The sequence below is a fragment of the Oxalobacteraceae sp. CFBP 8761 genome (genome assembly GCA_014841595.1).
In the GTDB taxonomy this organism is placed as follows: Bacteria; Pseudomonadota; Gammaproteobacteria; order Burkholderiales; family Burkholderiaceae_D; genus Telluria.
This window is the reverse complement of record JACYUE010000004.1, coordinates 1-115,343: the sequence shown is the minus strand read 5'-3', so window position 1 is coordinate 115,343 and position 115,343 is coordinate 1. Positions and strand designations below refer to the sequence as shown.

Genomic DNA, 115,343 nt, shown 5'->3' with positions numbered 1-115,343 from the left:
ACCGCGACGAATGGACCGCCGTGCGCCAGCACGCCGAATATACCGAAACGATCCTGGGCCGCATCGCGGCGTTTGCCGAACTGGCGTCAATTGCCGGCGCCCACCACGAGCGCCTCGACGGCAACGGCTACCCGCGCGGCCTGCATGCCGACGACATCCGGCTCGAAACACGCATCATCACCACCGCCGACATCTTCGATGCCATCACCGCCGAGCGCCCATACCGCGGCGCGATCCCGATCCCGCAGGCGCTCGAGATGATGGAAAAGACCGTGGGGACCGCGCTCGACCCGGCCTGCTTCGATGCGCTCAAGCGCGGGTTGGCGCTGGTGCCGTTCCCGGCGCCCTGAATCTGCCGCCAGGTTCCGCCTGCCACAGTCACATGTCAGTGTGATGAATTCCTCTTCCGGATAGCAAGATTTGACAAACACGGCATCCCGGATGCCACCACAATGCGCTCACTGAGAGCCTGTCCGGATTGCTTGGGACAGGCTCCAATACCCGATAGCCAACCTGGTTTTTTGGAGCGCACATGAATGAGTTGAAGGCACGGCAGTATCAGCGGACCGCGATCGCAGCGGCAGTGACAATCCTGGCGATGAGCGGGGCAGGCGCGCAGGAAGCGCCGGTGCTGGCGCCGCAGACCGTGGTGGTGACGGGCGTGCGTGCTGCGCTCGAACAGTCGCTGCGCCAGAAGCGCGACAGCGATGCCGTCGTCGAGGTGGTCACTGCCGAAGACATCGGCAAGATGCCCGATAAAAACGTGGCCGATGCCATCCAGCGCCTGCCCGGCGTGAACACGCAATCGTCCGCCGGCGGCGAAGGCGGCTTCGGCGAAAACGACCGCGTCAGCCTGCGCGGCACCAGCCCGAGCCTGCAGCAGACGCTGTTCAACGGCCACGCGATCAGCACCGGCGACTGGTTCGTGCTGAACCAGATCGGCGGCAATGTCGGCCGCTCGAGCAGCTTCTCGTTGCTGCCGTCCGAGCTGGTCGGCTCGATCGTCGTCCAGAAAAGCCCGACGGCCGATCTGGTCGAAGGCGGCGTTTCCGGCGCCATCAACGTCATCACGCGCCGCCCGCTCGACTTCCGTCAGCAGCTCACCGTCGAAGGCTCGGTGCAGGCCAACTACAACGACTTGTCGGGTGAGACCAAGCCGCATCTGTCGGGCCTCGTGAACTGGAAGAACGCCGCCAACACGGCCGGCATCCTGATCCAGGGATTCTCCGAGAAATCCTCCGTGCGGCGCGATGGCCAGGAAATCCTCGGCTACACCCCGATCAGCGCGACCAGCGCGGCGGCGCTTGCCAACCCGGCGCTGGCCGGCGTGGTCGTGCCGACCTTCATCGGCGCCGCGCTGTTCGAGCAGGAGAAGAAGCGCGAAGGCGGCGCGTTCGACATCGAGGTGCGCCCGAACCGCGACCTGACGCTGGATTTCAACGGCTTCTATTCGAAGCTCGAAGCACCGCACCAGAACACCAACTGGCTGGCCGCGCCGGCCAACTCGATCAACAGCCTGAACCTGATTCCCATCAATCCCGTCGTGCGCAACAACACGCTGGTGGCGGCCGAATTCACGCGCAATGCGGGCGAGGTCGACAACATCTACCGTCCGGATGCGGGCGGCGAATCGTGGTATCTGGACTTCAACGGCAAATGGCGCGTCAACGAGCGCTTCTCGCTCTCGGGTAAGCTCGGCAAGACCCACGGCGTGGGCTGGGACCGCGACGACGTCTACTACCAGAACAATGTCGACGGCGGCATGGTGTACGGCTTGAACGGGCTTTCGCCGGCATCGGTCAGCTACCCCGGCGGCAACACGGTGTCACCCGGCTCGACCGCCTGGGCCGGCGGCGGTGAATCACAGTCGGTGGACAAGGAACAGTACGCGCAGCTCGACGGCGAGCTGCGCCTGGACAATCCGACCTTCCAGGCCGTGCGCTTTGGCGCGCGCTGGACCGATCACCAGCGCACCGCCGAGCATCCGCTGGAAACCCGTCCCGGCCCGCTGGGTTTCAGCAATCCGGGCCCGGCCTGGAACGGCCAGCTGTACCCGAGCGACTTCGCCAGTGACCTGGGCGGCAATCTCGCATCGAACTACTTTAAATATGACGGCGCGGCGCTGGGCGCCTGGGGCGCGATCCCCGGCAACCGTCTGCTCGACTACGTGCTGCGCCATAACTGGATGAACGAATTCGAAGTGGGCGAGAAAACGGCCGCGCTGTACGGCATGGTCGACTTCGGCGGCGACGGCTGGAGCGGCAACGTCGGCCTGCGCGCTGTCGAGACGCGCCAGAACACGATCGTCAATCTGCCGGGCGGTCCGGCGCCGATCACCGGTTCGGCCTTCGGCGCCTACACGCCGACGACGTTCAAGCGCACCTACCGCGACTACCTGCCAAGCGCCAACCTGAAGTACAACGTAACGCCCGATCTGGTACTGCGCACGGCGCTGGCCAAGACCATCGCGCGCCCTGACTACAGCGCGCTGGGTGGCTCGGTGTCGCTGAACGACGACGCGCTGAGCGGCAACGGCGGCAACGTCAATCTGGAACCGGTGCGCTCGACCAACTTCGACATCGGCGCCGAGTGGTATTACGCGCCAAAGGCGCTGCTGTCGGCGGGCCTGTTCTACATGGACCTGCGCTCGATCGTGGCGCAGGGCACGTCGACCGGTACCTATTACAACAACAAGCGCAGCACGCTGACCGAGTACCAGATCACGTCGCCGTACAACACGAGCGGGCGCAATCGCGGCGTGGAGCTGAGCTGGCAGCAGCCGGTGGCGCGTGACTTCGGCTTCCTGGTCAACTACACGTTCGCCGATGGTGAGCTCGACGATGGCGGTGAACTCATCAACTCGTCGCGCAATACCTACAACGTGACCGGCTACTTCGAGAACGAACGCTTCTCGGCGCGCCTGGCCTACAACTGGCGCTCGAAGTACAAGGCCGGCGTGGACCGCGGCGCGAGCCAGCACGTGGACGACATGCCGTCGCTGGCCGGCTCGATCAACGTCAAGCTGAGCGAACGCTTCACGCTCACGTTCGACGCGCTCAATCTCACCAACGAGACCATCAAGATGTACGCCGAAAACGAGGACCGGCCACGCGCCTTCTACTCGAACGGCCGTACCTTCTACCTCGGCCTGCGCGGCAAGCTGTAATCAGCCCAGGGGCGGCGTTGGCCGCCCCGCATCCAAATGGACACCCATGACGGACCGATCCGATGGCGGCCCGGCGATCCACATCGCCTGGGAATGCCTGAGCAATTTCATACGCGACGATGCGTTCAGCGCGCGTCTCGTGCTGCGCAACGATGGCTGCGATCCCATCGCGCCCGGCTGGACGCTGTGCTTCAACACCTGTCGCAAGATCCTGGCCGAGACGGTCAGTGCCGGTTACACCATCGCGCACGTCAATGGCGACCTGTTCGCACTGTCGATGCCGGGGGGCGACGCCTGGTTGCCGGGGCAAACGCACACGCTCGACTACGAGGCGCTGCACTGGGCCATCAGCATCACCGATGCGCCACTGGGCTTTTACCTGCTGCCAGGACAATGCGGCGCGGCTGTCGATCTGGGCGACCCGGTCATCGCGCCGTTCGTGCGCCCCGAGCAGCGGCACCGCAAATGGGGTGACACGGTGCCCACCGCCGATGCGGCCTGGCGCTTTGCGCAGAACGCGGCGCTGTCGACTCTGCCCGAGGCCGAGGTCGGGCGCATCACACCGCGTCCACGCTCGGCGCACTTTACTGGCGGCCAGTACCGTGTGGGGCGCGACGCGGCGATCGTGCAAGGGGCAGGGCTGAACAATGAAGTGCGGTTCCTGCGCGCGCTGCTGGCCGACCTGCCGCCGGGCGAGGGCGTGGTGACGCTCGCCATCGGGCCGGTCGCTGAACCCGGGCCCGAAGCGTACTCGCTCGAGATCGATGCGCAGCGCGTGGCGCTCACGGGCGCCAGCGCGCACGGCGTATTCAACGGCCTGCAAAGCCTGGCGCAGCTGGTGTCGCCCGATGGCGCGCTGCCGCTGGGCGCGGTGCAGGATGCGCCGCGCTACGCTTATCGGGGCATGATGCTCGACGTTGCCCGCCACTTTTCCAGTGTCGACACCGTGCTGCGCCTGCTCGACTGCATGGCCGCCTATAAACTCAACCGCTTTCATTTTCACCTGACCGACGATGAGGGCTGGCGCCTGGAGATTGCCGCCTTGCCGGAACTGACCGCCATCGGCGCGCAGCGTGGCGTTGGCGCTTGTTTGCCACCGTCGTTCGGCTCCGGCGCCGCCGTCGATGCATCCAGCGGCAGCGGCTTTTATACGGCAGAGGAGTTCATCACGATCCTGCGCCATGCCAAAGCGCGCCACATCGACGTCATCCCCGAATTCAATCTGCCCGGCCACGCGCGCGCGGCCGTCGAAGCGATGCGCGTGCGCCATGCGCGCCTGATGGCGGCGGGCGACCTCGCCGGCGCCGACGAGTTTTTGCTGAGCGACCCGGCCGACATGTCGGCCTATGAATCGGTGCAGCTGTGGCACGACAACGTGATGTGCATCGCGCTGCCGTCGGTCGATCGCTTCATCGACACCGTCGTTGCTGAGGTGGCGGCGCTGTACCGGGAAGCAGAGGTGCCGCTGACCGTCCTGCACACGGGCGGCGACGAAGTCCCTGGCGGCGCCTGGGTCGGTTCGCCTGTCTGTCAGGCCAGCATGCGCGCCCATGGGTGGACGGATGTGCGCGAGTTGCGCGACGACTTCCAGGCGCGCTGCCGCGCGATCCTGGCGCGTCACGGCATTGCGTTTGCCGGATGGGAAGAAACAGCGCTGACACCGCGCGCCGATGGCGTGCTGGCGCCCGACCGGCGCCAGGCCGGGCGCGACTTTCATGTCTATGTCTGGAACAACGGCGGCTTGCCGCACGAACGCGATTGCGCTACCGAACTGGCCGCTGCCGGTTTCGACGTCGTGCTGGCCAATGCCACCAGCCTGTATTTCGATTTCGCGCACGCCAAGCATCCGCTGGAACCAGGCTACTACTGGGCCGGTTTCGTCGGCACGCGCGATGCGTTCGATCTGGCACCGAGCGCCGGCGTCACCGGCCTGCAAGGCCAGCTCTGGGGCGAGAACGTGTGCTCGCGCGCGCGGCTCGAGTATCTCGCCATGCCACGCCTGCTCGGCCTGGCCGAACGCGCGTGGTCGCCACCGGACACGAATCCGGACTGGAATGAATTTGCCAACCGGCTTGGCCGGCGCGAGCTGCCACGCCTGGACCGGCAAGGCTGGCATTACCGCCTGCCGCCGCCGGGCGCCCGCGTGGAGAACGGCATGCTGCAGGCGAATACCGCCTTTCCCGGTCTGGGCCTGCATTACACTGTCGATGGCCGCGACCCTGACGCGGGCAGTGCCCGTTACGTTCATCCGGTGCCCCTGCACGGCGCAGGCATCGTGAAACTGGCCAGCATCGACACGCACGGTCGTGTGAGCCGCATCGTCACCCTACATCTGGAATCGCCATGAACGAGACGCTGGTCGCTGCCCCGGTCCACCATGCGCCACGGCGCCATCCGCTGTCGTGGGTGCCCACGCTGTACCTGGCGCAGGGCTTGCCGTTCTATGCAGTGGCGCTGGTCGCCGGCCAGATGCTCAAGAGCATGGGCGTTCCGAACGACCAGATCGCGCGCTGGACGGGCCTGCTTGGCCTGGCCTGGGCCTTCAAGGCGCTCTGGAGTCCGTTCCTGGAACTGGCCCCGAGCCGGCGCATGGCCGTCGTCACCTGCCAGATCTTCGGCGGCGCCTGCCTGGCAATGGTTGCGCTGGCCCTGCAACTGCCGATGTGGTTTGCCCTGTGCCTGGCGCTGCTGGCGATCGTGTCGCTGGCCTCGAGCACCCATGACATCGTCGCCGACGGCATCTATATCAGCAGCCTGACGGCGCGCGAGCAGGCGGCGTATGCCGGCTGGCAGGGCGCCTTCTTCAACGCCGCCAAGTTCCTCTCGCTCGGCGGGCTCCTGATCCTGGCGGGCGAACTCGAAGAGCGCTTCGGCATTGCTGCTGCCTGGACTGTCGTGTTCCTGCTGCTCGGCGGCCTGATGGTGACGCTGGGCCTGTACCACTGGCACGCGCTGCCCGCCACGCCCAAGCTCGCGGGGCGGATCCGTCATGCGCGCGACGTCAAGGCCACGCTGGTCGACGTGTTCAAGACGTTCTTTGCCAAGCGCGGCATCTGGATGGCGATCCTGTTCATCATCCTGTTTCGCGCCGGGGAAGGGCAGATCCAGTCGATCGGCCCGCTGTTCCTGCGCGACGCGCGCGAGGCCGGTGGCCTGGGCTTGACCACCGGCCAGGTGGGTTGGGTGTATGGCACGGTCGGCACGGCGGCCTTTTTGATCGGCAGCATTGCTGGCGGCTACTTCACGGCCTGGCTGGGCCTCAAGCGCGCATTGCCGCTCTTGATCCTGGCGATGAACCTGCCCAATGCCGTGTTCTGGTACCTGAGCGACGCGCAACCCGTCTCGATGCCGCTGATTGTCAGTGCGCTGGGGCTCGAGATGTTCGGCTATGGCTTCGGCTTTGTCGGCGTGATCCTGTTCATCATGCAGGTGGTCGCCAGCGGCCCGTACCAGGCGGCGCACTACGCGCTGGGCACCGGCTTCATGCAACTGGGGTTTGTGCTGTTTCGCACGATCAGCGGCGACATCCAGCAGGCGCTGGGTTATCGGGATTTCTTTCTGTGGGTGCTGGTGGCGGCGCTGCCGGTGCTGGTGCTGAGCCGCTTCATGCGCATCGAGGCGCCTGACAACGCGGTGGAGAACAACTAGCGCCGTTTGACCGGCAGGGCCAGCCAGCCCTGCCACCCGCCATCGTCGGTGCGCGCGACCTTCTGGACATGGGGCCGCGTCGCATCGAGTCGCCACACGCTCTGGTGTTCGAGCCAGTCTTCGTACATGGCCCGAAAGCGCGGCCACTCGCCGTGAAATTCGAGAATCGCCACCATCCCGGCCGGCAGCACGCGCAGCCCCAGGCCCGGGTCGGCCAGCACGCCGGCGTCAAAGCCGAAGTCGTAGCAGTATTCGCGCTCGCCCGTAAACCCCGGATCTTCGTCGAACACGCCGTACCACGGCGCCCCGCGTGGGATGCCGGCGCTTTCCTGTGCGCAGATGAAGGCATTGCAGGCCAGCGACAGCGCCGCGCCGGATTGGCCGAAGAAGCGCTGGTAGCGCAGCTGCAGGGCCGGCAACTGGCGCAGCGTGACGCGCGCGGCAACGCTGCCCGGTACGGGCGCGCAGTAAGGGGTGTTCAGCGCGGTGAGTTCGCCCGGCTCGGCGACAAAGAAACTGACATCGCTTTCGCGCCCGACCTGGGCATCCATGTAGATGCGCCAGCCGCCGTCGCGCCAGGATTTGGCCGGCATGCCGAACTGCTGGCGGAAGGCCTTGGCGAACGCTGCATTGGACGGAAAGCCGCAATCCTGCGCGATGCGCCCGACCGGTACGTCCGGCTCGTGGCGCAGCAGGTGCGCGGCGCGGCGCAGGCGCCGCTTGCGCTGGTACTCCACCGCTGAAAACCCGGTCAGCTCACGGAAGATGCGGTCGAAGTGGTAGCTCGAATAACTGGCTGACGCGGCCAGGCTGCCCAGGGCCAGCGGATCGCCGACCGAGTCGAGCATCAGGTCCATGACTTCGTACAGGCGCGACAGACGCGACACCGGTACCCGCGGCGCCACGCAGGGAGCGGCAGGTGGCATGCGGTGGGCGAGGGCGGCGTGGGTCAGTGGCATATCGAAGATCGTCATGACAGCGTTACTGAATTATGCGACCAAACCCGCTGCCGTGGCGAACTATGTGTAGCCTGGAAAATACAGTCCGCGCCCCGCCGCGCCTCATCACTCCCAGGGCTGGTAAGCGATGCCCTGGCCGATCAGGTCCGCCACTGCCGCAACGTTTTCACCGCTTTCGCTGAACGAGGCCAATACGCCTGCCACGTTGTCGCGGCCCGAGTCGAGGACGTCGAGCCAGAAGGCGAAGCCACTGTCGTCCGGCGCACGGTCCAGCACATTGCGGTAGAGCAGACCGACCACGGCGGCATTGCTCGGCGCCGCGCCGTACATGTCACGGAACTCCCGCGAATCGGCAAACCCGCCGGCGACAGCGCCGAGCGATGCGCCGCGATCGAGTGCGGCGATCCAGTAACCCAGACCAATTTCGTCGGGCGCGCGGTCAAACGCGGCGCGGTAAATGCGGTAGGCCTGGCCGGCGGCGCCGTCCAGATCCAGGGCCAGCGTGCGGTTGGCAAATTGCAGACGTTCGACGGACTCGAGCTGGTCGCGGTTGTCGTTCATGCCTGCTACCCGTTCATGGATGGTCCAGGTGCCGGTCGCGGCCGAGCCGGCAATCGTGTAGTTGTCGCGTCCGGCCGTGTAACGGACGGTGTCGATCCCGGCGCCGCCATGCAGCAGGTCGCCGCCGGCCCCGCCAATGAGCACGTCGTTGCCGTCGTCACCATACAACCGGTTGTTGCCAAGGCTGTCCTCCAGAACGTCGTTACCGTCGCCGCCGTGCAATTCATCGTTGCCTTCATTGCCGTTCAGGAAATCCCTGCCGTCGCCACCCTCGAGCACGTCGTTGCCAGCGCCACCGTTGATGGTGTCATTGCCGGCCAGGCCGCGTACCAGATCGTCGAGCCGGCCACCGGAGAGGCGATCGTCGAGCAGGCTGCCAGCGACCGTCTGGCCGCGCGACGAGCCGTCCGGATGGCTGCCCTCATGGAAGTTGTCGGACGTGAAGGCACTGACCGTCGTGTTCTCGAGCACAACTTGGGTCGCAAACGTGCGTGGACCGGCCGCGCCGTCTGCATCGATCTGGAGCAGCACGTGGCTGCCATACTGCACCATGCGCGCGCCGCCGCCCGTGCCGAAGGGATTGTCGGCGCGGTAGTAAAAGAAGGAAAAAACGTCCAGCATATCGCCGCCGGCGCCGGTCTGGAAATCACGGATCGTGAGCACTGCGGCCGGATCGTTGAATTCGTTGAACCTGTAATGGTCGCTGCCGCTGCCACCCGTGACGTCGATCCGGCGCGACGTGTCCAGATATTGGAACCTCATCGTATCGTCGCCCTCGCCGCCATCGATCTGCAGGCCTGGCGCGTCGGCCGGTTCGCTGCCGTGGCTCAGCGTGATCTCATCGTTGCCGGCGCCGCCGATGATCTTTCTGACCGCGCCGCCGCGCAGGGTGTCGTTGCCGGCGCGCCCGTCGAGCTGGTCGTCGCCATCGCCGCCATCGATCGTATCGTCCTGTGTGTCGCCCACCAGCACATCATTTCCAGCGGTGCCGGTCTGCACGCTGCCCTGGCTGCTGCCATTGGGGTGGTAGCCGTTGACGAACTGCGTGCTGCCGAGCGATGCCAGCGAGACGTTGGCCAGGACCGCCGCCAGCTCGAACGCATGCGTGCTGCCCGCGACACCGTCAAGATCGATGTACAACGCAACGTCCGCACCTTCCTGGCGTGCGTTCAGATAACCGGCAGCGCCGAAGGGATTGTCCGTCAGGCCATACGGAAGACCACGGCTCAGGTCGATGCGGTCGGCGCCGCCAAAGTCGGTGATGATCAGGTTGGTGCCGGTTGCCAGGACTTCGAACAGGTCGGCGCCGGCCCCGCCGCTGGCACGGATCGCCACGGCGTTGCGCGTCTCGTCGAACACCAGGGTGTCGTTGCCATCTCCGCCGTCGACAGTGATGGTGCGGCCCGGCGCACCGTTGCCGCGCAGGTTCAGGTAGTCGTCGCCGGCGCCTGCCAGCATGGTGTCGGCGCCGCTGCCACCGGACAGATAATCATTGCCGATGCCACCCTCGAGCAGATTGGTGCCTTCCGAGTAGCTCTCGAGCCGGTCTTTGCCTGCGCCGCCGCGCAGGACGTTGTCACCGGCACCGTCGCGCAGCGTGTCATCGCCGTCGCCACCGTCGAGCATGTCGTTGCCGGCGCCGCCGAACAGAGCGTCGTTACCGCCCAATCCCAGCAGCCGGTCGTCGAGCACCGTGCCGTTGAGCATGTCGTTACCGGCAGTACCGGTCAGGAGCATGCCGGTGGTGCCACCGCGCGGATCGAAGCCATCGACGAAATTGGCTGCGCCGACCTGCCCGGGCGTGACGCCCCGCAGCGTGACCAACGTGAGATAGAGCGCAGGATCGCCCGTGCTCTGTTTTTGCAGCAGGGTGTCGGCGCCGGACGCGACCAGTCGCAGGATACCCGTGTCGAAGGGATTGCCGACCGGTTCGACGTTGAACATCCGGCGGATGTCGATCTGGTCGCCGCCCGCGCCGGTCGTGAAGTCGGTGATCACGATCTCTTGCGCTAAATTAAGCGGACCAAACTGGTTCAGGACGAAGCGATCGCTGCCGGCACCACCGGCCAGGCTGCCGGTGCCCACCATGACGCCCGCGATATCGATTGCAATGGTGTCGTCGCCGGCGCCGCCATCGGCGACGGTTGCCACGCCGTTCGTGAACCAGCTGATCTGGATATAGTCGTTGCCGGCGCCGCCAGCGTAGGTGCTGCCGCTGGAACCGGTCAAGGTATCGTTACCGTTGCCGCCGAAAAAGTGGTTGGCGCCGAGGCTGTCTTCGATCCGGTCATCCCCGTCGCCGCCTTCGATGCGGTCGTCGCCGCCGCCGCCTCGCAGGTCGTCATTGCCACCGTAACCGTAGATCGTGTCATTCCCCTCACCGCCGTCGATGTTGTCGCGCTGGTCGCTGCCATGGATGGTGTCATTCTGTTCAGTACCGGTCAGGTTGACGGGGCCGGGGCCGGGGCCGGCGCTTTGGAGCAGGGCATTGATCATGCGAAAAATCCAGTGAATATCGTAATGGCCGTGACTATTGCGGAACTGCACATCCCTGTCCAGATAATTGACAGCCTGATGCGTTTTGCATACAGATCGCGCACGCCATACAGTTGCTGCGCCGCAGCAAATTTACAAATCACTTACAATTACGTGGTCATTTAACTATCACAACGCCCCGCGCGTTCTGTCTCTGGAGAAACTATGCAGACAGCATTATCGGCGGGCTTCATCCTCGCCATCGTTCTGTGGGGTGTCATTTCGCCCGATACCATGGGCCCGGTCTTCGAGACCGCGCTTGCTACCGTCACCCGCAATTTCGGGTGGTTCTACCTCTGGGTCGTCCTCGGCATGGTGGTGTTCGTTGCCTTCCTGGCCTTCAGCCGTTATGGCAACCTGAAACTCGGCGGCGATGACGACGAGCCGGAATTCGCACTCGGCAGCTGGTTTTCGATGCTGTTTGCTGCCGGCATGGGCATCGGCCTCGTGTTCTTTGGCGTGGCCGAACCAATCTCGCACTACATCGAAGCGCCACCCGGCACCGTGTCGAACACGCCGGAAGCGGCGGGCGCCGCCATGCGCTATACGTTCTTCCACTGGGGTATCCACCCGTGGGCGGTGTACAGCGCCGTGGCGCTGGCCATTGCCTTCTTCCAGTACCGGCGCGGCGGTGTCGCCCTGGTCAGCACCGTGACGGACGCGCTGCCGTGGCCGATCGTCAAGCACATGGGCGGGTTCTTCAACGGCCTGGCCGTGGTCGCGACCGCCTTCGGTGTCGCAGCGTCGCTTGGCGTGGGAGCGCTGCAGATCAACAATGGCCTGAATACCGTGTTCGGCCTGCAAGTGAGCGAGGCGTCGCAGATCGGCATCATCGTGCTGGCTACCGTCATGTTCCTCGGGTCGGCCGTCAGCGGTGTCACGCGCGGCGTGAAGATCCTCTCGAACGCCAACATGTCCCTGGCCGCGCTGCTGGCGCTGGCCGTGTTCATCCTTGGCCCGACCGTGGCGATCATCGACACGCTGACCAGCACGCTGGGCAACTACGTCACCGAATTCGTCCGCATGAGCCTGCGCGCGACGCCGTTCCGCGACAGCACCTGGGTCGGCAGCTGGACCATCTTCTACTGGGCCTGGTGGATTTCGTGGTCGCCATTCGTGGGCCTGTTCATCGCCCGCGTCTCGCGTGGCCGCACGATCCGTGAATTCATCCTGGGCACGATGCTGGCGCCGACTCTGGCGGCGTTCATCTGGTTCTCGATCTTTGGCGGCACGGCGCTGCACATGCAGATCTGGCAGCAGATCCCGATTGCCGACGCCGTGCGCGCCGACACGGCCACTGCGCTGTTCGCGATGTTCGACGCAATGCCGTTCGGTATGCTGATGTCGGGCGTGGCCACGATCCTGGTGCTGGTGTTCTTTGTCACGTCGGGCGATTCGGCCGTGCTGGTGCTGGGCATGATGAGCAGCGGCGGCAATCCGAATCCGTCGACCCGCACCAAGCTGCTGTGGGGCGGCCTGATCGCCGGTATTGCGATCAGCCTGTTGCTGGCAGGGGGATTGAAGGCGCTGCAGACCGCGACCATCGTGTTTGCCGTGCCGTTCTCGCTGGTCATCATCCTGATGCTGATCTCGCTCTGGCGTGGGGTGCGTGAAGACTGGACGGCGCACGAGAAGCAGGAACGCGAACTGCGCCGTCGGGTGCGCCAGATCGTCGAGAAGTAAGCGTCAATCTCGTACGACACGAACGGCCAGCCGCAGTTGCGGGCTGGCCGTTTTTTCATGCGCTGATGCTCCACAGCGAGCTGTCAAATTTCCTCCCGTCATCGACTTGGCACACTAACGGGCCATGCCACGTAGGCGCATGCGCCGCTGCCGCCCGGTCTGTGACCTGGCGAACAGAGCATCAATCGTGCGACTCCCAAAGTAGGTGTTTTATTCACCGAACGCCTCACGAAGGGAACCCAATGAAAGCACTTGTCTACAACGGACCATGCGACGTCCAGATCAAGAACGTGCCGGATGCCACGATCGAGAAGCCGACCGATGTGCTGGTGCGCATCACGACCACCAACATCTGCGGCTCTGACCTGCACATGTACGAAGGTCGTACCAGCATGGAAACGGGCCGCATTCTGGGTCACGAAAACATGGGTGAAGTCATCGCTGTCGGCAAGGCCGTCGACCGCGTCAAGGTCGGCGACATGGTCTGCCTGCCATTCAATATCGGTTGCGGCTTTTGCGAAAGTTGCGAGCGCGGCCTGACCGGTTTTTGCCTGACCTGCAACCCGGGCAACGCGGGTGCGGCCTACGGCTTTGCCGGCATGGGCCCGTACAGCGGTGGCCAGGCTGAACTGCTGCGCGTGCCATACGGCGACTTCAATTGCCTGGTGCTGCCAAAGGATGCACAGGAAAAGGAAAACGATTACGTGATGCTGTCGGATATTTTCCCGACCGGTTACCACGCAACCGAACTGGCGCAGATGAAGCCGGGCGACTCGGTGGCCATCTATGGCGCTGGTCCGGTGGGCCTGATGGCCGCGATGTCGGCTTTCCTCAAGGGCGCAAGCCGCGTGTTCGTCGTCGACCCGAACAAGGACCGCCTGGCGCTGGCCGAGAAGATGGGCGCGATCGGCATCAATGACATCGAAGGCGACGGCGCGGCGCAGATCAAGGAACTGACGGACGGCCAGGGCGCCGATTGCGGTTGCGAATGCGTGGGCTACCAGTGCTGCGACAAGCATGGCAAGGAAGTGCCGAACCTGACGATGAACAATCTGGTCGAAGCAGTCAAGCCAACCGGCGGCATCGGTGTGGTGGGCGTGTTCCTGCCCGAAGATCCGGGTGCGAAGGACGAGCTGGCCAAGGAAGGCAAGCTGGCGTTCGACTACGGCAAATTGTGGTTCAAGGGCCAGCGCATCGGCAACGGCCAGGCCAACGTCAAGGCGTACAACCGCAGCCTTGCCAAGCTGATCCACGCCGGCCGCGCCAAGCCGTCGCAGATCATCTCGCACGAGCTGTCGCTGGACGAAGCGCCGCACGCGTACAAGAAGTTCGATGAGCGCGCTGATGGCTGGACCAAGGTGATCCTGAAGCCGGGCCAGTAAGTTGCAACGTGGGCCGGGGCAGCCCGGTTCACGTCATTGCTGAAAGGAGCATGAGCATGACGACAACGTTCAAGGCCGGTGACAAGGTGGAGTGGGAGTCATCCCAGGGCACGGTCACCGGCAAGATCAAGAAGAAGTTGACAGCGCCGACCGACATCAAGAGTCACCATGTCGCGGCGTCCAAAGAACATCCGGAATACCTGGTGGTCAGCGACAAGACCGGGGCAGAGGCGGCGCACAAGGCGTCGGCGCTGAAGAAAGCGTAGTTGCCTGTGCTGGTCTGATGATCAGCGTTGCGCTGGCGCTGTCTGCTGTTTCGTCCCGGACTCGACGACGCAGCTGCGCTTGCACTGCTGGTAGGACTTGTCACAGCGATCAGCGCGGTCGAGCCGGCGGTGCGTGTCGCCTGCAGCTTGCAGGGCGCGCGCGCCCTGGCCCGGCACTGCGCCCTCGGCCGTTCGCGCCAGCGGATTGCGGGCAGCGGTCTCGGGCGGCGGCACAAAGCGTTCCTTGCCACCCGAACTGGCCTCGACGCGGCATTCGCGCTGCGTCGATTCGCACATCGAGGTACAGAAATTCGTGTCGGCTGCCAGCGCCGGGCCGGTTGCCAGCATGCCGAGGCACGCCATCAGCGACGCGGCCGGCGCAGCAAGGCAGGTCAATGCAAGTCGAAAGGTCATGGCGTGAAGTCGAACGTGGAAAATTGCCAGTCTACGGCATCGGTATCGCTGAAAACTCACGCATTCTCATCCACGTCGCCCATGCTTTAAGATTCGGTTCACCTTGTCGCGCAAGCATGGCAAGGCATTCCATTCACTCATTCCACATCATGCGCATTCTGCTCGTCGAAGACGACCTCTCCCTTGGCGACACCATCCAGGCCTGGTTGCGCCTCGATGGTCACGCCGTCGACTGGGTCCAGCGTGGCGACTCGGCGCAGACGGCCCTGATGACCCATCGCTATGACTGCGTGCTGCTCGACCGCGGCTTGCCGGGCCTGTCCGGCGACGCCTTGCTGGGCCAGTTGCGCGCCGCCGGCAATGGCGTGGCCGTCATCCTGATCACGGCCTTCAATGCGCTCGCCGATCGCGTCGAAGGCCTGGACCTGGGCGCCGACGATTACCTCGTCAAGCCGTTCGAACTCGAGGAAATGTCGGCCCGTATCCGCGCGGCCGTGCGCCGCGGCGCCAACCAGGTGAGCAATGACCTCGTGCACGGCGAGATCGCCCTGAACCTGGACACCAAGGCGGCCAGCCTGCGCGGCGTGCCTGTCGCGCTGACGGCGCGCGAGTACAACGTGCTGTATGCGCTGCTGCTGCGCAAGAACAGCATCGTCACCCGCGCCCAGATCGAAGAGACGCTGTACGGCTGGGGCGACGAAGTGGAGAGCAATGCCATCGAGGTCTACGTGCACAACCTGCGCAAGAAGTTCGGCAGCGACAGCATCGTCACCGTGCGCGGGCTGGGCTACCGGATGAAGACCGATGGTGAATGATTTGCCGGTGAAGCCGTGGTCGCTGCGCCGGCGCCTGTTGACGGCCATCGTTGCTGCCAGCACCGTGCTGTGGCTGGCCAGCCTGGGCATCGTCACCGTCATCGCCTGGCAGGAAACCAATGACGTGTTCGACGATGCGCTGGAAGAATCGGGCCACATGATCATGGCCGCCACCACCGACTGGAACGAGCGCGGCCTGTTGCTGCGGCCCGGGCTCGAGAGCCGGCCCGGCCGCAAGGTCGACATGCAGTACCAGATTGTGACGGACGGGCGCGTCATCCAGCGTACTGGCGGCGCGCCCGCGCAGCCGTTCGTGACGGATTTCGATGAGCAGGACGGCTTCGCCGACGTGCGCAACAACGGCGATCCGTGGCGCGTGTTCGTCGTGCGCGACGCGGCGCGCAGCGTCGAGGTGCAGGTTGGCCAGCAGCAGAGCAAGCGCTTCGATATCCTCGAAGAACTGGCCGAATCGCTGTGGCTGCCCGTGCTGGGCTTCCTGCTGCTGCTGGCGCTCGTGTGCTGGGTGCTGACCGGACGCGTGTTGAAACCCTTGCGCCAGACGGCGGCAACGATCGCGGCCAAGACACCGCACGACCTGACACAGGTGCCCACCGCCGGCCAGGCGCGCGAAGTGCTGCCGATCGTGCAGGCGCTCAATGGCGTGCTGGGCCGCCTGGAGGCGGCGCTGCAGGCCGAGCGCCGCTTCACGGCCGACGCTGCGCACGAGTTGCGCACGCCGCTGGCGGGGCTGCACATGCATGTGCAGCTGCTGCAGCGACAGCATCCCGAACTGGCCGCGCCGTTCCAGAAGCTGCGCCACGATATCGCGCGCACGACCGGGCTGGTCGACAGCCTCCTGACGCTGGCGCGTCTGGACCCGCTGGCGCGCGAACAACTGGTGCGCCAGCCCGTGCCCCTGCCGGCGCTGCTCGAGCGCCTCGTCGGCGCGCATGCGCAGGAAGCAGCGGCGCGCGGCATCACCATCGCCGTACACTGCGCGCTCGAACACGTCGAGGCCGACCCGCAGATGCTCGACATCGTGCTGCGCAACCTGCTCGACAATGCGCTGCGCTATTGCCCGGACGGCAGCCGCATTGCCATCGATGCGCGCCGGCACGGCGGGTTCGACCGCATTGCCGTGCGCGACAATGGCCCGGGTGTGGATGCCGCCAGCCGCGCGCGCCTGAGCGAGCGCTTCTTCCGCGTGCTGGGGCAGGGCCAGCCGGGCAGCGGACTCGGGCTGTCGATCGTCCGGCGCATCGCCGATCTGCACGGCATCGCGCTGGCCTTCGGTACAGGCCTGGACGGGCGCGGCCTGGGTGTCACGCTCGACTTCGATGCGCCCTTAAGATCGGTTTAATGTCCCGCCGGTGTAATGCGTCTGTGCCTGCCAACGCTGTGCAGGCAACGACCCACCAACTACCGAGGACTTGACCATGAAACGTATTTCGCACATCGCCTGCATCGCCCTGTTGATCACCGGTTCGGCCGCCGCTGTCGCCCAGACCGCGGCAACCCAGACTGCAACGCCGGCTGCAACCGCGACCGCCGCCCCGGCCGCCAAGGCCGCGCCATCGGGCTATGCCGGTCCGTCGGGCGCGCCGTTGATGACCGCCAAGGACTTGCTGGCCAATGGCAAGGATGACCAGTACGTGCGCCTCAAGGGCAAGCTCACCAGCCACAAGGGCGACGAGAACTACGAGTTCACCGATGCCAGTGGCAAGATCATGGTCGAGATCGACGCGGACCGTTTCCCTGCCGGCGTGACGGTCGATCACAACACGCTGGTGGAACTCACGGGCGAGTTCGACAAGGAAATGTTTGGCGACTCTACCGTGGACGTCGAGCAGATCAAGGTCGTCGCGCAGTAAGAACTGACGTGTTCGGGCGATAATGGTGGCTTCGCCGCCATGATTGACCGATTTGCCCATGCATTACGATTACGCCGACCTGACGCACAACTTCGACCCCGGCGCCCTGCAGCGTGGCCACGATTACGCCGATGACGGCCATGTCCTGGTCGCGCAGTGGCAGGCCGACCGGCTGGTCGGCGAAGTCGCCGGCAGCGGCGGGGCAACCTACCATCAGACCATCCGCGTGTTCACGCGCCGCGAGCAGGTCAACTTCGACGGTCGTTGCACCTGCCCCGTCGGCTACAACTGCAAGCACGTGGTGTCGGTCCTGATCAAGGACATCGAGTGCCGCGAACGCGAAGCCCGACAGGCCCCCGGCGCGGCCAACGCCGTCGCGCAGCACTGGCTCATGCAGCTCTCGCAGCTGAGCCAGATCACGCAGCCGGCACTGCCGGCCACGGGCGCCGTGACCATCCTGGCCTGGGTTCTGGTGCCGGATCTGCACGGCCACTCCCGGCTGCACCTGCGCAAGGGCCGCCAGGGCAAGCGCGCCGGCATCGGCGCCAGCTCCAGCGACGTCAACCACCACGGCCTGCTGCGCGATCCGCCTGCCTGGATCGCGACCGGTGACGTCGAACTGTTGCGGCAGTTTGCCGGCCTGGCCGCAGCGTCGGGCGGCCTGGGCGTCGCGCGGCCGCAAGGCGCGCTGGGCGCACGCCTGCTGGCCCAGCTGGTCGCGCAAGAGCGGCTGCTGCGCGCCCACACGCCAGAGGATCTGGCCCGTGGCCGGGTCGCGCCATTGCTGGCCGGCCCGAAGCGCGCGGCCGTGATCGACTGGCATCCGCTCGACGGCGATCCCGATGCGCTTCAGCTGAGCTGGCAATTTGCCGGTGGCGGCGCGCGCGAGCAGCAGATTCCCGACGAAGTATTGCCAACCGAACCGGCCTGCTACATCGATGGCGACCTGATCGGGGAGCTGACGCTGCCGGCTTTGCTGGCACCCTTGCCGCTGGAGATGCTGCTCGGCGCGGTGGAGCAGGCGCCGCTGCTGTGGCCGGAGCACCGCGCCAGCGTGGCGACGCGCATGGCCGAGCTTGGCCTGGATGGCGTGTTCCCGCTGCCGCAGGTGCTGGAAACGCGTGAGCGCAGCGACGTGGCGCCGGTACCTCTGCTGGTGCTCGACAGCATGCTGGCCAGGCAGCGCGGCGACTACCGCTGGTACGACCATGCCACGCTGATGTTCGACTACGATGGCTGGATTGCGGAACCCGACGACGGGCCTGTGCTGCGCCGCGTCGAAAACACCAGGGTCCAGCTCATCGTGCGCAATGCCGCGCTCGAGGCAGCGGCGCGGGCGCTGCTGACCGGGCTCGGGTTTGCCGAACCGCCACCCGACTCGCCACTGCTGGATCTGCCCGGTGCCTTGCAGCTTGCCGACGAGGCAGCCTGGGTCGGCTTCGTGCGCGATGCGCTGCCGCGCCTGGAGGCGGCCGGCTGGCAGGTCGAGATCGAAGCCGATTATCGCTACCACCTGGCCGAGGTCGATGACTGGTACGCCGAACTCGATGAAGAAGGCGAGGGCGGGCAAGCCTGGTTCGCGCTCGAGCTGGGCATTGTCGTGAATGGCCAGCGGCACGCGTTGCTGCCCTTGCTGCTCAAGATGATACGCGCCGCGCCGCAGGAGTTCGATCCGGTGGTCCTGGCCACGCGCGCCGACGAGGGCGACCTGGTGATCGAACTCGACGACGAAACACGCGTGGCCGTGACCTGGGGCCGCATCAAGCCGATCCTGGTCACGCTGGGCGAGCTGTACTTCAATGAGCGCATGGGCAGCCGGGTGCGCCTGCCGGTGATGGATGCGGCGCGGCTGGCCGAACTCGAGCGAGCAGCACACCTGCGCTGGATGGGCGGCGAGCGCCTGCGCGCACTGGGCCGCAAGCTCAACGACTTCGACGGCATCCGGCCGGTCGCGTTGCCCGTTGGCCTGCAGGCCGACCTGCGGCCCTACCAGCGCAGCGGCCTGGCCTGGCTGCAATTTTTGCGCGAGTATGAATTCGGCGGCATCCTGGCCGACGACATGGGCCTGGGCAAGACGATCCAGGCGCTGGCCCACATCCTGGTCGAGAAAGAAGCGGGGCGGCTCGATCGCCCGGCGCTGGTCGTGGCGCCCACGAGCCTGATGCCCAACTGGCAGGCCGAAGCGGCGCGGTTCACGCCCGGCCTGCGCGTACTGCTATTGCACGGCAAGGAGCGCACGGCGCTGTTCGATGGCATCGGCGACGTCGACGTGGTCCTGACCACCTACGCGCTGCTCGGGCGCGACGAAGTGGCGCTGCGCGGTCACCGCTATCACCTGTTGATCCTCGATGAAGCGCAGTACATCAAGAACAGCCGCAGCAAGGCGGCGCAGACAGCGCGCCTGCTCGACGCGCGCCATCGCCTGTGCCTGACCGGCACGCCGGTACAGAACCACCTGGGCGAATTGTGGTCGCAGTTCCATTTCCTGATGCCGGGCTTGCTGGGCGACGAGCGAGGCTTCAACACCGTGTTTCGCAAACCGATCGAGCAGGGCGGCGACATGGGTCGCAAGGACCTGCTGGTGCGGCGCCTGAAACCGTTCATGCTGCGCCGAACCAAGGACAAGGTCGCGACCGAACTGCCACCCAAGACCGAGATCATCCTGCCGGTCGAGCTCGGCGGCGTCCAGCGCGACCTGTACGAAACGGTGCGCGTGGCGATGGACCGCAAGGTGCGTGACGAGATCGATCGCAAGGGCCTGGCGCGCAGCCACATCGTGATTCTCGAGGCGCTGCTCAAGCTGCGCCAGGTGTGCTGCGATCCGCGCCTGCTCAAGACGGGCGCGGCCGGCGGTTCGGCCAAGCTCGAGGCGCTGATGGAATTGCTCGACACGCTCATCAGCGAAGGCCGCAAGGTGCTGGTGTTTTCGCAGTTTACGAGCATGCTGGCGCTGATTGCCGATGAACTCAACGCGCGCAGCATCGCCTACGTCGAACTCACCGGCAGCACGGTTGACCGCGCCGCGCCGGTGGCTGCGTTCCAGTCGGGGCAGGTGGGCGTATTCCTGATCAGCCTGAAGGCCGGCGGCGTGGGCCTGAATCTCACGGCGGCCGACACCGTCATCCACTACGATCCGTGGTGGAACCCGGCCAGTGAAAACCAGGCCACCGACCGCGCCTGGCGCATTGGCCAGACGCAGCCGGTCTTCGTCTACAAGCTGATCGCGCGCGGCACGCTGGAAGAAAAAATCCAGGACATGCAGCGCCGCAAGGGCGATCTGGCCAATGCCCTGTTGGCGGGCGACACCGAACTGGCGCCGGCCATCGGGGCCGACGACCTGCGCGAGATCTTCTCGCCGGCCGAACACGCACGGCCATAACGCAACAGGCCCGCCGAAATGGCGGGCCTGTCAGGGTTGGCGCGACCTTGCGGTCAGCCGACCTTAGGCTTTTTCGAGATGCGCCGCGAGCTGGCCGCGCAGTTCGTGACCGCTCGAGTGCGTGTAATCCTTGTTGAGCTCATGCGTGATGAGCGCCTTGACCTGCGGATCGATTGCCGTGCGCAGCAGGCCCAGGAACTCGGGCGATGCGGACACGATCAGGTGCTGGTACTGGCCTTTCTGCTGCCCTTGCAACAGGTACGCGGCGACGTCCTTGGCAAACTTTTGCGCTTCGTGCTCGGCTGGCGTGACCGCTGGCTGGTAGTCGCTGCCCGGCGCGCCTGCCTGGGTGGCGTGCTCGAAGCCGCCGCCCTGGCCGCCGCCGATATTGTGGCCGCTATTGCCGGCCGAGCGCGGGCTCAGTCGGTCGGTCACGATGTCGCTCACGCGCTGCTGTGCAGCAGGATTGACCATGTCTTCCACTTCTTGCAGCGACTTGGCAGATTTGGCATCGGCAAAAATACGTGCACGACCGGCATTGGCCGCGATAATCCAGGTTGTAGGCATAGAGTCCCCTGATTGAATGGTGAGTGGGCGCATCTGGCGCTGCGGAGCCTGGGCCCCGGCTGGCGCGATGCGCACGAAGGCCATCGCCGACAGTGGTGGCCACGAACGATACACAGCATCGGACCGCGCCCCCTGCCTGGCGACAAGTGATGATTTAGTATAGCCCTGTCAAAAAATCCACGTCGCACCGCGTTCCTGCCGTGCGCGCCTGGTGAGGTGCCGGATACCAAGTGGATCAATTTGCTGGTGGACGTGCAGTAGCGTACTGAACGGGGAGACTGCAGGGTGCAAGATGGATCCATCGACACTGCAAACACGGAAGGAACACTATCATGGGTAAATTTTTCATTGGCTGGCTCCTGGGCATCCCGGTCGTTGTACTGGTCATCCTGTACCTGATCTTCTGATCGACGAACGTTCGCAGCAAATAAAAACGCCACCTTGTAAGGTGGCGTTTTTATTTGCACGCTTCACGACGCCTGGCGCCGTGAAGCGTTTTATCCAACGATTACCAGCCGATATCCTTCAGCAGTGGCAGCGTCAGATCCTGCGGTGGCGACACCGACAGGGTCAGGTCCGAATTGATGCTTGGCTCCATCAGCAGGTTTGGCGATGCCGTCACGTCCCAGTGCGAGACCGACGAACCCGGTGCCAGCGTGGCTGGGGTGTACAGCAGCGGACGACCAAAGGCATCGGCGCCAGCCTTGCGGGTGTTGTCAACGGCAAACGTTGCAGTGACCGCACCGGCTTGTGCACGCGAGCCGTATGGCTTGGCGGCGGCCACGGCCGCTTTCAGCAGTTCGCCTTCCGCTTGCGTGATACCCACCGACGGGATGGTGACGCTGGCATCGGTGCCACCTGGAACGAGCGGGCCTGCCGCGTTGTTAGCCAGCACGACGCCGATCGCACCGGCGTTCTGTGCATTCTTGACCTTGAGGGCAAAAGCGCAGGCGCCGCGATTGATGATCGGTACCTTGCCGCGGACCGCTGCGGTATTGGCTGCATCGAATGGTGAGCATCCAGGCCCGATTTCACCAGCCTGAGGCGTAATCGTGGTCAGCACGCCAAGCTTGCCGGAGGTTGGTGCAACCGGGCCGAAGGATGATGCATTGAATTCCATCGTCGGGATGGTGCTGCCCGGGCCGGCTGATTTCAGCAGTGGCGTGCCGCGCAGGATGCTGGCGCCGGCAACCGAGTTGGCACCGGTCCAGGCCAGGCCCAACGGGTTGATCGCCGAGGCGCGGCGTTCGGACGACGTCATGTTCAGCCAGCTCTTCTTGGCTGTGTTGTCGTACATGAACTCTTCCCAGACGCTTGGCAGGCCGCCTTCGGACACATACGCCGAGCCCGCCGCATTGATGCGGAAACCAGTCGAGGTCTGCACGCTGACGACCGAGAAGCCCAGGCCGTGGCCCAGTTCGTGCAGCAGGGTTGCTGCAAAGTTCACCTGGCCGCTGGCATTGCCGTCCAGGCCCAGGTAGAAGCTGCTGCCTGCGAGGCAGTTCGGCTGACCGAGGTTGACGTTGAACTGGGTCTTGATGTCGACGTTGCCGTAGCCCGTGCCGTCGTCAGGAATGCCTGCAGTCAGGTTGACGCCGGCCAGCTTGTTGGCCAGTGCTGCCGGATACCAGGTGTTTTTCTTGCCGCCTGGGAAATTATTCCAGATATTCCATGCGCCGGCGCTGCCCAGCGTGGCCGAGGTGGCAGTGCAGTTCAGTGCTTCCCAGCCGGCTGACACGGTGATCGTCACGTTGCTCTGGAGATTGCGCTCCCAGATATCGGCAACGTGGCGGTACACGTTCATGCGTTGCTGGCCGAGCGTCGTGCCATTATTGCCGCCAACCGGTGCCACAGGGGTGGCATCGTTGAAGCCGAAGCCGGCTGGATCGCGGCTCTGGATGGTGATGGTTGCAGCTTGCGCGGCGATGCAGGTCAGGATGCTGGCGGTGGCCAGTACGGTGCGTGCGGCGGTGAGCGAGAAGGATGGGGTGCGCATGATTACTCCGTGACAGGCGTAATGGTGTGAACGTGGCCGGTCGAATCGGCATTCTGGGTGTCGCCGTGCGTAACGGTAATGCTGCCGTCGGCGTTACGAACTGCCACTGACGTGGTCATGAATTCGTCGGTCAGACGGGCGCCGCGCGCGCCGCTGCTGTGGGATTTCTGCAGGGTTGCTTTCGGTGCGATGCGCGCGTAGGCCCTGACGGACTGCGCTTTCAGCGCGACTGCTTCGGCAGGGGTGGCGCCGCGCAGCTTGCCGGTTTCGGCATCGCGCACGACGGTCAGGGACTCATTCGAGACGACCGGTGCTTCCTGGGCAATGGCGGACTGGCCGGCGAAACCCATCAGGGCAAAGGCAATGCCGGCGGCGCGCAGCGCGCGCAGGCCGGTTTGTTGTTTCTGGAACATGACACTCTCCTGGAAAAACCTGTTCGATGCAAAAGGTGCGAAGCGCAGTGTGCTTCGGCGGACAACGTGGCGTGGCGCGCTCAGGCGCGTTTGCGGCGACGTGCGGCAACCAGGCCCATGGCGCCAGCGGCCAGAATCAGGATGCTCGACGGTTCAGGCACGTCGACGATGACGGAGTCGAGGCCGACATAGTTCGACTCGGCCGTTTCGCCGGTGTATTGGAAGCCGAAGCGGGCAGAGCCCTCGCGTGGGCCGATCCAGGCCGTGTATTGCGTCCAGCCGTTCTTGCCAACGGTGAAGCTCGGGACCAGGTCAAATCCGATACCGTCAGTGTCGACAAAACCAAACGCGAACTTGTCGCTGAAGCCTTCTTCGTCGACTGCCCGCAGCCAGAACGAGACGGTTACGCCGAGCACGGTCGAGAATTCAGGGGTGTACAGCCAGTTGTTGAGTGTGCCGCCGTCGACACCGCTGTTGAAACTGGTGGCGACGAACGATTCCGGTGCGCCGCTTTGGGCATCGAATTTCGTTTGATCGCCCTGGAACCAATTGAGAGTACCAAGTGGAGCGCTCTTGTTGTCCACGATCCAGCCCTTGCTCTGGAGCGTGTTGACATTGTCAAAACCTTCATTGACTACGACCGCGGCGGATGCCGAAGCCATCATTCCGGAAACCAGCAATGCGAGTAATGCGTTCTTCATTCTATTGCGCTCCAAGTGTGTACGATGAACGGGGCCGCATTCGTGTCACAGCCCCTGTATCGGATGTCGTAACGATTATTCGACGACCATGGGAGTCAATGCATATTACGTGCCAGCAAAACAAGGCGTTGATTTCTATAAGGAATATTTTTCGAAATGAAAATTCAGTAATTAATTGTAAGATTTTCCGACAAATTTCATACGCTTGTCACATAAATAACGACACTTTATTTTTCAATTTGCGGCATGACGCTATTTTGTTGCCATTGAGTAGGTTTTATTGACGATTTGGCAGTGCCGCAGCATGCTGTGTTTACAGTGATTTTTCTGGAGCGGGACCACGATGCATCTTCTTTTTCCTTCACTGGCGCTCACCTGCCTGCTGGCTGGTTGTGCTGCTGTTCCGGCGCCCTCTGACGGCGACAGCTTCATGGCCACACTCAGAACCATGTGCGGGCAGCGCTTCGAGGGCGGCCAGACCTATGCGGTCGATCCGAACAACGAGTTCGCCAACAAGACCATCTCGACTGAAGTCATCTGCAACCCGGCCGATGTGCGCATGCCGGTCAAAGTTGGCGAAGATCGCTCGCGCACGTGGATTTTCACGCGCCCGGCAGCAGGGCTGGAATTGCGCCATGACCATCGTCACGCTGACGGCACGCCAGACAGGGTAACGATGTACGGCGGCATGGCGCAGCCCGGCGGCACTGCGCGCTCGCAGGCATTCCTGGCAGACGCTTATACTGCCCGGCTGGTTCCCGGCGCCGACACCAATTTGTGGACTGTGACTGTCAGTGAGGACGGCGCCGTGCTCACTTACCGCCTGGAGCGACACGCCAGGCCACGCGCCGAGTTCGTCATGAGGCGCGTGCCGGATTAAGCCGGCGTCCAGGTCGCCGTATCGGCCCGGAGCGTGTCAGCGAATGACAGGATCACCTCGTTCACGATGCCGGGCCGCTCCCGGTGCAGCCAGTGACCCGCGCCGTCGACGGTCACGGTGTCGTGCAATTGCGGCACCAGCCTGGGCATATCGGCAATGATGCGGTCCATGCCCGGTATCGCCATGCCCGGATCGCGCGATCCGACGGCAAACAGGGCAGGGACGCTGACCTGCATGCCATCGAGGCTGCCTTGCAACTGCCAGTTGCGGTCCAGGTTGCGGTAATAGTTCAGGGCGCCACGGAATCCGGCCTGCCCGAAGGCTGCAACCGCAGTATCCAGGCCGGATGCCAGCCAGTCGGGCACCTGGGCGGGGTCGGGCAGGTCGGGGAGCATGCCGCGCGCGGGCGCGACCATGCCGAACGGATTGGGTGTGCCGTCGCCTGCACAGCGCGGGCCGGCGTCGCCCGACGCGCCGTAATAGATCTTGCGCAGGGTGGCCGGGATGTCGCGCTCGAGTTCCTGCTCTGCAATCCCGGGTTCCTGGAAATACAGCGTGTAGAAGAGTGCGTCATCCGTGCGGGGAAACAGACCGGTGGGTGGGATGGGCGAGCGCGCCATCATCGGCACGCCCAGGGCCACGATACCTGCGATGCGGTCCGGCCGCATCAGGGCCAGTTGCCACGCGATCGTCGCGCCCCAGTCCGCACCGACGACGATGGCGCGTTCGATCGACAATGTATCGAGCAGGCCGATCAGGTCGCCCACCGCATGAAACACCGTATAAACATCGATTGCCAGTGGCGCCGATGACGCGCCAAACCCACGCAGATCCGGCGCCAGCACACGGTACCCAGCCGCGGCGAGTACCGGGATCTGCGCGCGCCATGCGTCGCCCGTTTCCGGAAAACCGTGGCAGAGCAGCAGGGTTGGCCCCTTGCCCGCCTCCAGATAAGACACGGTGATGCCATTGACCTTAGCCGAGTTGCGTCGCATGCTGCCCTCCATTGTTCAGTCGATGCGTAACATCATATGTTTCGGATTGGGTGGGGTCAAGTGGCGTAACATCATGTGTTACGGATTTTTGAAATTGTTATGTGGAGTAATAATGAGATACGACGCCAGACTGTCACGCATGCTGCATGTGCTGATTCACATGAGCAAACGCGGTGGCAGGACGACGTCCGACACGATCGCGCTGATGCTCAATACCAATCCCGTCGTCGTGCGACGCACCATGGGTTCGCTCAAACAGGCCGGCCTGGTGAGTTCGGATGGCGGTGCCGGTGGCGGCTGGTCGCTACAGCGGGACATCGGCAGCATCACGATCCTCGATGTTCATGAGGCACTTGGCTCGCCGCGGGCAATCGCCATCGCTGCCGCCGTCGATCACCCGGTGTGCCCGGTCGAACATGCCGTGGTCGGCGAACTAGGTGCGCTGTTCGGGGCAACAGAAGCGTTCATGCTCGAGCGTATGCGCGGCATCACGCTCGCTGCGATCGCCGACCAGATCGTCATACCAACGTGATACATGATGGCCGCGGGATTTGCCAGCCAATCCCGCCCCGTTCGACACCGTTGCATGCCATAGCGACAAGATAATTTTTAGATAGCTATAATCAATCGGTCGGCGTCTTCGTCCCATTGAAAGAGCTTCATGCGCTTCAGATCCATTCAATTGTCCCTGCGGTTCATCGTTCCGCTTGCCCTTGTGCTGGCGCTATTCGGGTATTTCGCCATTCCATGGATGGAAAACCTCACCCAGCGCTGGTTCGTGCGTGACCTGGACACACGCTCGCGCCTGGTATCGAGCACGCTGCAACAACCGTTGCTGACGTATCTCGAAGACGGTACCGGTGAACGCATTAACGACGCATTCGAGCGCGCGATCCAGGACGAGCGCCTGTATGCGCTGGCCCTGTGCTCGACCGACGGGATGCTGCTGTACAAGACCTCGACCTATCCGGCCACGCTCGGTTGCCGTGAGGGGCAGATCAGCAGCGAGGAGGATGGCGCGACGTCCAACCCGGTCGTGCGCCTGGCAGAGGGTCCGGTCCACGTCTCCACGCGCGAACTGATGCAGGATGGCGTGTCAGCCGGCCGCCTGGTGCTGGTACAGGACATGAGCTTCATCGAGCGCCGCAGCGCCGACACCAAGAAATACATCCTTGGCCTGTTCGTGCTGATGGCTGGCGCGATTTCGATGATCACCGTGATCATCGCCCACCTGAGCTGGCATGGCTGGGTGGCCGGCATGCGCGAAATGCTGCGCGGCGAACTGCTGCCGCGCTCGCCACGCCGCGGTGCGGCCCAGGCGGCGCCGGTCGAAGGCGACATGGCGCCGCTGGCCAGCGAGTTTCGCGCCATGCTCAACGATTACCAGCGCGAGCTGGCCGCCAGTCCGGTCGAGTCAACGACCTGGAGCCCGGAAACGCTGAAGCTGCTGCTGAATCAGGACCTGGCCGGCGACCAGATCCTCGTGGTGTCGAACCGCGAACCCTACATCCACGTGGCCACACCCGACGGCGTGAAAGTGCAGCGTCCGGCCAGTGGCCTGGTCACGGCGGTAGAGGCCGTGATGCGTGCCTGCTCCGGTACCTGGATCGCGCACGGCGCCGGTTCGGCCGACCGCGAGACGGTCGACGCCAACGACCACGTGCCGGTCCCGCCCGATAACCCGAGCTATACGCTGCGCCGCGTCTGGCTGTCGAAAGAAGAAGAGCAGGGCTATTACTATGGCTTTGCCAACGAAGGCCTGTGGCCGCTGTGCCATATCGCCCACGTGCGCCCCGTGTTCCGCTCGACCGACTGGGCCGAGTACGTGCGCGTGAACCAGCGCTTTGCCGACGCCGTGATCGCCGAAGCGCGCTCCGACAACCCGGTCGTGCTGGTACAGGATTATCACTTCGCGCTGCTGCCGCGCATGGTGCGCGCGGTGCTGCCAAAGGCAACCATCATCACGTTCTGGCACATCCCATGGCCAAATCCGGAATCGTTCGGCATTTGCCCATGGCGCGAAGAAATCCTCGACGGCATGCTGGGCAGCACGATCCTGGGCTTCCACACGCCGTTCCACCGCAAGAATTTCCTCGACACGGTCGACCGCTACCTGGAAACCCGCATCGAGGACGAAGCCTCGACCGTCAGCTACGGCAACCAGCTGACGCAAGTAAAACCGTATCCGATCTCCATCGCCTGGCCCGACGAGATCCCGGGCGAACCCGATATCGCCGCCTGCCGCGCCGAGATCCGCCAGGCGCTGTCGCTGCCGGCGGATCAGTTGCTGGGCATCGGCGTCGACCGGCTCGACTACACCAAGGGCATCGTGGAACGCTTCGAAGCAGTCGAGCGCATGTTCGAACTGTATCCGGAAATGATCGGCAAATTCACGTTCGTGCAGATCGCCGCGCCCACCCGCTCGTCGCTGGACGAATACCAGAACCTGGAAACGCGCGTGCGCGGCCTGGCGCAGCGGATCAATGACCGCTACGCCAGCGGTACCTACCTGCCGATCGTGCTGAAAACCGAGCATCACGAACAGCGCCAGTTGCGCACGTACTTCCGCGCGTCGGACGTCTGCAGCGTGACCAGTCTGCACGACGGCATGAACCTGGTGGCCAAGGAATTCATCGCTGCCCGCGACGACGAAGGCGGCGCGCTGATCCTGAGCCAGTTCACCGGCGCGGCGCGCGAGCTGCATGAAGCGCTGATCGTCAATCCCTACCACATCGAAGAAGGCGCCGAAGCGCTGTATCAGGCGCTGCGCATGCCGCGCGACGAGCAGCGCGAACGGATGCGCAGCATGCGCCGCCGGGTGCGCGACTTCAACGTGTATCGCTGGGCCGGGCGCATGCTGCAGGATGCAGCGCGCCTGCGCCAGCGCGAGCGCGTCAAGTCGCGCATCGTCTCGCTCAGCCAGGATCGCGTGCGCAGGGGGGAAGCATGATCACTGACAATGACAACCTGCAGGCCGCACTCGACCTGCTGGCTGCGCCCGATTGCGCGCTGTTTCTCGACTTCGACGGCACGCTGGTGGACATCGCGCCGTTGCCCGACCAGGTGATCGTCACCGACATGCTGCACGCCGCGCTGCCGCTGCTGCAGACGCGCCTGAACGGGCGGTTGGCCCTCGTGTCGGGCCGGCCCATCAACGAGCTCGACAAATTGCTGGCGCCGCTGACGTTCCCTGCAGCCGGCGTGCATGGCATGGAGCGACGCGGCGTGGATGGCGTCGTGCGCCGCCTGACGCCACCCGACTTCGACCTGGTGCGCCAGGCCGCGCAGGGGCTGGCGGCGCGTCATCCCGACCTGTGGGTCGAAGAAAAACACGGCGCGCTGGCGCTGCATTTCCGCCAGGCGCCCGAGCTGCAGGCGCTGTGCACCGACGCGATGCGCGTGGCGGTGGACGCCAGCCCGGGCCTGTTGCTGATGGAAGGCAAGATGATCGTCGAGGTCAAGTCGAACGCCGTCAGCAAGGGCACGGCGATCCGCGACTTCCTGGCCGACGCGCCGTTCGCCGGTTACCGGCCCCTGTTCATCGGCGACGACACGACCGACGAAGCAGGTTTTGCACAAGTACAAAGTATTGGCGGGATCGGCCTGAAGGTCGGCCCGGGCCCCACCGTGGCCCAGTGCCGTATCGCGTCGGCGGAACAATTGCGCATCGTACTGTCGCAAGCGGCCGCCGCGCCAACCATTGGAAAGGACATACCCCATGAATGATGATTCCCACGAGTCGACCATGAGCACAGGCACCGCATTACCGAATGCCCTCGAAGCACGGGGCACCATTGACCCTACCGGTTCGCTCGATTGCGGCGTGATCGGCAATTGCGCTTTCAGCGCCCTGGTCGACCGCATGGGCCGGATGGTCTGGTGCTGCCTGCCGCGCTTTGACGGCGACCCGGTCTTCAATGCCTTGCTCGACCCGAGCGAGAAAGGCAGTCTGTGGAGCGTCGAGCTGGAAGACTTCGCCCGCAGCGAGCAGGTGTATGAACCGAACACGGCGGTGCTGCGCACGCGCCTGTTCGACAGCGGCGGCAACGGCATCGAGATCACCGACTTCGCGCCGCGATTTTTGAGCCGTGACCGCATGTTCCGCCCGCTGATGCTGGTGCGCCGCGTGCGGCCGTTGGGCAGCGGCGTGCGCGTGCGCGTGATCATGCGGCCGCGCTTCGAGTACGGCGCCAAGGCGCCCGAGATCACCCAGGGCAGCCACCACATCCGCTACGTCGGTCCCGACCAGACGCTGCGCCTGAACACGGACGCGTCGCTTAATTATGTGATGTCCGAGTCGTTCTTCCTGCTCGACCGGCCGCTGAACTTCATGCTGGGGCCGGACGAAACGCTGGCTGACGGCATCAAGGACACCGCGCACCGCTTCGAGCTCGAGACGATTTCGTACTGGCGCACCTGGTCGCGCCGCCTGGCGCTGCCGCTCGAATGGCAGGACGTGGTCATCCGCGCCGCGATCACGCTGAAGCTGTCGCTGTACGAAGACACCGGCGCGATCATCGCCGCGATGACGACCAGCATCCCGGAAGCACCGGGGAGCGAGCGCAACTGGGATTACCGCTATTGCTGGCTGCGCGATGCGTTCTTCGTGATCCGGGCCCTGAACAGCCTGTCGGAAGTCGGCACGATGGAAGACTATCTGCGCTGGCTGAGCAATGTCGTGGCGCGCGCCAAGGGCGGGCATATCCAGCCGCTGTACGGCATTGGCCTGGAAGAAGAGCTGCCCGAGTCGATCATCGAGCACCTGCCCGGCTACCGCAACAACGGGCCGGTCCGTGTGGGCAACCAGGCACAGGAGCACTTCCAGCACGACGTGTACGGCAATATCGTGCTCGGCGCGGCGCAGGCATTCTTCGATCACCGCCTGTTCCGCCGTGCGGGGCATGCCGAGTTCGTGCAACTCGAGGCCGTGGGTGAACAGGCATTCCGTCTGTACGACGAGCCGGACGCCGGCATGTGGGAGCTGCGCACGCGCGCCCGCGTGCACACCTCGTCGGTGCTGATGAACTGGGCAGCGTGTGACCGCCTGGCCAAGATCGCCGAAGAACTGGACTTGCCCGAGCGCGCGACGTTCTGGGGCGAACGCGCGGAAATCATCCGCAATCGCCTGTTGACCGAAGCGTGGAGCGAAGAGCGCCAGGCGTTTGCCGAAAGCCTGGGCGGGCGCGACCTTGATGCCAGCGTGCTCCTGATGGCCGAGATCAACTTCATCGATCCGATGGATCCGCGCTTTGTCGCCACGGTCGACGCGCTGGAAAAATCGCTGTGCGACGGCCCGTACATGCGCCGCTATGAAGCGCCGGACGACTTTGGCAAGCCCGAAACGGCCTTCAATATCTGCACGTTCTGGCGCATCGATGCGCTGGCGCGGATCGGGCGCGAGGACGAAGCACGCGCTGTGTTCGAGGCGATGCTGGCGGCGCGCAATCACCTGGGCCTGCTGTCGGAAGACACGCATCCGGACACGGGCGAAATGTGGGGTAATTTCCCGCAGACGTATTCGATGGTTGGCCTGATCAATTGCGCGATGCGCCTCTCCAAGCCGTGGAACAGCGTCGTGTAACTGCGTAGTCGTCATGGCCGGGTCATAATCGGCCTTCACACTTCGTCGCATCACGTTGCGATGGAGTGTGCATGAAGCAGAAATCTTCGCCTGACCGGACGGCAGCGTTGGCGCAGGCCGGAAAGCGCCCCTCGTGAAAGAGGGCGAACTCCAACGCAGCATGGCCGGCAAGACCATCGTCCTGCTCAGCGTCCCGGCTGGCGCCGGCCACACCCGGGTCGCCGAGGCCATCCGCGCCTGCGCCGCAGCCGACCATCCCGACGCCACTGTTATCCACCTGGATGCGATGGCGTTTGCCACGCCGCTGCTGCGCAAGGTCTACACCGAGTTTTATCTGCGCCTGATCACCCGCGCGCCGGGCCTGTGGCGCTACATCTACCGCTGGACCGATGCGGCCAGCCCGGATGGCTTGACCAGCCGACTGCGGCGCCGGATCGAACGGCATGCGTGCCGCATGCTGACCGATGAAATCGCGGCGCTGAAACCCGACGCGATCATCTGCACCCATTTCCAGCCGGCCGAAGTACTGTCGCAGCAGATCGCCGCCGGAAAACTCACGTGCCCGCTCTGGGTACAAGTGACCGATTTCGACCTGCACCGCATGTGGCTGCAGCCGCACGTCACCGGCTATTTTGCCGCCAACGACGAAGTGGCGTTTCGCATGCACGAGCAGGGCGTCGCCGCGCATGCCATCTACGTCGCCGGTATTCCCACGATGCCGGCGTTTTCCCTCACCCACGATCGCGCCGACTGCGCCAGAGCACTGGGCCTGAATCCGGCGCTGCCGACTTTTCTGCTGATGGGCGGGGGTGCCGGCCTGGGCGGCTTGCACCGCGTGGCGCAGCAGTTGCTGGCGATTCCAGGCAATTTTCAGCTGATCGCGCTGGCCGGCAAGAACGCCGCCGAACTGGCCGCGCTGCAGCGGCTGGCCGTGCGCTTTCCGGGCCGGCTGGCGCCCCAGGGCTACACGGACCGCGTCGAGCGCCTGATGGCGTGCGCCGACCTAGTGATCACCAAGCCGGGCGGCGCGACCACGGCCGAATGCCTGGCGATGGGCGTGCCGATGATCGTCAACGCGCCGATCCCTGGCCAGGAAGAACACAACGCCAATTATCTGCTCGAGCACGGCGCCGCGCTCAAGGCGGTCGACCTGGCCACGCTCGACTACCGCATCCGCTACCTGATGGCGCACCCGGAAAAACTGGCCGGGATGGCTGCCTGTGCTCGCGCCCTTGGCCGTCCGCAGGCTGCGCGCCACGTCGTCGAAACCGTTCTGGTGCAAGCCGCCCGCAAAAGTGATGTCGCTCATGTTTGAATTGGCCGATGGCGCCAGGCTCGTGGCAACCGTGTGCGCCGTGCTGGCCCTGGCCTATTTGTTCGCGCGCGTGGAAGTGGAAATCGAAGGCGAGGCCGGCTGGGCGGCGAATCTGCCGACCTGGCGTATCGAGGAGCATCTGCTGCTCGACATCTTCTGGGGCGGGCGCGCACTGACGGGCTACCACCTGTGGATGTTTTCGTTCATCGGACTGGTGTTTCACTTCCCGCTGTTCTTCATGGGCCAGTGGTCGTGGCAGCTCGAGGCGACCGTGATGGCATCGATCATGCTGTTCTGGATCGTCGAGGATTATCTGTGGTTCGTCATCAATCCGGCCTTCGGCTGGCGCCGCTTCAAGCAGGTCCACGTGGCGTGGCACAAGCGCTGGGCGCTGGGTGCGCCGATCGATTACTGGTTGTTCGGCGCCATCAGCGCGGTGCTGTTCTGGTACGGCGCCTGAACCAGGTCCAGTGCATGGCGCACGCGATCGCATAACTCGCCCGACGTGCGCGAAATCAGTTCCGGTGGAATGGCAAACTTGTTCGTCAGGCGATCGTAGTCTTCGAACCCGTACGAGACCATGAACGGGTGCATGCCGGTATGGGCCGCCGCCGTGAAATCCTTGTGCTCGTCGCCGCAGATATAGCCGCGCGCCGGATTGACGCCGAAGCGCTCGCGTACGGCCCGAAACGACGCCGTCTTCTTGTCCTTGAGTGGAATATGTTCCAGAAAATCCAGTGCGCCGATATCGATATCGTGGCGCAGGAACAGCTGGCGCAGCGTTTCCAGGGGCTCGATCGTGATGTTGCGCGTGACGATGCCCACCGTGATGCCGGGCGCGGCGATCAGTTCGCGGATCAGGTCGGGGATCCCGTCATACAGCCGGGCTTCTTGCCGGTAGATGTCGGTCAGCGTGTCGACCAGTTTGGCGCGGCTGTTCTTGCGCAGGTTTTTCTTGATAATCGACGGGAATTGTTTCAGGCCGCCCACGTACTTGAGCAGGTGGTGCCGTTTCTGGAATGCCGTTTCGGCGCCGAGCACGCAGCCGTGCTGGTTGAAGGCCATGGCGATCGCGGAAAATGCATCGATGGTGGTGCCATCCGCGTCGAGAATGAGAAGCCGTTTATCGCTGTTGTACATGTGTAGCGCTCCCGATGCCGTTGACCGGACCGGCCTGTCAACCCTGCCGGTGACCACTGTGCACCATCATCGGATGCTGTCATGACAGGGGTATGACAACGTGCGCGTTACGTGGCCGCGAGGTAACGGTCCAGTTCTGCATGGTCCAGCAGGCTGTCGCCCAGGCATGTCGTGGCGATCAGGCCCCGTGCCTGAACCAGGTCGTACCGCAGGCAGGCGCGCAGCGTGTCGAATGCACGGTCGTTGAAATCGGGCCGTGCTTCGTCGATGGCAATGTCGGTGCTGCTGAAGACGACGGGAACGGGCGGCGTGTCGACCGATCTCTCGAATACGGCGTCGACGAAACGGCGGCGCGCGTCGGCATCGTCAAGCCGGCTGACGCAGATGACGGACAGGTCGGACGGCAGGTAGCGTTCCAGCAGCGTGCGCAGCGGGGTGTAGTAAAAGCTGTTGGAAATGATGGAGAAAAAAGGGAATTGTTTGCGCGACAGGTAGAACGCGAATTCGTACTCGATGCGCTGCATGAAGGTATGCGTGCAAAGATGTTCCAGTTCGTGCCGCGCATAGCCTTCAACGATCAGATGCAAACGCCTTGGAAAGTAGGCCTGGCAGATACGGATCACGGTCGCCGAAAAGGTGCTGGCCTCACGCGGCGCGCGGCCTGTCCCGCTGTGTTCGGATTGATACGATGAAAAATAGTCCCGTGCCTGGTCCCCGCCCAGCGAGTCGAGTTTGAACATCTTGTAGAAGCTCCACATCCGCTCAAACTGGTTGCGCAGGCACAGGACCAGGCGCGTGTCGTGCTGCGGCAGGCGCTGCACGGTGGCCGGATCGAAGGCATACCCGGCGCTGGCATCGAGCAGCGGCAGACTGGCCCTGCGCGAACGCGCCGCGTGTGGCTCGTCGTTTGCATACAGATAGGGCTCTTTTTCGCCCGGCACGCGGTCTTCGGCCAGGCCGTTGACGACCATCCATTCCGACAGCGCCGTGGTGCCGCATTTTGCGACGCCGACAATGAATACATGCTTGATCGTCATCGTTCATCTCCCGGGAAGCGGTTGTGTCACGAGACGATAGTCTCACACACGCACTGCTGACCCGCATGTGACGAACGACGAATCGTTACACTGGCATCCTTCAGACTTTGCCGAGGCAAGCATGCGCTCAATGGATTTCAGTTCGTGGCAAGGGGCGATGACGACCATCATCGGACTTGCCGTCATCACCTTGCTGGGCGTGGGTATCCGCCTCATCATCATGCAGACGATCCAGCAGCGGCGCGAGCGCATGAACCGCCAGATCAACGAGCGGCTCAAGACGCTGATCGCAGCCTACCGCACGCTGGGCGGCTCGTTCACGGGCCAGCTGACGGTCGACCCGACCCATTTGCGCGACCTGCATGAGCGCGCCCGGGCCGGGGAGGGCGGCCTGGCAGTGGCCGAGGAAACCTTCAGCTCCGAGCGGTCACGCCGCATGCGCGACGCGGTCGAGGCCGCGCTGGCGGACATCCTGCTGCTGGGGACCGAAGAGCATTGCCGGCTGGCGGGGCAGGCCGCGGCCGACATGGCAGCCGGCCGGCCGATCCACACGGCGGACCTGGTGATCAGCCTGCGCGGTTTCATCCGCAGCGCACTGGACCTGGGGCCGATGCCGGCCGATGTGCTGATTCCGCTGCAGGGGCCGACGCGCACCCAGGGCGGCGCGGCGCGTGGCAAGGGCGAGGCGGGCGGTAACCGGGGCGGTGGCAATGGCGGCGGCAATGCCGATGGCGGCGGCGGTGGCATGGCCATGGGGATGGCGCCGGGCCTGGGCCGCAGGGATGCCGATCAGGCCGGCTGATGCGCCCCTGATCCGGCAAGCGGTGAGGCCGCCTTGGCGGCATACATCGCCTTGTCGGCATGCGCGATGAGTTCTTCACGAGTACTCCCATGCTCGGGATAGTGCGCGACACCGACGCTGACGGAAATCTGCAGCCGGTGCCCGTCGCCCAGATCGACAGGCGCCGCCAGCGCCTGGTGGATCTTGTCCAGGACCAGCCCCGCATCGGCCGCCAGCACGATGTCTTCCAACAAGACGACGAATTCATCGCCGCCCAGGCGGGCCAGCGTATCGCTGTTGCGCAGGCAGGCCGAGACACGGCGCGCGACCTCCTGCAGCAAGCGGTCGCCACAGGCGTGACCAAAGTTGTCGTTGACCTGCTTGAAGCGGTTCAAGTCAAGGAACAGCAGCGCCAGGCGTTCCTGCTGGCGGCGGGCATGCGCGAGCGCGGTGTCGAGGCGGTCGTGGAACAGGCGCCGGTTTGGCAGGCGGGTCAGCTCGTCATGCAGGGCCATGAAACGTAGTTGCGCATGCAGTTGCTTGCGTCCGATGGCCGCGGCGAGCTGATCGGCCACGAACACCAGCAAATCGCGGTCCTGCGTCCGGTATGGGGCGTCATCCGGGCCGTTGCGCAGCGCGATGACGCCAACGACGCCGTCGGTCGTGGTCATCGGTACGGCCAGTGCGCCGCCTGCCAGGCTCGCCGCTGCTGCCTGCAAGGGCGCCGGCAGGACGGACTGTGCGCCGGGGGCAAGCAGCAGTGGCGCAGCGCACTGCGCTACTGCCTCGCACAGCAGCGGCATCAGCGCTGCATCGCACGGGGCGCCGTCGTCCACGAGGTAGGCGAAGTCGATGTCCTGGCCGGCCGTATCGCACAAGGCGACCGCAAAGCAGCAGGCCGGCAGGAACTCGTGGACGATGGCGTGGCTGCGCTCGAACAGGTCGGCCAGGTCATCGCTTGCATGGGCCGCTTCTGAAATCGCGTACAGCACCGACTGCATCGCCTGCGCCTGCTTCAGGGCAGTTACGTCGCGCGCAACGGCCACGCGCAGCTGATCGGCCTCGGACCAGCGCGCCGACCACATGATATGCACGATGTCGCCATTCTTGCGCACATAACGGTTTTCAAAGTTGGTATGGACCTGGCCATTCATGACCTCTTGCGCCACAGCGAGCGTGCGCGCGCGGTCGGCCGGTGCGACCAGGTCGATCATGGTCATGCCAATCATTTCCTGCTGCGTATAGCCGAAAATGTTGACACAGGCGGCACTGACGTAGACGAACCGGCCGCCGGCGTCGACCATGCAGACGGCGTCGAGCAGCAAGTCCGTGAAGTTGGCAATCGGGGCGCCCACAGTGTATTCCATGAACATATTCTAAATGACATTTGATCTGAAAATCTGGTCCATCAGTTCGGGCGCGATGTCATGCATACAGGATGCGCTTTTGGGAAACAAGGAAGCACACCCGTAGGAGTATTCCGTTTTAAAAAAACTTGCTCATCTGACAGTAATTTGGCCGGCTGAATAGCGCAAAATAAAGTTCGCTAGAGATATTTTTCTCCCTCAAAAATACATCATCGACAGAGTCGCCAGGCGCAGCCAGCCTGCGCACCACCGGGGCAGCGCCGTTCTGCTGCGCAGATCAAGAAGGAGTCAGGCATGTCCAAAACAAGCAAGGCCACGAACAATCTGCATCACGTGCAGAACCAGTGGGGCGGGACCTCCGCGCAGTGGCATGAAGGCGGCATGTGGATCATTGGCGCACGGCCCGGCCAGCACGTGGTGGCGCTCGACCTCACGTCGAGCGACAACGGCAAAACGCTCACCGGACAAATGAAATACGCAGGCGAAGGCGCTATCGGCTTTCGCGCCACTCTGACCCAGAGCAACACATACATCGTCGAAAACCAGTGGGGCGGTTCGTCGGCGCCATGGCATCCGGGCGGGACGTGGGTGATCGGCTGCCGCCCTGGCCAGAGCGTGGTCGCCATCCATGTCGAATCGGGCGACAACGGCGCCACGCTGAAGGGGACGATGACCTACAGCGGCGAAGGCCCGATCGGCTTCCAGAGCCAGACGAGCGATGGTGCCGTGTACGCTGTCGAAAACCAGTGGGGCGGCGGGTTCGCGCCCTGGCACCAGGGCGGCATCTCGGTGCTCGGTTGCCGCGACCAGGCCGTGCTCGCGGTCGACCTGACGTCGACCGATGGCGGCAAGACCCTGACCGGCACCATGACGTATGCGGGCGAAGGCCCCATCCGCGTGCGCGCCACGGCGGTCGCCGGCAACAACTACCAGGTCGAAAACCAGTGGGGCGACACGTCGTCCGCATGGCATCCGGGCGGTATCTGGCTGATCGGCTGCCGCGCCGGCCAGCACAGCGTGGCGCTCAATGTCACGTCCGGCAACCAGGGTAACAACCTGCATGGCGGCATGACCTACAGCGGCGAAGGCGTGATCGGCTACCGCGGTACGGAATTGCCGATGTAAAGACCCTGCAGCGGCCATCCCCACCAGGGGGCATGGCCGCTGCCTTGCTCACATCACGCCGCGCCGGGCAGCATCATTACCGTCACCCACAATCGGGGTCAGGTCTGACATTCGGACACGAGCTCGACAATACAATCGGGGTCAGGTCTGACATTCAGACACGAGCTCGACAAAAATCTATCTATAAAATCCCAAGCGAAGACATCAAGGAAGAGTCCGTGTCCAAATGTCAGACCTGACCCCGGCTGTGCTGGTTGTGATCCTGGCGTCATGCCGCGCCGGGCAGCGGCAGCGGCGTCACTGTCACCTGCACGTCGAGCTCCTGTTTGCCGCCACCCAGCACGATGCCGCGCATCGGCGTCACGTCGCTGAAGTCGCGGCCCCAGCCTAGCGTGATGTGCTCATGCTGCACGAGACAGCGGTTGGTCGGATCGAAATCGACCCAGCCCAGCGCCGGGCAGAACACCGAGACCCACGCGTGCGAGGCATCGGCCCCGATCAGGCGCGGCTTGCCTTCCGGCGGGTGCGTCAGGATGTAGCCGCTGACATAGCGCGCCGGCAGGCCGATGCTGCGCAGGCAGCCGATCATCAGCTGCGCGAAATCCTGGCACACGCCGCGCCGGCCGCGCAGCACCTGGTCGAGCGGCGTCGAGATGTCGGTGGCCTTGCTGTCGAATTCGAAGTCGTCGAAGATCCGGTGCGTCAGGTCGAGCGCTGCGTCGAGCTGCGGGCGGCCCGGGACGTAGCTCTCGCGCGCATAGGCTTCCAGTTCCGGGAACAGCGCGACATGGGGCGACGCATACAGGTAGCGGCAGGCTTCCAGCGTGGCTGCGCTTTTTTCCTTGTCCATCATGTCGCGCACGGATTCCCACGACAACGTGCCGGCGATCTGCGCCAGCGTGTAGCGCGGGCGCAGCGAGACCGTCGATTCGGCGTGCACCAGCAGGCTGTCATGCGGCACGGTCAGCGCCACGTGGCGCGTGATGTTGCCGAAGTAATCGACGCCCTCGTTGCTGTCGTTGATCACCGGGTCGAGCCAGATCAGGTGCGACTCGGTCTGCTGGCACGCGAACGAGCGCGGCGTCAGGTGCAGGTATTGCTGCGACAGCGTCACCATGCTGTTGTACTTGTAGCGCGTCTCGTGCACCACGCGATAGCGGGCAATCACGTCGGCGCCCACGGCGCCCGGCAGCAAATCGGTCATGAGGTACGGTTCCTTTGCCGGCCGTTGGCGGTATAGCTGAAAAACTGGACGCCGATCTGTTCGGACAAGGCCGCGCTGGCCTGCCCGATACGGCTGAGCAGGTCGCTGAGCAGCGCGTTGCCATGCTTCAGGTCGACGCCCGGGTCGAGCGCGGTCAGTTCGGCCTTCAGTGGTGCCAACAGGTCCAGGCCCCCGGCGCCCTGGGCCTGCGTGACCTTGCCCAGCGTGCCGATGATGCCGTTCAACTGGAACACGATCGAGCGCGGGTTGGTTTCGTCCAGCAGCAGCAGGTCGAGCACCGGCAGCCACTCGGGCTGGGCGCGGTAGCGGGCGCGGTAGGTGATGATGCTGTCGGACAGTTCGAGCACCCAGTCGAGATTACCGTTTTCATCCATCGCCAGTGCGCGCTGCAGCACGACCGCCTGGAACTGCAGGCGCTCCAGGCGCCGGCCGATCGACATGAAGCGCCAGCCGAGGTCGCGCACCATGCCGTCGAGGGCAAAGCCGGCCAGCGTCATCAGTGCCGCGGCGGCATCGTCGAGAATCGTCATGACGCCCGACTGCGACGGCCGCTCGCCAGGCGGCGCGACCGGCTGCACCATGCGGTTCAGGGCGCGCCAGTTGTCGACCGAGAAGCGCTCGTGCAGCTGGCCGGCGATCCGGTGCAACTGCTGCTGCTGGCGCGCCAGGCCCGGAACGGCAGGCGACACCACCGCCAGCAGCAGCGCCGATTCGATCTCGGCGTCGGTGAAGATCGGGGCCGGCAGGGCGCTGGCAGTGCCCGGCAACTTGCTTGATCCCGTAACGGCGGGTGCTGCCGGCTTGCGCTGCGGATCCAGCAAACCGAACCAGATGCACAGCGCCTCGACGGTCGGCCACTCGGCGCCGCGCTGGTCGAAGCGCACATTGAACAGGATATTGAGCGCGACCCGCAGCAGGCGGCAGATATTGTCGCTGCGTTCGGCATGGCGCCCGAACCACAGCAGGTTTTCGGCCACGCGGCTCGACAGGTTGCTGTCTTCGCGCACCAGGTCTTCACCCGTGATGCTGCTTTTTTGCAGGCGATGCGTGTCGACGCGGGCGCGCGCCTGGACCCAGGTGTCCTTGCTGGCGCCGCCCATCTGCATCGTCAGCACGCGCGCGTCGGGTCCGGTGGCCACGCGGGTCAGGCCGCCCGGCATCACGACATAGCCATTCGGCGTGGCGCAGGCAAACACGCGCAGACCCACCGCGCGCGCCTGCAGGCCGGGCGCGCGGCCATCCTTCCACACCGGTGCCTGCGACAGGCGCACCAGTTCCTGCGCGATGTAATGGTTGGGATTGGCGCGCAGATTGGCAATGAACGCTGCGCGCGCCTCGCCGTCGAGATCCTGGCCGAACACGGCCGGCTGGAAAGGCATCGCGCCACTCGGTTTGATCACCAGGCGATCGAGTCTGGTGATCACCGTTTCGAGCGCGGCCGGTTCACCGCACCACCAGGTCGCCACCGAGGGCATCTTGAGCGGCTCGCCCAGCAGGCGCTTGGACAGCGCCGGCAGGAAGCCGAGCAGGGCGCCAGACTCGAGCAGGCTCGAACCGAGGCTGTTGGCCACCACCACATTGCCGCGCATGGCGGCCTGGGTCAGGCCGGCCACGCCGAGCAGCGAATTTTGCAGCTCGAGCGGATCGCACGATTCGTCGTCGACCCGGCGCATGATCACATGCACCCGGTGCAGCCCGGCCAGCGTCTTGATGAAGACGACGCCGTCGCGCACCGTCAGGTCGCCCCCTTCGACCAGCGTCAGGCCCAGGTAGCGCGCCAGATAGGCCTGCTCGTAATAGCTTTCGCTGCGCGGGCCAGGCGTGAGCAGCACGATCAGCGGCATTTCGCCTTCGCGCAGCGGCGCCGGCTTGTCGCCATGGGCCGCACACAGCCGGCCCCAGTGCACCAGGCTGTCGTGCATGGTGCGGAAGAACGGCGACACCGGCTGCACCTTCAGTTCGCGCAGCAGGTCGGGGAAGGTAGGAGCGATGATCGACCGGTTTTCGAGTGCGTAGCCGGCGCCCGACGGCGCCTGCGTGCGGTCGGCCATCACCCACCAGCGGCCGTCGGGCGCGCGCGCCAGGTCGACCGCATAGAAATGCAGCGCCACGTCGTCATGGTGGCGCATGCCGTGGCACGGGCGCAGAAAGCCCGCGTGGCCATGGATCAGCGCCGACGGCAGCAAGCCTTCGCGCAGCATCGCCTGCTCGCCATACACGTCACCCAGGATCTTGTTGAGCAGGGTGGCGCGCTGGATCACTGCCGCTTCGATGCCGCTCCATTCCTCGTGCGGCAGGATCAGGGGCAGCACGTTCAGGTCCCACTGGCGCGGCCTGGTGCCGGCGTCGGCCAGCACGTTGTAGCTGACGCCGTTTTCACGTACCTGGCGCTGCACCATCTCCAGACGCTGGCGCATCATGTCCGGTGCTTCATGCTCCAGGTTGGCAAGCATCGCACGCCAGTGCGCGCGCGGCGCCTTGTCGGCGCCCAGCATTTCATCGAAACCATCCGGCGCGGCCAGATAGTGGGCAAGCAGTTGATTGGGCATTGGCGTGCAGCTTTACGGTTGAAACAAATGCCAGCGTTACATCGGCTGCCAGCGCAAATCGAGGGTCATCGGGAAGCTCGGATTGAGGTCTTCCTTGTACACCGTGAACGGGCCCGGCGTGTGACCGTGTGGCCAGAAACGGGCAAAGCGGCGTGCCTCGGCAGCATTGGCATTGACCGGCGAGCCGGTTTCGCTGCGCCCGCCCGGGTGCACGACGTGGTAGGTGCAGCCGCCGATCGAGCGCCCGCTCCAGGTGTCGACCAGATCGAACACGAGCGGCGCCTGGACCCGGATGCTCGGATGCAGCGCCGACCACGGGCTCCAGGCGCGGAAGCGCACGCCGGCCACGTATTCGCCCGGCACGCCGGTCGGATGCAGCGGCAGCATGCGGCCATTGCAGGCCACCACGTGGCGCCCGTCGGTCAGGCCGCGCACCAGCAGCTGCATGCGCTCGACCGACGAATCGACGTAGCGCGCGGTGCCGCCGGCGCTGACTTCTTCGCCCAGCACGTTCCACGGCTCGATCGCCTGGCGCAGTTCCATCTCGACGCCTTCGTAGACGACGGTGCCAAAGCGCGGGAAGCGGAATTCGATGAACGGCTCGAACCAGTGGTCCTCGAACGCATAGCCGGCTGCGCGCAGGTCCTTCGCCACGTCGCGGATATCCTGCGCGACGAAATGCGGCAGCATCCAGCGGTCGTGCAGCGCCGTGCCCCAGTGTACGAGCTTGGCCTGCAGCGGCTGGCGCCAGAAGCGCGCGACCAGTGCGCGCAGCAGCAGCATTTGCAACAGGCTCATGCGCTCGTGCGGCGGCATTTCAAACGCGCGGAATTCCACCAGTCCCAGGCGGCCGGTCGGGCCGTCCGGCGAGTACAGCTTGTCGATCGAGAACTCCGAACGGTGCGTGTTACCCGTCAGGTCGACCAGCATATTGCGCAGCAGGCGGTCGACCATCCACGGCTTGTCGCCGGGATGCATGGTCGGCAGCACCTTGTCCATTTGCTGGAAGGCGATCGCCAGTTCGTACAGGTTATCGTCGCGCGCTTCATCCACGCGCGGCGCCTGGCTGGTCGGGCCAATGAAGGTGCCCGAGAACAGGTACGAGAGGGCAGGGTGGATTTGCCAGTACGTGATCAGGCTTTTCAGCAGGTCGGGCCGGCGCAGCATCGGGCTGTCTTCGACCGTGGCGCCGCCCAGCGTCGCGTGGTTGCCGCCGCCCGTGCCGGTGTGGCGGCCGTCGAGCATGAATTTCTCGGTGCCCAGGCGCGTCAGGCGCGCTTCCTGGTACAGCGTCGTCATGTTGTGGACCAGCTCATGCCAGCTTGCCGCTGGATGAATATTGACCTCGATGACACCCGGGTCGGGCGTGACGCTGAGCAGCTTGATGCGCGGGTCGCGCGGCGGTGCGTAACCCTCGATGCGCAGCTTCATCTTCAGCTTGGCGGCCGTGTTCTCGACCGCCGTGACGAGCGCCAGGTAATCCTCGATGCGCTTTTGCGGTGGCATGAAGATGTACAGGCGGCCCGCACGCACTTCGAGGCACAGCGCGGTGTGGATGACTTCGCGCGCTTCCGGGTCAGTTGCGACAGGCGCCGTCTTGTTCGACGATTTGCCGGGCGCCACGCTCAGGACCGGGCGCCTGTCTTTCTTGCCAACGGGGAGCGGGCCGCGCGGCGCGAACGGGTCGACATCGAAATCGGGATCGCGCTCTTCGGGCAGCACCCACGGCAGCGTGGCCAGCGGCAGGCGCAGGCCGATCGGCGAATCGCCCTCGATCAGGTACAGGTTTTCGCGCTTGAGTGGCCACGGCGACGTGCGCCAGCTGGTGCCGAGCATGACGGACGGATCGTGTTCGCGCGCTTTCAGTGGCAGCACGTAGCCGGCCACCTGGCCCAGGCCCCGTTCGAGCAGGCGCGCCAGGCGGCGGCGCTCTTCCGGTGCTTTCAGGTCGGCGTCCAGCGGATCGAGATTGCGCGGCAGCGCCTGCTCGCGCTGGGCTTGCAGCAGCACGTCTTCGTAGGCGGGAATAGCGCTGCCGGCCGGCAGGCCGAGCGATTTGACCAGCTCCGCAGCAAAGCGGCCAGCGTCCTCGCTGCCGTAGCCATCGTCGATGTGCTCGTCCGAGAACAGCGACGGATCGAACCACATCGGCTGGCCGTCGACGCGCCAGAAGATGTTCAGCGCCCAGCGTGGCAGCGGCTCGCCCGGATACCACTTGCCCTGGCCGTAATGAATCATGCCGCCCGGTGCAAAATGGTTCTTCAGGCGGTGCATCAGGTTGCCCGCCAGCTCGCGCTTCTTGTCGCCGTGTGCCAGCGTGTTCCATTCGGCGCCGTCCATGTCGTCGATCGAGACAAAAGTGGGCTCACCGCCCTGCGTCAGGCGCACGTCCTGGTTCACCAGGTCAGAATCGACCTGCTGGCCCAGGCGATTGATCTTGTCCCAGTCGTGTTCCGTGTACGGCTTGGTCACGCGCGGGTCTTCGTGGATGCGCGTGATCGTCATTTCGTGGACGAACGTGACCTCGGCCTTGTCCGTAAAGCCCGTGACCGGTGCGGCCGACGACGGCATCGCCGTGCAGGCCAGCGGAATATGGCCTTCGCTGGCCAGCATGCCCGAGGTCGGGTCGAGGCCAATCCAGCCGGCGCCCGGCACATACACCTCGGTCCAGGCGTGCAGGTCGGTGAAGTCGACGGTGGTGCCGCTCGGGCCGTCCAGCGCTTCCTGGTCGGCGGTGAGCTGGATCAGGTAACCCGACACGAAGCGCGCTGCCAGGCCCATCGCGCGCAGGATCTGCACCAGCAGCCAGCCGGTATCGCGGCATGAGCCGGAGCGTAGCTGCAACGTGTCTTCCGGCTCCTGCACGCCCGGCTCCATCCGCAGCAGGTACGCGATGTCGCGCTGCAGGCGCTGGTTGATGGCCACCAGGAAGTCGTTCGTGCCCATCGGCTGGGCCAGCAGTTCGCGCCGCGCGCTGGCAACCCACTCTGTCAGCAGTGGGCCTGGCTCTTGCGACTTGGTGTACGGGCTCAGTTCCGACTGCAGCAGGTCCGGGTAGGCGAACGGGAACGTCTCGGCATATTTTTCGACGAAGAAGTCGAACGGGTTAATCACCGTCATGTCCGCCACGAGGTCGACCGTGAACTCGAGCACGTCGGTTTGTTCGGGGAACACGAAGCGGCCGATGTAATTGCCGTACGGGTCTTGCTGCCAGTTGATGAAATGCTCTTTCGGCAGGACGGTCAGTGAATACGACAGGATCGGTGTACGCGCATGTGGCGCCGGACGCAGGCGCACTTCATGCGGTGACAGATTGACCAGGCGGTCGTAACGGTAGCTGGTCTTGTGATGAAGCGCAACGCGGATAGCCATGCGGTGGTGCCTTTCGATTGGGGCGCGATCGATGCCGGCGCTCTGAATTTGGTCGTATTAATTTGCGCACAACTGAGCAGGGGGCTGAGTAAGCGCAAGATAGGAGCATTTAAGCATGATTCATACCTGCGTTCGTTTGACTTGCGAGTCGGACGGGGTGGCTGGCACGTTTCTTGTTAGTATTCTGGCACAGGAGGCAATGATGTCGAACTTTTACGATGAAATGTATTCCAATGAGGCAACTGTGCGGCCTCATTACCAGGCATTCGCGGATTGGCTCGGCCAGCAACCCCCGCATCTGATCGAGCAGAAGCGGGCGGAAGCCGAGCTGAACTTCCAACGCGTGGGGATCACGTTTGCTGTGTACGGCGACAACGCCGGCAAGGAACGGCTGATCCCATTCGACATCATTCCGCGCGTGATCAACGCCGCCGAGTGGGCCAAACTGCAGGCCGGCCTGGTGCAGCGCGTGACTGCGCTGAACCGCTTCCTGCACGATGTGTACCACGACCAGAACATCCTGAAGGCGGGCGTCATTCCCGCCGAACAGATCCTGAATAACGCGCAGTACCGGCCGGCCATGCAAGGCGTCAAGGTGCCCTTGGACATCTACGCCCACATTGCCGGCGTCGACATCGTGCGCGCCGGCGAAGGCGAGTTCTACGTCCTGGAAGACAATCTGCGCGTGCCGTCGGGCGTGTCGTACATGCTGGAAAACCGCAAGATGATGATGCGGCTGTTCCCGGCGCTGTTCGCCCGCAACCGCGTGGCGCCGGTCGACCATTATCCCGACCTGTTGCTCGACAATCTGCGCACCGTGGCGCCGCATGGCGGCGACGATCCGACCGTGGTCGTGCTCACGCCCGGCATGCACAATTCGGCCTACTTCGAGCACGCGTTCCTGGCCCAGCAAATGGGCGTGGCGCTGGTGCAGGGGCAAGACCTGTATGTCAGCAACGACACCGTCTACATGCGCACGACGCGCGGCCCGAAGCAGGTCGATGTCATCTATCGCCGCATCGACGACGATTACCTCGATCCACGCGCGTTCCGCCCCGAATCCACGCTGGGCGTGCCGGGCCTGCTCGACGCCGTGCGCGCCGGCCGCGTCGGCCTGGCCAATGCCATCGGTACCGGCGTGGCCGACGACAAGTCGATCTACCCGTTCGTGCCGGACATGATCGAGTTCTATCTCGGCGAAAAGCCGATCCTGAACAACGTGCCGACCTACCAATGCCGCAAAAAAGAGCACCTGGACTACACGCTGGCGAACTTGCCGCAACTGGTGGTCAAGGAAGTGCACGGGGCCGGCGGCTACGGGATGCTGGTCGGACCCGCCTCGACGACGGCCGAGATCGAAGACTTCCGCCGCCGCGTGCTGGCCAATCCGGACGGCTACATCGCCCAGCCGACGCTGGCGTTGTCGGCGTGCCCGACCTATGTCGAATCGGGCATCGCGCCGCGCCATATCGATCTGCGCCCGTTCGTGTTGTCGGGCAAGACCGTGTCGATGGTGCCGGGCGGACTGACCCGCGTGGCGTTGCAAGAAGGCTCCCTGGTGGTCAATTCGTCGCAGGGCGGCGGCACCAAGGACACCTGGATACTGGAGAACTAGCATGTTGAGCCGCACCGCAGATCATTTGTTCTGGATGGCCCGCTACACCGAGCGGGCCGAAAACACGGCGCGCATGCTCGACGTGCGCGTCCAGTATTCTCTGATGCCGCAATCGGTCCAGGCCGAGCAGCAGGGCTGGCGCACGATGCTGAGCGTGTCCGAACTCGAAGCCCAGTTCGACGCCAAGTACGACGCACTGACGCAGAAGAACGTGCTCGACTTCATGGTGCGCGACCCGGACAACCCGTCGTCGATCGCCAGCTGCCTGCGCGCCGCGCGCGAGAATGCCCGCGCCGTGCGCGGCACCTTGACCACCGAAGTCTGGGAAACCGAGAACACCACCTGGCTCGTGCTGCAAAAGCACCTGAGCGAGCGCATGTTCGAACGCGATCCCGGCCAGTTCCTGGAATGGGTCAAGTACCGCTCGCACCTGTCGCGCGGCGTCACGCTGGGCACGATGTTCCAGGATGAAGCGTTCAACTTCATCCGCCTGGGCACCTTTCTGGAACGGGCCGACAACACGGCGCGGATCCTCGACGTGAAGTTCAGGTTTCTGGCATCGGACACGATCCAGGAAGGCGCGCAGGGCGAATACTATTACCTGGCGGCGCTGCTGCGCTCGGTATCTGCGTTCGAAACCTATCGCAAGGTGTACCGCCACGCGATCACGCCGACGCGCGTGGCCGAGCTGTTGATCCTGCAGGGCAAGATGCCGCGCTCGCTGGTGGCCTGCATGGCCGCCGTCGTGGCCGTGCTGCAGGATGTGCGCAACGAGCTATCGCACGACACCGAGCGGCTGGCGGAAAAGCTGCATGCGTCGCTCAAGTCGGCCGAGATCAACGAGATCCTCGATGAAGGCCTGCACGAGTTCTTGACGAAGTTCCTGGCCTGCATTGGCGAGCTGGGTAACGGCATTGGACGTGACTTCCTGCTGCCGGTGGCGCCGGAGTTGCCGGAGGTTGTACCGGTGCCTGTGCCGGTGCCCACCCAGTCGCAGACGCAGTCGCAAACATCGTCGCAAACCTCGTCGCAGACGCAGACCCAGTCGCAGACGCGTTGAACAACTCGCGCACCAAACAATGGCGCGGCGCACCGTCATGGCCAGCCTGCGTCATGATGGTGCGCTCACTTTAACGAAGGAAGGCGGGCCAGCAATGTGGTTGCGAACCGGGTGCAAGCTCAGTTTCACCGTCGAATACCCTACGCCATTCATCCTGATGCTGCGTCCGCGCAGCGGTGCGCAGCAATGGGTGGCGCGCGAATCCTATACGCTCACCCCGAGCGTGCAAGTGCTTGAATATACGGATGCCTACGGCAACCTGTGCCAGCGGCTGACGGCGCCGCCCGGCGAATTTTCGATCCAGACCTCGGCCGACGTGCTGACCGACCAGGTCATCAATGTCGCGCCAGGTGCGCCGTTCGACGAGGTGCCAACCTTGCCGGTGGACGTGCTGCTCTATCTGCTACCGAGCCGCTATTGCGAATCCGACCGGTTTGCCGAGATGGCCAGCGCGATCGTGGCCGGCGTCGCGCCAGGCTACGACCAGGTGGCCTGCATCAGCGACTGGATCCGGCGCGAGGTGCGGTTCAATCCGGCGTCGAATCACACCCAGATGGCGGCAACCGAGGTCAATGAATACCGCGAAGGCGTGTGCCGCGACCTGGCGCATCTGGGCATTGCGCTGTGCCGCGCGCTGAGCATTCCGGCGCGGATCGTCGCCGGTTATCTGCACGGGCTGGTGCCGATGGACCTGCATGCGTGGTTCGAGGCGTATGTGGGCGGGCGCTGGTACACGTTCGATGCGAGCCAGGATGGGCCGCGAGGCGGCCGCGTGACGATAGGGTATGGGCGCGATGCAGCCGATGTGGCGATCTTCACGCAGTTCGGGCCGGCGCTGGCGCTGCATGAGATGCAGGTGACGGTGGCGTTGCTGGAGGGCGCGCCGGGTTGACACCTGCTGCTGTCTTGTCATCCCGGCCGTAGCGTGGACGGCTATGCCGTCCACGCGTTCAAGGTACCGTGATCTTGTGGCGCGCCAAGGATTGTTGAACGCGTGGACGGGAAACCCGTCCACGCTACTCAAGCTCAGACGGCAGCTGGTGCCGGTGCTGCAGGTGCTGCCGGTGCTGGCGCAGGCGCCGGTGCCTGCGCTGCCTGCGCAGCCAGCGACGGCTTGCCCATCTGATCACGCACGACCTTGTGCACGAATTCCAGCTTTTCCAGCACAGGCGTGCTCAGCTTGAATGGATACGAATCCGGCATGCCGATGCTGCGGTTCAGACTGTTGAGCACATAGGTCAGCGCGAACCAGTCGCTCAGCGTTTCTTCGAACGCGCCGGATTTCGTTGGCAGCGTGATCTTGTCCAGTTCCGGCTCATCGGCCTTGGCCGGCTTGAGCGACAGGCCGCACGAGTGAGCGGTTTCCAGCGTATCGATCATGTGCAGGTAGTGGGCCCAGGTTTCAGCCCAGTCTTCCCACGGGTGCGATGCGGCGTAGCTGCTGACGAAGCGCTCTTCCCAGTCGGCGACCGGACCGTTCTCGTAGTGCCGCTTGAGTGCGTCGCCATAATCCTGGCGCTCGTCGCCGAACAGGGCGCGGTAGCTGTCGATCCATGGTGTATCGGCAACCAGGCGGTCGAAATAATAGTGGCCGCTCTCGTGACGGAAGTGACCCAGCAGCGTGCGGTAACGTTCGTGCATCTGTTCGCGCGTGCGCTCGCGCTCGGCCGGATCGGCTTCGGCGATGTTCAGCGTGATCAGGCCATTGTCGTGGCCGGTCATCACGCACTGGTCGGTCACGCCATCTTCGAGGAACTGGAAGGCCAGGCCGGTATCCGGCTGGATTTCTTTCGAGGCCGGGGTCAGGTTCAGCTGGGCCAGCGAGAACAGCAGGCGACGCTTGGCGGTTTCGAGGCGCGACCACAGGACGCGGTTCTTTTCCGACGTCAGCGCCGGGATCACCACTGTCAGCTGGCATGATTCGCACAACTCATGCGGATCGTCGGCCGGCAGCATCCAGTTGCACACATTGTGCTGCACATAATTGCTGCACTGCTTGTAGAGCTTGCCTTCATCCTTGCGGTTCAGGCTACGCCACAGGCCGTCTTCAGCCTGCTCGAAGCTGTTGATGGAGCGCTGGGAAGGCTGGTAGCCCAGGGTGCTTTCGCAATTGAAGCAGAGGGTGTTTTCGAAGAAGATCTGATGCGAACATTTGTCGCAGTGAAAGGTTTTCATAGCAGCACTGATAGAAGGGTTGGGAGTGAAGGTGTATTAACAATCTAACAGTAAATGCGATGTGGGTTTAATCATGTAAGACAATGCCTCATATCGTGTGCGCCCCCTGCGACGCGCGCCTGCTACGCCCTTGGCGCGCGCACCAATTACATTAAAAAATGTGCAGAAAAAACAACAAATCACACCGCCGAAAGACGGCGCGGTTCGGTGGTCCGGCGTTCTGCCGCGCCGGTCGATCAGGTACCCGAACGTCAATGCTGGGCTTGCTCGCGGCCGACGCCGCTGCCCCGTACCTGCCGCTGGCGCCGCTCCACATGGCCGTAAGCGGGCGCGTCGACCGGTTCCGACACCGGCGCCTGCGCGCCAATGACACGGTAGAGCGCGGCGCCAAGTAATGCGCCGGCGATAGGCGCGATCCAGAACAGCCATAGCTGCCCCACGGCCCAGTCGCCGGCAAACACGGCAACGGCCGTGCTGCGCGCAGGATTGACGGACGTGTTGGTCACAGGAATGCTGATCAGGTGAATCAGGGTCAGCGCGAAACCGATTGCCACTGGCGCAAATCCTTTGGGAGCACGCTGGTCGGTCACTCCCAGGATAATCAGCAGGAAAAACGTGGTCATGACCACTTCGCTCAACAGCCCTGACAGCAGCGAATAACCGCCTGGCGAATGATCGCCGTAGCCATTGGCAGCAAAGCCATTGGCGCTGTCAAAGCCAGGGGCGCCGCTGGCAATCGCATACAGCACGCCGCCGGCGAGGATGCCGCCGGCGACCTGCGCCACGATATAAGGAAACAGCTCTCGCGCGGGAAAGCGGCCCCCGGCCCAGAGGCCGATCGAGACCGCCGGATTCAGGTGGCAACCCGAGATGTGGCCGATCGCGTATGCCATCGTGAGCACGGACAAGCCAAAGGCGAGCGCGACGCCGTGCAGGCCGATGCCCAGTTCGGGAAATGCGGCAGCCAGCACCGCGCTGCCGCACCCGCCCATCACCAGCCAGAATGTGCCGAGAAACTCGGCGCCGTAGATTTTCATCGTGGTCTCCTTCAGATCACTATTGCAATGTGAAACAGCAGCGGACACCAGCGGATACCAGTGGAGAAGGTGGTGGCAGTGTCGACGGCCGCAGGTGTTGGTAGGACTCCCTGCGCCGCGGGAGGTTCCACAAACTGTGCACCTCGTGTCTGGAGAAAATTGACCGCCGCCGCGGACATTGGCGCCGCACAAACCAGCGCGAGATTCCGGTGCGCGCCGTACCGTGCGTGCGCGGCGCGGTGCATGATTGCCGCGCTGCCCGCTATCGCCGATGGTGCCGGTCTCGACCGATTGGCGCTGCTTAACATTGACTGGAGAAATCATGCATTGGATTTGGGGGAAGGTGGTGTCGGTTGCCAGCGCCATGCGGTGGCTGGCGTGCATGGGCTTGCGGGCAGGGTCGCTGGTACTCGCGGCAACCAGTCCCGCGCTGGCGCAGCCGGCACCAGCGTCGGTCCATGCCAATGACAGCGCGCGCCTATCGCCGGCTGCCTACCGCGTGATCAATTTGGGCACGGGCGCGATCGCGGCTTATCCACGCATCAATGCGTCAGGGCACGTCGCATTTTCGCTGATCCATGGCGATCGCACGGATGGCTACTTTTACGATGGCAAGATCGTACGAGAGATGGGTTCGCTGGGCGGCCGCGCCGTGTATGTGAACGACCTGAACGATGCCGGGCAGGTGGCCGGCACTTCGCTCAATGACGCTGGCGTCGAGAATGCGTTCGTCTGGAGCGTGCGCGGCGGCATGCTCGACCTGCGCGCCGCGCCATCCCGTGGTCGTTCATATGGATGGGCCATCAACAGCCACGGCGTCGTCACCGGCGCGATGGGCGATGCGGCGCATCCGTTTCGCTGGGGCGTTGCCAGCGGCGTCGAAGACCTGGGCATCACGCCCGGCATTCCGGCGCCTGCGTCCGGCCGTTTGATCAACGACGCCGGCCTGGTCGCCGGCGTGACGACGATCGATGACGAATTCACGCGCACTTTCGTCTGGACACGTTCGGATGGGCTCATCGACATCGATACGCTGGGCAGCGCCGAATCGTCGCCGGTGGCCGTCGGGGCCGGGGGCGAGGTGGCGGGCAACCGGTTCGCGTCGTTCGACGATGGCGGCGCGCGGCCGTTCCTCTGGACGCGCGCCACCGGCATGGTCGACCTTGGTACCGGTCGCGGTTCCTCCGCATCGGTCATTACGATGACGCCCGGCCTGCACATCGCCGGGAGCATCGGGTATCCGGATGGGCATCAAAGGGCGATGTCGTGGTCGCGCCAGCGCGGGATGCGCGAACTTGGCACGCTGGGCGGGCGCACATCCGCCGCGCGCGCCGTCAACGCCCGGGGCCAGATCGTCGGTTTTGCCGAAGACCGGCTTGGTGCCATGCGCGCCTTCGTCTGGAGCGCCGCAGGCGGCATGCTGGACCTGAACCGGGCGCTACGCCATGCGCCACCGGGTCTCGTGCTGGACCAGGCGCTGGCGATCGGTGACAACGGCGCGATCGTCGCGGGCTCGAGTGCGGGGCTGGTACTGCTGAGGCCAGAGCGGGGATGCATGTGCGGTCACACGCTGGGGCCGCTTGACCTGCCTGCGCAGGTCGAGGCCGGCGTGCCGCTGCAGGCGTCGGTCAGCTTCGTCGATGGCGACCGAACGGGCACGCGCAGCGTCGAGTGGGCGTGGGGTGATGGCAGTAGCGGAGCGGCGCGCAAGATCGTGGAGGAGGACAGCGTCTGCAGCGCGAGCGCCAATCACAGCTTTTCAACGCCCGGCGTGTATGCGGTAACGGCGACAGTGGTGGCGCGCGACGGGCGCAGGACGGCCGTCAGTCAGAATGTGGTGGTGACCGGCCCGGCGGCGCCGCACGACGGCACCGTTCCGAGCAATATTTGACCTGTTCCCAGTCGCGCTCCCACTTCTTGCGCCAGGCAAACGGCAGTGCGCAGTGGGCGCAGATCTTGGTGGGCAGCTCGGATTTCTTGCGCATCTTCATGGAGGGATTGTAGCGGTTGCGGGCGCGCGCCGACGCATGGCATCCGTATCGTGACGACGTCGTCAGGCGCAGTCGTCAGGTGACACTCGCTCAGCCGGTTTGACCGGTGGTAAGCTATCAATATCGTTACCTTACACCTGAAGGATTGCCATGAAGCCGCTGTTCTCCGCCGAAGAAGAAGCGAACGCAGCATCCGCAGTGCCGGGCGCAGTGCCAACCGCAGTGCCGGCAACACCGTCGCTGCCGCCCTTGTTCAGTCCTGCCGGCACCGACGCGCTGCCGGCATTGCGTCCCGAGGCAAGCGCGGCGCCGCTGGTGCGTGTCGACATCTCCGGCATTGACGACAAGGCCATCGAGGCCCTGGGCGGCGCCACCGGTGCCAGCGTGGCCAAGGTGTCGGCCAAGCTGCTGGGTACCGTGCGCGCATCCGACGCCGATGTCTTCGGCGCGCAACTGAACGAACTGATCGCCACCGCCAAGGGCCTCGACCCGGCCAAGCTGCGCTCGGGTGGCCTGATGGCGCGCGTGACGGGCATGTTTGGCTCGGTCAAGGAAAAGATGCTGTCGCAGTACCAGGTGGTCGAATCGCGCATGGACACCTTGGTGACCGAAATGACGCGCCATGCCAACGTGCACCGCGGCCGCATCAGCGATTTCGACGAGATGTACAAGGGCCTGGAAATCTACTACCAGGGCCTGGACGCCGACGTCAAAAAGGGCGAGGCCTGGGCCGCCAAATTGCAGCAGGCGGTCGCGCAGCAGGCGGCGCCGGCCAATGCCTTCGAGGCGCAGCAGGCGACCGAACTGCGACGCCGCTTGGAGCGGCTCGAAAAGCGCATCGACGACCTGCGCCGCGCCATGCTGATGGCCACGCAGATGGTGCCGCAAATCCGGCTGTCACAAGACAATGCGCGCGCGCTGACCGACACGTTCACCGATATCGTCAACGTGTCGATCCCGGCCTGGCGCAACGTGTTCTCGCTGTACCTGCTGCAGCTCGAAGCCAAGCAGAGCGCGGCCGTGGCCAATGCTGCCTACGACGCGACCGACGCCGCCTTCCGCACCCAGGCCGACATGCTGCTGGAAAACACCGAAACCGTGGCCCGCGTCAAGCAGCGCTCGATCGTCAGCCTGGAAACCGCCCAGCACGTGCAGACGCAACTGATGACCGCGTTCGACAAGCTCGAGCAAATCTCGAACGAAGGCCAGCAGCGCCGCAAGGACGAGCTGCCGAAGCTGCAGGAACTCGAGCGCGAACTGATCACGCGCTTCTCGTCGGCGTCAACGCCCGGCGCGCAGTAATCACGACCTGACCCATCACATTCATAAAGGAATATCCATGTCGACCACGCTCGAAACCGGCCACCGCATCAACCTCGAAAAGACGGCGCCGGGCCTGAAGCGCGTTCGTATCGGCCTGGGCTGGAAGGTCAATGCGGCCGAAGGCCAGGCGTTCGACCTCGATTCATCCGTCTTCCTGTGCAAGAAGGACGCGGACGACCACCCGGTCATGATCAGCAACGCCCACTTCGTCTATTACAACCACACCACGTCGCCCGATGGCGCGGTGGTGCACTCGGGCGACAACCGCACGGGCGACAAGGATGGCGACGACGAAGTCATCATCGTCGACCTGGCCAAGGTCGAAGCGGCCGTGGTGGAAATGCCGATTGTCGTCACGATCCACGACGCCGAGGTGCGCAAGCAGAATTTCGGCCGCGTCAGTGGCGCCTACGTGAAGGTGTACAACGACGACACGGGCGAGACGATCGCGCAATACGACCTGAACGAAGACTACTCGGACAAGACTGCGCTGCAATTCGGCTCGCTGTATCGCCGGGATGGCGAATGGCGCTTCCAGGCGGTCGGCGCCGGCTTCAAGCTCAATCTGGCGACGTTCATCCGCAAGCTGGGTGGCACGGTCTGAGACCGATCCCGCGCGTTTTATCGCTCACCGTTCGCTGATGCCCAAGCCATTTGATTTCGGTGAGGCGGTCGGGGTGCCTTCCGATCCGGTCGAGGCGCCGGATACGCCGCGCGCGCTCGATTTCGGCGACACGCAGACCGATTCGACGCCGCTCACGCGCAACAGCCCGCCCAGGCCGCTGTCATTCGACGACCTGCCAGCCGTCCCGGTCGTATCGGGCTTGACCGCGAAGGCTGCGCCCAGGGCGCTGTTCGACAGCGAAGATCATCCGGCGGTGCGCGACGCGCTGGCCATTGCCAGAGGCGATTACCCGGTCCTGTTTGCGCATGCAGAACAACGCTTTGCCGCCTTGTTCCGCCGCATTCTGCCGGTCAGGCTGTCTCTGGTGACGGAATGGGGCGAGGCGGCGCTGATGGAGCAGGCTGCGCTGCTGCGTCCCGTGACTGAGCTGGTGCTGTCGTTCACGCAGATGGCGGTGCCGGCGTTGCTCGATGCGGCGCTCGAGACCACTCGCGCGCCAGCGGGCATGTTCGGCAAGCTGTTTCGCCGCGCGACGTCACCTGTTGAATTCAAACCGGCGCTGACATCCGCCCGCGCGCAACTGGTGCAGCTCATCGCCGACAGCGATGTCGCCACGCGCAATCTGGAAGCGTCCGCACAGAACCTGAGCCTGCATTCAGCAGCGCTGGCGGTGGTCTCGACACTGGCCGGCGACTCGGCCGATGTCGCCTTGCTCGACGCGCTCGTGCAGCGCCGTACGCTGCTCCAGCAGGCGGTACGCCAGGCCGAGCTGTCGATTCTGCAGATGGGGCAAGTCCGGCAGCAGGCTGCCGAACTCATCGGGCAGGTGTCGTCATTCCTGACGGTCACCTTGCCCGCGATCGAGATGGCGCAGGCGCAGGGCGGTAACTAGCTGCGGTTCAGCTTTTCTTCTGCGCCGCGATCCAGCGATCGGTCGCCGCTTCCAGCACGTCGAGCGGCACCGCACCGTGCGACAGCACTTCGTTGTGGAAGGCGCGCAGGTCGAAGTCCTTGCCCAGCGTCTTTTCAGCACGCGCGCGCAGTTCGCGCAGCTTGAGTTCACCGATCTTGTAGCTGAGCGCCTGGCCCGGCACCGCGATATAACGCTCGACTTCCTGCACCGCCGTCACTTCGTTCTGCGGCACGTTGTCCATGAAGTAGGCGATGGCCTGTTCGCGCGTCCAGCCTTTCTCGTGGATGCCGGTGTCGACCACCAGGCGCACGCCGCGCCAGATCTCGGCCGTCAGGCGCCCGATCCACTGCCACGGGTCGTCGTACATGCCGATTTCCTGGCCCAGCATTTCGCTGTACAGGCCCCAGCCTTCCGAAAATGCGGTGCTGCCGCCGAACCGGCGGAAGGCTGGCAGACCGGTCGTTTCCTGCGCCAGGCTGCGCTCGAAGTGGTGGCCGGGAATCGCCTCGTGCAGGAAGAACGCATTGGTGGTGAAGCGCGTGCGCGTCTCGGGCTTGTAGGCGTTGTAATAGAAGATGCCGGGCCGCTTGCCGTCGACCGAACCGCGCTGGTACGACGCCGGCGCCGCGCTCACTTCGCGGAACGCTTCGACCGGGCGGATTTCAAACGGCGCCTTCGGCACGTTCGCGAACAGCTGGCCCACCTTGGCCTCGACCTGCGGCCGCACGCCTTCATAGGCGGCCTGGATTTCTTCCCGCGAGGTGAAGCGCAGCTCGGGCGCATTGTTCAGGTGATCAAAAAATTGCCTGAGCGTGCCCTTGAAGCCCACGCGTACCTTGGCCTCTTCGAACTGGGTGCGGATGCGCGCCACTTCCGACAGGCCAATGTCGTGGATCTGCGCCGGCGTCAGGTCGGTCGTGGTCGACTGGCGCGCGCGGAACGCATACCATTCCTTGCCACCGGGTAGGGCGCCAATGCCGGCCGTGGTGCGGCCGGCCGGCAGGTAGGTGTCGCGCATGAACGCGAGCAGCTTGCGGTTCGCAGGCGCGAGCTGCTCGCGCACCAGCTTGCCGTACGCGTCGGTCAGGCGCGCCTTGTCGGCGGCGCTGAACGAGGCCGGGAACTTCTTCACCGGGCCCATATAGGTGCTGGTCGCCAGGTCGTCGCTGCCGACACTCTCGAGCTGCGGCAGTACGCGGCTGATCAGGGCCTTCGGCATCACGATGCCCTGCTTGATCCCGAGGCGCATGTCGTCAATCACGTTGTCGACCGCCGGAGCATAGCCGGCGGCGCGCGCCAGCCAGTTGTCGTAATCCTGGACGGTCTGGAACGGCTGCGTCGAGGCGCCGGAACCCAGTTGGGCCATCATCAGGTGCAGGCCCGAGAACTGGTCCACCGGCACCAGGTCGGACGGAAAACGCAGGCCGTCGAGCACCTGCTGCAGGCGGTAGCGCAGCAGGTCATAGCTGATGCGGTCTTCCGCCGGCAGCGGTGCCGGATCGAACTTGGCGCTGGCGGCGAGGTATTTTTCTGACAGCGCGCGGCTTTGCTTGCGCTCCTCGGCCGACGAAACGGGGCCGAAGCGATCGTTGTAGCGCGCGTCGCCGTTGAAGGTCGCGGCGATCGGATTTTCGCGCAGATAGTCTTCCCAGTAAGCGGCGTACAGCTGGTTCATTTTTTCCGGCGTGGCCGGCGTTTTGACCTGGGCCATGGCGGGGAGGGCGGCGCACAGCAGGGTGCACAGGAGCAGGGGAAGCGAGCTGGTCATGGGGTCTCGTGGTGGTCGGGGCGATGCAAGAATAACATGGGGCTGCCGGGGAATGATCGCCCAGCAGCGCGGGTCGGTCCGCGTATTGACCCGTCGTTATCGTCGCATGGCGGTGATCCCACGACCTGCCTTCGGTACACTCGATGCATGTAAAACGGGGGAGCGCGACATCATGATGAACAGTTTGCCGGACCAATTTCATGCGCTGGTTATCGGTGCCTCGGGGACGATCGGCGCGGCCTTTGTCGATCTGCTGGAACAGTCGCCGCGCTGCGCCTCGGTGCGGGGGCTGCACCGCCAGTCGGCGCCCGCGATCGATTTCGCGGACGAGGCCAGTGTTGCCGACGCGGCGCAGGCGCTTGCCAGCGGGCCGCGCTACCACCTGATCGTGAATGCGACCGGTGTGTTGCACGACGGCGCAACGATGCCCGAGAAGCGGCTGGCCGACCTGAACTACCCGCAGATGCAGGCAACCTTCATGGCGAACACCTTCGGTCCTGCGCTGGTCATGCGCCATTTCGCGCCATTGCTGGCAGGCGAGCGCGCCATCATGGCCATGTTGTCGGCCAAGGTGGGCAGCATCGGCGATAACCGCCTGGGTGGCTGGTACAGCTACCGTGCCTCGAAGGCGGCCCTGAACATGCTCGTGAAAACCGCGGCGATCGAAGTCGCGCGTACGCAGAAGAACAGCGTGCTGGTCGCACTGCATCCGGGGACCGTGAATTCACGGCTGTCGAAACCGTTTCGTGGTGAAATCATCGGGCGACCGGCCCAGGCCGCTGCCACGGACATGCTGCACGTTCTCGATGCGCTGACGCCGGCCGACAGCGGTTCGTTCAGATCGTATAACGGCGCCGAATTGCCCTGGTAGGGCCGGTCAGCCCGTCAGCTGCGCCACCGGCACTGTCATTTCGATGCGTAAAGCGCCATCGGGACCGCGGGTGGCGATGACGATGTCGCCCTGTTCGACGTACTTGCCAACCAGCGCGCGGATGTTCACGTCATGGGTCACCAGCACCAGGTTGCCGGGATCCTTGTATCCCGCCAGATAGGCGCGCAGCTGCGCCAGCTTGCGCTCGCGCGCCGCGTCGTCATCCTGGAACATCGAATCGACCATCTCGCTGGGTTCGACCCGGCCGAACGCAAGCCGGGCGGTGTCTACGCAGCGGCACCAGCGGCTCGACAGCACCGGGCCAAGCGGCACCCCATGCTTGCGCAAGGCCGCTCCGATCCTGGTGGCATCCGCACGACCCGCCTGCGACAGGTTGCGCTGGGTGCTGCACACGCCGAGCTTGAAACCGGGCGGATCACCGATGCCCGGTACCGTCGCGGCATGGCGCATCAGGATGACGTAGCCGCCGCGCTGGAGCAGCGGCCATGGTGATGGGGCGGCCCCGGCCACGGGCGCTGCGCATGCCGTCAGTGCGGCGAGAAAGTGGCGTCGGTCCATGGGGGCTCCTGGTGGCGGGGCTGCTTGAATGATCAGATGGTGCGCATCACGCTGTTAAAAATCACTTTCCTGGCGCATCCAGAAAGAAAATGGCATAGACCTTGGCGCCGGATTTCTCGGTCGGCTTGTCGATCTGGATCTGCGCGCAATCCTGCGCCACCAGGCTGCGCCAGTTGACGACGCCTGCATTGGCAAATACCGAATTGACCTTGCACGCCAGACTCATGTCGAGCGCCAGGCGGGCATTGCGCTGCTCTGTTTTTGCGTAGTTGACGCCGCGGATCTCGATGCCGAAGGCGCTCATCCATGGTTCCCACAAGCCCAGTTCCACACCCTGCGCCATGCGGCCCAACATGGTCTCCAGCGACAAGCCTTTCTTGACGACGGCGCGCAGCAATGTCAGTGACGGTGCTTCGCGAATGTCGGTGCTGTGCTTGCCTGCGCCGCTGTCGCCGATGGCCTTCAGCTCCTTCGAAAAGGCGGCGTCGCGCTCGGTGTAGTCGCGCATGCGCTGGTAGAACTCGACGTCCAGGAAGGGATTTTCGGCCCGGCCTGCGGGCGTCTCGGCTGGCTGGCGGGCGGAAGGCTGTTTTTTATTGGTCATGGCATTGGCTTCGGAGTATGAGGGCGCAGCATACCACTGTGGGCCATACGGGTTGCATGCAACAGGGATGCGGCTGCACCTTCTGAATGCGTTGTCGCCCGTTGCCGGCGAAGCGCAGCCCTTACTCTTTGCGTTCCTTGAATTCACCCTCGATCACCATGTCGTCGCTGCGCTCAGGCGGGCGCCGGCCAGGCATGAACTTGAAGAACGACGAAGACACCCGATCGAACAGGGTTTTGCGCAACCAGGGGAAGGCAACAAGAAACGTCGTTACAAACCCGGTGAACAGGGCTGGCACGTACTCGCCTTGCCACACGAAGTGCAGCAGGCAGAGTGCGACCAGGGTCAACATGAGCGGGCGACGGACAGGCTTGGGCAGCAGGCCAACAAGGCGCAGCTTGCCCTGGCTAACCGAAGGAAACCTGGCAAACAGAATACCAAGCAGCAAGCCGGCCACGAATCGGCCCGTGCCGAGATACTCGGCCATGACCCCGATCACGAGGTAGCCGGTATAGGTGATTGTGCCAGCCAATACTGCCAGCAGCGCCACCACGAGGGCAAGCACCAGTTTTGGCTTGCCGATGGCCATTTTGACGAGAAAGCCGAGGATTTGAGTGCTCCTGCAAATAAATAGGGAAAGATTGTCGCAAATTCTAACAGCCCGCTGATGAGGTCATCCTTAAGCCGCGCGCGCCAGCGGCCCGTGTTTACCCACCAGCGATCGCGCGCAGGGCAATCCCCGTGACGTAGGCGCCGTAGGTGCCCAGTGCATAGCCCAGCACGGCAAGCAATACGCCGACCGGCGCGAGCGCCGGGTGGAAGGCGCTGGCAACCACCGGCGCCGATGCGGCTGCGCCGATATTGGCTTGCGAGCCGACCGCCATCATGAAGAGCGGCGCACGGATCAGTTTGGCCATCAGGATCATCAAGCCACCGTGGAACGCGATCCAGATCAGGCCCAGCAGGAACAGCCAGGGGCGATCGACCAGGGCGCTCAGGTCCATCTGCATGCCGATCGTGGCCACCAGCACGTACAGCATCACTGACCCGATGCGCGACGCGCCGGCGCCTTCGAACGTGCGGGCCTTGGTAAAGCTGAGCAGCAGGCCAATGGTGGTGGCGATCACGACGATCCAGAAGAAGCCCGACGTCAGGCTGTAATCCTGCAGGCGCCACTCGGCCGGCAGGGACGTGATCCACCCGACCAGCAGCTCCGACAGGAAATGCGACAGGCCGGTTGCGCCCAGACCAATGGCAAGGATCACCATGATGTCGGCCAGGGTCGGGATCCGTGCGTGCTGCGCCTGATATTGCTCGATGCTGTCACGCAAGCGGTTCAGCGCCGTGAGGTCGGCGCCCGTCCAGCGATCGAATACCTGGGCCCGGCTGGCAAGGAACAGCAACACGGCTGTCCACAAATTACCGACCAGCACATCGACAGCGACGAACTGGCCGAACATCGTGGCATCGACGTTGAACACCTCGCGCATGGCAGCCTGGTTGGCGCCGCCGCCAATCCAGGAGCCCGCCACCGTGGTCATGCCGCGCCAGGTGTCGCCGGCCACCGTCTCGGGATGGATCACGCGCATGGCCTCGAACGAGACGAGCGCACCGAGCATGACGCCAACCGTGCCGGTCAGGAACATGATGATCGCTTTGGGGCCGAGTCGTACGATGGCCTTGAAGTCGATTGCCACACACAGCAACACGAGAGAACTGGGCAGCAGGTAGTCGCGCGCCATCGGGTAGAGGCTTGAGGCCGCGCCGTCGATGACGCCAAGCGTGTTCAGCAGCGACGGCAGCAGGTAGCACAGCAGCAGGGCGGGTACATAGCTGTAGAACTTTTTCCAGAAGCCGTCCGGGCGCGCTGCGGTCCACAGGACGGTACCGAGTATGGCGGCAAGCATGCCGAAGACGACGGCATCGTTGGTAATCATGGCAGCAGAAACAGGCGGCATGCGCGCTCCAGGTTATTCGCGTCAGGGACCAATGACGGGCATGCAGCGTGCATCGCATTGGTCGAAGAGCAACGAGTATCGCCGGGCGCAAGGGTGTCGTCAACGTCATGGACGCTGGCAGTCGGTAGCGTCAGTACAGCAGCGTCAGTACAGCAGCGTCAGTCGAGGCGCGCAGGCTGGCGCGTTTTGCCTGGCTGGCGAGCGCCCTGGCCTGGATGAGATTCCAAGGCGCTGTCGTGGATCTATTTGGGAATCAATACCTTTCCGATGACATGAATGACCCCATTGCTGGCGCGTACATCCGTCGCCAGGATGCTGGCCGGAACGGCCGTGGTGTCGGTGATCGTCAGATTGCGGTTGATCGTAATGGTCTGGGCCGCAACCGTTGACCCATCGAGGGCTGTCGTCGCCAGCGTGGCCACCGGCGTGCCAAACGGTATGGCAGTAGACAGGACCTGTGCCGGCAGCACGTGATAGGTCAGGACCGATGTCAACTGTGACCTTGTCAGACCCGTCGGCGCCGAGGCGAATGCGGCGTTGTTGGGTGCGAAGACGGTAAATGGACCGCTGCCACTGAGGGCAGGCGCCAGGCCGGTTGCCACGACTGCGCCGACGAGCGCGCTGAAAGACGCCGGATTGGTCTGCGCCATCTGCACGACATTGAGCACGCCGGGTGGTATCAACACCTTGTCGATCCCATGGATGATGCCATTGTCGGCATACACATTGGCCGTCGTTACACTGGCCCTGGCCAGCACGGCGTCGGTGAACGCGACGCCGGAAGAGGTGTTGAGTGCGAGCCGGGCAGCTGCGCCGTCAAAAACGTAGGCTGTCGGCAGGGCGGCGCCAGCGGTGCCCAGCGCCGCTGAGGACCTGGCGCCGGGGAGTACGTGGTAGCGCAGTATCTTGGCCAGATCGGCCGCTGGCAGTGCTGCCACCATGGCGCCGGCATTGGTGAAGCCGAGTTGTGTCGCCAGTGCGCCGAAGGCCGCGTCGGTGGGCGCCAGCACCGTCAGGTCGGCATTGGCAGCAGTCAGGGTACTGGCAATGCCAGCCTTGTCGACTGCCGCCAGCAATGCCGTAAAACCATTCCTTTGGGCGACCTCGGCTACATTTCCGAGATCGTCGTCACTGCTTCCACACGACGACAGAAGAATCGCCAGACTCAACGCACCAAGCCACTTCAAGACAGATCTCATGGTTGCACCTCCGGGATGAACGTCTTTTTTGGACTGATGTTCATCCGTCGGAGTTCCGCTTCAGCGTGCAACCGATGGTCGGGATCAACCGGATACGATTAACCCGACCGTGCCGGGCTTACGTCGATTCCGGGCGCGAGGGCAGCTTCCAGTCCGGACGGATGAAGTGGCAGGTGTAGCCGTTTGGAATGCGTTCCAGATAATCCTGGTGTTCCGGTTCGGCTTCCCAGAACGGCCCTGCTGCAGCGATCTCGGTGACGGCCTTGCCAGGCCAGAGGCCGGATGCGTCGACGTCGGCAATGGTCTGCTCGGCCATCTGCTTTTGCGCGTCGTCGAGATAATAGATGGCGGAGCGATAGCTCATGCCCCGGTCATTGCCCTGGCGGTTCGGGGTGGTCGGATCGTGAATCTGGAAGAAGAATTCGAGAATCCGGCGATAGCTGATCTTGGCGGGATCGAACACCAGTTCGAGCGCTTCAGCATGCGTGCCATGGTTGCGGTACGTAGCGTTGGGCACATCGCCGCCGGTATAGCCGACGCGCGTGGACAGCACGCCAGGCATGCGGCGCAGCAGGTCTTCCATGCCCCAGAAGCAGCCTCCGGCCAGGATTGCGGTTTCAGTTTGTTGTGTCATTGATGTCCTTTGCTTGGATAAACAGGTGGGCTGAACGTGCGTGCCGATCAGCCAGTCGATTGTGGCAAGTGTAAATGCAAGTCGTGTGCAGCGTGGTTTGCATCGCGTGCGTGTGACAGTCCGGCCGCGGCATTGGCGTGGCTGCCGGCCAGTGCGCTCAGAATCAGGTGTGCGGTTTCCGCCGGCGCATCCCAATGCGGGAAATGGCCACAGCGCTCGAACCAGTGCAGTTGGGCATCCGGGAACAGGGCCAGTGCCCGCTTGGCCTGCCATGGGAAGCAGACCCGGTCACGTCGTCCCCAACCAATGACGAGCGGCTGCGTGATGCTGTTGCGGGGCGCGCCTTGCTGCTCTTCGCCATAAGCAAGCTGAGTGAGCATTTCGTCAAACACCGGCGAGGCTACGTAACTGCACAATTCATCGGTCACGACGTCCGGCGCCAGTTTCGTTGGCCGCGATGTGAATTGGGCCAGCAACAGCGCGCGGCCAACCGGGCTGGCGCAGATCGCCGGCAACACGGGCCGCAGCAGTCGCAGCAGCCGTATCGACAGGTAAATCGAGCTGAAGAACGCGTGCCGCTCCCAGCCCTGCCAGAACCCGCCCGGATTGAGCGCCACCACGCCGCCAACGACGCCACCGCGGCGCGCAAGTTCCAGTACCAGCCGCGCCCCCATCGAGCTGCCGACTGCGTCGATGCCGGTCAAGCCCTGGGCGTGGAGAAAGGCTGCCGTCTCATCTGCCAGAGTGCGGATCGAGGTTTCGCCGGCCAGCCTGGGCGTCTGGCCAAAGCCGGGCAGGTCCACCGCGATGACTTCGCGCCTGCTCGCGAGATCGGCCAGGATGGGATTCCAGCTCTGCCAGTGGCCACCGAGGCCATGAATCAGAAGCAAAGGTTTGCCGTTGCCGCAGCGAATGTAATGCATGATCGATCTCCCATCGCACGGGTGTGCGTCTGCTGCAAGCGTACCCCAGCGGGCTTAATGACTGCGTCCGCTAGGACGATTGCCAGCCAGGAACGGCGAACGCAAGCAGGTAGCCGTCAATACGCGCGAGGCGTTATCATGACGTCCATGATGCCTGTCATGCAAGATGCATGACCAGCAACAGCATCCGCGCCGACGAGGGCGGATCGACGACTGAATACCGGAGCAATGCATGAAAGTGAAGGCTATTTTGCCTGGGGCAATTGCGGCCGCTGCGCTTGTGGCGCTGACCCTGCCCGTACGGGCCGATACCGGCATCGACTATGCCGAGGCGCTGCGCCGGATGCAAACCAGTGCGGGTGCGGTAAATGGCGCCCGGCTCGATTTCCAGGCCAGGCAATTGCAGGCCGAGGCGCTGCGCCGCATCGATGGCCCGGATGTGCGCCTGTCCGGCTTTGCCGGGCGGGTCTCGACCACCCTCAGCGTCGACACCGGCGCAATTACGCAGCTGGCCAACCCGTTGCTCGACTCGCTGCCGCCGCTGCCAGCCCTGAACCTGCCGGAGATCCCGCCGGCCATCAATGTCGACCGCGTGTTCAATGTGCATTCGCTCGGCCTGAACACGGTCTGGCCGCTTTACACGGGTGGGCGCCTCGATGCGGTCAAGCAGATCGCCGCCGGCCGCGCGGACGAAGCCCATGCGAGCGTGCAGGCGGCCGTCGACGATGCGTCGATCCAGCTGGCGCAACGCTATTTCACGGTGCAACTTGCCGCCAAGGCCAGCCAGTTGCGCAGCTCGGCGGCCGAGCTTGCCAAAGAGCATCAGCGCATGGCGCGCAAGATGGAGCGTAGCGGGCTGATCGCGAAGGTCGAGCGCCTGAAAGCCGATGTCGCCGTCGACAATGCGGTCAGGGAAGCGGCAAAGGCGGGCAGCGACCTCGAGATCGCGCAGCTCGCGCTGCGCCGGCTGCTCGACGCGCACAGCGCCGTCACGCCGACCACGCCGCTGTTCGTGCATGCCGAGTCGCCGGGCTCGCTGGCCTCGTTCATCGATGCGGCCATGGCGTCGAACGCGGCCTGGAAACAAATTGCAGGCAAGCGCAAGCAGGCGGACGGCGCCCTGCAACTGCAGGGCCGGGAATTCAGCCCGACCGTCATCGGGATCGCCAACTATAACCTCAACCGTGGCAGCTCCAGCCGCGCCAACTGGCTGGTCGGGGTGTCGGTCAGCGTCCCGCTGGTCGAGCGTATCGACCGCGCAAAAATGACCGCCGCCGCCCGGCTCGAGCAGCAGCGCGTCGAGGTGGCGGCAGAGCAGGCCGGGCGCGATATCCCGACCCTGGCTGAAAGCCAGTGGCGCACCATGGAGGATGCCCGCCAGCGCTACCTGGCGATGGGGTCCGCAATCGAACTGGCAGCCGAGACGCAGCGCCTGGCGCAGGTGGGGTTCCAGAACGGGCAGGCCACGTCGACCGACGTTGCCGACGCGTCGCTCAACTACACCAAAACGTCCCTCGAGCGCGCCCAGGCTGGCTACGACTACGTCATGGCGCTGGCCAAATTGCTGGGCACCAGCGGCGAGCCTGAGCGCCTGAGCGCGCTGTCCCGGACCGCCACGCACATCGTCGACCTCACGAAAGAATAAGCATCATGGCAAAACCTTCCACCAAAGGCCTGCTTGCCGGCGGCACCGGCATCGTCATTCTTGCCCTGCTCGGGTGGGGCCTGTACCTGGCCTTCCAGCCGGTGCGCGATCCGCTCCAGGGCCAGATCGAGGCGCAGGAAATCAATGTGTCGTCGAAGGTGCCGGGCCGGGTTGGCCAGGTCCATGTGCAGCTGGGCCAGCGTGTCGCCCGCGGCGATCTGCTGTTCGAGCTCGACAGCCCCGAGGTACGGGCCAAGGTAGCGCAGGCCGAAGCCGCGCGCGATGCGGCGCGCGCGACCAGCCAGAAGGTGCAGGCCGGTGCGCGGCCGGAAGAAATCGTCGCCGCGCGCGCCAACTGGGAGCGTGCCGAGGCGGGCGCGAGGCTCGCCAGGATCACGTTCGAGCGCATCGGGGCGATGTATGCCGAAGGCGTCGTCGCGCGCCAGAAACGCGACGAGGCCGAAGCCCAGGCGCGCTCGGCGAGCGAGCTGGCCACCGCCGCCCGCGCCCAATACGCGCTGGCACGCCAGGGTGCCCGTGCCGAAGACCGCCAGGCCGCCGAGGCGCAGGCGCGGCAGGTGGCCGGCGCAGCGGACGAAGCAGGCGCCGCGCTCGACGAGACGCGCATCACGGCGCCCGCCGCGGGCGAGGTGACCAAGCTCGCGATCCAGGCCGGTGAGCTGGCGCCGCAGGGCTTTCCCGTCATTACCCTGGTCGACCTGGCCGATGTCTGGGCCGTGGTGGCCGTGCGCGAAGATGCATTCAAGGCGTATGCGCAGGGTTCGGTGCACCAGGCCACCATCCCCGCGCTCAACACACGGGTCCAGTTCAAGGCCACCACGGTGTCCGCCTTGCCGGCCTTTGCCACCTGGCGCGCGGCGCGCCCCGGCGGCACCGATCTGCGCACCTTCGAGGTCAGGCTGCGCCCGACCGCCCCGGTGCCCGGACTGCGCCCGGGAATGACGGTCGTATTCGACCACTGAGCGCGGCCGATGACCCGATCCGGCAACGCCATCGCATCGTCCTTGCGGCGCGAATGGGCACGCCTGCGCGCCGATCCATGGGATATCGCCATGCTGGGGGCGATCCCGCTCGCGCTCTACCTGCTGACATGGTGGACCTTCTCGGCCGGCGTGGCGCGCGACCTGCCGCTGGTGGTGCATGACCGCGACCATACCGTTGTCTCGCGCAACCTGATCCGCATGCTCGATGCTTCGCCCGGCCTGAACGTGGTGCTCGTCGCAGACAACGAGGCCGAGGCGCTGCGCCTGATCCGCGCGCGCGAGGCATTCGGCCTGGTGTCGATTCCTGCAGATCTGCAGGAATCGGTGCTTGCGGGCCGGGCTGCCAAGGTCCAGTGGGCCTACAACGCCCAGTTCTCGGCGCATTCGGGCAGCATGACGCGCGACGTGCGCGCCGTGGTGGCCACCCTGTCGGCGGGCATCGAACTGCAGGCGCGCGCGCGCCGCGGCGCTGGCCCCGGCCAGGCCGGCGTGCAGATCGAGCCGGTGCAAACCCGCATCAGCACGCTGTTCAATGAAAACGGCAGCTACATCCCGTCGCTTGCGCTGCCGGTGGCCTTTACGCTATTGCATATGTTCGTGACGCTGGCAGCGGTGACGGCGATTGGCCGCGAATTTCGCGCCGCCACCGTGCCCGACTGGCTGGCCGCCGCCCACGGCAAGCCTGCTGCGGCCCTGCTGGGAAAATTGCTCATCCCTTGCGCCTGCTTCGCCGTGCATGCGCTGTTGCTGTTCGTCCTGTTCGGCGTCGTGCTGCGCTGGCCGGTGCAGGGGAGCGCCACGGCCATGCTGGCAGGCACCGCCCTGTTCATCACGGCCTGCCTCGCGCTTGGCGCGGCGATCGCCGTCTTCACCTCATCGCTGCGCGCGGCGCTGTCGGCCAGCGCCTTCATCACGGCGCCCGCGTTCGCGTTCGCCGGCCAGGGCTTTCCGCTGCTGTCGATGCCGCTGAGCGCGCGCATCTGGGCCGAATCCCTGCCGCTGACACACTATCTGCAAATGCTGAACAACACCTGGACAGGGGGCGCGCCGCTGCGCTACAACCTGGCGCACCTGGCGATCCTGCTGGCCTTTACGCTTGGCCTGGGCGTGGCTGCCTGGCTGCGCCTGGCGCGTCGCATGCACCAGCCTGCCACCTGGGGCAAGCAATGAGCGCCCCGCGCCGCGCCTGGGGCGCGTTCGTGCTGACCTGGCAAGCCATCTTGCGGGACAAGGCGGCGCTGCTGCTGTTTTTCATTTCCGGCATCATCTATTCGTTTTTCTATCCGCTGCCCTATAGCACCGAGACGGTGCGCCGGGTGCCGGTCGCGGTCGTCGACCAGGACCAGTCGGCCCTGTCGCGCCAGCTGATCCGCTATGCCGGGGCCCACCCCGGCCTGGTCGTGGCCGGCGTCAGCACGCGGCCGGAAGATGCGCAGGCGCTGATCTGGCAGGGCAAGGCTGCCGGCGCGCTGTTCATTCCCGCCGACTTCAGCCGCAAGGTGCTGGCCGGCATGCAGCCCGAAGTGGAGGTCAGCGGCCACGGTTCCTATCCTTTGCTGAACAAGGTGGTCCTGAACGGCCTGGCCGAGGTCGCCGGCACGGTGTCCGCAGGTATCGAACTCAAGCGCCTGGGCGCGGCGACCCCGTCCGGCATGCAGGCCGAGGCGTCGCGCCAGCCGCTGGCCGTTGAGGCGCTGCCCCTGTTCAATGTGCGCGAAGGCTATGCCTCGTATGTCGTGCCTGGCGTCATGGTGCTGGTCATGCAGCAAACCTTTTTGCTCGGGATCGGGCTGTTGTTCGGCAGCTGGGCGAGCGACAAATCCTTTCCTTACGGGCAGGACGCGGCCTCGTATTGCGGCGCCCTGACTGCGTTCGCGCTGGTCGTGGTGCTCAATGCGCTGTACTTTTTCGGCTTCGTCTTCTGGTGGCAGGATTATCCGCGCGGTGGCAATCTGGCGGGCACGGCCGTCCTGACCCTGCTGTTCGCCTACAGCGTGGCGGCGTTGGGCATGTTGATCGGCATGTTATTCCGCACCCGCGAGCGCAGCATGCAGCTGCTCGTTGCCACCTCATTGCCCATCATGTTCCTGTCGGGCCTGACCTGGCCGGCAAGCGCCATCCCGCTGCCGCTGCGCGCACTCGGCGCGCTGTTGCCGTCGACTGCGGCGATCCAGGGCTTCGTCGCCACCAACCAGATGGGCGCCTCGCTGCACGAGGTGCGCACGGAGCTTGCGATGCTGCTCGGCCTGGCGCTGGTGTTCGCGGTTGTCGGCCTGGTCAAATGGGGGCGCATGCCCGCGCGTCGATAACAGGCGCCGGCGCGGCGCCGTTCAGTCGAGCTTCAGCCAGATCTCGTTGCGCCGCATGAACCATGGCGTCATCGGGCCGTTGTAGCGCGACAGCACCGGTTCGCCGGTCCAGCGGATATTGGCTGCACGCAGCGCCGCCTGAAGTTCGGCCAGGTGCCGGTCGTAATTGGCTTGCGACCAGAAGCCGGAATACCGGATCACTGCCACCTGTGTGGGCGGCACTTCGCGCAGCCTGATGCTTGGATCGAGCGGCAGCGGCGCGTTGTCCATATTGATGTCCTTGGGCAGGACGAACTGCACCAGGATGCCATCGGGAACCGTGCTCTGGGTGACGGGCGCCGTCATGTCCAGCTTGGCCGGGACCGGCGCCTGGGTCACCGGGGCGGTCATGGCAAGCTTGCGTTCGCCCTTGTTCTTGCCAAAGATGTAGCCGGCCAAAATGGGAAAGGCGCGGTTCCCCGCATCCTCGGCGGGCGGCGGCATCACGACCTCGGCGACGGTGTAGGCCCCGTACTGGCGAATCTCGAATGCAGGGTAGGACCGCACGATGGTGTAGGCGGGTTCTTCGACCGCGTGGCTGGCTGCGGGCAGCAGCACCAGCGCCAGCCCCACGACGCAGGCAAGGCCCATCAGCTGTCGTGTGCGCCGTGGCCGGGCAATGCGGCAGGATGGTCGGGTGGGGGCAGTCATGGCGTGCTTTCCTGAGGCAGTGAGCATGGCAAGAGCATACACTTTCCACAACGCGGCGCCTGGCCTGCCAGGACACAAGGAGGTCTGGCATTACTGTAGCGCGTCGCGTCTGGCCTCGGGCAGGTTGGCGACCACGAAGTCGGTCGGCGCACATGCCATGAGCGGCCCTGGCCTCGATGCCCCCATTCCTTTGTTAAACCATTTGAAAAAACAGCAAAGAACAATCTGAACCATTTACATCCTCCGAAAACTGCACCGGGATTGGCCTTTACTGATCGCAGCGCGCTCCGGTCAATCATGCAGGTTCGCTTGACGAGACCATCAACAGATATTTTCGATGGCGCGGACGACAAGGCTCGCCCGGCTCCGGTTTGGCATCATCATCCACCGGTCCAGCTTGACATTGCCAATGCGAAGGACGCCGGTGTGGTTCCGGATATCGGCATCGGCTACCGGATCTGTGTCGTAGAAGCCGAGTTTGCGTCGGACCAGATCGATATCCTTGGGTGAACCGGTAAGAAATGACCATCCCTTGCCGACTCCAAATTGTCTTGCATATTCCGCCAATACAGCCGGGGAGTCGAGTTCTGGCCGTAATGTGATCGAGTAAATAAACACATCGCGGCCAGACCGGTCCATGAGCGCCGTCTGCACCTCGCGCAGACGCGCCGTATTGTCCGGGCAGATAGCGGTACACATCGCATACATCATATTAATGACGACAACCCTGTTCTCCAGCAAATCCGAATACAAGCGTCGTGGCTTGCCGTCCTGATCATATAAAACGGTATCAGGGAAATACGGATGCGCAGAAGGCGCGTGATCTGGCGACGCAAGCAGCTTACTGGCCACGCCAAATGCTAGTCCTCCTGCGGTTGCAAATAAAAGACGCCTGTCCATGTCTGTCACCTCGTAGGTTTATTTGCCGCGCAACTGCTCAGTCTTCGACGTCAAAACGCACCATCATCGAATGATCTTCATGGATCGTGTTGTGACAATGCATCATGTATTTGCCAACGAAGTCCCGAAACTGTACATATATCGTGACGCTCTCTTGCGGATACAGAACAAAAACGTCTTTTCGGCCTGCTTCGACTAGCGACGGCGGTCTGCCTCCGCGTGACAACAAACGCCCCTCTTCAAGATGAATATGGATCGGATGATGCCAACTGCCGCTTCCCCCCAATTCCCAGATTTCTGCAGTACCGCGCTTGACCTTGAACGAGGCTTTTTCAGGATCGAAGACCTCGTTGTTCACCAGCCACACGCCGTTCTCGCGTTTGAATCGAAACTCGCGCCGTTTGGCTACCTCAGCGAAGTTTATTTCTGGCAGTGGCCGCAATTGGCTCGGAACGCGGCTGCTATCGGCGGCGGTACGGTCGACGTCGAAGCGCATCAGCGCATTGCCGGCAAGGTTGAGAATACTTTCAGGTCCCCGGCCCTCGCTCTGCACAATGCGATCCACCAAGTACAATTCGGAACCAATCGCGATGGTCGAGAAATCCATGACAATGTCGATCCGCTCGGCAGGCGCAATGCGTATCGAGGTCGCTTTCAAGGGTGCCGGCAGCAGGTTGCCGTCACTGGCGATAATCTGGAAAGGCAGGTCAGTATTGCCTTTCCGCACGACAAGATCGTAAAAGCGTGACGTACTACCATTGAGAATGCGGAACCGGTACTTGCGGCTTGCTACCTTGAAAAAAGGTGAAACCTTACCATTCACGGTAAACTTGTTTCCAAGGAAGCCTTCAGTGTCGAACTGGTCGAAAATCAGCAGGCCCCCTGCATCGAACTTCGGGTTCTGGATGATCATGGGGATGTCGTAGACCCCTACGCCGCTGGGCAGGCGCAAGGCAGTCGGTGATGGATCCCGTTCGTTGCCGGAATCTACTTTGTCAAACACAAGGTAGAAACCGGCGAGCCCCTTGTACACGTTTGCTGCTGTGAAACCTTCACGGTGATCGTGATACCACAGTGTCCCCAAAGCCTCCCGATAATCGCCTGCGCTGTCTGGCCATCGATCGCTACCTGCATAGGTATTCGGATAATGGCAATCGTAATACTTGCCAGGTCGGGTCAGTGTAGGGCCAGCAATTGTGGTACTAAAATAATTCCCGGCAAACCCATCGCTTTCCGACGCCGAATGACCATTGTGCAAGTGGGTTGATATCTCAGGTGAGCCAAAACTATTTACGTCGCGAGGCAGTCTGTTGTAATAACGGACAATCACAGGCTCACCTATCCGCGCGACGATCGTTGGACCGGGGTATTTCCCATCGTAGCCCCAAATCGTCTGGGTAGGCAGGTGCGGATGGAATGAATGCATCCCTTGCTTGACGATGATTGAATAGGTTTTTTGGTAAGGAAACCTGTTCCACGCCTGGTGCCGGTCACGCCCCGCCTCGTCGGCATGGGGGTATTCCTGCGGCGGTGGACTAAGCTCTACCGACAGTTTGGGACGATACACCGGGAGTGCTTCAAGAAACGGTACGGTATACGGAGGCGTGATATCTGCTCCGCTGACGTCGAGTGAACGCGACGCAATCAGTCCAGATCCTCCTGCTGCAGCACCGAGTTTGAGGAATTCGCGACGTTTGGGCGTGAGAACTCCTTTTTCTGTGGATCTCTGCATGTCGACACCCTTGGCTGTTAAGGTTTTATAGCGTCTGTCTTCAAAGGCTTGGCACCTCTGAAATTCTGCAGGCGATTTAATGCCATGCCCTTTTTTACTGCCTGATTAATTTAATATGAGTAACTGAAAAAATTGATTACACTATCTCCTACCCAGATTGCATATTACTCCAGCGCTGATAAAAATCTACTTTTATTAAAGCCTATTTTTCGGGGTTGAGTTTCATGAGAATGTAAAACACCCTGGCATGGTTCGCCAAACTACGTTTCCCCAATATGATTAAAAAATCGAAACTCTAAGGAAAATTTTTCTTTATATCATCCTTTAACTTAATTAAAGGGGTTAAGATCATTCGTAAATTCTCAAAAAATGGGCAATGAATATCGAAATTTTTTGAGTTGGCGATGAAGTTTTGCGCAAACTCTTTGCTGCTCTGTCGAACCAATTTCCATCGTGAATTTTTCAGGTATCTGGTTGATGGCCTTAGTTTAAAAAACCTGGTAATCGGGCTTTCTCTCCTGAAAATGCGCCTGGCGTGGTATTTTCGCCGCAGTCTGAAAATATCCCTTAATAGAGCAAAAAACCCGGGTCAGGAATGTCCCGCGTATTGGCAATATCGAGCTTCTCCAACTGTCCTGCTGCCTGTATGTCGTCTACGACCAGTGCTGCCAAACATGCTCACGGAGCGCGGCAAATATGAGTGAAGATGCCGCCAGTAAGCCTGCCTTGCAGCGCTTGGGGACATTCACTGCACTCTCCACACGGCACCATTACAAACAGAAGCACGCTTGGCCTTTGCGCACACGCGTACCGGCCTGCCACCGCATCAGGGGCGGCAGGCGCGAGACGAACCACGCGACATCGCTGCGTTCGGTCCACAAGGTAAAGGCCCCCCTTTTGGCGCGCTATGTCAACGCTGGCTGTGTACCGAAAACGACTGCACCGGGAACACGGGGCCGGCGCCGTACTGCAACCAAGCCGGCCAGACCAATCCCGAGGCTCAACAGCGTAGCTGGTTCAGGTACTGGTGCGTCTTGCAGGCCGCTGATGCGCGCCTGGCGCGCGTCCAGAATCTCGAAAGGGCTCAACAACGACAGGTTTCTCAACAGGGTGCCGTCCGTGGCATCCACACGGAAAAAGTTATTGCCGTTGCTGAGCTCAAGGGTATAAGTGGCCATTTCCCCATTAAATCCGAACGCTGTGATATCGGCGAAGCGGCCCGCTGGGTTACGAGGCACGACGGGCATACGGAAATTCAGGAACAACGAGGTAAAGGCGCCGTTTTGAACACTGACGTCAAGTAGCCGGAAGCTGCCGTCCTCTCCGCTCACTTGCGGTGTCATCGGCGGAGTTGCGCTTGGATTGTCGGCAGCTATCAGCGATTCATTACTTGAGTAATCGACGAGGTACCGGTCGTTGACAGGGCCCGCGCCTGCGGTACCGGTGACCGTGGTGGATGGCCCGGTATCGCTCGGTCCCGTATTGAACCGAACGGCAAACACGCCATTTCCGACGCCGGGCACTGCTGCCGGCTCCGAAAAAATGATGCCGGCCGAGGCTAGCTGTATGCTCGCCGCAGATAGCACGAGAGCGACGACGACTTGTCTGGCTTTGCAAAAATAATAATTTTTCATGATGCCTCACTTGGTTGAGAACGATGTCGACCAAGCACAGGACAACTGTCCCGTGCCGGCCACAGGGGTGTCGCTTACAGCTACAACAAGACGCCTTTAGACAGCCAGTACGAAGTCGGCCATGGTCATTGAAGAAAGATCCCCAAGGCCCTGAAGCAAGATCGAGCCACCTCCAACGATCTGGATTTGTATGCTGGTGTTGTTGTCCACCAGCGTAAGTTGCACTTTTGACGCGAAATTAGCCTCTGTGATACCGAGTGCAACAAGATCGATCCGGTCCTGGCCGCCGTTCGGATTGGCATCGAATCCGGATATCGTGTCAGCGCCAAACGCGTACAGACTGAACGCGAATGCATCAGAACCGTTCCCCCCTTGAAGAACATCGTTACCAGCGCCACCGTCAAGACGATCGTTGCCATCCATGCCACGGAGAATGTCGTTGAGGCCGCCCCCGATGATGGTATTGCCGAGTTCATTGCCTACCAGTGTTGCAGCGGCGCCGGAATGCAGCAGGTCTTCGAGGTTGGCACCGAGCGTATAACTCGTCGCCGTCGACTGGACCGTGTCAGTGCCTTCTCCAGCCACTTCCACGATCACGTCCGACGTCTGATTGACCTTATAGGCGTCGTTGCCCTTGCCACCAGTGAGGGTATCGGCGCCGGCGCCGCCGTCCAGCACGTCATCGCCGTCACCGCCGGTGATCTGGTTGGCCTGGTTGTTGCCGGTGCCGGCGAAGTTGCCACTACCGGTAAAGGTGAGGTAGTCGACATTGTTGGCCAGCGTGTACGCCAGCGCGGTCGACCTGACGGTATCCAGGCCTGCGCCAGCTGTCTCCACGATCACGTCTGCGGTCTCGTCGACGATATAGATGTCGTTGCCTGCGCCGCCCATCAGCTGGTCAGCGCCACCCTTGCCGTCGAGGGTATCCGCGCCGGTGCTTCCGATAATAATATTGACAAGGCCGTTGCCATCGCCCAGGAAGGCAAGGTTGCCGGTGTAGGTCAGGTTCTCGACGTGGTCGAACAGCGCATAGCTGGTGAGGGTGGTTCTGATCAGGTCGGTGCCGCCGTTGAGCAGTTCCACCACGGCGTCGAGCGACTCGTCGACAGTGTAGGTATCGTTACCGCTGCCGCCGGTCATGCTGTCAATGCCGGCCCCGCCATCCAGGAAATCCGCAGCCCCCGCACCTGTGATCCGGTTGCTTAGTGCATTGCCGGTCCCCCTGAACACCTGGCTGCCGGTGTAAAGGAGATTTTCCAGGTCGTCGCCGAGTACATAATTCGCCAGCGTGGTGCGGACGGTATCGTCACCCTCGCCGAGCAGCTCGACAATGGCGTCGCCCACGTCGTTGACCACATAGGTATCGTCACCATTGCTGCCAGTCATGCGGTCGGCGCCCGTGCCGCCATCATGCACGTCGTCGCCTGTGCCGCCGAACAAGATATCGTCGCCAATACCGCCGGTGAGCTTGTCATTGCCGGCCCCGCTGCGCAGTTCGTCGTTGCCGGCGCCGCCGTCGAGGATGTCATCGCCGTCGCCGGCCACGATCAGGTTGGCACCTGTGTTGCCGGTGCCGTTGAAATTGCCAGTGCCGGTGTAGCGCAGGATTTCGACATTGTTCGCCAACGTGTAAGTCGCCACGCTGGCATTGACGGTATCGTTGCCCGCACCAGTCCCTTCGACGACGATGTCGCCCAGATCCGAGAGGGTATAGGTGTCATTGCCGACGCCGCCAACCAGCCGGTCTATACCTGCGCCGCCGTCGAGCATGTCGTTGCCGGCGCCGCCAGTCAGCGTGTTGGCCTTTGATGTACCCTGGCCGGTAAAGTTGCCACCACCGATGAACATGAGATGTTCGACGTTGCCGAGTTCATCAAGCGCGTAATTGGTCAGCGTCGTATGGATGATGTCGGTGCCTCCACCATCCAGTTCAGTGACGACATCGCCCGTGTTGTCGACCGTGTAAGCGTCGTTGTTCGCTCCGCCTATCATCTCGTCGGCGCCGGCACCACCATTGAGCGTATCGTTCCCGTTGAGGCCCACAAGGCGGTCATTGTTAACCGTGCCGCTCAGCGTCTCGCCAAGGTTGGTGCCGATGACCAGGTCGCCGACGCCCTTGGTCGGCGCCGAAATCACGGTGCGCGCAATGCCTGCCGCGTCGGTGAATGTGGCGACGACGCGCAAGCTCATGCCCACATGCGCCTGCGCTGGCGTGAACGTGGGCGATGTGGCACCAGCGATATTCGTATAGTCGCCCGTGCTCGCGCTCTGCCACTGGAACCTGATGGCCGATTCGAGAATGCCACTGAACAGCGCAATTTCTCCCGGCAGCGCAGTCAGCACCTGGCCTTCGAGCGGCGTGTTATCGCTGATCTTCGGCTCGCCGGTCAGGTTGACAAGATGATCGGTGAACTGCAGCAGTTCGACATTGCGGATCTTGTCCGTACCATCGGCCTGGGTGCCGCGGAGGTGGGCAACAGTCCAGGTGCCGTCGGCGTTGCGGCTCAGGTCGTAATTGGAATAAAGGTCCGAATAAACGGCCGTGTCGGTATCGCTCTTGGCCGCCGGGTCAGTGATGATTTCCCGGATGATCCGGAGCTGGCCCGGGTTGATCGTCCCGTTCAACATGTCCGTCTTGAGCTCGCTGATACTGTCGACCGACCGGATTTCGACGTCGGGATCGGTTGCGCTGCGTACGCTGACCCGCACATTCAGCCAGGCATCGCCATCGATCAGGTCGTCACCAGCCTTGCCAATGAAACGGTCGTTGCCGTTGCCCCCAATCAGGATATCCCCTCCGTTGACCGGATCGAACACCACCGCTTCGCCATTGGCCACCGCCGCCACGCCAAGGAGCTGCTGGAGCCCTGCAATCATCGCGACGTCTTTTTGCAATAGCTTACTGTCCGATAATGGGCCGTTCAGGATGCCGCCTGGCTCACCGGCCGTGCCGGTCGGCCGGATCGTACCGGTCAGCACGTCGTCATACTTCCAGCCGGACAACGCCTCGACCGAGTCGAAACGGTCGCGCAGGATGAACTGGTCCTGTTCGAAGAAGACGGCAATACCAAGGTCCGAGTTGGCGCCGACGGGGTCGCCCTTGTGGATGGCCCAGTCGAAACCGAGCATGCCGTTGCTGCGCTGAATGCCGGGTCCCTGCACCATGATGTCATTGCCCGACTCGCCGTCATAGTCGGTGTCGTTTCCCTGTCCATTCAGCACATCGTGGCCGATAATGTCGCTGTTGAAGAACAGCTGGGAGTTCTCGCCCGACAGGCCATCGAAGCCCTCGCCACCTTCGATCCAGTCGTCGCCCTCATTGCCCATCAGGCCGTCGGAACCGGGGCCGCCCAGCAGGAAGTCATTGCCTTCGCCAGCGAATATTTCAGTAAAGTCGGGGCCGACGATGAAGAAGTCCTGCCCGGTGCCGCCAAAGACGATGTCGTTGCCGGCACCATTGCTGATGACGTCGTTGCCGGCGTCGCCGCGCAGGAAGTCAGCCGCGCCTGCAGGCGTGCCGTGGTCTTCGATGATGTCGTCGCCGTCGCCGCCATGTACCTGATCGGCTTCGTCGCCGCCATCCAGGTGGTCGTTGCCGCCGTCACCCCACAAGGTATCCATACCGCGGCCGCCCATCAGCGTATCGTTGCCCGCTGTACCACCCAGCACGACGTGGTCGGGACCATCGTAGGCATAGGACAGTACGCCGCCGTCAGCATGACCGTCGCCATTCACATCGGCGCCCGGACTTACCCGTGTGACAAGCGAGTTGATTGCATTTAGGACTTCGTTATTGCGGGTCGGATCGCCGTTCAGGATGGTGCTGCCTTGCACTGCAATTCCGGTGCGTTGGTTGGCCTGGTCCATTTCCAGGATATAGCTTGGCGTGCTGAACAGCAGCCCAGGGAGATGTGTCGTGCTGTCCGCATCGCCCAGGTCGCTGTTGCGCATCACTATTTTGGAAAACAGGTTGCTCTCGAGTTCATTCAGAAGGTTGAGGCCCTGAGTCCGGCTCAAATAATAGAAACGGTCGCCATTCTGCAGATTTTCCATCTGCGCTTCAAACACGAAGTTGAAGGTCGGGGCGAGCATGCCGCCGAATTCGAGTTTGGCTTCGGCCAGCCCGCCGATCCAGAAGTCGACATCGTTCAGGCCGGTTTCAACGTTTTTCCACGAGCCGGTGCCATTCAGAAAGTCGAGCCGGTCGGCAGGCGCATTCTCCTTTTCCGAATCTCCAGTGATGTTGATGTCGTTCATCACCAGCAGTGTTGCCGCCGCACGCTTGCCGGCCAGGGTAGTTTCGTTGGTAATTGTCTCGTGCGTGCCGTACGAGGCGATAAAGTTAATAATAGACGCAGGATTCTTCAGGTGCGGAGCGAGGTCGGCCCAGCTGGTATAGGGCTTGAGCTGGGCGTCGCCGCTCATCTCGAAGAATGCGGCGCGCGCTTCGTTGAAGCTGGGTTCCCCGCTATCGCGTCCGCGTGCGATGTTCAGCGCGGCCAGGTCGAGTGGAAGCCCGACCAGGTTATTGCGCAGCGCTCCAGTGACGAACTCGTCGATTTCGTTGCCAACCTGGCGCGACATGCCGCGGATAATGTCAGCGATTGCTGTAGCTTCACCAGCCTCGCCGCCTGCGCGGTTGAATTCGACTGGATTAAGAAAAGCCTGGATCAGGCCAATGTCCTTATTGTTGAGATCGCCATCGAGCCGGGACACGGTTTCGGTGAGCATCGAGTGACCGAAGCGGTAGACCACATTCGCAAACTCTTCCATGATCGCCGGGTTGATGTCGGCCGAGTGCGAGAACACGAACGGCTCGATACTCGGCTGTACTGCGCGCGCGAATTCCTCGAAAACCATGTGTTGATATTGCATCTCGTTGACGAAACGCCCTGCCTGAAACAGGCGTTCGCCATCCCACTGCAGCGATGCGAGCGCCGTCGGGGTCACCGGCATGGAGGATACGTCCACGGCCAGCCACTCGTTGAGCATTGTCAGGTCGCCGCTAGCGAGGATCGTCTGCTTGTACTGGTCTACCAGACGGTTGTGCTCGGAGTGGAAGACCGCATGAATGGCGGTGAGGCCGATGTTTTCGTTGCCGCGGCCATCGCCGTTGGAAAAGTGGCGGTCCAGCAGTTCATCGTCATAGTAGCCGGGCGGCGCAACAGCGCTGGCACTGCCGACTATCGTGTCCAGGTCCGGCAAGAGCTTCAGTTCTGGCGTACCCGGATCGTGATCGTGATCATAGGTACCCGGTGCCGAAGAGTGGGCCACATCGATCAGGAATTGGTGCCCAGTACGGATGGTGTCTTGAGGAATTGCTATACCGCGCCCACCATTTGCCGCCGGATCGCCCTCCACTAGGCCGCTGGCGGTCGCGATCTGGACAAAACCATTGGGTCCGGGCAGGAAGTTGCCGTAGGGGTCAGTTGCCAGCAGCGGTGCGTTGAACACATCGTCATCGGTCAACTGGATGCCAAGCTTGGCAGCAGCCTGGGCCTTGACTTCGCCCCAGTTGCCCCCGCCGAACGCCCCCGTCAGCAGTTTGCCGGTCGAAACAGGATTACCATCGATCATCGAATATTCACGCAGAAACACCTGGTGCGACGGATGCGAGGTGTAGGTCTGGTTCTGGTCGATGAACGGTGTCGTCGTATTGGTATGGCCAACCGTGTCGTCGTCGGTGCCCAGCACCTCATCGGGACCGGGCAACGACGTGTTCGCCGCCCGCGACAGGACCATGAAGTTGGCGTGTCCTCCCTGCACGTACAGCGGATCCTGTGGATCAAGCGGGACGAAGACCGTGCCGCCGCCTTTTGAAATCAGGTCCAGCCCGTGGTCGAAGAACTGGCCGAACAGGGCCATGACGCCGGTGAACGGCGGCGACAGGCCGATGTCGGGGGAAAGGTTCGGAATGTACAGCGTGCCGTTGTCAGTCACCACCGTATTTTGTCCGGGGTAGGTGCTCTCGTCCGCCCGCTGATCTGCCGCCGCCACGGCCGCCGGATTACGGTTACTCTGGTCGACGATCAGATTGCTGATCATGCGTGGCGTGGAGTCGAAGACCACGTTTCCCGGCATGGTCTGCGCATAACTCGTGACCGGACCGGCTTGCGTGTCCTGCGGTCCGTAGAAGTACTGTGGCTTGCCCTCGGCGGACATGAATTCGGCAGGCACCAGGCGTGGCATGATTTCATCAGCCGCGCCCGAGCGTTCCATCCCTGGCAGCAGGTTATTCCATGAGCCATCGACCGTACGCAAGCCGTACGGGAGCAGCGCACTCCCGACCAGCGCCGGCAGGTTCTGCATGTTGCCGGTAGCCGGGTTAACGCTCGCTTCAGCGATCTTGATCTGTTTCAGGATGAAATTCAGGTCATCAAACGTAACGTTGAAGCCATATTGCGAATTTGACGTCGTCATTTGAATACTCACTTTCAGGAGTTGGTTCGCGGCCTTTTGAAAGCAGCGTCACACTGATTGATGTTTCTGGTAAAAAAGCCATGCTTCCATATCAGATATACGGTGTGCTGTCGCACATCTCCTGCTTCGCACAGATTGCGCAAAACAGGCATGACGAGGCCGTCACCGGTCTAATCGGCTAGCGGGAAGTACAGTGGATAAGATGCAAGGCGCCAAGCGAAGCGTGCGGCGATTTAATAGCTGGAGGAATCAGCTAAGGTTGCCAATGCTTGCCACCTGCCTGTTCAAGGCCCGACGAGATTACCAACATCGCTCTATTCGGCACTTCAATGGCGTTGCGTCCCAATAGGGCTTGCGATACCGGTGTTGGAGACTGCATTTGTACCGTGAAGGTCGCCCCTGTGCCGTAACATGTCGAATAAACGACGTGCGAGGCAACAGTTTGCTATCAGTGGCGAGGAATTGAAATAGCTGAGCGATTCCGGACTTTGCAAGCGCGGAGTAGCACAAGAGCCCAACGTCAGTATTGCTTATCCGGCGAAGGCATTTTCGCCAGACGAATAGCAGGGCGTACTTTTCAAGCCCCGGAGTAAACAACGCTCCCACGGCCATGAAAAGATAAACAGAAGAAACTGTCAGAGGAATTACAGGCACTGCGAATCGAATTGTTCTACAGCTGGCTGCGAAGAGGTTTACCACAGCGATCCAAGAATGCCCGGCTTTGTTTCTTGGAGTAGATAGTTCGGTTTTCTCAGGCACGAACATAGCCCTGTCTAAAGACTTATCCATTCCCCACCCCTAATTTTGGCTACATCTTTTTAAAAAGATATTTTATTTAGTTGGAGAAACATAAAGTACTGAAGAGGTCGTTTGTCTGTAAATACATAGTACGATAAATGCATAAATTGTTGTAATTATTTCTTCATTTGTAGCGTATTTGCACAGCATGATGAAATATCTGCAAAAACAGAATTTATTGCATTCGTTCAATTCCAGCCGAATAACCAATAAGCAAAATGTGATCTTCAAGCCGAGTTTCCCACCGAGAAGAAATAGATTCCCCGCGCCCGCTTACAGGCCAGATCGAGATTGTTACACCATGGCCGCTGCCAGTGGCGGCGGTGCTGCGGTGCTACCTGAACGGTGACAAACGCGGTCGGCGAATGCATCAAGGATTCGATTTACGACAGCCAGGCCATTCGCGGCTTTGTCGGCATCAACCCGACGCACGAGTCGGCACGGCCCGCAACTGCATTCCTAGCCCGTCCATCTGGACGAAGCGTTACGACGTGCCTTAAATCGACTGCACGGCGGTGGATTCCCAAGCCGATGTAGATGCGTCGACTGAAGGCCGATATCGTTTCGCAGTTGTACACTTGCTTTCAGCTTGCGCAAATCGCGCCGTAGACGACTTGTGCAACGAAGCTGATGGAAATGGACAGTCGAACGATTCGGTCGAGACATCGCTGACCGCTGCAGTTTGTTTCGCTTATCTACATGGGCGGATACGAGGACTACGAGCCCCACAAGCAAAAACGCCAACCAGTGATGGTTGGCGTTGCGTGAACAATATTCTTGGTGGCCCGGGGCGGAATCGAACCACCGACACAAGGATTTTCAATTTTCGAGCGGCGCTGTATCCCCACTATCGATTTGCCAGACCAGGCGTGACGGCGTGGTCCGGAGACAGCACGCTCCACTGCCCAGGCGAGTCATGGCGCGGCCGAGAAGGAAGCGTGGGATGGAAACTTTTTGTGCATCCACTCGCGGTTCAGCTGCAACGCGGTGACGACGTCTTGCGGCAAGCTCTCGAGAATGGCCGGATCGTCGCTCGGTGTGTCGGCCAGCAGGCTGGCCAGGTGGATGATTGCCCCGAGTTTGCTGAACGGGTGGGCGTCCATTGGATCGGATGCGCTTTCTAATGCGTTCACGATGACGACTGGGAAATTCCAGCGACGACAAAGTTCGGCGGTAATGTGCCCCTCCGAAAAGCCCAGCAATCGCGTTTCGCGTTCCCACCGTCCACCCGGCAGGTGGGGTTGCTCCTCGATCTCGGCAAACGTTGCCGGCGCCGCCTGGTAGATCAGCAGTTCGCCAAGCCGCATCATCATGCCTGCGAGCCAGGCATCCTGGCCATCGTCGCCCAGGCAGACGGCCAGCCATTTGGCGTAGCCGGCGCAGGCCATGCTGCTTTTCCAGAACTCGTCGCTGTCGAGGCCCGGAAGGTCCGGGAAGGTTTCGGCGAAGCAGGCCGCCAGGGCCAGGGTGCGCACATGCCCAAGGCCCGCCATGGCGATGGCATCGTCGAGTGACGTGACACCACGCGCGACGCCGAAGCGGGCGCTATTGGCCAGGCGCATTAGCTTGGCGGTGAGGGCGGGGTCGCGTGCAATGATCGCGCTGATTTGGGTGGCCGACGCATCCTCGTCATCGAGGGTTTTGATCAATGCATGGGCGACCTCTGAAATGACCGGCAATTTTACTGCTTGAAAAAAAGACGATAACTCGCTCATGACGATTCTCCAACGAACATCGCCGCTGCGACAGGTTGACGGTCGCGCGATGGGGTGACATTGAAATTTCACGATAGCATAATTGTTTCCCTTGGGAACTGGTCAGGGAAATTATTTCCTGGACCGGACACAAGGATCGCGGATGCCAGAAAGCCCGCTTGGCCTAGTCTATGTGGTAAGCACCTTTGCGGCCAGCGTCGCCTCGATAACGCACGCACTTGACCTTGGTATGAGGGTGCTCGTAGCCAGCCAGTTGTTACCTGGCGGCTGCGCCGGGAGCCCTTGCCCGCGAAGGGTTTTCCTGCCTGAAAGTACGCTTCGGGTGAATGACCAGCCGCTTGACCAAGTCTTCCAGCGCTTTGCTATGGTACAGGTCCATGCACTTCAGGAAATCGAACCTGACTCCTTTGATCTCCGATTCGACGAGCGGATGGGAGTAGTCCCGCGCCAGATAGCGGTTCACCAGCGACTCGACCGCATCGGGACTCTTCTCCATATCGAAGTAGGTCCAATCACGCAAGGCGCTGGCACTGCTTCCAGCATCAGTGGCCGCACCCGTGTCATTCCGGTATGCCTGTGTCATACAGGTTGCCAGCACCATGTCCTTGTAATTTTGCGCATAGGTGCGGGCGCCAGCCTGTGGAGAAATGACGGTTTGATCGGAGGCGTGGACTGTGAATGAAAGCAACGTGGAGGTCACAAGCGCCAAGCACAACGGGATCGACTTCATCGCAAGCCCCAGAAGTTCGCACGGTCCGTGCGATATTTTGCTTCCGGCTCATTGAAATAACAGTGGTCATAGCAGGATTGGCCGTTGAAAAGGGTGGCATGCCCCTGCGCATCCGACCAGCCAGATACCTCAAACAGGATGACACCTTTCTTGCCAACCAACGTGCCGCCGCCGGAAGCAGGATATTTCACAACCTCAGCTTTGCCCCATTGCTGCTTCAAAAAACCAATCAGATCCCGTACACGGAAAAAGTATTTTCGCCCGTCCGCCCCGGATACTGTCTGTCCATGGATGTTCGGAATCATCAGGCCTGCCTCGCCAAGGATATAACTCATCCGTACGGCGCAGGTGTTATTCCAGCGCTGTGCATCCGTAAAATTATTAATATTCTTCTCAACATTTCCTCCTATCACCTTTGCTACCCTGGCGCCCGAATTGACGGGGTCATAAATTCGCTGCGAAGCTGCCCATGCAGCAATGAAGGAGGGACGCGACATGTTGTTCATCCTTGGTTGGGGTTGCATCGGATTGGTCGTTGTGGCGTCTGCGGAGAATTACGCAGCCGTCGGCCGCCTGCTGGCCCCGACGCGCGGTACCGACAGGCCGTCGCGATTATCCGCAATCCGTGCAGATCGGACTGGACGCTTGTCAAACCAATGGTTCGTACACATTGGTGAACCAGGCCCGCCGACAGAATTCTCCCTTCTATCCGCTGCGTGAACGTCTCGCCCGCCTTGCGCAATACTTCCCTCACGGCCGTTTCGCGGACGATGCTTCGTTGACCTGACCTGACCTTATCTGGCCTGGACACATGAGCTTGCCATGCTGTATTTACGAATGAGCGAAGTGGACATTGACAGGCGGCGAGGCCTGCGAAGTCCAGAAACGACAACGCTAATCACTATGGATTGGCGTTGTGCAAGGTATGTTCTTGGTAGCCCGGGGCGGAATCTAACCACCGACACAAGAATTTTCAAGTCATTATCCTCATAACAGCTAAAAAAAATTGGCGATTTGCATGGTCACTGATAAATTACCAACAGTTACGATGAGCAACCCCATAGGGTCCCTATCCACATTGACGATCGATGTTTTCCAACTCTACATATGACGCTAGCGGAAGAAAAATTCACCGAAATATTTTCCCTGAGTCAGGATCCTGAGCTGGCGGAAGTTGGGGGTGGTCATGGGCAGAAGGGGGTGGACTTCCAGCGCTACTGGGCGATCCTCCGCATATTCGAGCTCAAACAAGCCGGCTCGACCGATTTCCTTCTGCTTTTCGAGTCGATCCAGGACGTCGCCGAATTCGATTCCGAAACGGCACCCAGCCGCGTCGATATATACCAGATCAAGAAGAAAGACAGCGGCGAGTGGTCGTTCAACGAACTGACGGGCTTGCTGAAGCCAGACGGCCGAACGAAGAAAAAAGTACCACCCACTTTGTCTAAGGTAGGAAAGAGCCCTCTCGGCAAATTGTATAAGGCTGGTTTGGCCGTCCAGCATTTGGAAGCCAACGCTCACTTTGTGTCGAACGCAGGCTGCGACCTTCCGCTAGTCACGAGTGGATCAGCCTCGGCCCTGCTCAAGTGCCTGGCGTCGGAGCTTGACGCTTCGCACGCGTCACCTTTGGCTGAGGGGTTGGCCCTGCTCCACGCCGCTCCCGGAGAAGTCCCGGACCTCAAACGGCTCGCCTTGCGGAAAACCACCTTGCACCCGGACGACCCTCACCTAATGGCTCTCGGCGCGGCTTCGGCTTACCTCAGCAAGCACCTACCGGCGAGCGCAGGTCAAGCGAAAGCATTCGTGGACGCTCTCTTCGCCCAACTCAGTGCCCTCGGGCGACAGACCCAGCCCATGGCGTCGTTTGAGGAACTGCGTCACCAGCGGGGATACTCGATGACCGAGCTGAACTCTGCACTTGCCGATCTCAAAGGCGTTCCTGACCTGAAATCGTACCTTGACAAGGTTCTTGACGGACTGCTGCTTGAAGGGCTTGCTCCTCTTAGGCGTATCTCGATTAACGTCGGCGTGACAAAGTACTTCTCCGCCGTCGTCTCCGGGACGTGGGGGGGCGACGAGCTCGCCCTGATCGACGAATGCGTCAAGGCAGCACCTCCGCTCCTAGCATCTTCTTCGTTGCTTCCTGCACTGGAAGCGGAAACCGCGAGGATAGCCGCGGCCCATCCGGCCTTCAAGAACACCGAAGTCTTCGCGTATTTGCTAATTCAGGTAACGAAAAATGCCGCAGCCTAATTTCAGAAAACTCCTTCGTGCCCTATCTACAAAATCCTATGAGAATCTTTCAATTCGAAAGCATATCGCTGCTATCGCACCGCGACAAAAAAGCCAGGAAGGTCAGCTTTCACCCACACAGGAACCTGATCCAAGGGGAGAACCATACGGGCAAGTCAAGCCTCGTTAAGCACCTCTTCGTAACGCTTGGTGCCAAACCGCTGGGAACCCTCGAACAATGGGATCCTCAGACCGTTTCCGCAGTCAGGTTCAAGGTAGACGGTGAATCGTTCACCGTCATCCACCATAGTGGTGCGCGCTCGCTTCACGATTCGTCCGGCAAGCTTCTCAAGGCAACTGATTCGCCTGCCGCATGGGCTGAAACGTTCGCGGCGCTGGTCGGGTTCAAGCTCATGCTGACTTCTAAGAAGACAGGGCAGGGCGTATTGGCCGATCCTTCCTGTTTTTTCCTCCCTTTTTACATTGACCAAGATGGGAGCTGGCGGGAAAAATGGGATACTTTCCCCGCTACGTTGCAGTATGCGGCACCGGTCCGCAGCATCCTCGAATATTTCAGCGGTATCAAGCCTGCCGAATACTATGAGCTCAAGAGCGAGCAAAGCGCAATATCGAAGGAAGCCGATGCGCGTGTCAGCGAGATGAAGCTTCTGGAACGCGCTCGCCTTCGGCTGAGCCAGACTCTTCCTGTTGGCACCGTGAAGCTGTCGGAGGCGGGCTTCGAAGAAGAAATCTGCCGCCTGACATCGGAGGCGAACGAGCTCAACGGCCTGCAAGAAACTCTGCGCGCTAAGTATGTCCGTGAGGGTGAAGTGGTTGCAAGCATCAACCACCAGATCCAAACCGCATTCGCCTCGCTGCGGGAATACGCCGGAGACCAGAAGTATCTTGCGAACATTGCAAATGCCAATGAAATCGTCTGCCCGACATGTGGGGCGGAGCACGAGCAGTCGTTTCTGCACTACTTGGGCTATGCCGAGGACGCCAGGATCCTGGAGGAGCTTACGCGTACTCTCCAGAGAGATCTCGTTACCGCGAGACGACAACTGGAATCGACGAACGGGGAACTTCGAACGCTGCGCGGCAACTACGCCAGAATCAACGGGATCCTTGAGCAAAAGCGCGGGGACCTTCGGTTCCAAGAGGTAGTGGAATCTCAAGGAGCCCAGGCTGCCCATAGGGCATTCGATGCCGAAAGAGAACAGATCGCTGGCGAACTGGCAGATTGGAACGCTAAACTTGCGGAAATCGAGGCACAACTAGGCGCATTGACCGACAAGAAGCGCGCCAAAAGGATTGTGGCTGCGTTCAGAGAAGCCTACCGGTTAGCGAGGAAGTCGCTCAACGTACCCGATCCTTCGGGCAATCCAAACCTTGTCAGCAGACCTAACCGTTCAGGCAGCGGAGGGCCTCGTTTGCTCCTCGCTTACTACGCAGCCTTGTGGAAGGTCTGCCATGGCGAACAGCTAGGCATGTCGGTCCCCGTAGTCATAGACTCTCCGAACCAACAGGACCAAGACGACCTGAACCTCCACGTCGTCCTCGGGTTCATCGCGGAGAACCTTCCGGATTCCATGCAGCTCATAGTCTGCGTCACGAAACACTCGGACGCTCAGCTCGACAAGACAACTGTTTTCGACAAGAAGTACAGCATGTTGCTTCCCGAGTACTATGACGAGGTCGAGTCTGATGTCGAGCCGCTCTACCGGCAGATGAATGCCGCGCTGCTGAGCATCCCGATCGAAAAGGTCAAGGAGGTCAACGAGGACAAGTCAGTGGCGGACTCGGATGAATAGGCAATTCGTGGTGGACCGTGCGTATTCGAACCTGCGAGCATAGGACCAAAAGTCCGATCTGTCACCGTAGCATGGATTTAAGGTCCATGCTGCGGAGTGAGGAGCTAAGTGGGACGGACGTTTGGACGATTGGGACGGTTGTGCGCGCGCGGAGATGGTGGGCCGGGAATAGACCGGATACGAGGACTTCGTGCACTGAAAACAAAAACGCCGATCTGCATGGATCGGCGTTTCGTAAGGTATATTCTTGGTGGCCCGGGGCGGAATCGAACCACCGACACAAGGATTTTCAATCCTCTGCTCTACCAACTGAGCTACCAGGCCAAGAGCGCGCAATTATAGCAGCGTTTTTGGCAAGCAGACAATCCTCACGCGCCGATCCTCAACCCTTGCTGCTGATCCGCTGCGCATGATCCCGTTCGAGCGCCAGGCGCAGGTCGCGGCGCCCCTTGGCTTCCTCGAAGCGGCGCACTTCGTCGGGTGTCGACGGCACCAGCGGCGGAATCGACGCCGGCTTCTTGTCGTCGCCCACCGCCACCATCGTGAAGAAGCAGCTATTCACGTGCCGCACGGCCTTGCTGCGGATGTCCTCGGCAATCACCTTGATCCCGATTTCCATCGAGCTGCGGCCGGTATAGTTCACGGCGGCCAGGAAGGTCACCAGTTCACCGACGTGGATCGGCTGGCGGAAGGTCACCTGGTCGACGCTCATCGTCACCACATAGCGCCCGGCGTAGCGGCTGGCGCAGGCGTAGGCTGCCTGGTCGAGCAGTTTCAGGATGGTGCCGCCGTGCACGTTGCCGGAGAAATTGGCCGTGTCGGGCGTCATCAGCACTGTCATGCTGAGCTGGTGGGAGGGCAGGTTCATGGTTGCAATCAATACAAGTGGCTGGGCGAGTGCTGATGTTGCCTTAGAAACTGCTGCGCGGCAAGGTCAGCGGTGGTGGTCCCTGATCTGCTGACCCGGTGAAAAAGTAGTCCGACAAACGCGCTTGCCGAAATACCCATAAAATCGTGGCATCACCATGCAAACCCGCTAGGCTCGGCAAATGAACAGCGAACTCCCATACCAAGGTGGATCGGTGCAATGGCACCTTGGTCCCGTCATCGATGCACTCCGCACGTCGCGTGAGTCGACCCACAATATCCGGCACCAGGGCCGCGTGCGCGAACTGCCGTCGCGCGAGGTGCTGCGCCAGATCGTCGACGGCCTGTCGGCCGCGCTGTTTCCCACGCATTACGGGCGCCCCGACCTGAATGACGAGAGCATCGACTACTACGTTGCCGATACGCTCAACGTGGCGCTCGACCGGCTGGTCGAGCAGGTGCGGCGCGCGCTGCGCTTCTCGCCGGCGGCGCCGTCCGCCGCGTCCGGTGCAGATGCTCAGCGTGAAGACCTCGTGCTGGCCGAGCGTGCCCGCGCGATCACGCGCGAGTTCGCGGCCCGCCTGCCTGGTTTACGTGCATTGCTGGTGTCGGACGTACAGGCCGCGCTCGCGGGCGACCCGGCTGCCACCTCGGTGGCCGAGATCATGCTGTGCTACCCCGGCACCATCGCCATCCTGTACCACCGCATCGCGCATTGCCTGACGCGCCTGGGCGTGCCGTTCCTGGCGCGCGTGGTGGCCGATATCGGCCACTCGCTCACCGGCATCGACATCCACCCCGGCGCGCAGATTGGCGGCAGCTTCTTCATCGACCACGGCACCGGCGTCGTAATTGGTGAAACCGCCATCCTCGGCGAGCGCGTGCGGCTGTACCAGGCGGTCACGCTGGGCGCCAAGCGCTTCCCGGTCGACGACAGCGGCGCGCTCGTCAAGGGCATTCCACGGCATCCGATCGTCGAGGACGACGTCGTCATCTATGCCGGCGCCACCATCCTGGGCCGGATCACCATCGGCGCCGGGTCGACCATCGGCGGTAATGTCTGGCTCACGCAGAGCGTCCCGCCGGGCAGCAATGTGTCGCAGGCGCAGATGCGCAATACCTGAGCCTCAAGGATGACGATTCTGCTGGTACCCGGCTACATGGCCGATGACACGCTGTGGGACGACCTGCGCGCACCGCTCGCGCCATTCGGCCCGTTCGTGCATGCCGACCTGCGCCACGACACGTCGCTCGCCGCGATGGCCGCGCGCGTGCTGCGTGATGCGCCGCCGTCGTTCATCCTCGTCGGCTTTTCGATGGGCGGCTATGTCGCCCGCGAGATCGTGCGCCAGGCGCCCGAACGGGTGGAAGCATTGGCGTTGATCGCCAGCTCGACCCGGCCCGATACCGACGCGGTCAGGCAGGGCAAGCGCTCGGTGGCGCGCTCGGCGCCGTCAGTGTCGTTCGCGGGCCTGAGCCGCACGGCGATCGCCACGTCGCTGAATCTTAAAAATGCGGGCGACGAGTCGTTGATCGAGCGCGTGCGTCAGATGGGTGTGCGGCTGGGGGCGGAGGCGTTTCGCAACCAGTCGATGGTCGAGCGGCCCGGCGACCTGCATCTGCTGGACCAGATCCGCTGCCCGACGCTGATCGTCGCGGCCGGCCACGATCGCCTGCGCAGTCTGGAAGAATCGCAGGAACTGCATGCGGGGATTGCCGGGTCCACGTTTGCCGTCATCGACGACAGCGGCCACATGATCCCGATCGAAGCGCCGCAGGCGCTGGCGGATGTGCTGACGCCGTGGCTGGAAAGCGTGTCAGCCTTGCACGCCAGCTGAACGACTACGCCGCGGCGGGCGTGACTTTCTCGCACCAGCCGTGCAGGCCACGGATCGCATCTTCCTTGTGCTTGGCCTCGATCTCGATCCAGGGCGCCTGCAGGTAAGACGACGGCATCACCGAAATCAGATCGGAATGCTGGCGGTCGTTGAACCCTTCGCGGCCGTTCGAGATGTGCACCAGCTGGTGCGCCGGATCGGGCCAGGTGGCACGGGCCTTGGCCAGCATGTCGGCGACGCTCGGGTGGTCGTAGCTGTCGAGCTTTTCGTGGACGATGTGATGGTGGGCGTCGAACACCATCGGGATGCCCGCACGCACGCAGACGGCATGGATCTCGTCGGCGCTGTAGGCGTATTCATCATTCTCCAGACACAGGCGGCTGCGGATCGCCTCGGGCAGTTCGGCGATGCGGGCCACGAGCTGGTCTTCGCGGTCGGATTTGCCGCCGTGGATTTCCAGCAGCGCCCAAGGCGAGCGCGGTTGCTCCAGCAAATCCATGATGTCGGCGTGCATCTGCAGGATCTTGACGCTGTTGGCGACGACGTTTTCCGAATCCGAGCTCAGTACCACGAACTGGTCGGGATGCATCACCAGCCGGATGCCGCGTTCGGTCGCGCGCCGGCCCGAGCGGCCCAGGGTTTCCTTGAACTTCTGCAGGATCGCCAGGCCGAACGGCTCGTCGGCGAAAGGGAAGATCGATGACGGCATCCGGTACAGCCTGATGCCTTCGCGCTCGCAGTAGCGCAGCGCGTTGTCGAGCGTCTGGATATTGTCGCGGTAAATGTCTTCCAGCGCGCGCTGCTGACCTTCTTCGGACAGGTCGAGCAGGCGCTTGCGCGTGATCGTGCGATACCGCACCTCTTTCGAGACGGTGATGCAGACAAGGCCGAGGTGTGGTTGCGTGGCGATCAGGGTCATGGTGCAGGCAAGTCTAGCCGAAGCGGAGTGGTGCAGGGCGCACCCGGGTTCGGAACCAGGGTCGAAAGCGGGGCACTTTACCGCCGCGTGCCGAACACCTGGGTCCAGTAGATGATGCCCGCTTGCCGGTCGGCCGTGATGCCATAGGCCGCGCCCATCTCGGTGAAGTCCGCTTGCATGATGTTGGCGCAGTGGCCCGGACTGTCGATCCAGCCGTCGACCGCTTCCTGTGGCGAGTGCTGGCCGAAGGCGATGTTTTCGCCCAAGCGGTGCCAGCGGTAACCGGCGCGCGTGGCGCGATCGGCCGGATCGCTGCCGTCCCGCGCGTAGTGGTTGAAGTAGCGACGGGTGGCCATGTCGAGGCTGTGGGCCAGCGCGGCCTCGCCCAGCACCGCGTTCCACTGCAAGGGCGGCGCCGCCGCAAATGCGCGGTCGCCGCACATGCGGGCGCTGGCGCGTGCAAGATTGACCGCATCGAGGATGGCGCGGCCGGCGTCGCGCCAGTCCGGGTAGGTGGTCGATGGCAAGGGGGGCGCCGGCCGGGCCAGCACGACGGTCCAGGTCGTGCCTTCGCGGTAGCTGCCCACGGCCGAGAATCGTTCGCTGCGCAGCACCCTGCAATACCTCTGCTGCAGCACGCGCATGGCGGCCACGGCGTCTTCCGGACCGGTAACGTCGACGGAATCCGCGCCATCGGTGGGGTAGCCGGCCTGCTCCAGTGCTGATTCGATGAAGGTCCCGAAGCCGATGCGGATCTGCGCCAGGACCGGCTCGGCCACCAGCGGCGTCGCCGGCGCGACGGATGCGCCGTCGCAGTCGGCCGGTTTGGCGCGGTAGGCATTGATCAGCGCCGCCAGCGGATCAGCGGCAAGCGGCTGGGCCCAGGCTGGCGCGATCGATGTCAGCGGGCCGAGCCCGCACAGGGCGGCGCGCATGACCGATCGCTTCACCAGCCTCTTACTGCCCGGATTGCGGCGCCGCCGTATGCGGCGTGAGCACGAGTTTCGAGGTGTCCAGGCCCTGCGCCTTCAGGCGTGCCAGCAGGGCGTTGTATTCGGCTGGGGCGACCTGGGGCGTGCGCGACAGGATCCACAGGTATTCGCGCTTGGGCTCACTGACTGCGGACAGCTGGTACTTGTTGTCCAGATCGATCACCCAGTAATCGCCCCACACCATCGGGATGAAGGACAGGATGGCCGGTGCGAAGCGCACCTCGAGCTTGGGCGACGTGGCAGCGCCCGGCTGGCGCGCGACGCCTTCGGCGGTATCGATCTTGCCGTCCGCTGTGCGGCAGCGGTTGATGACCTTGACCCGGCCGTCCTTGTCGAGGTTGTAGGTGGCGCTGGTGTCGCCCACGCATTTCTTCTGGAATTCGTTGGGGAACTTGGCAATTTCGTACCAGACGCCCATGTAGCGGGGCACCGCGAGCGATTCGATCGGCTGCAATGGCTTGGCGGCGTCAGCAGCCAATGCCGATCCGGCGCAGAGGCCAGACAGGGCGAGCGTGGCGCACGCGGCAAGGAACGATGGCTTGGCAAACATGGGAACCTCTTGTGATCTTGAAGGTTCACAGAATAATGACAAAGCCACAATGGTGTCGCATGGTTTATAGCGCCACGCCATTACACCTTGCGCACGAACTCCGTCTTCAGGCTCATGGCGCCGAAGCCATCGATCTTGCAATCGATATCGTGGTCGGCGTCGACCAGGCGGATGTTCTTGACCTTGGTGCCCTGCTTGATCACGCCGCCCGAACCCTTTGGCTTGAGGTCCTTGATCACGGTAACGGTATCGCCGTCCTGGAGGATGTTGCCCGACGCATCTTTGTAGACGCGCGCGGTCTCGGTGCTAGCTGCGCCCGCGATCGGCCACTCGTGCGCGCATTCCGGGCAGACGTACTGGCCGGCGCCGTCGTCATAGGTGTAGGCCGATTGGCAGAGGGGGCAGGGTGGAAGCGTATGCATGAGTGGCCTTGGAATGCAAAAACGCCACTCGGTGGTGGCGTTTTTACGTGTTGCTGAATTCTTGGTGGCCCGGGGCGGAATCGAACCACCGACACAAGGATTTTCAATCCTCTGCTCTACCAACTGAGCTACCAGGCCAAGAGAGGCACGATTATAGCCATCGATTTTCAGTTGCGCAAGTCCTCTTGCGCGCGCGGCAGCACAAACGTGGTCTGTGCGTCGCGGTCCGGCTGAGCGGCCTGTCCCGCTCACCTGCGACGGCGCGAACCCGCCGCCCGGCCTCCGGCACCGGCATATCGCTATAATGCCTTCATGACCACGCCCACGACCTCCACCATCCGGACCGACGTCTGCATCGTCGGCAATGGCGCCATCGCCAAGACGGCAGCCCTCGGCTTCGCCCAGGCCGGCCACAGCGTGACGCTGCTGGCGCCGCCGGCCCGGCAGGCGCCCGCTGCAGCCACAGCACCGGCCGTCGAGCGACCGTGGGACGTGCGCGTGTATGCGCTCAACCACACGGCGCACGACCTGCTGTCGTCCCTGAAGGTATGGGATGCCCTCGACATGGCGCGCGTTGCCCCGGTCGATGCGATGGACGTGCACGGCGACGGCGCCGATGCTGGTAGCCTGGGCTTCGATGCCTTTGGCGCCCGGGTCGGCACGCTCGCGTGGATCGTCGAAGACCAGAACCTGAACGGCGCGCTCAATGCTGCGCTCCGCTTCGCGCACAATGTGCAGCGGGTCGAAGGCCGCGCCTGCGAGCTCACTTGCAGCGACAGCGGCGCCGCCGTGCGCCTCGAAGACGGGCGCCGTGTCGAGTGCGCGCTGCTGGTCGGCGCGGACGGACGCGAATCGTGGGTGCGCGGGCAGTGCGATATCGGCGTCGACTACCGCATGTATCACCAGAGCGCCATCGTCACCAACTTTGCCTGCGACAAGCCGCACCACGGCGTCGCGCACCAGTGGTTCACCGGCTCGGACGGCATCATCGCGCTGCTGCCGCTGCCGGGCAACCGCGTCTCGCTCGTGTGGTCGGCGCCGGAAACCCTGGCCGCCACGCTGATGGAAGAGTCGCTGGGCGAGCTGGCGATCCGGCTGGGCGAATACGCCGACGACAAACTGGGCACGCTGCGCCCGTTGCAGCCCGACGCCGTGGCCGCCGTGCCGCTGGCGCTGATCAAGCCGCATGCGATGGTGGCGCCGCACGTGGCGCTGGTGGGCGATGCGGCGCACGCCGTGCATCCGCTGGCCGGCCATGGCATGAACCTGGGGTTTGGCGACATCGTCGACCTGCTGGCCATCGTGCGTGACCGCGAAGAACGGCGCGCCATTGGTGATGAGCGGGTGCTGGCCCGCTATGCCCGCAAGCGCAAGGAAGAGGTGCTGCTGATGCAACTGGCCACCGATGGACTCGAACGTCTGTTCGGCGCGAACCTGGAACCACTGCGCGTGGTCCGGAATGTCGGCCTGAACCTGCTCAATAACATGCCGGCACTGAAGCGGCGCCTGATGGCCCATGCCATGGGCAAGTCATCAATCTGAGAATTACACGCTGAGGAATACAAGCATGCTTAAAATGAAGATCGCCGTCCTGCTGGCGACTGGCCTTCTCGCATCGTGCGTCGATGCGCAGACCAACGTCGAATCGACCATCAAGAAGGCGCTCGAGCCACGCCTGAGCGGCGCGAAGATCGAGTCGGTCAAGGAAACCCCGTATTCGGGCCTGTACGAAGTGCGCGTCGCGGGCGATATCCTGTACACCGACAAGAAGGGCGAGTACCTCGTCATCGGCCAGGTGTACGACGTGAAAAGCTCGCGCAACCTGACGCGCGAACGCATCGATGAAGTCAACAAGATCAAGTTCTCCGACCTGCCGCTCGAGATGGCGCTCAAGCAGGTCAAGGGCAACGGCAAGCGCGTGATCGCAGTGTTCGAGGATCCGAACTGCGGCTACTGCAAGCGCCTGCGCCAGACCACGCTCAAGGACATCGACAACGTCACGATCTACACCTTTATGTACAACATCCTGTCCGAGGATTCGTCGGTGAAGTCGAAGAACATCTGGTGCGCGTCCGACCGCAACAAGGCCTGGGACGACTGGATGATCGCCGGTAAAGTACCGCCGGCCACGCCCGCCGCGTGCGAATCGCCGAACGAGAAGGTTCTCGCGCTGGGCCAGAAGCTGCGCATCACGGGCACGCCGGCGATCTTCTTCGCCGACGGCTCGCGCATTCCGGGCGCGATCGACCTCAAGGCGCTCGAAGGCAAGTTCGATTCGCTCGAAGGCAAGGCCGGGAAGTAACCGGCGTGCCGCCGCGCGACAGCAGTACGCTCACCGGCATCCTGCTGGCCGCAGGGCGCGGCCGGCGTTTCGATCCGGCCGGCGTGCGCAACAAGCTGCTCCAGCGTTTGCCGGGCGGCGACTTCGTCGTCGTGGCCAGTGCGCGCACATTGCTGGCGGTGCTGCCGCGCGTGGTGGCGGTGGTGCCACCACGCGATGGTGGCGTGGCCGATGCGCTGCGCGCGCTGGGCTGCACCGTTACGGTGTGCGCGGATGCCGACAGCGGCATGGGCCTGTCGCTGGCGCATGCGATCCGCCATGCGCCGCTCCCTGCGCAGGGCGCTGGCGGCTGGCTGGTGGCGCTGGGCGACATGCCGTTCGTGACTGAAGCCACGCTGCAGGCGCTGGTCCATGCGGTTGACGATGGCGCCGGGATCGCGGCGCCGCTGTTCGATGGTCGCCGTGGCAATCCGGTCGCGTTTGGCGCGATCCATCACGCCGCCTTGCTGGCGCTGGACGGCGACCAGGGTGCGCGCCGCCTGCTCACGAGCAGCCCGGTGACCACGATCGCCGTGCCCGACCCCGGCATCCTGCGCGACATCGATACCCAGGGCGATCTGCCTGACTGAATCCGCTTACACTATTGTCCATACGGTGCGACCCGAGACCAACCCCAGATCATGAAAAAGCCATCGCAAAAAAAACAGAGCGCAATTTTCTACACCATCGTCCCGCGGGACCTGGCCGGTCACCTGTTCAACGTCACGCTGACGGTGGCAAATCCGGATCCTGACGGGCAGACCTTCGCCCTGCCGGCCTGGATCCCGGGCAGCTACATGATCCGCGAGTTCGCGCGCAATATCGTGCGCATCCGCGCCGAGCAGGCCGGGGCCGCGGTAGCACTGACAAAACTCGACAAGCACACGTGGCGCGCAGCACCATGCAACGGCGCTGGCGCCGGCCCGCTGACGCTGCACTACGAGGTGTATGCCTGGGACCTGTCGGTGCGCGCCGCGCACCTGGACCAGACCCATGGCTTCTTCAACGGCACCAGCGTGTTCCTGCGCGTGGTGGGGCAAGAGGCGACGGCGCACCAGGTCGACATCCAGCGGCCGGTCGATGCGGCCGCCAAAACATGGCGCGTGGCGACCTCGATGAAAGAAGCGGGCGCGAAGCGCTACGGCTTTGGCACCTACGGCGCGGCCAACTACGATGAGCTGATCGACCACCCGGTCGAGATGGGCAACTTCGAGCTCGCAACCTTCGAGGCGCACGGCATCCCGCACGACATCGTCATCACCGGCCGCGTGCCGAACCTGGACATGGCGCGCCTGCAGGCCGACTTGAAAGCCATCTGCGAAACCCAGATCGCGTTCTTCGAACCACTGACCAAACGCGCGCCGCTCGAGCGCTACGTGTTCATGACGATGGCCGTGGGCGACGGTTACGGCGGTCTGGAACACCGCGCTTCGACTGCGCTGATCTGCGCGCGCGCCGATCTGCCCACTACCGCAAACCAAAAAACCGGCGAGCCGGGCGAAGGCTATCTGCAGTTTTTGGGCCTGTGCAGCCACGAGTACTTCCATACCTGGAACGTCAAGCGCATCAAGCCAGCCGTGTTCGCGCCGTACGACCTGCAGGTCGAGAACTACACGCCGCTCCTGTGGTTGTTCGAGGGCTTCACCAGCTACTACGACGACCTGATGCTGGTGCGCGCCGGGATCATCGGCGAAACGACGTATTTCAAATTGCAGGCCAAGACGGTGTGCGGCGTGCTGCGCGGCAGCGGGCGCCTGAAGCAGAGCGTGGCCGAGTCGAGCTTCGACGCCTGGAGCAAGTACTACCGCCAGGACGAGAACTCGCCCAATGCGATCATCAGCTACTACACCAAGGGTTCGCTGATTGCGCTGGCGTTCGACCTGACGATCCGCGCCAAGACGGGCGGCGCAAAGTCGCTCGACGACGTGATGCTGGCGCTGTGGGAGCGTTACGGGCGCGACTTCTATCCGGGCGTCGGGCGCGGCGTGACCGAGCACGAAGTCGAAGCGCTGTTCGATGAAGTCAGCGGCCTGAAACTGAGGAACCTGTTCGAGCGCTATGTGCGCGGCGTCGAAGATCTGCCGCTGGCCAAGCTGTACGCGCCGTTCGGCGTCAAGCTGGTCGACGAACGCAAGACCGGCAAGGCGTCGCTCGACGCCGGCATCGGGCGCGATCCGCTGGGCGCCAAGCTCACGCAGGTGCACGAAGGCGGCGCCGCGCACCTCGCCGGCTTGTCAGCGCTCGACGTGGTCATCGCCATTGACGGACTGCGCGTGAACGGCAATCCGTCGAATGTCGATGCGCTGCTGGCGCGCTATCGCGTCGGCGACCGGGTGCCGGTGCACGCGTTCCGGCGCGATGAACTGATGGCGTTCGATGTCACGCTGCAGGGCGACCGGGTGCCGATCATCACGCTGTCGCAGGCAGTGGCAGGGCGCAAGCCGGCAGCGCTCAAGCGGCCGAGCGCCGTCTAGCCGAGGCGGGCGGCGGCACGACCCGCCGCCCGTACCATATCGCATTGCAGCATGCTATCGTTGTGGTCTGTTCAACACGACCGCAAGAGCCCATGTCGATCCTGACCCGCATCGCCGCCGCAGCCTGTGCGCCGCTCCTGGCACTGTCCGCAACCTCCGCCCTGGCCCAACCGGCCGCGCCGCTCAAGAACGATGTCGTCACGCGCGTGGACGCCATGTATCCGTGGCTCGACACGATCTACAAGGACTTGCACGCGCATCCCGAGATCGCCTTCCAGGAAGTGCGTACCGCCGGCAAGCTGGCCGCCGAGATGCGCAAACTCGGCTTCACCGTCACCGAGAAGGTCGGCAAGACCGGCATCGTCGCGGTGCTCAAGAACGGCGCCGGCCCCACGGTCCTGGTGCGCACCGACATGGATGGCTTGCCGATGGAAGAAAAAACCGGCTTGCCGTACGCCAGCCGCGCCCGCGCCACCAGCGAAGGTCGCGACAGTTTCGTGACGCACAGCTGTGGCCACGACATCCACATGACCAGCTGGCTCGCCACCGCGCGCACGCTGGTCGAACTGAAAGGACAGTGGAAGGGCACGCTCGTGTTCATCGGCCAGCCGGCTGAAGAGATCGTGTCCGGTGCCAAGGCGATGCTGGACGACGGCCTGTTCAAGCGCTTCCCGAAACCGGATTACGCATTCGCGCTGCATTCGTGGCCGCTGGCGTATGGCACGATCGGCTACAACGACGGCCCGGTGTCATCCAATTCCGATTCGCTCGAGATCACCTTCAAGGGCCGTGGCGGCCATGGTTCGGCGCCCGACAAGACCGTCGATCCGATCGCGATCGCGGCGCGCTTTGTCGTCGATGTGCAGACGGTCGTCAGCCGCGAGAAAGACCCGAAGGAATTCGGCGTCGTCACGATCGGTTCGATCCAGGGCGGCACGGTGGGCAACATCATCCCCGACAGCGTGCAGGTGCGCGGCACCATCCGCTCATACAGCCCGCAGGTACGGGCCAAGCTGCTCGAGGGCGTGCGCCGTGTGGCGGAAGGGTCGGCCGCAATGGCCGGCGCACCGAAGCCCGAGATGCTGATCGGCGGTGGCGGTCAGGCGATCGTCAACAGCACGGAGCTGGTCAACAAGACTGAAGTGGTGTTCAAGGAAGCGTTCGGCGCCGACAAGGCCCATCGCATGCCGGCCATGACGGCCAGCGAAGACTTTTCGCTGTACGCGAACGAAGGCGTGCCGTCGATGTTCTTCTTTACCGGCGTGTATGACCCGAAGGATGTCGCCGCAGCCGAACAGGCCGGCGGCAAGCCGATCGCCTTCAACCACTCGCCGTTCTACGCGCCGGTGCCGGAGCCGTCGATCAAGACGAGCGCCCAGGCGATGACGCTGGCGATGCTGAACGTGCTGGGTAAATAAGAAAGATGACGCGGCCCTCGACGGGCCGCGCTGCTGTTGGCGTCAGGCGTTGATGCAATCGGCGCAGCGGCCGTACAGCGTGAGTTCGTGGCGCTCGACGCTGAAGCCTTTCGGGGCCATGTGGTCGATGTCGCCCGGGCACGCGTGCACGTCGAACACGCGCTGGCAGTTGGTGCACTGGAAGTGGTGATGGTGGTGCTCGGCCACGCTGGTCGATTCGTAGCGGGCGCCGTCGCCCGGCAGTGTGACGACCTTCAGCGCGCCGTCGTCCACCAGCGACTTGAGGTTGCGGTAGATCGTGGCCATGCCGATCTGGCTGACGGCCTGGCTGGCTTCGGCCAGGATCTCTTGTGGCGACAGTGGGCGGCGTGCATGCTCGATCGCGTGCAGGATGGCTGATTTTTGGCGTGTATTGCGTTGCATAGCCGAAGAATACCTGAAAGCGCGACCCTTCGGCCAGAAGGGGCTTGAATCCTTATTGATAATGGCCTATCATCTCGACGTTAATGATAATGGCTTATCACTAGACGCGTCCGCGCCCGGTGACTAGCCACCGCCGTTCATCTCATCACCAAGGATTTCACCATGTCGCATTTCACCTGCAAGCGCACGCCACCCACTCTGGCGCTGATGCTGGCCTTCGGCGCGCCGCTGGCTGTCCATGCCCAGACGACGACGGGCCGCATGGCGACCGATCCGGACAGCGTGCCGACCGTGGTGGTGTCGGCCAGCGCGCTGGGCGTGGTGCACGACGACATGATCACGCCGGTGACGTCGCTCGGCGGCGCTGAACTGGTGCGCGCACGCGAATCGACGCTGGGCGAAACGCTGGCCCACCAGCCGGGCATCACGTCGAGCCACTTCGGCGCCGGCGCCAGCCGCCCGGTGATCCGCGGCATGGATGGCCCGCGCGTGAAAATCCTGTCGGACGGCGCGGAGATCCAGGATGCCTCGACCATCAGCCCCGATCACGCTGTCGCCTTCGAACCTGTGCTGGCAGAACGCATCGAAGTGCTGCGCGGCCCGTCGGCGCTGGCCTACGGTGGTGGCGCGGTGGGCGGCGTCGTCAACATCATGGACCGCAAGGTGCCGACCGTGATGCCGGAAAACGGCCTGGAAGGCAGTGCCGAAATCCGCGCCAATTCGGCCGCGCGCGAAAAGACGGGCGCGTTCGAATTCACCACGGCCGCCGGCAGCAACGTCGCGCTGCACCTGGAAGGCGTCAAGCGCGATGCGGGCGACTACCGCGTCGGCAAGGACTGGGTCGACGGCCGCCGCGTGCTGGGCAGCTACAAGGAAGGCGAGACCGGCACCGTCGGTCTGTCGTGGATCGGCAAGAACGGCTATCTCGGCGCCGCCTTCACGAAAGAGCGCACCGAATACGGCATCCCTGGCCATAACCACGAATTCGAAGGCTGCCATCCGCATGGTGTCCAGCTGCACTGCGGCGGCCATGAAGAAGAAGAGGGCCATGACCACGACGAAGAAGGGCATGGTGACGAAAATGAGCATGAACACGAGCACAGTGACGTGCCGGTTGTGAAACTCGACAGCGAGCGCTGGGACGTGCGCGGCGAGTACCGCAATCCGGTGACCGGCATCGAGCGTGTGCGCATGCGCGCCTCGTTCACCGAGTACGTTCACGACGAGCTGGAAGAGAACGTGGTCTCGACCTCGTTCCGCAACAAGGGCATCGATGCCCGCCTTGAGGCGGTGCACGCACCGATTGCCGGCGTGCGCGGCGTGTTCGGCCTGCAGACCACGCGCCGCGATTTCTCGGCGCTGGGCGAGGAAGCGTACGTGCCGCCGACCCTCACCAAAAAGCATGCGGCTTTCCTGACCGAGGAATACAAGCTGCAGGACTGGCGCTTCGAGGCTGGCCTGCGCCACGAGTGGCAGGATATCGAGGTCGATGCACCGGGCCTGCTGAACACCGATGCCCGCGGCACGTCGGCATCGGTCGGCGCGGTGTGGAAGCTCACGCCGGGCTATTCGCTGGGCACGTCGCTCTCGCGCAGCCATCGCCTGCCGACCGCCGAGGAACTGTATGCGGACGGCGCCCACCTGGCCACGTCCACCTACGAGATCGGTAACCAGGACCTGGACAAGGAAACCTCGAACAACGTCGACCTCACGCTGCGCAAGTTTGACGGCGACACGACGTTCTCGGTGAGCGCGTTCCGCAACAAGGTCGACAACTACATCTATGCGCGCACGCTGGATAGCCAGGACGGCTTCCAGCTGGTGCAGTACACGCAGCGCGACGCGCTGTTCACCGGCGTGGAAGGCGAAATCCGCCAGAAGCTGTCGTCCAACCTGAGTGCCACGGTGTTCGGCGACTACGTGCGCGCCCGCTTCGATGGTGGCGACGGCAGCCGCAACCTGCCGCGTATCCCGGCCAGCCGCATCGGCGTGAAGTTCGATGGCGACTGGAACGGCTGGCACGGCATGGTGGAGTTGTACCGTGTCGGCAAGCAGGACAAGCTGGCCGAGTACGAGACCGAAACGGGCGGCTACAACATGCTCAATGTCGGCACCCACTACTCGACCCGCATCGGCGGCGTGCCGACGCAGTTCTATGCACGCCTGAACAACCTGACCGACGAGCTGGCGTTCAGCCACACGTCGTTCATCAAGAATGCGGCGCCGCTGACCGGCCGCAATATCACGGCAGGGATTCGCGTGATGTTCTGACGTTGACCGCAAGGCCCACAGCGGCGCACGGCAGATTTTGCCGTGCGCCGTTTGTCGTTTGGGGCCTGATATCGCATGCACGATTCATCATGCGCGTTGAATCGCTAACGATAATGGGTTATCATTATATTCTAATGATGATGGGAACAGGGCTATGAACCACCCAGGCAAGAACGCTCTGACCAAAACTGCACTGATCAAATTCGGCGATATCGCTGGCATGACGGCATCCGTCCTGTGCCTGCTGCATTGCCTGACGATGCCGCTCGTGATCCTGGCGTTTCCGATGCTGGGGCTCGCGCACGCACACGACACCTTCCACGACACACTGATCGCAGCGATCACGCTGCCGGTGCTGCTGGCGCTGGTGCCCGGCTATCTGCGGCACCGTGACAAGACAACGCTGCTGATCGGCTGCGCGGGCCTGGCGCTGTTTCTGGCGGCAGTGTTCATCGTCAGCCCGCTGCTGGGCGAGCATGCCGAAGCAGCCGTCGCTGTCCTCAGCGGTTTCATGCTGCTCTACGCGCACCTGCGCAACCGCCGTTTCTGCAAGCGCTGCACGACGCGTACGCAGCATGACGGCTGCCACGCGGCGCCTGCGCCGTGCAATGTGCGTTAAGCGTTCAACGTTTCAGGCAAACAGGCGCGCCAGTTCCTGACCCGGGTTTTCAGCGCGCATGAAGGCTTCGCCAACGAGGAACGCGTGCACGTTGGCGTCGCGCATGCGCTGTACATCCTGCGGGCCGAGGATGCCCGATTCGGTCACCACCAGGCGCTCTGGCGGAATCGCTGCCAGCAGGCCGAGCGTGGTGTCGAGCGTGACATCGAACGTGCGCAGGTTGCGGTTGTTGATGCCCACCAGCGGCGTACGCAGTTGCAGTGCGGCGTCGAGTTCTGCGCCGTCGTGCACTTCGACCAGCACATCCATCCCCAGCTCCAGCGCGCAGGCTTCCAGTTCGGCCATCAGGCCCTGGTCGAGCGCTGCCACGATCAGCAGGATCGCATCGGCGCCCATCGCGCGTGCTTCATAGACCTGGTACAGATCGACCATGAAATCCTTGCGCAGGATCGGCAGCGCGCAGGCGGCGCGCGCCTGGCGCAGATAGTCGGCGCAACCTTGGAAGAAGTTCACGTCGGTCAGCACCGACAGGCATGCCGCGCCATGTTCGGCGTAGCTCTGCGCGATCGCGGCCGGCTGGAAGTCGGCGCGCAGCACGCCTTTCGATGGTGAGGCTTTCTTGACTTCGGCGATCACGCCGGCCTGGCCTGCGGCGATTTTCGCGCGCAACGCCTGCTCGAAGCCGCGCAGGCTGCGGCGCGCGTCGCCATCGCTTTCCACCTCATTACGCAGGCTGTACAGATCGCGGTGCTTGCGCGCAGCGGCCACTTCGTCGGCCTTTACGGCCAGGATCTTGTCGAGGATGTCGGACATGCTGGTGCTTTCGGTATCAGTTGGCCGCGCCGAGCTGGCGCGTGACCTGGACGAACTGTTCGAGCTTGGCGACCGCCGCGCCCGAGGCGATGGCGGCGCGCGCCTGCTCCAGGCCTGCGCCGATCGAGTCGGCCACGCCGGCGGCGTACAGCGCGGTGCCGGCGTTGAGCGCGACGATGTCGTGCGCCGGACCGGGCTCGCCGCGCAGGGCTTCGAGCACGCGTTCCTTGGATTCTTCGGCGTTGGCCACTTTCAGGTTGCGGCTCGAGACCATTTGCAGGCCGAAGTCTTCCGGATGGATTTCGTATTCGCGGATCTCGCCGTTGACCAGTTCACCGACGATGGTGCCGGCACCGAGCGAGACTTCGTCCATATTGTCGCGGCCCCAGACCACGACCGCATGCTGGGCGCCGAGGCGCTGCAGCACGCGCACCTGGATGCCGACCAGGTCGGGGTGGAATACGCCCATCAGGATGTTTGGCGCGCCGGCTGGATTGGTCAGCGGGCCCAGGATATTGAAGATGCTGCGCACGCCCAGCTCGCGCCGCACCGGCGCCACGTGCTTCATCGCCGCGTGGTGGTTCGGTGCGAACATGAAGCCGATGCCGGTCTGCGCGATCGATTGTGCGATCTGCTCGGGCGTCAGGTCGATGTGGGCGCCGAATGCTTCGATCAGGTCGGCGCTGCCGGACGACGACGAGACGCTGCGGCCGCCGTGCTTGGCCACACGCGCACCGGCAGCAGCAGCGACGAACATCGCCGCGCTGGAGATATTGAAGGTGTTGGCGCCATCGCCGCCGGTGCCGACGATGTCGAGCAGGCCGGTGGTGTCGGCCATCGGCACCTTGGTCGAGAACTCGCGCATCACTTGCGCGGCGGCGGTGATTTCGCCGATGGTTTCTTTTTTAACGCGCAGGCCGACGGTCAGCGCCGCGACCATGGTCGGCGACATCGTGCCCGACATGATCTGGCGGAACAGCGACAGCATCTCGTCGTGGAAGATTTCGCGGTGTTCGATACAGCGCAGCAGCGCTTCTTGTGGGGTGATCGCCATGATGGGTCCAGTGTGCAAACGTGGTTTGGGCATGGCGCCGCCGGATGCGGCGCGCATGCATGGGCGCATCAGCGCGTCAGGAAGTTCTTCAGCAGCGCGTGGCCGTGCTCGGACAGGATCGACTCGGGGTGGAACTGCACGCCCTCGATGTCGAACGTCTTGTGGCGCACGCCCATGATCTCGCCGTCGTCGGTCCATGCCGTTACTTCGAGACAGGCCGGCAGTGAAGCGCGCTCGATCGCCAGCGAATGGTAGCGGATCACGGTGTAGGGGCTCGGCAGGTCCTGGAACACGCCTTCGCCGATGTGCGCGATGGTCGACGTTTTTCCGTGCATGACCTGCTTGGCGCGAATGACCTTGCCGCCAAATGCTTCGCCGATGGCCTGGTGGCCGAGGCACACGCCCAGGATTGGCAGCTTGCCGCCGAATTCGCGCAGCACGTCGAGCGAGATGCCGGCATCCTTTGGCGCCTTCGGGCCCGGCGAGATGCAGATGCGGTCGGGCTTCATGGCCGCGATCTCTTCGAGCGTGATTTCATCGTTGCGCACGGTGCGCACGTCTTCACCCAGTTCGCCGAAATACTGCACGATGTTGTAGGTGAACGAGTCGTAGTTGTCGATCATGAGCAGCATGTCAGAACTCTCCATCCAGGCCATCTTGCACTTGCTCGGCCGCGCGCAGTACGGCGCGCGCCTTGTGTTCGGTCTCTTGCCATTCCATCTCGGGGATCGAATCGGCGACGATGCCGGCGGCGGCCTGCACGTACAGGTTGCCGTCCTTGATCACGCCGGTGCGGATCGCGATCGCCACGTCCATCTCGCCGCCAAAGCTCAGGTAGCCGCAGGCGCCGCCGTAGATGCCGCGCTTCACGGGCTCGAGTTCATCAATCACTTCCATCGCCCGCACCTTCGGCGCGCCGGTCAGGGTGCCGGCCGGGAAGGTCGCGCGCAGCACGTCCAGGTTCGACATGCCGTCTTTCAGCTTGCCCTCGACGTTCGAGACGATGTGCTGCACGTGCGAGTATTTTTCGATGACCATGCGGTCGGTGACCTTGACGCTGCCGGTATCGGCGATGCGGCCGATATCGTTGCGCGCCAGGTCGATCAGCATCACGTGTTCGGCCACTTCCTTCGGATCGGCCAGCAGTTCGGCGGCCAGCGCGGCGTCGCGTTCCGGCGTGGCGCCGCGTCCGCGCGTGCCGGCGATCGGGCGCAGCGTGACCTTGCGGCCGCCCTCGGGCAGCGTCTCGTTGCGCACCAAAATTTCGGGCGACGAGCCGACGATCTGCATGTCGCCGAAGTTGTAGTAGTACATGTACGGCGACGGGTTCAGCGAACGCAGCGAGCGATACAGCGACAGCGGCGAATCGACATACGGCTTGCGGATGCGCTGGCCGATCTGCACCTGCATCAGGTCACCGGCCATCACGTATTCGTGGGCTTTGGCGACGGCCTTCAGGTAATCCTCTTTGCTGAAGTCGCGCACCGATTCGGTCCGCACCGAGGCCGACGTGACCGGCGCATCGACACTCCGGCGCAGCATCATGCGCAGGTCTTTCAGGCGCTGGCGGCCGCGCGAATACGCTTCGGGCTGACCCGGTTCGGCGTACACGATCAGGTACAGCTTGCCCGACAGGTTGTCGATCACCGCCAGTTCTTCGGTCACCATCAGCTGGATGTCGGGCAGGCCCAGTTCATCGCGCGGGGTGGTCGCGGCCAGCTTGTGCTCGATGTGGCGCACCGTGTCGTAGCCGAAGTAGCCGGCCAGGCCGCCGCAAAAACGCGGCAGGCCAGGGCGCAGCGCCACCTTGAAGCGGGCTTGGAATTGCTCGATGAAGTCGAGCGGATTGCCTTCGTGCGATTCGATGACTTCGCCGTTTTTCACGATCTCAGTCAGGTTGCCGGTCGTGCGCAGCAGCGTGTGGGCCGGCAGGCCGATGAACGAGTAGCGGCCAAAGCGTTCGCCGCCCACCACCGATTCGAGCAGGAAGGTGTTCTTGCCGGTGTTCTGCGATTGCGCCAGCTTGAGGTACAGCGTCAGCGGCGTTTCGAGGTCGGCGAAGGCTTCCGCGATCAGGGGGATGCGGTTGTAGCCCTGGTTTGCCAGGGACTTGAATTCGAGTTCGGTCATGTTTTCTCCGGACCGCCACGGGGGAAGAGGGCGGTGGTGTGCTTCAAAAAACCCGCCGGTGGCGTGCAGTCGCACGCACACCCGGCAGCAATCGGTACGGCTTAGTCAGCCCAAGATTGCCAGCGTCGCCAGACCCAGGCCTCAGGGGCGCCGGTTTGGTTGACAGTGAGTTTTTTGGTGAAAAACATGGTGAGAGAAGTTAGTTGGTTAGGCTGGCCGTTGCATTGTGCGCGCCGATGCGGCGTGCTGCATCCAGCAGCGAATCCACTATACCATCGGATTGAATTTCTTGTACAGGACGGCCGTGGTTGTAGCCGTACGGGACCGTGAGTACGAAACAGCCGGCGGCGCGGGCGCTTTCGGCATCGTTCGACGAGTCGCCAATCGCCACCACCTGCGCTGGCGGAATATCCAGCGCCGCGCAGGCGCCCAGCATCGGCATGGCGTCTGGTTTCTTCTTGGCGAACGAGTCGCCGCCGAACACGTGCTCGAAATACGGCGCGAGGCCTTTCTGGGCCAGCAGCGGCAGTGCGAATGCAATTGGCTTGTTGGTCACGCACACCAGACGCAGGCCCAGCGCCTGCATCGCCGCCAGGCCGTCCAGCACACCGTCATACAGCGTGCTGCGGTCGCCATTGATGGCCAGGTAGTGCCGCTGGTAGCCGGCCATCGCGTCGGTGTACGCCGCATCGACCCGCGCGGCATCCCAGTCGAGCAGCAGCGCGTCGCGCACCAGTTTTTCGGAGCCCTTGCCGACCAGCGGCTTGATGATGGCCTGGCTGATGGGCGCCAGGCCGAGGTCGTGGCGCATGCCGTTCAGCGCCGCCTCGAAGTCGGGCACCGTGTCGAGCATGGTGCCATCGAGGTCGATGATGACGGCCCGGATACCTGCTGCGCCGGCCCGCATCAGCGCGCGACCGTGGCCAGTTCGGCGCGCATGGCGTCGATCACGGCTTTGTAGTCAGGCTTGCCGAAGATGGCCGAGCCGGCCACGAACGTGTCGGCGCCAGCGGCTGCAGCTGCGGCGATGTTCTCGGCCTTGATGCCGCCGTCGACTTCGAGCAGGATGTCGCGGCCCGATTCGTCGATCAGGCGGCGCGCGATGGCGATTTTCTTGAGTGCTTCGGGGATGAACGACTGGCCGCCGAAGCCCGGATTGACCGACATGATCAGAATCATGTCGATCTTGTCCATCACGTGCTCGAGGTAGTGCATCGGCGTGCCCGGATTGAAGACCAGGCCCGCCTTGCAACCGTGATCGCGGATCAGCTGCAGCGTGCGGTCGATGTGTTCCGATGCTTCCGGGTGGAAGGTGATGATGTTGGCGCCGGCCTTGGCGAAATCGGGAATGATGCGGTCGACCGGCTTGACCATCAGGTGCACGTCGATTGGCACGTCCACGTGCGGGCGGATCGCCTGGCAGACGAGCGGGCCGATGGTCAGGTTCGGGACATAATGGTTGTCCATCACGTCGAAGTGGATGATGTCGGCGCCGGCGGCAACGACATTGCGCACTTCTTCGCCCAGGCGGGCGAAATCGGCGGACAGGATGCTGGGAGCGATGCGGTAGGTGGTCATGGGGCGACGGTGCGTGTTTTGATGGGAATCCGCTATTCTACGCCGGTCGTGCCGCGGCCTCCAGCGGCGACGCTGCCATGGCGCGTCGGCGCTTGGCGGCCACAGGCGGTATGATTGTTATTTGCGCCACATGGCGCGCCGGCCCCTGCGAATGGCGCAGCGGCCGAGTCCACGATCACGCAAGGAACCTCGATGCCCGCCTACGATTTCGCTGTCACCGTCAGAACGCAATACCTGGCGGAGCAGTCCGACCCGGACCGGAGCCAGTTCGTGTTCAGCTACACGATCACGATCAAGAACACCGGCAGCATTACTGCCCAGCTCATTTCCCGTCATTGGGTGATTCTCGACGCCAATAACCAGATGCAAGAAGTCAAAGGGCTGGGCGTCGTCGGCCACCAGCCGTTGCTGGCGCCGGGCGAGCAGTTCGAGTACACGAGTGGCACGCACCTGGGCACCGCGCAGGGCTCGATGCGCGGCGAATACTTCTGCGTGGCCGAGGATGGCCACCGCTTCGAGGCGACCATTCCCGAATTCGTGCTGTCGCCGCCGCGCTCCCTGCACTGACCCTACTGGGCGGGGGTGTCGTCGCCGTCGTCCCGGTCGCTGTCTTTGCGGCCGGCGAACATGGTCCACCAGACGATGAACACAAACAGGAACAGCGCGACGCCGGCTTCCACCATCAAGATCCACATATCGGTCCCCATGGTTCCCATGTATACAATACGCCGCAGTGTACCCGTCCTGATCGCGCTCGTCAGCCTGCTGAGTGCCTGTTCGACCGAACCGAAGCCCACGGCGCCCTCCGCGCCGCCGCCGGTCACGATGCCGCCGCCGGTCGGGCCGGTGGTAGTGCCGCCGCCGGTTCAGCCGCCAGCGCCGGTCGCGTCCCTCACGCCGACTACCTTTACTGCATTGCCGGGCTGGCAACAGGACGACGTGCGTCAGGCCTGGCCGGCCTTCCTGCAATCATGCAGCGTGCTGGCGTCGCGCCAGGCGCCGTGGAAGACGCCGTGCGCGGCGGCCGGCGGGGTGGATGCCAAAGACGTCGCAGCCGTGCGCCGTTTCTTCGAGACTTGGTTCGTGCCGAATCAGGTACGCAATCCGGATGGCGCCGATACCGGGCTGATCACCGGCTATTACGAAGCGATGCTGTATGGCGCGCGCAAGCGGGGCGGGGCGTTCCAGACGCCGCTGTACCGGGTGCCGGACGATTTGGTCACGGTCGACCTGGGCAGTATCTATCCGGATTTGCAGAACCGGCGCCTGCGTGGGCGGCTGTCCGGCAAGACCGTGATTCCGTACCAGAGCCGCGCCGACATCGACCGCGCGCCATTGAGTGGCAAAGAGTTGCTGTGGGTGAGCGATCCGGTGGATGCGTTCTTTCTGGAAGTGCAGGGGTCGGGCCGCGTCAAGCTCGATACCGGTGAGACCGTGCGCGTGGGCTATGCCGACCAGAACGGCCACCCCTACAAAGCAATCGGGCGCTGGTTCGTGGAGCAGGGGCTCATGACGCCGGATCAGGTGTCTGCGCAGTCGATCCGGGCCTGGATTGCGGCGAATCCGTCGCGGCGCCAGGAACTGTTGAATGTGAACCCGAGCTATATCTTCTTCACGGAGACCAAGGTGGCCGACCCGGGCGTCGGGCCGCGTGGCGCGCTCAATGTGCCGCTCACGCCAGGTCGCTCGATTGCCATCGACCGCACCATCCTGCCACTGGGCGCGCCTGTGTGGCTGTCGACGACCATGCCGAAGGATGGCGCGCCCCTGCAGCGTCTGGTGATGGGGCAGGATGTGGGCGGAGCAATTCGCGGCGCGGTGCGGGCCGATTTCTTCTTCGGCTTCGGGTCGGAAGCGACGGAAAATGCCGGACTCATGAAGCAGCGCGGGACGATGTGGGTGTTGTTGCCGAAGTGAACCTTCGTTGCATTAATGGGGGAATCGGGCTACTCTGACTTTTGATTCAATTTCCACGTTGCAATTTTTCGCTATGGCGAGGCGCGGTGACGTGGTGGTGCTTTCATTTTTGACAGGTTCTATCCATGCGTCTGCATTCCCTCCTTGCCATTACCCTTGCCGCTACCATCGCCGCGCCCAGCCAGGCCGCCGCGCCCGGCCCTTCCGATACCGTACTGTCGGTCGGCAGCATCGTGCTGCTGGTGCCGTTCAGTGTGGTCTATCTGAGCGCAAAGAAAGTGGCAGAAGGCTCGCAGGCTGCAATCGACGTCTCCAAACGCTGGAGCGTCGCGGCGGTCCGGCCCGAGGGCGACAAGAGTGCGCTGGAACTACGCAGCGACGACCAGCAGTTGAAAATCGATATGGCGATCCAGACCCGGATCGTGCAGAACGAAGCACTCAAGACTGGTGACCGGATCGATATCGAAGCCGTCGGCAAGGCTGGCTATGCTGTCAAGAAAGGCAAGGCGACCATCGCTCTGCTGGCCGAACCAGGCACCGGCATGGCCCACTCACGCCCGCGCAGCTAGGATGCGCCGCGCCGTTGCTGCGGCCGCACTGGTGTTGACGGCGTCGACGGCTGTGGCTGGAACCCCTTGCGAGGAGCAGGTCGCTTCTCCAGAGCTATTGGTCCGAAGCATGCAGATGGCCGATCTCACGCGCACGGCGCTCGAAGGCATCGGCGACGAAGTCGTCCTGATCGCGCGCGTGGGGCAGGATCTGTCGGCCTACCGGCTGACCTATTCGCACGCGGCGTTCGCCGTGCGCACGCATCCAGCCGGCGCCTGGTCGGTGGTGCACAAACTCAATACGTGTGGCACGGCGACGTCGGCCCTGTACGACGAAGGGTTGATCAATTTCTTCTCTGACGCACCAGTGCGTTATCAGGCCGGGATCTGGCGCCTGGCGTCCGCCGTCCAGGCCCGGCTCAAGAACGCACTGCTTGGCAACAAGGCGCGCGACTACCACGAGCCGCACTACAGCCTGGCTGCCTATCCGTTCAGCACGCGCTATCAGAATTCGAATGGCTGGGTGCTGGAAATGCTGGCGTACGCCATCGCGCCCGAGGGCGCGGCAACGACCCGCACCACGGCGCAGACCTGGCTCGCGGCGAACGGTTACCAGCCAACCGAGCTGGCGTTGGGCACGATGACGCGCCTGGGCGCACGGATCTCGAAGGCGAATATTGCGTTTGACGACCATCCTTCCAGCTTGCGCTGGAAGGGCAGGATCCAGACCGTCTCGGTGGAGTCGATGGTGACTTGGTTGCGGACATTGCCCAATGGTTGCCAGGCCATGGGCTGTCCGGAACTACAGGTCGTGCTGCCGCCGGCGGGGCCGTGATGAGCGGCATCGCATTCATGTCGACCGAGCGGCTCGCTCTACTTGACGTACACGGAAAGCGCTACAATCGCGACGATACTATCCAACCAGATGAGGGTGCCCATGGAATATGCTGACCTGTTGATCGAGAACCACGGCAAGGTCGCCGTGGTACGGCTGAACCGTCCGAAGGCGATGAATGCGCTCAACGACAATATGATGAACGAGCTGGGCAAGGCGCTGCGCGCGTTCGACCAGGATCCGGCGATCAACGTCATCGTGTTGACGGGCAGCGAGAAAGCCTTCGCTGCCGGCGCTGATATCGCCGCCATGGCGCAGTACGATTACCAGGAAACCTACGGCAATAACTATATTGGCCGTAACTGGGAACACATCCTCGACATCCGCAAGCCGGTTATCGGCGTGGTTTCGGGCTATTGCCTGGGTGGTGGTTGTGAGCTGGCGATGATGTGCGACTTCCTGATCGCTGCCGACAGCGCGAAGTTCGGCCAGCCCGAGATCAAGGTCGGCGTGACGCCGGGCGCCGGTGGCACCCAGCGCCTGCCGCGCGCCATTTCCAAGTCGAAAGCGATGGACATGCTGCTCACCACGCGCATGATCGATGCCGCCGAGGCGGAGCGTACCGGACTGGTCTCGCGCGTGTACCCGGCGGCCGATGTGATGGACGAGGCAATCAAGATCGCCCAGGGTATTGCCGACATGCCCGTGTCGGTTGCCATGCAGATCAAAGATTGCGTCAACCAGGCGTATGAGATGACGCTGAGCCAGGGCGTGGCCTACGAGCGTCGCTACTTCCATGCCGGTTTCGGCACCCCTGCGCAGAAAGAAGGCATGTCGGCATTCCTTGGAAAGCGCAAACCTGATTTCGAAGGACATTGAACCATGAAGAAGCGCGCCAAATTATGGCTGCTCTTGCCAACGGCGCTGCTTGCAGGCGCATTGACGCTGTCGAGTTGCTCAACGCTGCCACCACTCGAAGGCCGCGTTGCCAGCACGGCCCTGACCGATACCGACAACACTCGGCTCGGCCAGGCGCTGTTGCCGCTGACCACGGCGCATCCCGGCCTGGTCGGCATTCACAGCCTGCCTGATGGGCGCGACGCGTTCGCCGCGCGCGCCGTGCTGGCGCAGGCAGCCGATCGTAGTCTGGACGTTCAGTACTATATCTGGCGCAACGACACGACTGGCATGCTGATGTTCAACGCCTTGCGCAAGGCGGCGGACCGTGGCGTGCGGGTGCGCCTGCTGCTGGACGATAACAATACGGGTGGTCTGGATGCGATCTTGGCCCAGCTCGACGCCCATCCACAGATCGAAGTGCGGCTGTTCAATCCGAACGGTATCCGCTCGATGCGCCCGCTCGGCATGGTCGCCGATTTCTGGCGCATGAACCGGCGCATGCACAATAAATCGTTCACCGCCGATAACAAGGCCACGATCATCGGCGGCCGGAATGTGGGCGACGAGTATTTTGGCGCAGCGGGCGATATCTCGTTTGCCGACCTCGACGTGATCGCTACCGGTCCGGTGGTAAAAGAAGTTTCCGCGGATTTCGACCTGTATTGGAACTGCCCGTCCGCCTATCCGCTGACGCTGATGGTGAGGGAGGCCAAGGTGCCGCCGCCAGCCACGGTCGATGCCGAAACCAAAGCCTATCTGGATGCGATCGGCCAATCCGCATTCTTGAACAAGGTCATGAGCGGGACGCTGCCGCTGGAATGGGCGCATGCGCGCTTCCTGAGCGACGATCCGGCCAAGGTACTGGACCAGTCTTCGCCGGATGAGAATATTGCGGCCAGGCTCGCGGTGCTGTTCGGTCAGCCGGAACGCAATCTGGACCTCGTGTCGCCGTACTTCGTGCCGGGCAAGGATGGGGTGGCCGCAATGATCGAGATGGCCAGGAAGGGCGCAAAAATCCGGGTGCTCACCAATTCGCTCGAGGCGACCGACGTTTCCGCCGTCCATGCGGGCTATGCCAAGTGGCGCAAACCGCTGCTGGAGGCGGGTGTGGCGCTGTATGAATTGCGTCGTGCATCGACCGATGAGCCATCCCGCAAGAAGAAGCGCAGTGGCGCCGGCTTTGGCAGTTCGGATGCGAGCCTGCATGCCAAGACATTTGGCGTGGACGGCAACCGGATCTTCGTTGGCTCGTTCAACTTCGACCAGCGCTCGATTCATTTGAATACCGAAATGGGGATGGTGATCGACAGCGTCGAGCTGGCCGATCGCCTGAGTAAGACGCTGGACGAGACCCTGCCGATGCGCGCCTATGAAGTGCTGCTGGATGAGAAGGGCAATGTCTACTGGCTCGAAGGCCGCGACGGCAAGATCATCCGGCACGACGTCGAGCCTGGAACGACCTGGTGGAAGAGGGCTGCGGTACATGGCCTGGGCTGGCTGCCGATCGACTGGCTCTTGTAGGACAAAATCTTTTCTTTGTAGTCCCTTGCGGACTGCACGACAGGTTTGGTATAGTTCGCCTCCGCTTCGGCACTGACCGAAAATGTTAACGTAATCAAGTGGTTACGAGAGCAAGGTCTACAGAGAAATCTGAGGTGAAGCGAAAAGAAGGGGTTGACGAGATTGTAGGATTGCAGCATAATCTCTCTTCTCTGCTGCAGCGAACAAAACGATTCGCACCATGCGGCAAGGCAGTACCGAATAAAGTTCTTTAAAAATTAACAGTCGATAAGTGTGGGCGTTTGATGAAGGTGCCAAAGACTTCGGTCTTTGA

Annotated in this window: 94 protein-coding genes and 2 tRNA genes (1 of these 96 running past the window's edge); 49 read left to right on the top strand and 47 right to left on the bottom strand. The window is 63.3% G+C overall.

The features are described from left to right. The 4 genes from IFU00_20075 to IFU00_20060 all read left to right on the top strand — a co-directional run. Positions 1-350 carry the 3' portion of an HD domain-containing protein gene (locus IFU00_20075; GenBank protein ID MBD8544578.1) on the top strand. It extends 1,003 nt beyond the left edge of the window, so only the last 350 of its 1,353 coding nucleotides appear in the window; the start codon falls outside the window, past its left edge; it ends in the stop codon at positions 348-350. A gap of 182 nt (positions 351-532) precedes the next feature. Then, entirely contained in the window at positions 533-3,166 is a 2,634-nt protein-coding gene (locus IFU00_20070; protein ID MBD8544577.1) for a TonB-dependent receptor, read from the top strand. Between the two features lie 46 nt (positions 3,167-3,212). Next, positions 3,213-5,513 carry a carbohydate-binding domain-containing protein gene (locus IFU00_20065; GenBank protein ID MBD8544576.1) on the top strand — a complete coding sequence of 767 codons (2,301 nt, stop codon included), beginning with the start codon at positions 3,213-3,215 and terminating at the stop codon, positions 5,511-5,513. After that, complete coding sequence (locus tag IFU00_20060; GenBank protein ID MBD8544575.1) at positions 5,510-6,814, top strand: MFS transporter; 1,305 nt, start codon at positions 5,510-5,512, stop codon at positions 6,812-6,814. Before IFU00_20065 ends, IFU00_20060 begins: the two co-directional genes overlap by 4 nt. On the opposite strand, the gene IFU00_20055 is transcribed toward IFU00_20060, so the two are convergent. Further along, complete coding sequence (locus IFU00_20055; protein ID MBD8544574.1) at positions 6,811-7,740, bottom strand: helix-turn-helix domain-containing protein; 930 nt, start codon at positions 7,738-7,740, stop codon at positions 6,811-6,813. The genes IFU00_20060 and IFU00_20055 overlap by 4 nt on opposite strands. 138 nt (positions 7,741-7,878) lie before the next feature. After that, on the bottom strand, positions 7,879-10,830 hold the full coding sequence (locus tag IFU00_20050) for a DUF4214 domain-containing protein (protein ID MBD8544573.1): 2,952 nt from the start codon (positions 10,828-10,830) through the stop codon (positions 7,879-7,881). 204 nt (positions 10,831-11,034) lie between these two features. On the opposite strand from IFU00_20050, the gene IFU00_20045 reads away from it, so the two are divergent. The 3 genes from IFU00_20045 to IFU00_20035 all read left to right on the top strand — a co-directional run bounded on the left by IFU00_20045 (position 11,035) and on the right by IFU00_20035 (position 14,200). Continuing rightward, complete coding sequence (locus IFU00_20045) at positions 11,035-12,552, top strand: BCCT family transporter (GenBank protein ID MBD8544572.1); 1,518 nt, start codon at positions 11,035-11,037, stop codon at positions 12,550-12,552. A 242-nt stretch (positions 12,553-12,794) separates the two neighbouring features. After that, on the top strand, positions 12,795-13,934 hold the full coding sequence (locus tag IFU00_20040; GenBank protein ID MBD8544571.1) for a glutathione-independent formaldehyde dehydrogenase: 1,140 nt from the start codon (positions 12,795-12,797) through the stop codon (positions 13,932-13,934). 56 nt (positions 13,935-13,990) lie between these two features. Further along, positions 13,991-14,200 (top strand): DUF2945 domain-containing protein, encoded by a 210-nt coding sequence (locus IFU00_20035; protein ID MBD8544570.1) that lies wholly within the window; start codon positions 13,991-13,993, stop codon positions 14,198-14,200. Between the two features lie 21 nt (positions 14,201-14,221). On the opposite strand, the gene IFU00_20030 is transcribed toward IFU00_20035, so the two are convergent. Continuing rightward, the gene (locus IFU00_20030) at positions 14,222-14,614 is read right to left on the bottom strand and encodes a hypothetical protein (protein MBD8544569.1); all 393 of its coding nucleotides are present in this window, start codon (positions 14,612-14,614) and stop codon (positions 14,222-14,224) included. A gap of 149 nt (positions 14,615-14,763) precedes the next feature. Between IFU00_20030 and IFU00_20025 the strand changes: the two genes are divergently transcribed. The 4 genes from IFU00_20025 to IFU00_20010 all read left to right on the top strand — a co-directional run bounded on the left by IFU00_20025 (position 14,764) and on the right by IFU00_20010 (position 20,679). After that, complete coding sequence (locus IFU00_20025; protein MBD8544568.1) at positions 14,764-15,429, top strand: response regulator transcription factor; 666 nt, start codon at positions 14,764-14,766, stop codon at positions 15,427-15,429. Beyond that, positions 15,419-16,789, top strand: coding sequence for a sensor histidine kinase N-terminal domain-containing protein (locus tag IFU00_20020; GenBank protein ID MBD8544567.1), 1,371 nt, complete (start codon positions 15,419-15,421; stop codon positions 16,787-16,789). The genes IFU00_20025 and IFU00_20020 overlap by 11 nt, the downstream gene beginning before the upstream one ends. Before the next feature lie 76 nt (positions 16,790-16,865). Beyond that, positions 16,866-17,300, top strand: a complete 435-nt coding sequence (locus tag IFU00_20015) for a NirD/YgiW/YdeI family stress tolerance protein (GenBank protein ID MBD8544566.1) — start codon at positions 16,866-16,868, stop codon at positions 17,298-17,300. A gap of 58 nt (positions 17,301-17,358) precedes the next feature. Continuing rightward, positions 17,359-20,679 (top strand): DEAD/DEAH box helicase, encoded by a 3,321-nt coding sequence (locus tag IFU00_20010; GenBank protein MBD8544565.1) that lies wholly within the window; start codon positions 17,359-17,361, stop codon positions 20,677-20,679. 63 nt (positions 20,680-20,742) lie between these two features. Here the strand turns inward: IFU00_20010 and IFU00_20005 are convergent, their stop codons facing one another. From IFU00_20005 to IFU00_19990, 4 genes are all read right to left on the bottom strand, one after another. Next, positions 20,743-21,246 (bottom strand): host attachment protein, encoded by a 504-nt coding sequence (locus IFU00_20005; GenBank protein ID MBD8544564.1) that lies wholly within the window; start codon positions 21,244-21,246, stop codon positions 20,743-20,745. A 508-nt stretch (positions 21,247-21,754) separates the two neighbouring features. Then, on the bottom strand, positions 21,755-23,242 hold the full coding sequence (locus tag IFU00_20000; protein ID MBD8544563.1) for a peptidase: 1,488 nt from the start codon (positions 23,240-23,242) through the stop codon (positions 21,755-21,757). A 2-nt stretch (positions 23,243-23,244) separates the two neighbouring features. Beyond that, the gene (locus tag IFU00_19995; protein ID MBD8544562.1) at positions 23,245-23,655 is read right to left on the bottom strand and encodes a hypothetical protein; all 411 of its coding nucleotides are present in this window, start codon (positions 23,653-23,655) and stop codon (positions 23,245-23,247) included. Between the two features lie 80 nt (positions 23,656-23,735). Beyond that, on the bottom strand, positions 23,736-24,356 hold the full coding sequence (locus IFU00_19990) for a PEP-CTERM sorting domain-containing protein (GenBank protein ID MBD8544561.1): 621 nt from the start codon (positions 24,354-24,356) through the stop codon (positions 23,736-23,738). A 430-nt stretch (positions 24,357-24,786) separates the two neighbouring features. Between IFU00_19990 and IFU00_19985 the strand changes: the two genes are divergently transcribed. Next, complete coding sequence (locus IFU00_19985; GenBank protein ID MBD8544560.1) at positions 24,787-25,236, top strand: hypothetical protein; 450 nt, start codon at positions 24,787-24,789, stop codon at positions 25,234-25,236. Here IFU00_19985 and IFU00_19980 read toward each other — a convergent pair. Beyond that, positions 25,233-26,231: an alpha/beta hydrolase gene (locus IFU00_19980; protein ID MBD8544559.1), complete on the bottom strand. Its 999-nt coding sequence runs from the start codon at positions 26,229-26,231 to the stop codon at positions 25,233-25,235. The two genes, IFU00_19985 and IFU00_19980, sit on opposite strands and share 4 nt — an antisense overlap. 112 nt (positions 26,232-26,343) lie before the next feature. Here IFU00_19980 and IFU00_19975 point away from each other — a divergent pair, with 112 nt between their 5' ends. From IFU00_19975 to IFU00_19950, 6 genes are all read left to right on the top strand, one after another. Further along, complete coding sequence (locus IFU00_19975; protein ID MBD8544558.1) at positions 26,344-26,763, top strand: Rrf2 family transcriptional regulator; 420 nt, start codon at positions 26,344-26,346, stop codon at positions 26,761-26,763. Positions 26,764-26,892: 129 nt separating this feature from the next. Beyond that, a complete protein-coding gene (locus IFU00_19970; GenBank protein MBD8544557.1) occupies positions 26,893-29,181 on the top strand; it encodes a trehalose-6-phosphate synthase in 2,289 nt (762 codons plus the stop codon). Continuing rightward, positions 29,178-29,957: a trehalose-phosphatase gene (gene otsB, locus IFU00_19965; protein MBD8544556.1), complete on the top strand. Its 780-nt coding sequence runs from the start codon at positions 29,178-29,180 to the stop codon at positions 29,955-29,957. The genes IFU00_19970 and otsB overlap by 4 nt, the downstream gene beginning before the upstream one ends. Before the next feature lie 67 nt (positions 29,958-30,024). Beyond that, positions 30,025-31,812 carry a glycoside hydrolase family 15 protein gene (locus IFU00_19960; GenBank protein MBD8544555.1) on the top strand — a complete coding sequence of 596 codons (1,788 nt, stop codon included), beginning with the start codon at positions 30,025-30,027 and terminating at the stop codon, positions 31,810-31,812. Positions 31,813-31,972: 160 nt separating this feature from the next. Then, positions 31,973-33,127 (top strand): galactosyldiacylglycerol synthase, encoded by a 1,155-nt coding sequence (locus IFU00_19955; protein ID MBD8544554.1) that lies wholly within the window; start codon positions 31,973-31,975, stop codon positions 33,125-33,127. Next, entirely contained in the window at positions 33,120-33,587 is a 468-nt protein-coding gene (locus IFU00_19950) for a hypothetical protein (protein ID MBD8544553.1), read from the top strand. Before IFU00_19955 ends, IFU00_19950 begins: the two co-directional genes overlap by 8 nt. Here IFU00_19950 and IFU00_19945 read toward each other — a convergent pair. Both IFU00_19945 and IFU00_19940 read right to left on the bottom strand, forming a co-directional pair. Next, positions 33,536-34,267, bottom strand: coding sequence for an HAD family hydrolase (locus tag IFU00_19945; GenBank protein ID MBD8544552.1), 732 nt, complete (start codon positions 34,265-34,267; stop codon positions 33,536-33,538). The genes IFU00_19950 and IFU00_19945 overlap by 52 nt on opposite strands. 107 nt (positions 34,268-34,374) lie before the next feature. Then, entirely contained in the window at positions 34,375-35,304 is a 930-nt protein-coding gene (locus IFU00_19940; GenBank protein MBD8544551.1) for a hypothetical protein, read from the bottom strand. A gap of 121 nt (positions 35,305-35,425) precedes the next feature. On the opposite strand from IFU00_19940, the gene IFU00_19935 reads away from it, so the two are divergent. Further along, on the top strand, positions 35,426-36,106 hold the full coding sequence (locus IFU00_19935) for a hypothetical protein (GenBank protein MBD8544550.1): 681 nt from the start codon (positions 35,426-35,428) through the stop codon (positions 36,104-36,106). Here the strand turns inward: IFU00_19935 and IFU00_19930 are convergent. Next, complete coding sequence (locus IFU00_19930) at positions 36,094-37,452, bottom strand: diguanylate cyclase (protein ID MBD8544549.1); 1,359 nt, start codon at positions 37,450-37,452, stop codon at positions 36,094-36,096. The genes IFU00_19935 and IFU00_19930 overlap by 13 nt on opposite strands. A 294-nt stretch (positions 37,453-37,746) precedes the next feature. On the opposite strand from IFU00_19930, the gene IFU00_19925 reads away from it, so the two are divergent. After that, entirely contained in the window at positions 37,747-38,577 is an 831-nt protein-coding gene (locus IFU00_19925; protein ID MBD8544548.1) for a lectin ESA-2, read from the top strand. Positions 38,578-38,845: 268 nt separating this feature from the next. Here the strand turns inward: IFU00_19925 and IFU00_19920 are convergent, their stop codons facing one another. The 3 genes from IFU00_19920 to IFU00_19910 are packed head-to-tail and all read right to left on the bottom strand — an operon-like array spanning position 38,846 to position 45,723. Continuing rightward, a complete protein-coding gene (locus IFU00_19920) occupies positions 38,846-39,781 on the bottom strand; it encodes a transglutaminase family protein (protein MBD8544547.1) in 936 nt (311 codons plus the stop codon). Next, the gene (locus IFU00_19915) at positions 39,778-42,351 is read right to left on the bottom strand and encodes a circularly permuted type 2 ATP-grasp protein (GenBank protein ID MBD8544546.1); all 2,574 of its coding nucleotides are present in this window, start codon (positions 42,349-42,351) and stop codon (positions 39,778-39,780) included. Before IFU00_19915 ends, IFU00_19920 begins: the two co-directional genes overlap by 4 nt. 36 nt (positions 42,352-42,387) lie before the next feature. Next, entirely contained in the window at positions 42,388-45,723 is a 3,336-nt protein-coding gene (locus IFU00_19910; protein ID MBD8544545.1) for a transglutaminase family protein, read from the bottom strand. A gap of 202 nt (positions 45,724-45,925) precedes the next feature. On the opposite strand from IFU00_19910, the gene IFU00_19905 reads away from it, so the two are divergent. The 3 genes from IFU00_19905 (at position 45,926) to IFU00_19895 (ending at position 49,290) form a co-directional block, all read left to right on the top strand. Continuing rightward, on the top strand, positions 45,926-47,338 hold the full coding sequence (locus tag IFU00_19905; protein ID MBD8544544.1) for a circularly permuted type 2 ATP-grasp protein: 1,413 nt from the start codon (positions 45,926-45,928) through the stop codon (positions 47,336-47,338). 1 nt (position 47,339) lies between these two features. Next, the gene (locus tag IFU00_19900) at positions 47,340-48,398 is read left to right on the top strand and encodes an alpha-E domain-containing protein (protein ID MBD8544543.1); all 1,059 of its coding nucleotides are present in this window, start codon (positions 47,340-47,342) and stop codon (positions 48,396-48,398) included. 94 nt (positions 48,399-48,492) lie between these two features. Further along, the gene (locus IFU00_19895) at positions 48,493-49,290 is read left to right on the top strand and encodes a transglutaminase family protein (GenBank protein ID MBD8544542.1); all 798 of its coding nucleotides are present in this window, start codon (positions 48,493-48,495) and stop codon (positions 49,288-49,290) included. 134 nt (positions 49,291-49,424) lie between these two features. Here the strand turns inward: IFU00_19895 and IFU00_19890 are convergent, their stop codons facing one another. Continuing rightward, positions 49,425-50,573, bottom strand: a complete 1,149-nt coding sequence (locus IFU00_19890) for a putative zinc-binding peptidase (GenBank protein ID MBD8544541.1) — start codon at positions 50,571-50,573, stop codon at positions 49,425-49,427. 251 nt (positions 50,574-50,824) lie between these two features. Further along, a complete protein-coding gene (aqpZ, locus tag IFU00_19885) occupies positions 50,825-51,610 on the bottom strand; it encodes an aquaporin Z (GenBank protein MBD8544540.1) in 786 nt (261 codons plus the stop codon). Positions 51,611-51,932: 322 nt separating this feature from the next. Between aqpZ and IFU00_19880 the strand changes: the two genes are divergently transcribed. Further along, positions 51,933-53,501 carry a hypothetical protein gene (locus tag IFU00_19880; protein MBD8544539.1) on the top strand — a complete coding sequence of 523 codons (1,569 nt, stop codon included), beginning with the start codon at positions 51,933-51,935 and terminating at the stop codon, positions 53,499-53,501. Here the strand turns inward: IFU00_19880 and IFU00_19875 are convergent. Further along, the gene (locus tag IFU00_19875; protein ID MBD8544538.1) at positions 53,434-53,595 is read right to left on the bottom strand and encodes a DUF2256 domain-containing protein; all 162 of its coding nucleotides are present in this window, start codon (positions 53,593-53,595) and stop codon (positions 53,434-53,436) included. The two genes, IFU00_19880 and IFU00_19875, sit on opposite strands and share 68 nt — an antisense overlap. Before the next feature lie 156 nt (positions 53,596-53,751). On the opposite strand from IFU00_19875, the gene IFU00_19870 reads away from it, so the two are divergent. From IFU00_19870 to IFU00_19860, 3 genes are read left to right on the top strand one after another with little or no spacing between them, the layout of a single operon-like run. After that, positions 53,752-54,903 carry a toxic anion resistance protein gene (locus tag IFU00_19870; protein ID MBD8544537.1) on the top strand — a complete coding sequence of 384 codons (1,152 nt, stop codon included), beginning with the start codon at positions 53,752-53,754 and terminating at the stop codon, positions 54,901-54,903. A 37-nt stretch (positions 54,904-54,940) separates the two neighbouring features. Next, on the top strand, positions 54,941-55,528 hold the full coding sequence (locus IFU00_19865; GenBank protein MBD8544536.1) for a TerD family protein: 588 nt from the start codon (positions 54,941-54,943) through the stop codon (positions 55,526-55,528). A gap of 37 nt (positions 55,529-55,565) precedes the next feature. Next, entirely contained in the window at positions 55,566-56,441 is an 876-nt protein-coding gene (locus tag IFU00_19860) for a hypothetical protein (GenBank protein MBD8544535.1), read from the top strand. A 7-nt stretch (positions 56,442-56,448) separates the two neighbouring features. Here IFU00_19860 and IFU00_19855 read toward each other — a convergent pair whose 3' ends face one another. Next, positions 56,449-58,230 (bottom strand): DUF885 domain-containing protein, encoded by a 1,782-nt coding sequence (locus IFU00_19855; GenBank protein ID MBD8544534.1) that lies wholly within the window; start codon positions 58,228-58,230, stop codon positions 56,449-56,451. 172 nt (positions 58,231-58,402) lie between these two features. Here IFU00_19855 and IFU00_19850 point away from each other — a divergent pair, with 172 nt between their 5' ends. Next, on the top strand, positions 58,403-59,101 hold the full coding sequence (locus tag IFU00_19850) for an SDR family NAD(P)-dependent oxidoreductase (protein MBD8544533.1): 699 nt from the start codon (positions 58,403-58,405) through the stop codon (positions 59,099-59,101). A gap of 6 nt (positions 59,102-59,107) precedes the next feature. On the opposite strand, the gene IFU00_19845 is transcribed toward IFU00_19850, so the two are convergent. The 7 genes from IFU00_19845 to IFU00_19815 form a co-directional block, all read right to left on the bottom strand. Next, positions 59,108-59,680: a histidine phosphatase family protein gene (locus IFU00_19845; protein MBD8544532.1), complete on the bottom strand. Its 573-nt coding sequence runs from the start codon at positions 59,678-59,680 to the stop codon at positions 59,108-59,110. A 61-nt stretch (positions 59,681-59,741) separates the two neighbouring features. Continuing rightward, positions 59,742-60,284, bottom strand: a complete 543-nt coding sequence (locus tag IFU00_19840; protein ID MBD8544531.1) for a hypothetical protein — start codon at positions 60,282-60,284, stop codon at positions 59,742-59,744. Between the two features lie 121 nt (positions 60,285-60,405). After that, entirely contained in the window at positions 60,406-60,873 is a 468-nt protein-coding gene (locus IFU00_19835; GenBank protein ID MBD8544530.1) for a hypothetical protein, read from the bottom strand. 118 nt (positions 60,874-60,991) lie between these two features. Continuing rightward, positions 60,992-62,242 (bottom strand): DUF819 family protein, encoded by a 1,251-nt coding sequence (locus IFU00_19830; GenBank protein MBD8544529.1) that lies wholly within the window; start codon positions 62,240-62,242, stop codon positions 60,992-60,994. Positions 62,243-62,484: 242 nt separating this feature from the next. Next, entirely contained in the window at positions 62,485-63,441 is a 957-nt protein-coding gene (locus IFU00_19825) for a fasciclin domain-containing protein (GenBank protein ID MBD8544528.1), read from the bottom strand. Positions 63,442-63,559: 118 nt separating this feature from the next. Next, positions 63,560-64,075 carry a peptide-methionine (S)-S-oxide reductase MsrA gene (gene msrA / locus IFU00_19820; protein MBD8544527.1) on the bottom strand — a complete coding sequence of 172 codons (516 nt, stop codon included), beginning with the start codon at positions 64,073-64,075 and terminating at the stop codon, positions 63,560-63,562. Between the two features lie 47 nt (positions 64,076-64,122). Next, a complete protein-coding gene (locus IFU00_19815; GenBank protein ID MBD8544526.1) occupies positions 64,123-64,998 on the bottom strand; it encodes an alpha/beta fold hydrolase in 876 nt (291 codons plus the stop codon). A gap of 232 nt (positions 64,999-65,230) precedes the next feature. Between IFU00_19815 and IFU00_19810 the strand changes: the two genes are divergently transcribed. Genes IFU00_19810 through IFU00_19795 form a run of 4 tightly spaced genes read left to right on the top strand, consistent with a single transcriptional unit; the run spans position 65,231 to position 69,956 of the window. Continuing rightward, on the top strand, positions 65,231-66,643 hold the full coding sequence (locus IFU00_19810) for a TolC family protein (protein MBD8544525.1): 1,413 nt from the start codon (positions 65,231-65,233) through the stop codon (positions 66,641-66,643). Positions 66,644-66,648: 5 nt separating this feature from the next. Beyond that, positions 66,649-67,626 (top strand): efflux RND transporter periplasmic adaptor subunit, encoded by a 978-nt coding sequence (locus IFU00_19805; GenBank protein MBD8544524.1) that lies wholly within the window; start codon positions 66,649-66,651, stop codon positions 67,624-67,626. 9 nt (positions 67,627-67,635) lie between these two features. Next, positions 67,636-68,817 carry an ABC transporter permease gene (locus IFU00_19800; GenBank protein ID MBD8544523.1) on the top strand — a complete coding sequence of 394 codons (1,182 nt, stop codon included), beginning with the start codon at positions 67,636-67,638 and terminating at the stop codon, positions 68,815-68,817. Then, a complete protein-coding gene (locus tag IFU00_19795; GenBank protein ID MBD8544522.1) occupies positions 68,814-69,956 on the top strand; it encodes an ABC transporter permease in 1,143 nt (380 codons plus the stop codon). Before IFU00_19800 ends, IFU00_19795 begins: the two co-directional genes overlap by 4 nt. A 21-nt stretch (positions 69,957-69,977) precedes the next feature. Here IFU00_19795 and IFU00_19790 read toward each other — a convergent pair whose 3' ends face one another. The 8 genes from IFU00_19790 to IFU00_19755 form a co-directional block, all read right to left on the bottom strand. Further along, on the bottom strand, positions 69,978-70,646 hold the full coding sequence (locus IFU00_19790; GenBank protein ID MBD8544521.1) for a heme-binding protein: 669 nt from the start codon (positions 70,644-70,646) through the stop codon (positions 69,978-69,980). Positions 70,647-70,967: 321 nt separating this feature from the next. Next, on the bottom strand, positions 70,968-71,546 hold the full coding sequence (locus IFU00_19785) for an SCO family protein (GenBank protein MBD8544520.1): 579 nt from the start codon (positions 71,544-71,546) through the stop codon (positions 70,968-70,970). Between the two features lie 37 nt (positions 71,547-71,583). Continuing rightward, a complete protein-coding gene (locus IFU00_19780) occupies positions 71,584-72,972 on the bottom strand; it encodes a multicopper oxidase domain-containing protein (protein ID MBD8544519.1) in 1,389 nt (462 codons plus the stop codon). 1,211 nt (positions 72,973-74,183) lie between these two features. Further along, a complete protein-coding gene (locus IFU00_19775) occupies positions 74,184-74,912 on the bottom strand; it encodes a PEP-CTERM sorting domain-containing protein (GenBank protein ID MBD8544518.1) in 729 nt (242 codons plus the stop codon). Positions 74,913-75,008: 96 nt separating this feature from the next. Further along, the gene (locus tag IFU00_19770) at positions 75,009-81,332 is read right to left on the bottom strand and encodes a heme peroxidase (protein ID MBD8544517.1); all 6,324 of its coding nucleotides are present in this window, start codon (positions 81,330-81,332) and stop codon (positions 75,009-75,011) included. Positions 81,333-83,044: 1,712 nt separating this feature from the next. Then, positions 83,045-83,845, bottom strand: a complete 801-nt coding sequence (locus IFU00_19765) for an HDOD domain-containing protein (GenBank protein MBD8544516.1) — start codon at positions 83,843-83,845, stop codon at positions 83,045-83,047. A gap of 256 nt (positions 83,846-84,101) precedes the next feature. Further along, positions 84,102-84,575: a type VI secretion system amidase immunity protein Tai4 gene (locus IFU00_19760; protein MBD8544515.1), complete on the bottom strand. Its 474-nt coding sequence runs from the start codon at positions 84,573-84,575 to the stop codon at positions 84,102-84,104. Continuing rightward, positions 84,572-85,072: a type VI secretion system amidase effector protein Tae4 gene (locus tag IFU00_19755; GenBank protein MBD8544514.1), complete on the bottom strand. Its 501-nt coding sequence runs from the start codon at positions 85,070-85,072 to the stop codon at positions 84,572-84,574. The genes IFU00_19760 and IFU00_19755 overlap by 4 nt, the downstream gene beginning before the upstream one ends. A 610-nt stretch (positions 85,073-85,682) precedes the next feature. Between IFU00_19755 and IFU00_19750 the strand changes: the two genes are divergently transcribed. Continuing rightward, positions 85,683-86,828 carry a DUF4297 domain-containing protein gene (locus tag IFU00_19750; GenBank protein ID MBD8544513.1) on the top strand — a complete coding sequence of 382 codons (1,146 nt, stop codon included), beginning with the start codon at positions 85,683-85,685 and terminating at the stop codon, positions 86,826-86,828. Positions 86,829-86,866: 38 nt separating this feature from the next. Beyond that, positions 86,867-88,621, top strand: a complete 1,755-nt coding sequence (locus IFU00_19745; protein ID MBD8544512.1) for a hypothetical protein — start codon at positions 86,867-86,869, stop codon at positions 88,619-88,621. Positions 88,622-88,869: 248 nt separating this feature from the next. On the opposite strand, the gene IFU00_19740 is transcribed toward IFU00_19745, so the two are convergent. Then, positions 88,870-88,945: transfer RNA gene (locus IFU00_19740), tRNA-Phe, on the bottom strand. Positions 88,946-89,003: 58 nt separating this feature from the next. Further along, on the bottom strand, positions 89,004-89,489 hold the full coding sequence (locus IFU00_19735) for an acyl-CoA thioesterase (protein MBD8544511.1): 486 nt from the start codon (positions 89,487-89,489) through the stop codon (positions 89,004-89,006). Positions 89,490-89,670: 181 nt separating this feature from the next. Between IFU00_19735 and IFU00_19730 the strand changes: the two genes are divergently transcribed. Together IFU00_19730 and IFU00_19725 are read left to right on the top strand one after the other, a co-directional pair. After that, positions 89,671-90,612: a serine acetyltransferase gene (locus IFU00_19730; protein MBD8544510.1), complete on the top strand. Its 942-nt coding sequence runs from the start codon at positions 89,671-89,673 to the stop codon at positions 90,610-90,612. Between the two features lie 9 nt (positions 90,613-90,621). Beyond that, the gene (locus tag IFU00_19725) at positions 90,622-91,326 is read left to right on the top strand and encodes an alpha/beta hydrolase (GenBank protein MBD8544509.1); all 705 of its coding nucleotides are present in this window, start codon (positions 90,622-90,624) and stop codon (positions 91,324-91,326) included. Positions 91,327-91,330: 4 nt separating this feature from the next. Here IFU00_19725 and uvsE read toward each other — a convergent pair whose 3' ends face one another. The 5 genes from uvsE to IFU00_19700 all read right to left on the bottom strand — a co-directional run bounded on the left by uvsE (position 91,331) and on the right by IFU00_19700 (position 94,347). Next, the gene (gene uvsE, locus IFU00_19720) at positions 91,331-92,245 is read right to left on the bottom strand and encodes a UV DNA damage repair endonuclease UvsE (protein MBD8544508.1); all 915 of its coding nucleotides are present in this window, start codon (positions 92,243-92,245) and stop codon (positions 91,331-91,333) included. Between the two features lie 77 nt (positions 92,246-92,322). After that, positions 92,323-93,180: a CAP domain-containing protein gene (locus IFU00_19715; GenBank protein MBD8544507.1), complete on the bottom strand. Its 858-nt coding sequence runs from the start codon at positions 93,178-93,180 to the stop codon at positions 92,323-92,325. 22 nt (positions 93,181-93,202) lie between these two features. Next, entirely contained in the window at positions 93,203-93,787 is a 585-nt protein-coding gene (locus IFU00_19710) for a lipocalin family protein (GenBank protein ID MBD8544506.1), read from the bottom strand. 80 nt (positions 93,788-93,867) lie between these two features. Then, positions 93,868-94,209 carry an alkylphosphonate utilization protein gene (locus tag IFU00_19705; protein MBD8544505.1) on the bottom strand — a complete coding sequence of 114 codons (342 nt, stop codon included), beginning with the start codon at positions 94,207-94,209 and terminating at the stop codon, positions 93,868-93,870. Positions 94,210-94,271: 62 nt separating this feature from the next. Beyond that, positions 94,272-94,347 (bottom strand) — tRNA-Phe (locus IFU00_19700). A 174-nt stretch (positions 94,348-94,521) separates the two neighbouring features. Here IFU00_19700 and IFU00_19695 point away from each other — a divergent pair. The 5 genes from IFU00_19695 to IFU00_19675 all read left to right on the top strand — a co-directional run bounded on the left by IFU00_19695 (position 94,522) and on the right by IFU00_19675 (position 100,421). Then, positions 94,522-95,751 (top strand): FAD-dependent monooxygenase, encoded by a 1,230-nt coding sequence (locus tag IFU00_19695; protein ID MBD8544504.1) that lies wholly within the window; start codon positions 94,522-94,524, stop codon positions 95,749-95,751. 25 nt (positions 95,752-95,776) lie between these two features. Continuing rightward, complete coding sequence (locus IFU00_19690) at positions 95,777-96,511, top strand: DsbC family protein (GenBank protein MBD8544503.1); 735 nt, start codon at positions 95,777-95,779, stop codon at positions 96,509-96,511. Between the two features lie 5 nt (positions 96,512-96,516). Next, on the top strand, positions 96,517-97,119 hold the full coding sequence (locus tag IFU00_19685; protein ID MBD8544502.1) for a nucleotidyltransferase family protein: 603 nt from the start codon (positions 96,517-96,519) through the stop codon (positions 97,117-97,119). Positions 97,120-97,170: 51 nt separating this feature from the next. Then, on the top strand, positions 97,171-99,003 hold the full coding sequence (locus tag IFU00_19680) for a M61 family metallopeptidase (protein MBD8544501.1): 1,833 nt from the start codon (positions 97,171-97,173) through the stop codon (positions 99,001-99,003). 92 nt (positions 99,004-99,095) lie between these two features. After that, a complete protein-coding gene (locus IFU00_19675) occupies positions 99,096-100,421 on the top strand; it encodes an amidohydrolase (protein ID MBD8544500.1) in 1,326 nt (441 codons plus the stop codon). 42 nt (positions 100,422-100,463) lie between these two features. Here the strand turns inward: IFU00_19675 and IFU00_19670 are convergent, their stop codons facing one another. Continuing rightward, entirely contained in the window at positions 100,464-100,844 is a 381-nt protein-coding gene (locus tag IFU00_19670) for a transcriptional repressor (protein ID MBD8544499.1), read from the bottom strand. Between the two features lie 162 nt (positions 100,845-101,006). Between IFU00_19670 and IFU00_19665 the strand changes: the two genes are divergently transcribed. Continuing rightward, positions 101,007-103,115, top strand: coding sequence for a TonB-dependent receptor (locus tag IFU00_19665; GenBank protein ID MBD8544498.1), 2,109 nt, complete (start codon positions 101,007-101,009; stop codon positions 103,113-103,115). 154 nt (positions 103,116-103,269) lie between these two features. Next, positions 103,270-103,734, top strand: coding sequence for a MerC domain-containing protein (locus IFU00_19660; GenBank protein ID MBD8544497.1), 465 nt, complete (start codon positions 103,270-103,272; stop codon positions 103,732-103,734). 12 nt (positions 103,735-103,746) lie between these two features. On the opposite strand, the gene trpC is transcribed toward IFU00_19660, so the two are convergent. From trpC to rpe, 6 genes are all read right to left on the bottom strand, one after another. Then, a complete protein-coding gene (gene trpC, locus IFU00_19655; GenBank protein MBD8544496.1) occupies positions 103,747-104,547 on the bottom strand; it encodes an indole-3-glycerol phosphate synthase TrpC in 801 nt (266 codons plus the stop codon). Positions 104,548-104,563: 16 nt separating this feature from the next. Continuing rightward, entirely contained in the window at positions 104,564-105,601 is a 1,038-nt protein-coding gene (trpD, locus tag IFU00_19650; protein ID MBD8544495.1) for an anthranilate phosphoribosyltransferase, read from the bottom strand. A 68-nt stretch (positions 105,602-105,669) separates the two neighbouring features. Further along, entirely contained in the window at positions 105,670-106,233 is a 564-nt protein-coding gene (locus tag IFU00_19645; GenBank protein MBD8544494.1) for an aminodeoxychorismate/anthranilate synthase component II, read from the bottom strand. Between the two features lies 1 nt (position 106,234). After that, a complete protein-coding gene (locus tag IFU00_19640; protein MBD8544493.1) occupies positions 106,235-107,731 on the bottom strand; it encodes an anthranilate synthase component I in 1,497 nt (498 codons plus the stop codon). Positions 107,732-107,930: 199 nt separating this feature from the next. Then, a complete protein-coding gene (gene gph / locus IFU00_19635; protein MBD8544492.1) occupies positions 107,931-108,638 on the bottom strand; it encodes a phosphoglycolate phosphatase in 708 nt (235 codons plus the stop codon). Beyond that, on the bottom strand, positions 108,638-109,309 hold the full coding sequence (rpe, locus tag IFU00_19630) for a ribulose-phosphate 3-epimerase (GenBank protein ID MBD8544491.1): 672 nt from the start codon (positions 109,307-109,309) through the stop codon (positions 108,638-108,640). Before rpe ends, gph begins: the two co-directional genes overlap by 1 nt. Before the next feature lie 192 nt (positions 109,310-109,501). On the opposite strand from rpe, the gene apaG reads away from it, so the two are divergent. From apaG to IFU00_19600, 6 genes are all read left to right on the top strand, one after another. Beyond that, a complete protein-coding gene (apaG, locus tag IFU00_19625; GenBank protein MBD8544490.1) occupies positions 109,502-109,876 on the top strand; it encodes a Co2+/Mg2+ efflux protein ApaG in 375 nt (124 codons plus the stop codon). 147 nt (positions 109,877-110,023) lie between these two features. Further along, positions 110,024-111,226 (top strand): murein transglycosylase A, encoded by a 1,203-nt coding sequence (locus IFU00_19620; GenBank protein ID MBD8544489.1) that lies wholly within the window; start codon positions 110,024-110,026, stop codon positions 111,224-111,226. A 125-nt stretch (positions 111,227-111,351) separates the two neighbouring features. Then, on the top strand, positions 111,352-111,795 hold the full coding sequence (locus IFU00_19615) for a hypothetical protein (protein ID MBD8544488.1): 444 nt from the start codon (positions 111,352-111,354) through the stop codon (positions 111,793-111,795). 1 nt (position 111,796) lies between these two features. After that, the gene (locus IFU00_19610; protein ID MBD8544487.1) at positions 111,797-112,609 is read left to right on the top strand and encodes a DUF2145 domain-containing protein; all 813 of its coding nucleotides are present in this window, start codon (positions 111,797-111,799) and stop codon (positions 112,607-112,609) included. Between the two features lie 102 nt (positions 112,610-112,711). Continuing rightward, positions 112,712-113,488 carry an enoyl-CoA hydratase gene (locus tag IFU00_19605; protein MBD8544486.1) on the top strand — a complete coding sequence of 259 codons (777 nt, stop codon included), beginning with the start codon at positions 112,712-112,714 and terminating at the stop codon, positions 113,486-113,488. A gap of 3 nt (positions 113,489-113,491) precedes the next feature. After that, entirely contained in the window at positions 113,492-115,030 is a 1,539-nt protein-coding gene (locus tag IFU00_19600) for a phospholipase D family protein (protein ID MBD8544485.1), read from the top strand. Positions 115,031-115,343: the final 313 nt, after the last annotated feature.

Coding starts and splice junctions, on each gene's coding strand:
- IFU00_20070 (MBD8544577.1), top strand. CDS start 533: ATGAATGAGTTGAAGGCACGGCAGTATCAGCGGACCGCGATCGCAGCG.
- IFU00_20065 (MBD8544576.1), top strand. CDS start 3,213: ATGACGGACCGATCCGATGGCGGCCCGGCGATCCACATCGCCTGGGAA.
- IFU00_20060 (MBD8544575.1), top strand. CDS start 5,510: ATGAACGAGACGCTGGTCGCTGCCCCGGTCCACCATGCGCCACGGCGC.
- IFU00_20055 (MBD8544574.1), bottom strand. CDS start 7,740: ATGCCACCTGCCGCTCCCTGCGTGGCGCCGCGGGTACCGGTGTCGCGT.
- IFU00_20050 (MBD8544573.1), bottom strand. CDS start 10,830: ATGATCAATGCCCTGCTCCAAAGCGCCGGCCCCGGCCCCGGCCCCGTC.
- IFU00_20045 (MBD8544572.1), top strand. CDS start 11,035: ATGCAGACAGCATTATCGGCGGGCTTCATCCTCGCCATCGTTCTGTGG.
- IFU00_20040 (MBD8544571.1), top strand. CDS start 12,795: ATGAAAGCACTTGTCTACAACGGACCATGCGACGTCCAGATCAAGAAC.
- IFU00_20035 (MBD8544570.1), top strand. CDS start 13,991: ATGACGACAACGTTCAAGGCCGGTGACAAGGTGGAGTGGGAGTCATCC.
- IFU00_20030 (MBD8544569.1), bottom strand. CDS start 14,614: ATGACCTTTCGACTTGCATTGACCTGCCTTGCTGCGCCGGCCGCGTCG.
- IFU00_20025 (MBD8544568.1), top strand. CDS start 14,764: ATGCGCATTCTGCTCGTCGAAGACGACCTCTCCCTTGGCGACACCATC.
- IFU00_20020 (MBD8544567.1), top strand. CDS start 15,419: ATGGTGAATGATTTGCCGGTGAAGCCGTGGTCGCTGCGCCGGCGCCTG.
- IFU00_20015 (MBD8544566.1), top strand. CDS start 16,866: ATGAAACGTATTTCGCACATCGCCTGCATCGCCCTGTTGATCACCGGT.
- IFU00_20010 (MBD8544565.1), top strand. CDS start 17,359: ATGCATTACGATTACGCCGACCTGACGCACAACTTCGACCCCGGCGCC.
- IFU00_20005 (MBD8544564.1), bottom strand. CDS start 21,246: ATGCCTACAACCTGGATTATCGCGGCCAATGCCGGTCGTGCACGTATT.
- IFU00_20000 (MBD8544563.1), bottom strand. CDS start 23,242: ATGCGCACCCCATCCTTCTCGCTCACCGCCGCACGCACCGTACTGGCC.
- IFU00_19995 (MBD8544562.1), bottom strand. CDS start 23,655: ATGTTCCAGAAACAACAAACCGGCCTGCGCGCGCTGCGCGCCGCCGGC.
- IFU00_19990 (MBD8544561.1), bottom strand. CDS start 24,356: ATGAAGAACGCATTACTCGCATTGCTGGTTTCCGGAATGATGGCTTCG.
- IFU00_19985 (MBD8544560.1), top strand. CDS start 24,787: ATGGCCACACTCAGAACCATGTGCGGGCAGCGCTTCGAGGGCGGCCAG.
- IFU00_19980 (MBD8544559.1), bottom strand. CDS start 26,231: ATGCGACGCAACTCGGCTAAGGTCAATGGCATCACCGTGTCTTATCTG.
- IFU00_19975 (MBD8544558.1), top strand. CDS start 26,344: ATGAGATACGACGCCAGACTGTCACGCATGCTGCATGTGCTGATTCAC.
- IFU00_19970 (MBD8544557.1), top strand. CDS start 26,893: ATGCGCTTCAGATCCATTCAATTGTCCCTGCGGTTCATCGTTCCGCTT.
- otsB (MBD8544556.1), top strand. CDS start 29,178: ATGATCACTGACAATGACAACCTGCAGGCCGCACTCGACCTGCTGGCT.
- IFU00_19955 (MBD8544554.1), top strand. CDS start 31,973: ATGGCCGGCAAGACCATCGTCCTGCTCAGCGTCCCGGCTGGCGCCGGC.
- IFU00_19950 (MBD8544553.1), top strand. CDS start 33,120: ATGTTTGAATTGGCCGATGGCGCCAGGCTCGTGGCAACCGTGTGCGCC.
- IFU00_19945 (MBD8544552.1), bottom strand. CDS start 34,267: ATGTACAACAGCGATAAACGGCTTCTCATTCTCGACGCGGATGGCACC.
- IFU00_19940 (MBD8544551.1), bottom strand. CDS start 35,304: ATGACGATCAAGCATGTATTCATTGTCGGCGTCGCAAAATGCGGCACC.
- IFU00_19935 (MBD8544550.1), top strand. CDS start 35,426: ATGCGCTCAATGGATTTCAGTTCGTGGCAAGGGGCGATGACGACCATC.
- IFU00_19930 (MBD8544549.1), bottom strand. CDS start 37,452: ATGGAATACACTGTGGGCGCCCCGATTGCCAACTTCACGGACTTGCTG.
- IFU00_19925 (MBD8544548.1), top strand. CDS start 37,747: ATGTCCAAAACAAGCAAGGCCACGAACAATCTGCATCACGTGCAGAAC.
- IFU00_19920 (MBD8544547.1), bottom strand. CDS start 39,781: ATGACCGATTTGCTGCCGGGCGCCGTGGGCGCCGACGTGATTGCCCGC.
- IFU00_19915 (MBD8544546.1), bottom strand. CDS start 42,351: ATGCCCAATCAACTGCTTGCCCACTATCTGGCCGCGCCGGATGGTTTC.
- IFU00_19910 (MBD8544545.1), bottom strand. CDS start 45,723: ATGGCTATCCGCGTTGCGCTTCATCACAAGACCAGCTACCGTTACGAC.
- IFU00_19905 (MBD8544544.1), top strand. CDS start 45,926: ATGTCGAACTTTTACGATGAAATGTATTCCAATGAGGCAACTGTGCGG.
- IFU00_19900 (MBD8544543.1), top strand. CDS start 47,340: ATGTTGAGCCGCACCGCAGATCATTTGTTCTGGATGGCCCGCTACACC.
- IFU00_19895 (MBD8544542.1), top strand. CDS start 48,493: ATGTGGTTGCGAACCGGGTGCAAGCTCAGTTTCACCGTCGAATACCCT.
- IFU00_19890 (MBD8544541.1), bottom strand. CDS start 50,573: ATGAAAACCTTTCACTGCGACAAATGTTCGCATCAGATCTTCTTCGAA.
- aqpZ (MBD8544540.1), bottom strand. CDS start 51,610: ATGAAAATCTACGGCGCCGAGTTTCTCGGCACATTCTGGCTGGTGATG.
- IFU00_19880 (MBD8544539.1), top strand. CDS start 51,933: ATGCATTGGATTTGGGGGAAGGTGGTGTCGGTTGCCAGCGCCATGCGG.
- IFU00_19875 (MBD8544538.1), bottom strand. CDS start 53,595: ATGCGCAAGAAATCCGAGCTGCCCACCAAGATCTGCGCCCACTGCGCA.
- IFU00_19870 (MBD8544537.1), top strand. CDS start 53,752: ATGAAGCCGCTGTTCTCCGCCGAAGAAGAAGCGAACGCAGCATCCGCA.
- IFU00_19865 (MBD8544536.1), top strand. CDS start 54,941: ATGTCGACCACGCTCGAAACCGGCCACCGCATCAACCTCGAAAAGACG.
- IFU00_19860 (MBD8544535.1), top strand. CDS start 55,566: ATGCCCAAGCCATTTGATTTCGGTGAGGCGGTCGGGGTGCCTTCCGAT.
- IFU00_19855 (MBD8544534.1), bottom strand. CDS start 58,230: ATGACCAGCTCGCTTCCCCTGCTCCTGTGCACCCTGCTGTGCGCCGCC.
- IFU00_19850 (MBD8544533.1), top strand. CDS start 58,403: ATGATGAACAGTTTGCCGGACCAATTTCATGCGCTGGTTATCGGTGCC.
- IFU00_19845 (MBD8544532.1), bottom strand. CDS start 59,680: ATGGACCGACGCCACTTTCTCGCCGCACTGACGGCATGCGCAGCGCCC.
- IFU00_19840 (MBD8544531.1), bottom strand. CDS start 60,284: ATGACCAATAAAAAACAGCCTTCCGCCCGCCAGCCAGCCGAGACGCCC.
- IFU00_19835 (MBD8544530.1), bottom strand. CDS start 60,873: ATGGCCATCGGCAAGCCAAAACTGGTGCTTGCCCTCGTGGTGGCGCTG.
- IFU00_19830 (MBD8544529.1), bottom strand. CDS start 62,242: ATGCCGCCTGTTTCTGCTGCCATGATTACCAACGATGCCGTCGTCTTC.
- IFU00_19825 (MBD8544528.1), bottom strand. CDS start 63,441: ATGAGATCTGTCTTGAAGTGGCTTGGTGCGTTGAGTCTGGCGATTCTT.
- msrA (MBD8544527.1), bottom strand. CDS start 64,075: ATGACACAACAAACTGAAACCGCAATCCTGGCCGGAGGCTGCTTCTGG.
- IFU00_19815 (MBD8544526.1), bottom strand. CDS start 64,998: ATGCATTACATTCGCTGCGGCAACGGCAAACCTTTGCTTCTGATTCAT.
- IFU00_19810 (MBD8544525.1), top strand. CDS start 65,231: ATGAAAGTGAAGGCTATTTTGCCTGGGGCAATTGCGGCCGCTGCGCTT.
- IFU00_19805 (MBD8544524.1), top strand. CDS start 66,649: ATGGCAAAACCTTCCACCAAAGGCCTGCTTGCCGGCGGCACCGGCATC.
- IFU00_19800 (MBD8544523.1), top strand. CDS start 67,636: ATGACCCGATCCGGCAACGCCATCGCATCGTCCTTGCGGCGCGAATGG.
- IFU00_19795 (MBD8544522.1), top strand. CDS start 68,814: ATGAGCGCCCCGCGCCGCGCCTGGGGCGCGTTCGTGCTGACCTGGCAA.
- IFU00_19790 (MBD8544521.1), bottom strand. CDS start 70,646: ATGACTGCCCCCACCCGACCATCCTGCCGCATTGCCCGGCCACGGCGC.
- IFU00_19785 (MBD8544520.1), bottom strand. CDS start 71,546: ATGGACAGGCGTCTTTTATTTGCAACCGCAGGAGGACTAGCATTTGGC.
- IFU00_19780 (MBD8544519.1), bottom strand. CDS start 72,972: ATGCATTCATTCCATCCGCACCTGCCTACCCAGACGATTTGGGGCTAC.
- IFU00_19775 (MBD8544518.1), bottom strand. CDS start 74,912: ATGAAAAATTATTATTTTTGCAAAGCCAGACAAGTCGTCGTCGCTCTC.
- IFU00_19770 (MBD8544517.1), bottom strand. CDS start 81,332: ATGACGACGTCAAATTCGCAATATGGCTTCAACGTTACGTTTGATGAC.
- IFU00_19765 (MBD8544516.1), bottom strand. CDS start 83,845: ATGAGCGAGTTATCGTCTTTTTTTCAAGCAGTAAAATTGCCGGTCATT.
- IFU00_19760 (MBD8544515.1), bottom strand. CDS start 84,575: ATGAAGTCGATCCCGTTGTGCTTGGCGCTTGTGACCTCCACGTTGCTT.
- IFU00_19755 (MBD8544514.1), bottom strand. CDS start 85,072: ATGTCGCGTCCCTCCTTCATTGCTGCATGGGCAGCTTCGCAGCGAATT.
- IFU00_19750 (MBD8544513.1), top strand. CDS start 85,683: ATGACGCTAGCGGAAGAAAAATTCACCGAAATATTTTCCCTGAGTCAG.
- IFU00_19745 (MBD8544512.1), top strand. CDS start 86,867: ATGAGAATCTTTCAATTCGAAAGCATATCGCTGCTATCGCACCGCGAC.
- IFU00_19735 (MBD8544511.1), bottom strand. CDS start 89,489: ATGAACCTGCCCTCCCACCAGCTCAGCATGACAGTGCTGATGACGCCC.
- IFU00_19730 (MBD8544510.1), top strand. CDS start 89,671: ATGAACAGCGAACTCCCATACCAAGGTGGATCGGTGCAATGGCACCTT.
- IFU00_19725 (MBD8544509.1), top strand. CDS start 90,622: ATGACGATTCTGCTGGTACCCGGCTACATGGCCGATGACACGCTGTGG.
- uvsE (MBD8544508.1), bottom strand. CDS start 92,245: ATGACCCTGATCGCCACGCAACCACACCTCGGCCTTGTCTGCATCACC.
- IFU00_19715 (MBD8544507.1), bottom strand. CDS start 93,180: ATGCGCGCCGCCCTGTGCGGGCTCGGCCCGCTGACATCGATCGCGCCA.
- IFU00_19710 (MBD8544506.1), bottom strand. CDS start 93,787: ATGTTTGCCAAGCCATCGTTCCTTGCCGCGTGCGCCACGCTCGCCCTG.
- IFU00_19705 (MBD8544505.1), bottom strand. CDS start 94,209: ATGCATACGCTTCCACCCTGCCCCCTCTGCCAATCGGCCTACACCTAT.
- IFU00_19695 (MBD8544504.1), top strand. CDS start 94,522: ATGACCACGCCCACGACCTCCACCATCCGGACCGACGTCTGCATCGTC.
- IFU00_19690 (MBD8544503.1), top strand. CDS start 95,777: ATGCTTAAAATGAAGATCGCCGTCCTGCTGGCGACTGGCCTTCTCGCA.
- IFU00_19680 (MBD8544501.1), top strand. CDS start 97,171: ATGAAAAAGCCATCGCAAAAAAAACAGAGCGCAATTTTCTACACCATC.
- IFU00_19675 (MBD8544500.1), top strand. CDS start 99,096: ATGTCGATCCTGACCCGCATCGCCGCCGCAGCCTGTGCGCCGCTCCTG.
- IFU00_19670 (MBD8544499.1), bottom strand. CDS start 100,844: ATGCAACGCAATACACGCCAAAAATCAGCCATCCTGCACGCGATCGAG.
- IFU00_19665 (MBD8544498.1), top strand. CDS start 101,007: ATGTCGCATTTCACCTGCAAGCGCACGCCACCCACTCTGGCGCTGATG.
- IFU00_19660 (MBD8544497.1), top strand. CDS start 103,270: ATGAACCACCCAGGCAAGAACGCTCTGACCAAAACTGCACTGATCAAA.
- trpC (MBD8544496.1), bottom strand. CDS start 104,547: ATGTCCGACATCCTCGACAAGATCCTGGCCGTAAAGGCCGACGAAGTG.
- trpD (MBD8544495.1), bottom strand. CDS start 105,601: ATGGCGATCACCCCACAAGAAGCGCTGCTGCGCTGTATCGAACACCGC.
- IFU00_19645 (MBD8544494.1), bottom strand. CDS start 106,233: ATGCTGCTCATGATCGACAACTACGACTCGTTCACCTACAACATCGTG.
- IFU00_19640 (MBD8544493.1), bottom strand. CDS start 107,731: ATGACCGAACTCGAATTCAAGTCCCTGGCAAACCAGGGCTACAACCGC.
- gph (MBD8544492.1), bottom strand. CDS start 108,638: ATGCGGGCCGGCGCAGCAGGTATCCGGGCCGTCATCATCGACCTCGAT.
- rpe (MBD8544491.1), bottom strand. CDS start 109,309: ATGACCACCTACCGCATCGCTCCCAGCATCCTGTCCGCCGATTTCGCC.
- apaG (MBD8544490.1), top strand. CDS start 109,502: ATGCCCGCCTACGATTTCGCTGTCACCGTCAGAACGCAATACCTGGCG.
- IFU00_19620 (MBD8544489.1), top strand. CDS start 110,024: ATGTATACAATACGCCGCAGTGTACCCGTCCTGATCGCGCTCGTCAGC.
- IFU00_19615 (MBD8544488.1), top strand. CDS start 111,352: ATGCGTCTGCATTCCCTCCTTGCCATTACCCTTGCCGCTACCATCGCC.
- IFU00_19610 (MBD8544487.1), top strand. CDS start 111,797: ATGCGCCGCGCCGTTGCTGCGGCCGCACTGGTGTTGACGGCGTCGACG.
- IFU00_19605 (MBD8544486.1), top strand. CDS start 112,712: ATGGAATATGCTGACCTGTTGATCGAGAACCACGGCAAGGTCGCCGTG.
- IFU00_19600 (MBD8544485.1), top strand. CDS start 113,492: ATGAAGAAGCGCGCCAAATTATGGCTGCTCTTGCCAACGGCGCTGCTT.